Annotated in this window: 104 protein-coding genes, 1 tRNA gene, 2 pseudogenes and 1 riboswitch (2 of these 108 cut by a window edge); of the genes and pseudogenes, 45 read left to right on the top strand and 62 right to left on the bottom strand. The window is 71.1% G+C overall.

Annotated elements, in window-relative coordinates:
* On the bottom strand, nucleotides 1-2,803 hold the 5' portion of the coding sequence (locus ACZ6ZQ_RS03950; protein ID WP_469766959.1) for a sacsin N-terminal ATP-binding-like domain-containing protein. The gene continues 329 nt to the left of window position 1, outside the view; only the first 2,803 of its 3,132 coding nucleotides appear in the window; the start codon lies at nucleotides 2,801-2,803; its stop codon lies off the left edge, out of view.
* Between the two features lie 536 nt (nucleotides 2,804-3,339).
* Nucleotides 3,340-4,248 (bottom strand): DUF3027 domain-containing protein, encoded by a 909-nt coding sequence (locus ACZ6ZQ_RS03945; protein ID WP_469766958.1) that lies wholly within the window; start codon nucleotides 4,246-4,248, stop codon nucleotides 3,340-3,342.
* A gap of 280 nt (nucleotides 4,249-4,528) precedes the next feature.
* Here ACZ6ZQ_RS03945 and ACZ6ZQ_RS03940 point away from each other — a divergent pair, with 280 nt between their 5' ends.
* From ACZ6ZQ_RS03940 to ACZ6ZQ_RS03925, 4 genes are all read left to right on the top strand, one after another.
* Nucleotides 4,529-5,899, top strand: a complete 1,371-nt coding sequence (locus ACZ6ZQ_RS03940) for an MFS transporter (RefSeq protein ID WP_469766957.1) — start codon at nucleotides 4,529-4,531, stop codon at nucleotides 5,897-5,899.
* 124 nt (nucleotides 5,900-6,023) lie between these two features.
* Complete coding sequence (locus ACZ6ZQ_RS03935) at nucleotides 6,024-6,500, top strand: DUF2771 domain-containing protein (RefSeq protein WP_469766956.1); 477 nt, start codon at nucleotides 6,024-6,026, stop codon at nucleotides 6,498-6,500.
* Nucleotides 6,501-6,521: 21 nt separating this feature from the next.
* Nucleotides 6,522-7,310, top strand: a complete 789-nt coding sequence (locus ACZ6ZQ_RS03930) for a futalosine hydrolase (protein ID WP_469766955.1) — start codon at nucleotides 6,522-6,524, stop codon at nucleotides 7,308-7,310.
* Nucleotides 7,307-8,206, top strand: a complete 900-nt coding sequence (locus ACZ6ZQ_RS03925; protein ID WP_469766954.1) for a 1,4-dihydroxy-6-naphthoate synthase — start codon at nucleotides 7,307-7,309, stop codon at nucleotides 8,204-8,206. The genes ACZ6ZQ_RS03930 and ACZ6ZQ_RS03925 overlap by 4 nt, the downstream gene beginning before the upstream one ends.
* 278 nt (nucleotides 8,207-8,484) lie before the next feature.
* On the opposite strand, the gene ACZ6ZQ_RS03920 is transcribed toward ACZ6ZQ_RS03925, so the two are convergent.
* The gene (locus ACZ6ZQ_RS03920) at nucleotides 8,485-8,868 is read right to left on the bottom strand and encodes a cold-shock protein (RefSeq protein WP_385414414.1); all 384 of its coding nucleotides are present in this window, start codon (nucleotides 8,866-8,868) and stop codon (nucleotides 8,485-8,487) included.
* A gap of 211 nt (nucleotides 8,869-9,079) precedes the next feature.
* Between ACZ6ZQ_RS03920 and ACZ6ZQ_RS03915 the strand changes: the two genes are divergently transcribed.
* Nucleotides 9,080-9,328: a hypothetical protein gene (locus ACZ6ZQ_RS03915; protein WP_453659565.1), complete on the top strand. Its 249-nt coding sequence runs from the start codon at nucleotides 9,080-9,082 to the stop codon at nucleotides 9,326-9,328.
* Here the strand turns inward: ACZ6ZQ_RS03915 and ACZ6ZQ_RS03910 are convergent.
* Nucleotides 9,307-9,972 carry an HAD family hydrolase gene (locus tag ACZ6ZQ_RS03910; protein ID WP_469766953.1) on the bottom strand — a complete coding sequence of 222 codons (666 nt, stop codon included), beginning with the start codon at nucleotides 9,970-9,972 and terminating at the stop codon, nucleotides 9,307-9,309. The genes ACZ6ZQ_RS03915 and ACZ6ZQ_RS03910 overlap by 22 nt on opposite strands.
* 451 nt (nucleotides 9,973-10,423) lie before the next feature.
* Nucleotides 10,424-11,461, bottom strand: a complete 1,038-nt coding sequence (locus ACZ6ZQ_RS03905; RefSeq protein ID WP_469766952.1) for a hypothetical protein — start codon at nucleotides 11,459-11,461, stop codon at nucleotides 10,424-10,426.
* Between the two features lie 81 nt (nucleotides 11,462-11,542).
* Between ACZ6ZQ_RS03905 and ACZ6ZQ_RS03900 the strand changes: the two genes are divergently transcribed.
* Complete coding sequence (locus tag ACZ6ZQ_RS03900; protein ID WP_469766951.1) at nucleotides 11,543-14,128, top strand: helicase-associated domain-containing protein; 2,586 nt, start codon at nucleotides 11,543-11,545, stop codon at nucleotides 14,126-14,128.
* 174 nt (nucleotides 14,129-14,302) lie between these two features.
* Nucleotides 14,303-15,943 carry a DNA repair helicase XPB gene (locus ACZ6ZQ_RS03895; RefSeq protein WP_469766950.1) on the top strand — a complete coding sequence of 547 codons (1,641 nt, stop codon included), beginning with the start codon at nucleotides 14,303-14,305 and terminating at the stop codon, nucleotides 15,941-15,943.
* A gap of 99 nt (nucleotides 15,944-16,042) precedes the next feature.
* Here ACZ6ZQ_RS03895 and ACZ6ZQ_RS03890 read toward each other — a convergent pair whose 3' ends face one another.
* Nucleotides 16,043-17,122: a glycosyltransferase 87 family protein gene (locus ACZ6ZQ_RS03890; protein ID WP_469767307.1), complete on the bottom strand. Its 1,080-nt coding sequence runs from the start codon at nucleotides 17,120-17,122 to the stop codon at nucleotides 16,043-16,045.
* Nucleotides 17,123-17,471: 349 nt separating this feature from the next.
* Nucleotides 17,472-17,660, bottom strand: coding sequence for a hypothetical protein (locus tag ACZ6ZQ_RS03885; RefSeq protein WP_469766949.1), 189 nt, complete (start codon nucleotides 17,658-17,660; stop codon nucleotides 17,472-17,474).
* A 324-nt stretch (nucleotides 17,661-17,984) separates the two neighbouring features.
* Here ACZ6ZQ_RS03885 and ACZ6ZQ_RS03880 point away from each other — a divergent pair, with 324 nt between their 5' ends.
* Nucleotides 17,985-19,928: a HelD family protein gene (locus tag ACZ6ZQ_RS03880; RefSeq protein ID WP_469767306.1), complete on the top strand. Its 1,944-nt coding sequence runs from the start codon at nucleotides 17,985-17,987 to the stop codon at nucleotides 19,926-19,928.
* Between the two features lie 544 nt (nucleotides 19,929-20,472).
* Here the strand turns inward: ACZ6ZQ_RS03880 and ACZ6ZQ_RS03875 are convergent.
* The 3 genes from ACZ6ZQ_RS03875 to ACZ6ZQ_RS03865 all read right to left on the bottom strand — a co-directional run bounded on the left by ACZ6ZQ_RS03875 (nucleotide 20,473) and on the right by ACZ6ZQ_RS03865 (nucleotide 22,510).
* The gene (locus tag ACZ6ZQ_RS03875; protein ID WP_469766948.1) at nucleotides 20,473-21,162 is read right to left on the bottom strand and encodes a copper homeostasis protein CutC; all 690 of its coding nucleotides are present in this window, start codon (nucleotides 21,160-21,162) and stop codon (nucleotides 20,473-20,475) included.
* 177 nt (nucleotides 21,163-21,339) lie between these two features.
* A complete protein-coding gene (locus ACZ6ZQ_RS03870) occupies nucleotides 21,340-21,714 on the bottom strand; it encodes a DUF6479 family protein (protein ID WP_469766947.1) in 375 nt (124 codons plus the stop codon).
* A gap of 142 nt (nucleotides 21,715-21,856) precedes the next feature.
* Nucleotides 21,857-22,510 (bottom strand): maleylpyruvate isomerase family mycothiol-dependent enzyme, encoded by a 654-nt coding sequence (locus ACZ6ZQ_RS03865; protein WP_469766946.1) that lies wholly within the window; start codon nucleotides 22,508-22,510, stop codon nucleotides 21,857-21,859.
* Between the two features lie 103 nt (nucleotides 22,511-22,613).
* Between ACZ6ZQ_RS03865 and ACZ6ZQ_RS03860 the strand changes: the two genes are divergently transcribed.
* Complete coding sequence (locus ACZ6ZQ_RS03860) at nucleotides 22,614-23,279, top strand: HD domain-containing protein (RefSeq protein WP_469766945.1); 666 nt, start codon at nucleotides 22,614-22,616, stop codon at nucleotides 23,277-23,279.
* A gap of 87 nt (nucleotides 23,280-23,366) precedes the next feature.
* On the opposite strand, the gene ACZ6ZQ_RS03855 is transcribed toward ACZ6ZQ_RS03860, so the two are convergent.
* Nucleotides 23,367-23,633: a DUF4031 domain-containing protein gene (locus tag ACZ6ZQ_RS03855; RefSeq protein WP_469766944.1), complete on the bottom strand. Its 267-nt coding sequence runs from the start codon at nucleotides 23,631-23,633 to the stop codon at nucleotides 23,367-23,369.
* A complete protein-coding gene (locus ACZ6ZQ_RS03850; protein ID WP_453659580.1) occupies nucleotides 23,630-23,983 on the bottom strand; it encodes a hypothetical protein in 354 nt (117 codons plus the stop codon). The genes ACZ6ZQ_RS03855 and ACZ6ZQ_RS03850 overlap by 4 nt, the downstream gene beginning before the upstream one ends.
* Before the next feature lie 130 nt (nucleotides 23,984-24,113).
* On the opposite strand from ACZ6ZQ_RS03850, the gene ACZ6ZQ_RS03845 reads away from it, so the two are divergent.
* From ACZ6ZQ_RS03845 to ACZ6ZQ_RS03830, 4 genes are all read left to right on the top strand, one after another.
* The gene (locus ACZ6ZQ_RS03845; RefSeq protein WP_469766943.1) at nucleotides 24,114-25,067 is read left to right on the top strand and encodes a MurR/RpiR family transcriptional regulator; all 954 of its coding nucleotides are present in this window, start codon (nucleotides 24,114-24,116) and stop codon (nucleotides 25,065-25,067) included.
* A 111-nt stretch (nucleotides 25,068-25,178) separates the two neighbouring features.
* Entirely contained in the window at nucleotides 25,179-26,135 is a 957-nt protein-coding gene (gene murQ / locus ACZ6ZQ_RS03840) for an N-acetylmuramic acid 6-phosphate etherase (protein WP_469766942.1), read from the top strand.
* Between the two features lie 282 nt (nucleotides 26,136-26,417).
* Nucleotides 26,418-26,885: a sortase gene (locus ACZ6ZQ_RS03835; RefSeq protein ID WP_469766941.1), complete on the top strand. Its 468-nt coding sequence runs from the start codon at nucleotides 26,418-26,420 to the stop codon at nucleotides 26,883-26,885.
* A 117-nt stretch (nucleotides 26,886-27,002) separates the two neighbouring features.
* Nucleotides 27,003-27,581: a class F sortase gene (locus ACZ6ZQ_RS03830; RefSeq protein WP_469767305.1), complete on the top strand. Its 579-nt coding sequence runs from the start codon at nucleotides 27,003-27,005 to the stop codon at nucleotides 27,579-27,581.
* 192 nt (nucleotides 27,582-27,773) lie between these two features.
* Here the strand turns inward: ACZ6ZQ_RS03830 and ACZ6ZQ_RS03825 are convergent, their stop codons facing one another.
* The 7 genes from ACZ6ZQ_RS03825 to ACZ6ZQ_RS03795 all read right to left on the bottom strand — a co-directional run bounded on the left by ACZ6ZQ_RS03825 (nucleotide 27,774) and on the right by ACZ6ZQ_RS03795 (nucleotide 33,807).
* Nucleotides 27,774-28,463, bottom strand: a complete 690-nt coding sequence (locus ACZ6ZQ_RS03825; RefSeq protein ID WP_469766940.1) for an ABC transporter ATP-binding protein — start codon at nucleotides 28,461-28,463, stop codon at nucleotides 27,774-27,776.
* 83 nt (nucleotides 28,464-28,546) lie between these two features.
* Nucleotides 28,547-30,022: an ABC transporter permease gene (locus ACZ6ZQ_RS03820; RefSeq protein WP_469766939.1), complete on the bottom strand. Its 1,476-nt coding sequence runs from the start codon at nucleotides 30,020-30,022 to the stop codon at nucleotides 28,547-28,549.
* A 96-nt stretch (nucleotides 30,023-30,118) separates the two neighbouring features.
* Complete coding sequence (locus tag ACZ6ZQ_RS03815; RefSeq protein ID WP_469766938.1) at nucleotides 30,119-31,393, bottom strand: MFS transporter; 1,275 nt, start codon at nucleotides 31,391-31,393, stop codon at nucleotides 30,119-30,121.
* A gap of 318 nt (nucleotides 31,394-31,711) precedes the next feature.
* Nucleotides 31,712-32,497, bottom strand: coding sequence for a putative protein N(5)-glutamine methyltransferase (locus tag ACZ6ZQ_RS03810; RefSeq protein WP_469766937.1), 786 nt, complete (start codon nucleotides 32,495-32,497; stop codon nucleotides 31,712-31,714).
* 164 nt (nucleotides 32,498-32,661) lie between these two features.
* Nucleotides 32,662-33,078: a PIN domain-containing protein gene (locus ACZ6ZQ_RS03805; RefSeq protein WP_469766936.1), complete on the bottom strand. Its 417-nt coding sequence runs from the start codon at nucleotides 33,076-33,078 to the stop codon at nucleotides 32,662-32,664.
* On the bottom strand, nucleotides 33,075-33,299 hold the full coding sequence (locus tag ACZ6ZQ_RS03800) for a type II toxin-antitoxin system VapB family antitoxin (RefSeq protein WP_469766935.1): 225 nt from the start codon (nucleotides 33,297-33,299) through the stop codon (nucleotides 33,075-33,077). The genes ACZ6ZQ_RS03805 and ACZ6ZQ_RS03800 overlap by 4 nt, the downstream gene beginning before the upstream one ends.
* Before the next feature lie 286 nt (nucleotides 33,300-33,585).
* The gene (locus ACZ6ZQ_RS03795) at nucleotides 33,586-33,807 is read right to left on the bottom strand and encodes a hypothetical protein (protein WP_469766934.1); all 222 of its coding nucleotides are present in this window, start codon (nucleotides 33,805-33,807) and stop codon (nucleotides 33,586-33,588) included.
* 112 nt (nucleotides 33,808-33,919) lie between these two features.
* On the opposite strand from ACZ6ZQ_RS03795, the gene ACZ6ZQ_RS03790 reads away from it, so the two are divergent.
* On the top strand, nucleotides 33,920-34,762 hold the full coding sequence (locus tag ACZ6ZQ_RS03790) for a helix-turn-helix domain-containing protein (protein WP_469767304.1): 843 nt from the start codon (nucleotides 33,920-33,922) through the stop codon (nucleotides 34,760-34,762).
* Nucleotides 34,743-35,021, top strand: a complete 279-nt coding sequence (locus ACZ6ZQ_RS03785; protein WP_469766933.1) for a DUF397 domain-containing protein — start codon at nucleotides 34,743-34,745, stop codon at nucleotides 35,019-35,021. The genes ACZ6ZQ_RS03790 and ACZ6ZQ_RS03785 overlap by 20 nt, the downstream gene beginning before the upstream one ends.
* On the opposite strand, the gene ACZ6ZQ_RS03780 is transcribed toward ACZ6ZQ_RS03785, so the two are convergent.
* Nucleotides 35,011-35,709 carry a DUF4232 domain-containing protein gene (locus tag ACZ6ZQ_RS03780; protein WP_469766932.1) on the bottom strand — a complete coding sequence of 233 codons (699 nt, stop codon included), beginning with the start codon at nucleotides 35,707-35,709 and terminating at the stop codon, nucleotides 35,011-35,013. The genes ACZ6ZQ_RS03785 and ACZ6ZQ_RS03780 overlap by 11 nt on opposite strands.
* 387 nt (nucleotides 35,710-36,096) lie before the next feature.
* Here ACZ6ZQ_RS03780 and ACZ6ZQ_RS03775 point away from each other — a divergent pair.
* A pseudogene (locus tag ACZ6ZQ_RS03775) lies at nucleotides 36,097-36,471 on the top strand (hypothetical protein); the annotation flags it as partial.
* Here the strand turns inward: ACZ6ZQ_RS03775 and ACZ6ZQ_RS03770 are convergent.
* The 7 genes from ACZ6ZQ_RS03770 to thrC all read right to left on the bottom strand — a co-directional run bounded on the left by ACZ6ZQ_RS03770 (nucleotide 36,471) and on the right by thrC (nucleotide 44,916).
* Entirely contained in the window at nucleotides 36,471-37,916 is a 1,446-nt protein-coding gene (locus ACZ6ZQ_RS03770; RefSeq protein WP_469766931.1) for an MFS transporter, read from the bottom strand. The pseudogene ACZ6ZQ_RS03775 and the gene ACZ6ZQ_RS03770 sit on opposite strands and share 1 nt — an antisense overlap.
* Entirely contained in the window at nucleotides 37,913-38,497 is a 585-nt protein-coding gene (locus tag ACZ6ZQ_RS03765) for a TetR/AcrR family transcriptional regulator (protein WP_469766930.1), read from the bottom strand. Before ACZ6ZQ_RS03765 ends, ACZ6ZQ_RS03770 begins: the two co-directional genes overlap by 4 nt.
* A gap of 87 nt (nucleotides 38,498-38,584) precedes the next feature.
* Nucleotides 38,585-40,090 (bottom strand): alpha/beta hydrolase, encoded by a 1,506-nt coding sequence (locus ACZ6ZQ_RS03760; RefSeq protein ID WP_469766929.1) that lies wholly within the window; start codon nucleotides 40,088-40,090, stop codon nucleotides 38,585-38,587.
* Between the two features lie 455 nt (nucleotides 40,091-40,545).
* Nucleotides 40,546-42,174 carry a chaperonin GroEL gene (gene groL, locus ACZ6ZQ_RS03755; protein ID WP_453660468.1) on the bottom strand — a complete coding sequence of 543 codons (1,629 nt, stop codon included), beginning with the start codon at nucleotides 42,172-42,174 and terminating at the stop codon, nucleotides 40,546-40,548.
* A gap of 518 nt (nucleotides 42,175-42,692) precedes the next feature.
* Nucleotides 42,693-42,896, bottom strand: coding sequence for a cold-shock protein (locus tag ACZ6ZQ_RS03750; protein ID WP_009339379.1), 204 nt, complete (start codon nucleotides 42,894-42,896; stop codon nucleotides 42,693-42,695).
* Between the two features lie 437 nt (nucleotides 42,897-43,333).
* The gene (locus ACZ6ZQ_RS03745) at nucleotides 43,334-43,609 is read right to left on the bottom strand and encodes a MoaD/ThiS family protein (RefSeq protein ID WP_469766928.1); all 276 of its coding nucleotides are present in this window, start codon (nucleotides 43,607-43,609) and stop codon (nucleotides 43,334-43,336) included.
* Nucleotides 43,606-44,916 (bottom strand): threonine synthase, encoded by a 1,311-nt coding sequence (gene thrC, locus ACZ6ZQ_RS03740; RefSeq protein ID WP_469766927.1) that lies wholly within the window; start codon nucleotides 44,914-44,916, stop codon nucleotides 43,606-43,608. The genes ACZ6ZQ_RS03745 and thrC overlap by 4 nt, the downstream gene beginning before the upstream one ends.
* Nucleotides 44,910-45,065, bottom strand: a riboswitch (SAM riboswitch). It overlaps the preceding gene by 7 nt.
* Nucleotides 45,066-45,182: 117 nt before the next feature.
* On the opposite strand from thrC, the gene ACZ6ZQ_RS03735 reads away from it, so the two are divergent.
* From ACZ6ZQ_RS03735 to ACZ6ZQ_RS03725, 3 genes are all read left to right on the top strand, one after another.
* A complete protein-coding gene (locus ACZ6ZQ_RS03735) occupies nucleotides 45,183-46,205 on the top strand; it encodes a glucosyl-3-phosphoglycerate synthase (protein WP_469766926.1) in 1,023 nt (340 codons plus the stop codon).
* An 83-nt stretch (nucleotides 46,206-46,288) separates the two neighbouring features.
* Nucleotides 46,289-48,202, top strand: a complete 1,914-nt coding sequence (locus ACZ6ZQ_RS03730; protein ID WP_469766925.1) for a DUF7927 domain-containing protein — start codon at nucleotides 46,289-46,291, stop codon at nucleotides 48,200-48,202.
* Between the two features lie 81 nt (nucleotides 48,203-48,283).
* Nucleotides 48,284-49,810 carry an alpha,alpha-trehalose-phosphate synthase (UDP-forming) gene (locus tag ACZ6ZQ_RS03725; protein WP_469766924.1) on the top strand — a complete coding sequence of 509 codons (1,527 nt, stop codon included), beginning with the start codon at nucleotides 48,284-48,286 and terminating at the stop codon, nucleotides 49,808-49,810.
* On the opposite strand, the gene otsB is transcribed toward ACZ6ZQ_RS03725, so the two are convergent.
* The 3 genes from otsB to ACZ6ZQ_RS03710 form a co-directional block, all read right to left on the bottom strand.
* A complete protein-coding gene (gene otsB, locus ACZ6ZQ_RS03720; RefSeq protein ID WP_469766923.1) occupies nucleotides 49,748-50,599 on the bottom strand; it encodes a trehalose-phosphatase in 852 nt (283 codons plus the stop codon). The two genes, ACZ6ZQ_RS03725 and otsB, sit on opposite strands and share 63 nt — an antisense overlap.
* A gap of 87 nt (nucleotides 50,600-50,686) precedes the next feature.
* On the bottom strand, nucleotides 50,687-50,947 hold the full coding sequence (locus ACZ6ZQ_RS03715; RefSeq protein ID WP_469766922.1) for a DUF3263 domain-containing protein: 261 nt from the start codon (nucleotides 50,945-50,947) through the stop codon (nucleotides 50,687-50,689).
* Between the two features lie 46 nt (nucleotides 50,948-50,993).
* On the bottom strand, nucleotides 50,994-52,262 hold the full coding sequence (locus ACZ6ZQ_RS03710; RefSeq protein WP_469766921.1) for an extracellular solute-binding protein: 1,269 nt from the start codon (nucleotides 52,260-52,262) through the stop codon (nucleotides 50,994-50,996).
* A gap of 179 nt (nucleotides 52,263-52,441) precedes the next feature.
* On the opposite strand from ACZ6ZQ_RS03710, the gene ACZ6ZQ_RS03705 reads away from it, so the two are divergent.
* From ACZ6ZQ_RS03705 to ACZ6ZQ_RS03695, 3 genes are all read left to right on the top strand, one after another.
* Complete coding sequence (locus ACZ6ZQ_RS03705; protein ID WP_469766920.1) at nucleotides 52,442-53,374, top strand: ROK family protein; 933 nt, start codon at nucleotides 52,442-52,444, stop codon at nucleotides 53,372-53,374.
* The gene (gene nagA / locus ACZ6ZQ_RS03700) at nucleotides 53,374-54,510 is read left to right on the top strand and encodes an N-acetylglucosamine-6-phosphate deacetylase (protein ID WP_469766919.1); all 1,137 of its coding nucleotides are present in this window, start codon (nucleotides 53,374-53,376) and stop codon (nucleotides 54,508-54,510) included. Before ACZ6ZQ_RS03705 ends, nagA begins: the two co-directional genes overlap by 1 nt.
* Nucleotides 54,511-54,682: 172 nt before the next feature.
* Nucleotides 54,683-55,609: a 1-phosphofructokinase family hexose kinase gene (locus tag ACZ6ZQ_RS03695; RefSeq protein WP_469767303.1), complete on the top strand. Its 927-nt coding sequence runs from the start codon at nucleotides 54,683-54,685 to the stop codon at nucleotides 55,607-55,609.
* Between the two features lie 84 nt (nucleotides 55,610-55,693).
* On the opposite strand, the gene ACZ6ZQ_RS03690 is transcribed toward ACZ6ZQ_RS03695, so the two are convergent.
* Both ACZ6ZQ_RS03690 and cdgB read right to left on the bottom strand, forming a co-directional pair.
* Nucleotides 55,694-56,665 carry a carbohydrate-binding protein gene (locus ACZ6ZQ_RS03690; protein ID WP_469766918.1) on the bottom strand — a complete coding sequence of 324 codons (972 nt, stop codon included), beginning with the start codon at nucleotides 56,663-56,665 and terminating at the stop codon, nucleotides 55,694-55,696.
* Between the two features lie 110 nt (nucleotides 56,666-56,775).
* Nucleotides 56,776-58,548 carry a diguanylate cyclase CdgB gene (gene cdgB / locus ACZ6ZQ_RS03685; protein ID WP_469766917.1) on the bottom strand — a complete coding sequence of 591 codons (1,773 nt, stop codon included), beginning with the start codon at nucleotides 58,546-58,548 and terminating at the stop codon, nucleotides 56,776-56,778.
* 310 nt (nucleotides 58,549-58,858) lie between these two features.
* Here cdgB and ACZ6ZQ_RS03680 point away from each other — a divergent pair, with 310 nt between their 5' ends.
* Nucleotides 58,859-59,422 carry a flavin reductase family protein gene (locus tag ACZ6ZQ_RS03680; protein ID WP_469766916.1) on the top strand — a complete coding sequence of 188 codons (564 nt, stop codon included), beginning with the start codon at nucleotides 58,859-58,861 and terminating at the stop codon, nucleotides 59,420-59,422.
* 94 nt (nucleotides 59,423-59,516) lie between these two features.
* Here the strand turns inward: ACZ6ZQ_RS03680 and arfB are convergent, their stop codons facing one another.
* Nucleotides 59,517-59,951 (bottom strand): alternative ribosome rescue aminoacyl-tRNA hydrolase ArfB, encoded by a 435-nt coding sequence (gene arfB / locus ACZ6ZQ_RS03675; protein ID WP_453660637.1) that lies wholly within the window; start codon nucleotides 59,949-59,951, stop codon nucleotides 59,517-59,519.
* A 188-nt stretch (nucleotides 59,952-60,139) separates the two neighbouring features.
* Here arfB and ACZ6ZQ_RS03670 point away from each other — a divergent pair, with 188 nt between their 5' ends.
* Nucleotides 60,140-60,715, top strand: a complete 576-nt coding sequence (locus tag ACZ6ZQ_RS03670) for a TerD family protein (RefSeq protein ID WP_453660609.1) — start codon at nucleotides 60,140-60,142, stop codon at nucleotides 60,713-60,715.
* A 156-nt stretch (nucleotides 60,716-60,871) separates the two neighbouring features.
* Complete coding sequence (locus ACZ6ZQ_RS03665) at nucleotides 60,872-61,462, top strand: GNAT family N-acetyltransferase (protein WP_469766915.1); 591 nt, start codon at nucleotides 60,872-60,874, stop codon at nucleotides 61,460-61,462.
* Here the strand turns inward: ACZ6ZQ_RS03665 and ACZ6ZQ_RS03660 are convergent.
* Together ACZ6ZQ_RS03660 and ACZ6ZQ_RS03655 are read right to left on the bottom strand one after the other, a co-directional pair.
* Complete coding sequence (locus ACZ6ZQ_RS03660; RefSeq protein WP_469766914.1) at nucleotides 61,459-62,874, bottom strand: M1 family metallopeptidase; 1,416 nt, start codon at nucleotides 62,872-62,874, stop codon at nucleotides 61,459-61,461. The two genes, ACZ6ZQ_RS03665 and ACZ6ZQ_RS03660, sit on opposite strands and share 4 nt — an antisense overlap.
* Nucleotides 62,875-62,961: 87 nt before the next feature.
* Nucleotides 62,962-63,519, bottom strand: a complete 558-nt coding sequence (locus ACZ6ZQ_RS03655) for a GlcG/HbpS family heme-binding protein (RefSeq protein WP_469766913.1) — start codon at nucleotides 63,517-63,519, stop codon at nucleotides 62,962-62,964.
* A 377-nt stretch (nucleotides 63,520-63,896) separates the two neighbouring features.
* Here ACZ6ZQ_RS03655 and ACZ6ZQ_RS03650 point away from each other — a divergent pair, with 377 nt between their 5' ends.
* From ACZ6ZQ_RS03650 to ACZ6ZQ_RS03640, 3 genes are all read left to right on the top strand, one after another.
* Entirely contained in the window at nucleotides 63,897-65,018 is a 1,122-nt protein-coding gene (locus tag ACZ6ZQ_RS03650; protein WP_469767302.1) for a sensor histidine kinase, read from the top strand.
* Between the two features lie 14 nt (nucleotides 65,019-65,032).
* Nucleotides 65,033-65,683 (top strand): response regulator, encoded by a 651-nt coding sequence (locus ACZ6ZQ_RS03645; RefSeq protein ID WP_469766912.1) that lies wholly within the window; start codon nucleotides 65,033-65,035, stop codon nucleotides 65,681-65,683.
* A 213-nt stretch (nucleotides 65,684-65,896) separates the two neighbouring features.
* Nucleotides 65,897-66,397, top strand: a complete 501-nt coding sequence (locus tag ACZ6ZQ_RS03640; protein ID WP_453660641.1) for a hypothetical protein — start codon at nucleotides 65,897-65,899, stop codon at nucleotides 66,395-66,397.
* 11 nt (nucleotides 66,398-66,408) lie between these two features.
* Here ACZ6ZQ_RS03640 and ACZ6ZQ_RS03635 read toward each other — a convergent pair whose 3' ends face one another.
* Complete coding sequence (locus ACZ6ZQ_RS03635) at nucleotides 66,409-67,083, bottom strand: pentapeptide repeat-containing protein (protein WP_469766911.1); 675 nt, start codon at nucleotides 67,081-67,083, stop codon at nucleotides 66,409-66,411.
* 203 nt (nucleotides 67,084-67,286) lie between these two features.
* Here ACZ6ZQ_RS03635 and ACZ6ZQ_RS03630 point away from each other — a divergent pair, with 203 nt between their 5' ends.
* On the top strand, nucleotides 67,287-68,282 hold the full coding sequence (locus ACZ6ZQ_RS03630; RefSeq protein WP_469766910.1) for a zinc-binding dehydrogenase: 996 nt from the start codon (nucleotides 67,287-67,289) through the stop codon (nucleotides 68,280-68,282).
* 55 nt (nucleotides 68,283-68,337) lie between these two features.
* Here the strand turns inward: ACZ6ZQ_RS03630 and ACZ6ZQ_RS03625 are convergent, their stop codons facing one another.
* Nucleotides 68,338-68,814: a GNAT family N-acetyltransferase gene (locus ACZ6ZQ_RS03625; protein ID WP_469766909.1), complete on the bottom strand. Its 477-nt coding sequence runs from the start codon at nucleotides 68,812-68,814 to the stop codon at nucleotides 68,338-68,340.
* Nucleotides 68,815-68,959: 145 nt separating this feature from the next.
* Between ACZ6ZQ_RS03625 and ACZ6ZQ_RS03620 the strand changes: the two genes are divergently transcribed.
* Nucleotides 68,960-70,363 carry an NAD(P)/FAD-dependent oxidoreductase gene (locus tag ACZ6ZQ_RS03620; RefSeq protein ID WP_469766908.1) on the top strand — a complete coding sequence of 468 codons (1,404 nt, stop codon included), beginning with the start codon at nucleotides 68,960-68,962 and terminating at the stop codon, nucleotides 70,361-70,363.
* Between the two features lie 171 nt (nucleotides 70,364-70,534).
* Here the strand turns inward: ACZ6ZQ_RS03620 and ACZ6ZQ_RS03615 are convergent, their stop codons facing one another.
* Nucleotides 70,535-72,616 (bottom strand): restriction endonuclease, encoded by a 2,082-nt coding sequence (locus ACZ6ZQ_RS03615; RefSeq protein WP_469766907.1) that lies wholly within the window; start codon nucleotides 72,614-72,616, stop codon nucleotides 70,535-70,537.
* A gap of 87 nt (nucleotides 72,617-72,703) precedes the next feature.
* Nucleotides 72,704-72,779 (bottom strand) — tRNA-Thr (locus tag ACZ6ZQ_RS03610).
* Nucleotides 72,780-72,926: 147 nt separating this feature from the next.
* On the opposite strand from ACZ6ZQ_RS03610, the gene ACZ6ZQ_RS03605 reads away from it, so the two are divergent.
* The 5 genes from ACZ6ZQ_RS03605 (at nucleotide 72,927) to ACZ6ZQ_RS03585 (ending at nucleotide 77,148) form a co-directional block, all read left to right on the top strand.
* Nucleotides 72,927-73,379, top strand: coding sequence for a helix-turn-helix domain-containing protein (locus ACZ6ZQ_RS03605; RefSeq protein ID WP_469766906.1), 453 nt, complete (start codon nucleotides 72,927-72,929; stop codon nucleotides 73,377-73,379).
* Between the two features lie 17 nt (nucleotides 73,380-73,396).
* Nucleotides 73,397-74,275 carry an RNA-guided endonuclease TnpB family protein gene (locus ACZ6ZQ_RS03600; RefSeq protein WP_469767301.1) on the top strand — a complete coding sequence of 293 codons (879 nt, stop codon included), beginning with the start codon at nucleotides 73,397-73,399 and terminating at the stop codon, nucleotides 74,273-74,275.
* A gap of 291 nt (nucleotides 74,276-74,566) precedes the next feature.
* Nucleotides 74,567-75,703, top strand: a complete 1,137-nt coding sequence (locus ACZ6ZQ_RS03595; protein WP_469766905.1) for an ABC transporter ATP-binding protein — start codon at nucleotides 74,567-74,569, stop codon at nucleotides 75,701-75,703.
* A 211-nt stretch (nucleotides 75,704-75,914) separates the two neighbouring features.
* Nucleotides 75,915-76,337, top strand: a complete 423-nt coding sequence (locus tag ACZ6ZQ_RS03590) for a hypothetical protein (RefSeq protein ID WP_469766904.1) — start codon at nucleotides 75,915-75,917, stop codon at nucleotides 76,335-76,337.
* A gap of 91 nt (nucleotides 76,338-76,428) precedes the next feature.
* Nucleotides 76,429-77,148: a nucleotidyltransferase family protein gene (locus ACZ6ZQ_RS03585; RefSeq protein WP_469766903.1), complete on the top strand. Its 720-nt coding sequence runs from the start codon at nucleotides 76,429-76,431 to the stop codon at nucleotides 77,146-77,148.
* 163 nt (nucleotides 77,149-77,311) lie between these two features.
* On the opposite strand, the gene ACZ6ZQ_RS03580 is transcribed toward ACZ6ZQ_RS03585, so the two are convergent.
* The 7 genes from ACZ6ZQ_RS03580 to ACZ6ZQ_RS03550 all read right to left on the bottom strand — a co-directional run bounded on the left by ACZ6ZQ_RS03580 (nucleotide 77,312) and on the right by ACZ6ZQ_RS03550 (nucleotide 84,552).
* Complete coding sequence (locus ACZ6ZQ_RS03580; RefSeq protein ID WP_469766902.1) at nucleotides 77,312-78,913, bottom strand: DoxX family membrane protein; 1,602 nt, start codon at nucleotides 78,911-78,913, stop codon at nucleotides 77,312-77,314.
* Nucleotides 78,914-79,262: 349 nt separating this feature from the next.
* Complete coding sequence (gene rlmB, locus ACZ6ZQ_RS03575; RefSeq protein ID WP_469766901.1) at nucleotides 79,263-80,213, bottom strand: 23S rRNA (guanosine(2251)-2'-O)-methyltransferase RlmB; 951 nt, start codon at nucleotides 80,211-80,213, stop codon at nucleotides 79,263-79,265.
* A gap of 106 nt (nucleotides 80,214-80,319) precedes the next feature.
* Nucleotides 80,320-81,720: a cysteine--tRNA ligase gene (gene cysS, locus ACZ6ZQ_RS03570; protein ID WP_469766900.1), complete on the bottom strand. Its 1,401-nt coding sequence runs from the start codon at nucleotides 81,718-81,720 to the stop codon at nucleotides 80,320-80,322.
* Nucleotides 81,721-81,845: 125 nt separating this feature from the next.
* Entirely contained in the window at nucleotides 81,846-82,253 is a 408-nt protein-coding gene (locus ACZ6ZQ_RS03565; protein WP_469766899.1) for a PPOX class F420-dependent oxidoreductase, read from the bottom strand.
* Nucleotides 82,254-82,395: 142 nt separating this feature from the next.
* Entirely contained in the window at nucleotides 82,396-82,935 is a 540-nt protein-coding gene (ispF, locus tag ACZ6ZQ_RS03560; protein ID WP_469766898.1) for a 2-C-methyl-D-erythritol 2,4-cyclodiphosphate synthase, read from the bottom strand.
* Nucleotides 82,925-83,662 carry a 2-C-methyl-D-erythritol 4-phosphate cytidylyltransferase gene (gene ispD / locus ACZ6ZQ_RS03555; protein WP_469766897.1) on the bottom strand — a complete coding sequence of 246 codons (738 nt, stop codon included), beginning with the start codon at nucleotides 83,660-83,662 and terminating at the stop codon, nucleotides 82,925-82,927. Before ispD ends, ispF begins: the two co-directional genes overlap by 11 nt.
* Nucleotides 83,663-84,069: 407 nt before the next feature.
* Complete coding sequence (locus tag ACZ6ZQ_RS03550; RefSeq protein ID WP_017945956.1) at nucleotides 84,070-84,552, bottom strand: CarD family transcriptional regulator; 483 nt, start codon at nucleotides 84,550-84,552, stop codon at nucleotides 84,070-84,072.
* A gap of 565 nt (nucleotides 84,553-85,117) precedes the next feature.
* Here ACZ6ZQ_RS03550 and ACZ6ZQ_RS03545 point away from each other — a divergent pair.
* Nucleotides 85,118-85,771, top strand: a complete 654-nt coding sequence (locus ACZ6ZQ_RS03545) for a DUF461 domain-containing protein (protein WP_469766896.1) — start codon at nucleotides 85,118-85,120, stop codon at nucleotides 85,769-85,771.
* A 285-nt stretch (nucleotides 85,772-86,056) separates the two neighbouring features.
* On the opposite strand, the gene phoP is transcribed toward ACZ6ZQ_RS03545, so the two are convergent.
* Both phoP and phoR read right to left on the bottom strand, forming a co-directional pair.
* Entirely contained in the window at nucleotides 86,057-86,728 is a 672-nt protein-coding gene (gene phoP, locus ACZ6ZQ_RS03540; protein ID WP_020610279.1) for a two-component system response regulator PhoP, read from the bottom strand.
* 5 nt (nucleotides 86,729-86,733) lie between these two features.
* Complete coding sequence (gene phoR, locus ACZ6ZQ_RS03535; RefSeq protein WP_469766895.1) at nucleotides 86,734-88,116, bottom strand: two-component system sensor histidine kinase PhoR; 1,383 nt, start codon at nucleotides 88,114-88,116, stop codon at nucleotides 86,734-86,736.
* Between the two features lie 199 nt (nucleotides 88,117-88,315).
* On the opposite strand from phoR, the gene phoU reads away from it, so the two are divergent.
* The gene (phoU, locus tag ACZ6ZQ_RS03530) at nucleotides 88,316-88,993 is read left to right on the top strand and encodes a phosphate signaling complex protein PhoU (RefSeq protein ID WP_469766894.1); all 678 of its coding nucleotides are present in this window, start codon (nucleotides 88,316-88,318) and stop codon (nucleotides 88,991-88,993) included.
* Nucleotides 88,994-89,468: 475 nt separating this feature from the next.
* On the opposite strand, the gene ACZ6ZQ_RS03525 is transcribed toward phoU, so the two are convergent.
* Nucleotides 89,469-89,714, bottom strand: coding sequence for a hypothetical protein (locus tag ACZ6ZQ_RS03525; RefSeq protein WP_469766893.1), 246 nt, complete (start codon nucleotides 89,712-89,714; stop codon nucleotides 89,469-89,471).
* A gap of 243 nt (nucleotides 89,715-89,957) precedes the next feature.
* Nucleotides 89,958-90,719, bottom strand: a complete 762-nt coding sequence (locus ACZ6ZQ_RS03520) for a phosphoglyceromutase (RefSeq protein WP_469766892.1) — start codon at nucleotides 90,717-90,719, stop codon at nucleotides 89,958-89,960.
* 132 nt (nucleotides 90,720-90,851) lie between these two features.
* Between ACZ6ZQ_RS03520 and ACZ6ZQ_RS03515 the strand changes: the two genes are divergently transcribed.
* On the top strand, nucleotides 90,852-92,168 hold the full coding sequence (locus ACZ6ZQ_RS03515; RefSeq protein ID WP_469766891.1) for an MDR family MFS transporter: 1,317 nt from the start codon (nucleotides 90,852-90,854) through the stop codon (nucleotides 92,166-92,168).
* Here ACZ6ZQ_RS03515 and ACZ6ZQ_RS03510 read toward each other — a convergent pair.
* The 3 genes and pseudogenes from ACZ6ZQ_RS03510 to mshA all read right to left on the bottom strand — a co-directional run.
* Nucleotides 92,122-92,568 (bottom strand): annotated as a pseudogene (locus ACZ6ZQ_RS03510) (RNA methyltransferase); the annotation flags it as partial. The gene ACZ6ZQ_RS03515 and the pseudogene ACZ6ZQ_RS03510 sit on opposite strands and share 47 nt — an antisense overlap.
* Before the next feature lie 53 nt (nucleotides 92,569-92,621).
* Nucleotides 92,622-93,113: a type III secretion system chaperone family protein gene (locus ACZ6ZQ_RS03505; protein ID WP_469766890.1), complete on the bottom strand. Its 492-nt coding sequence runs from the start codon at nucleotides 93,111-93,113 to the stop codon at nucleotides 92,622-92,624.
* Nucleotides 93,106-94,449, bottom strand: coding sequence for a D-inositol-3-phosphate glycosyltransferase (gene mshA, locus ACZ6ZQ_RS03500; protein WP_469766889.1), 1,344 nt, complete (start codon nucleotides 94,447-94,449; stop codon nucleotides 93,106-93,108). Before mshA ends, ACZ6ZQ_RS03505 begins: the two co-directional genes overlap by 8 nt.
* Nucleotides 94,450-94,636: 187 nt before the next feature.
* Here mshA and ACZ6ZQ_RS03495 point away from each other — a divergent pair, with 187 nt between their 5' ends.
* The 3 genes from ACZ6ZQ_RS03495 (at nucleotide 94,637) to ACZ6ZQ_RS03485 (ending at nucleotide 98,256) form a co-directional block, all read left to right on the top strand.
* A complete protein-coding gene (locus ACZ6ZQ_RS03495) occupies nucleotides 94,637-95,467 on the top strand; it encodes a class I SAM-dependent methyltransferase (protein ID WP_469766888.1) in 831 nt (276 codons plus the stop codon).
* A 198-nt stretch (nucleotides 95,468-95,665) separates the two neighbouring features.
* Nucleotides 95,666-96,709, top strand: coding sequence for a C40 family peptidase (locus tag ACZ6ZQ_RS03490; protein WP_469766887.1), 1,044 nt, complete (start codon nucleotides 95,666-95,668; stop codon nucleotides 96,707-96,709).
* 245 nt (nucleotides 96,710-96,954) lie between these two features.
* Nucleotides 96,955-98,256, top strand: coding sequence for a PP2C family protein-serine/threonine phosphatase (locus ACZ6ZQ_RS03485; RefSeq protein WP_469766886.1), 1,302 nt, complete (start codon nucleotides 96,955-96,957; stop codon nucleotides 98,254-98,256).
* Nucleotides 98,257-98,446: 190 nt separating this feature from the next.
* On the opposite strand, the gene ACZ6ZQ_RS03480 is transcribed toward ACZ6ZQ_RS03485, so the two are convergent.
* The 3 genes from ACZ6ZQ_RS03480 to ACZ6ZQ_RS03470 all read right to left on the bottom strand — a co-directional run bounded on the left by ACZ6ZQ_RS03480 (nucleotide 98,447) and on the right by ACZ6ZQ_RS03470 (nucleotide 100,046).
* Nucleotides 98,447-98,782, bottom strand: a complete 336-nt coding sequence (locus tag ACZ6ZQ_RS03480; RefSeq protein WP_469766885.1) for a DUF2516 family protein — start codon at nucleotides 98,780-98,782, stop codon at nucleotides 98,447-98,449.
* Between the two features lie 177 nt (nucleotides 98,783-98,959).
* A complete protein-coding gene (locus tag ACZ6ZQ_RS03475) occupies nucleotides 98,960-99,577 on the bottom strand; it encodes a hypothetical protein (protein WP_469766884.1) in 618 nt (205 codons plus the stop codon).
* A 34-nt stretch (nucleotides 99,578-99,611) separates the two neighbouring features.
* Nucleotides 99,612-100,046 carry a helix-turn-helix domain-containing protein gene (locus ACZ6ZQ_RS03470; RefSeq protein ID WP_453664702.1) on the bottom strand — a complete coding sequence of 145 codons (435 nt, stop codon included), beginning with the start codon at nucleotides 100,044-100,046 and terminating at the stop codon, nucleotides 99,612-99,614.
* A 206-nt stretch (nucleotides 100,047-100,252) separates the two neighbouring features.
* Here ACZ6ZQ_RS03470 and ACZ6ZQ_RS03465 point away from each other — a divergent pair, with 206 nt between their 5' ends.
* From ACZ6ZQ_RS03465 to ACZ6ZQ_RS03455, 3 genes are all read left to right on the top strand, one after another.
* Nucleotides 100,253-101,134 carry a GNAT family N-acetyltransferase gene (locus ACZ6ZQ_RS03465; protein WP_469766883.1) on the top strand — a complete coding sequence of 294 codons (882 nt, stop codon included), beginning with the start codon at nucleotides 100,253-100,255 and terminating at the stop codon, nucleotides 101,132-101,134.
* Between the two features lie 62 nt (nucleotides 101,135-101,196).
* On the top strand, nucleotides 101,197-101,808 hold the full coding sequence (locus ACZ6ZQ_RS03460) for a DUF6461 domain-containing protein (protein WP_469766882.1): 612 nt from the start codon (nucleotides 101,197-101,199) through the stop codon (nucleotides 101,806-101,808).
* Between the two features lie 225 nt (nucleotides 101,809-102,033).
* A complete protein-coding gene (locus ACZ6ZQ_RS03455) occupies nucleotides 102,034-103,053 on the top strand; it encodes a helix-turn-helix transcriptional regulator (RefSeq protein WP_469766881.1) in 1,020 nt (339 codons plus the stop codon).
* A gap of 159 nt (nucleotides 103,054-103,212) precedes the next feature.
* Here ACZ6ZQ_RS03455 and ACZ6ZQ_RS03450 read toward each other — a convergent pair whose 3' ends face one another.
* From ACZ6ZQ_RS03450 to ACZ6ZQ_RS03440, 3 genes are all read right to left on the bottom strand, one after another.
* The gene (locus ACZ6ZQ_RS03450; RefSeq protein ID WP_469766880.1) at nucleotides 103,213-103,494 is read right to left on the bottom strand and encodes a hypothetical protein; all 282 of its coding nucleotides are present in this window, start codon (nucleotides 103,492-103,494) and stop codon (nucleotides 103,213-103,215) included.
* A 102-nt stretch (nucleotides 103,495-103,596) separates the two neighbouring features.
* A complete protein-coding gene (locus ACZ6ZQ_RS03445) occupies nucleotides 103,597-105,723 on the bottom strand; it encodes a HelD family protein (RefSeq protein ID WP_469766879.1) in 2,127 nt (708 codons plus the stop codon).
* Between the two features lie 43 nt (nucleotides 105,724-105,766).
* Nucleotides 105,767-106,411, bottom strand: coding sequence for a TetR family transcriptional regulator (locus ACZ6ZQ_RS03440; RefSeq protein ID WP_469766878.1), 645 nt, complete (start codon nucleotides 106,409-106,411; stop codon nucleotides 105,767-105,769).
* A gap of 203 nt (nucleotides 106,412-106,614) precedes the next feature.
* Between ACZ6ZQ_RS03440 and ACZ6ZQ_RS03435 the strand changes: the two genes are divergently transcribed.
* Nucleotides 106,615-107,586 carry a zinc-binding dehydrogenase gene (locus ACZ6ZQ_RS03435; RefSeq protein WP_469766877.1) on the top strand — a complete coding sequence of 324 codons (972 nt, stop codon included), beginning with the start codon at nucleotides 106,615-106,617 and terminating at the stop codon, nucleotides 107,584-107,586.
* A 196-nt stretch (nucleotides 107,587-107,782) separates the two neighbouring features.
* Here the strand turns inward: ACZ6ZQ_RS03435 and ACZ6ZQ_RS03430 are convergent, their stop codons facing one another.
* The 3 genes from ACZ6ZQ_RS03430 to ACZ6ZQ_RS03420 all read right to left on the bottom strand — a co-directional run.
* Nucleotides 107,783-108,904: a phosphotransferase gene (locus ACZ6ZQ_RS03430; RefSeq protein WP_469766876.1), complete on the bottom strand. Its 1,122-nt coding sequence runs from the start codon at nucleotides 108,902-108,904 to the stop codon at nucleotides 107,783-107,785.
* A gap of 11 nt (nucleotides 108,905-108,915) precedes the next feature.
* Nucleotides 108,916-109,785 (bottom strand): hypothetical protein, encoded by an 870-nt coding sequence (locus ACZ6ZQ_RS03425; protein WP_469766875.1) that lies wholly within the window; start codon nucleotides 109,783-109,785, stop codon nucleotides 108,916-108,918.
* 88 nt (nucleotides 109,786-109,873) lie between these two features.
* On the bottom strand, nucleotides 109,874-109,994 hold the end of the coding sequence (locus ACZ6ZQ_RS03420) for an HAD family hydrolase (RefSeq protein ID WP_469766874.1). It continues 593 nt past the right edge of the window; the window shows 121 of its 714 coding nt (coding positions 594-714); its start codon lies off the right edge, out of view; its stop codon occupies nucleotides 109,874-109,876.

Below are 109,994 nucleotides of genomic sequence, written 5' to 3'. Positions count from 1 at the left end.
CGGCCAGGTCCGCCGCCCGGTCCGGGGCGACCGGCAGCAGCGGGCGGTTCGTGGTCAGGGGGAGCAGATCGGGGGCGTCCGCGACCAGCGCGTCCGAGGCGTCCACGACCCGCACCTCGCCGTCGACGACCGCGCGCAGCTCGTCCGGAAGCGTCACCTGCTCCGGGTCCAGATCGGCCAGTGCGGTGTAGAGGGCGTGCAGCTGGGACGCGGTCACCGGGCGGTCCGGGTCGGCGAGCCGGCCCAGCAGCTCGGCCGCGCCGCCCGGCTCGCCGAGGAGCGCGGCAACGGAAGTCCGCACGCCCAGGGCGTGCAGCACCTGCTCGTCCTCAAAGCCGGTCGCGTCCGCGGAGTCGTACAGGCCGACCAGCAGCGGGTCCCCGCCGGACGCCCGCAGGCCGGCCGGGCGGCGCCCGCCCAGCACCGGGTGGTCGCGCAGCCACCACGCCGTGTACGGGCGCACGGTCTCCGTCGTACCGTCCGGCAGCAGTACCCGCACGGTCTGCGTGAGCGCGTCCCGCAGTGGCGGCTGTGCGAGCAGCGCGAGCGCCCGCGGCCAGTGGTCGTCGTCGACCAGGTCCAGATCGCGTACGGCGACGATCTCGGTCGCGACCGGCGGCACCGGGGTGTCCGGCAGCCGGTCCAGCACGTCCTCGCACCACACGTCGACCGCGTCGAGGAGTCCGGCGTCGTCGGGCTCGGCGAAGTCGCCGTCGCGGGGCTCCAGTTCGTCGGGATCGAGGACGACATCGGTGGCACGTACGAGCGCGAAGTTCGCCAGCACCCCGCAGGCGGCGAGCGGCTGTTCGCCCCAGCGCTCGGCCAGTTCGGCGTCGACGAGGGCGAGTTCACCTTCACGCATGACGGACGCGAACGGGCTGCCGGGCAGGACGAGTTCACCCGCGGGCGCCGGCTCGCCGTCCTCGTCGGGCAGCGCGAGCGCACCCAGCCAGGGCTCGTCCCCCGGCTCCAGGTCCGCGTCCCTGACCAGTGAGAGGACGATCTCCGCCAGCTCCTCGCTGTCCGGCGCGTCCTCGTCCCACATCCCGTCGCCGTCCTCCAGCGACGCCGCGACGGCGGCCCGCACCTGCGGTGTCGTCAGCACCGCGCGGGGGGTCGCGGGCAGCGCGCCCAGCTTCTCCAGGAGGGGATGGGCGGCGTCCGGGTGGGCGACCTTCAGCCCGAACCGGGCGAGCCCGGCAGGGGTTTCGGGCGTCGGCAGCAGGACCTGGCGGGGGCCGATGGTGGTACGGGGGGTCCGCCTGGGTTCCTCTTCCTCGCCCGGATCCGCCAGCGGCACCGGCAGCCCCGACAGCCGCTCGGGGTCGACACCCGCGAGGCTGTCGTACAGCCGCCACCACCACGACGGGTCGCGCTCGATCCCGGCGAGCCGGTCGACCGCCTCGGTCAGCGGGACGCGCGCGACCCCGAGGGTGCGCAGCTCGACCCGGCGCTCCAGCCCGGCGGGCAGCAACGTCGGCAGCACCTCCGCCATGACGCGTACGGTCTCGGCGCCCGCGCCCTCCACGACCTCGGCCTCCAGCGGCCGCAGCGCGACGAGGTCCTCGGACGGCGCGGCCGGGGCGAGGAACGCGACCCGGGGCAGCAGCTCCAGAATCGCCGCGCGCAGCGCGCCGTCCAGTTCGCCCTTGCCGAGCGGGCCGGGCACCAGGTCGATGGTGCCGGTGCTGACGGGCTGCCAGTCGCCGAGGAGTTCGGCGTACGCCTCCGCCGCTCGCCGCACCAGGAAGTCGGTGAGCGGGCCGGGGGCCGGGTGCCTCCGGGCGGTGTCCAGCGGGAGCGTGGCGATGAGCAGCGCGGGTACGCCGAGAGGTTCGTCCGTCGGGGTGGGGGCGTGGACGACCGGCGCGGTCGCGGGATAGACCGGCAGGCCCTCCCCGTCCACGGGCACGGCCCATGTCACCGCCCAGTGCGGCCGCAGCCGCTCCTCGACCGGCCGGTCGGCGAGCAGCGCGGGCTCGATCGCCCCATGGCGGCTGGCGACCCGCCAGCGGTTGACGCCGCGCGCGGTGTCGTCGACGTGGACGTACGGGCCGTGCTCCGAACGGCGCAGCGCCCGTACCCCTTCCGGGGTCTCCACGACCACTTCGCCCAGGCCGGGCAGGGTGAGCAGCAGGGCGTCGTCGATCCCGGCGAGCAGCCGCTCGATCAGGTCCTCGGCGGTGCCGTCGCGCAGTGGCAGGATCACGACGGTGTCGTAGCCGTCGGGGGCGGTGCCCTCGGCGGGCAGCGGCAGCCGCAGCAGCGGTACGTGGCCGTCGCGGCGGCGCAGCTCGTCGCCGAGGCCGGGGCTGGCCTGCGCGGTCTGCTGGGCGAGCTCGCGGGCCTCCGCGAGCGACCACCTGACCCCGCCGTGCCGGCCGACGACGGCGGGCTCGTCACTGACGGCGAGGACCGCGGCGAAGCCGACGCCGAACCGGCCAACGGCGCCCTGGTCGTGCTCGCGCTTGGCCGAGGCCCGCAGAGTGGAGAGCGACTCGACACCCGCGGCGTCCAGCGGCGCGCCGGTGTTCGCCGCCACCAGCACGGCGGGCTCCGTGCCCCGGCCGGGCCGCAGGGTCAGCCGCAGCCGCCCCTGCACTTTGGCGCGGGCGGCGGCGTCCGCGGCGTTCTGGGCGAGCTCGACGACGACACGGTCGCGGTAGCCGCCGAGCGCGAGGTCCTCCTCGGCGTTGGCGTCCTCCCGGAAGCGGGCGGGACTGGCCCCCCACGCGTCGAGCACCCCACGCCGCAGCCGCGCCGTCCCGAACGGGTCGGCCCCCTCGGTCGTCCTGACGCTCACGCCTGTCTCCGCTCTCTGGCTCTGTTACCGGTGTACCGCTGAACCGCCGGCTGCGCCGCCCACCGCTGCTCGACGCCGCGGCCCGAAGGTACCGCGTACCGCGGGAAGCTCTTCTCCTCGCCCGCCCCGCACGGCTGGAAAAGACCCCGGAAGAGATTTCAGGTACTCCGCGCTGGAGCGCGTGGCCGCCGACCCGTCCAAGGTCGTCATCGAGCACCTGGTGGACGGTGTGTGGGAGCGGCTGCCGGTGTCCGTGGGCGACGCCAAGAGCGTAGGGGCGACATTCACCCGTCCTGGCCTGGCCCTGGCCGTGGCCCCGGCCCTTCCCTGCCACTGGCCCCGGCCCTGGCCGTGGCCCCGGCCCTTCCCTGCCACTGGCCCCAGCCCTGCCCGTGGCCCCAGCCCTGGCCTGCCACTGGCCCCGGCCCTGGCCGTGGCCCCGGCCCTTCCCTGCCACTGGCCCCAGCCCTGGCCGTGGCCCCGGCCCTTCCCTGCCACTGGCCCCAGCCCTGCCCGTGGCCGGACGCTGTCCTGGTCTAGGAGTGGCCCAGATCGTCCGGCGACGCCGCGTCCACGTGGTCCGGGACCGACCCGCTGTCCGGGGCGGGCCGGAGCGGGAACTCGTCGGGACGCATCGAATCCAGCACCGGCGGCGCGGGCCGGGGAGGCTTCGGCATGACCGCCGCCTCCGAGTGCCCGCCGCACCCGTACGAGAGCGACACGACCCGCCCGTCCGCCGGCGAGAACTCGTTCGCGCACACCCCGAAAGCCTGCTTGAGCGACCCGCCCAGCGGCATCAGGAACCCGCACGACACGCAGGTCGCGGGCGCCGCCTGCGCCATCGGCGTCTTCGCGCCGTACGACTCCTCCCAGCGGTCCGCGGCGACATGCAGCCCGTAGCGCGACAGCACCCGCGCCCGCCGCATCCCGAGCTCCTCCGCGACGGACGAGATCGCACCGCGCGACGGGGCGCGGGAGACGATCTCCGCGTCCTCCGCGTCGACCCGGTCGGCCATCTCGCCGGAGACCGGCGAGTTCGGCGGGGGCACGTCCTCGCCCGTGTACCCGGGCTCCAGCCGCAGGTCCTCGGCCTCGGTCGGGAGCAGATCTCCCGGCCCCATGTCCCCCGGCCGCAGCCGCTCGCTCCACGGCACCCACTCCGGCGCCAGCAGCGCGTCCGGCCCCGGCAGCAGGACCGTCTCGTCGAGGGTGACCACCTTCGCGCGGGACGCCCGGGCGACGGTGACGGCCCAGCGCCACCCCTTGTAGCCCGGCTCCTGGCACTCGAAGAGGTGGGTGACGACCCTGTCGCCCTCGGACACGAGCGAGACATGCTCGCCCACCACCCCCGGCGCGGCTGCCTCCTCGGCAGCTGTCCGCGCGAGGTCTACCGCCTCGGCGCACAGACGGTCGGGGGTACGGCTTCGCGTCGTCGCAGCACTCACAGGTCTCGCTTCTCTCCTACGCCGTCTCACGGGTGCGCCGGCCGATTCGCGATGTACGGGCAGCGGGCGGAGCGGACCAGTGGGCCGCATCGACGTCCGCGCCCGGGCAATCCGTCTCGGGCACACCTACCGTCACCCATTCTGCGGGATGGCGAAGAGGCGCGCGGCCGAGAACTACCGCCGGTGGCGCGCTACGCACGCTACCCCCTCCGTGGCGTGCCGCCCACCTGCCCGTCCGAATCCCGGTTCGGGTCGAAGGCGCTTAGGGCACTATGACGACGTGGCAGCCGCGAGGTCGTCCGACGGTTCCGGGCCGCTGAACAGGGCGGGCCGGGCGGTCGGCCGTGCTCTGCACCTGCCGTTCACCGGTACGGCGAAGGGTATTCGCCGGGCGACCCACGCCCATGGGGCGGGCGAATCCGGGCTGGGCAAACTCATCGAGCTGCACGCGGTCAACGGCGCCGGCGATGTCATGATCACCGTCGCGCTCGCATCGACCGTCTTCTTCTCGGTGCCCACCGACGAGGCCCGCGGGCGCGTGGCGCTCTATCTCGCGATCACTTTGGCGCCGTTCGCTCTGCTCGCCCCTGTGATCGGCCCGCTTCTGGACCACATTCCGCACGGCCGCCGCGCCGCGATGGCAGGCGCGATGATGACCCGGGCGGTACTGGCGCTCACCATGTCGGGCGCGGTCGCCACGGGCGGCCTGGAGCTGTATCCGGCGGCGCTCGGGGTGCTGGTGGCGTCGAAGGCGTACGGAGTGGTCAGAAGCGCCGTCGTCCCCCGGCTGCTGCCGCCCGGGTTCGCCCTCGTGAAGGCGAATTCCCGGGTGACCCTGGCCGGGCTGGTCGCTACCGGGATCGCCGCGCCCGTCGGCGCCGCGCTGCAGCGGATCGGCCCCGCCTGGCCGCTGTACGGGGCGTGCGCCGTCTTCGTCGCGGGCACCTTCCTCGCGTTCAGCCTCCCGCACAAGGTCGACTCGGCGAAGGGTGAGCGCAAGGCGCACATGCTGACGCACGGCGAACGGAAGCCGAGCCTGCGCACGGTCGGCCCGTCGGTGCTGCACGGACTGCAGGCGAACGCGGCACACCGCATGCTCTCCGGGTTCCTGATCTTCTTCCTCGCGTTCCTGCTGCGGGTGCATCCGATGGCCGGGCAGAGCGCGGCGGTGTCGCTGGTCATGGTGGGCATCGCGGCGGGTGTCGGAAATGCCTGCGGTACGGCGATCGGCGCGTGGGTGAGGAACCGCCCCCCGGAGGTGATCGTCGCCACGGGCCTGTCGCTCGCGCTGTCGGCGGCGATCCTCGCGGCCGTGTTCTTCAGCCCGTTCATGGTGGCGGTGCTGGCCGGGGTGGCGGGGCTCTCGCAGGCGCTGTCGAAGCTGTCGCTGGACGCGATGATCCAGCGGGACGTCCCGGAGTCGGTACGGACGTCGGCGTTCGCCCGTTCGGAGACGCTGCTGCAGATGTCGTGGGTGGTGGGTGGAGCGATCGGGATCTCCCTGCCGCTGAACGGAGTGCTCGGCATGGCGGTGGCGGCGGCGATCCTGGCGACGGGGGCGGCGCTGGCCCTGCACGGCCTGCTGGTGGCCTCCCGGCGCAGCACACTGCCCCCGTCGCACCGGGTGAGCACCGCACCCCGGGTGCAGTGACGCCCGGCGCCCCGGGCACGGTGCCCCGGGTGCAGTGACACCCGGCGCCCCGGGCACGGTGAGGCTCGGCGCCACGCCGCACCCCCGCGCTGCGGGACACCGGGGGCCCGATAGCCTTCGGACCATGACCGTTGCGTTCTTTACCGGCAAGCACCGCCGGGCCGCCGCCGCCCTCGGTGCCGTGTCCGCCGGCCTCCTCGTACTCTCCGCCTGCGACAAGCCGACGCCGATCGCGACCGTGACGGTCGGGACCGAGTCGGTCCACTCCGAGGCGGCCTGCTACAACGACGGCAATGCCATCAAGGAGTCGCTGGCCCAGGGCTGCCTGAACGAGAAGGCCGAGAAGTCCATCGACGTCGCCTCGGACGACAAGATCCGGTTCGGCGTCGACCCGGAGATCGCCGAGAACGGCTGGACGATCTTCATCGGTGGTGAGCGTGCCGAGCAGGAGCCGTACCACAAGACGTACCGGACCATCCCGGCCAGCGCGTTCTTCACCAGCCCGACCGGTGAGGCCTCCAGCACCGCGCAGGTCTCCATCGTGGAGACCTCCGGCAAGAAGCTGACCGGCATCTGGCACTTCAAGCTGAACAAGGTCTGAGCCGGCCGGCACCACCCAGCCATGCGCGTACTCGTCGTGACCGCGGTGCCGGCGGAGGCGGACTCCGTCGCCGCCGGCCTCTCCGCCCACGGCGCGTCCACCACCCACCCCCTGCCGGGCGGCCACGCCCTGCGCCGCTGTGCGGGCGCGGGGGTCAGCGTGGACGTCATCCCGGCGGGTGTGGGCCCGGCGGCCGCGGCCGCGGCAACGGCGACGGCGCTGACCGCGGCGGCGTACGAGCGGGCGGGCTCACGCGCGCACGGAGCCGCCGGACAGCACCCGGGCCCGCCCGCGGGAGCAGCCGGTCCGGCTGCCCGTCCCGGCTACGACCTGGTCGTGTCCGCCGGGATCGGCGGAGGGTTCCAGCCGGTCGCGCCGGTCGGCGCGGTCGTCGTGGCCGACGCGATCGTCGCGGGCGATCTGGGCGCACAGACGCCTGACGGATTCCTCGCCGTCGAGGAGCTGGGTTTCGGGCGGTCCGTGCATGTGCCGTCGCCCCTGTCGGGCCCGATCGCCAAGACTCTGAACGCGGTGTACGGGCCCGTCCTCACCGTGTCCACCGTCACCGGCACCGGCGCGCGTGCCGCCGAACTGATCACGCGTCACCCCCGGGCCGCCGCCGAGGCGATGGAGGGCTTCGGGGTCGCCGAGGCCGCCGCCGCGCACGGTGTGCCCGTCGTGGAGATCCGGGCCGTGTCGAACGCCGTCGGCCCGCGCGACCGCTCCGCCTGGCGGATCGGCGAGGCGCTGGAGTCCCTGCGGCACGCGTTCGGGCTGCTCGGCCCCGTCTTCGAGGAGGAGTCCGGATGACACCCCGGAGGATCCAGATCGCTTACTCTCCCTGCCCGAACGACACCTTCGTCTTCGACGCCTGGGCGCACGGCCGGGTCCCCGGCGCGCCCCGTCTCGATGTCACGTTCGCCGACATCGACATCACCAACGGCATGGCCGAGCGCGGCGAGTTCGACGTCCTGAAGGTGTCGTACGCCGTACTGCCCTACGTCCTCGACGAGTACGCGCTGCTGCCCTGCGGCGGGGCGCTGGGGCGGGGCTGCGGCCCGCTTCTGCTGGTGAGGGAACCAAGAGAACCAAGGGAACCAAAGGAACACGGCCTCACCCGCGAACCCTGGTCCGCCGCCGACCTCGCGGGGAAGACCGTCGCCGTGCCGAGCGAGAAGTCGACGGCGTATCTCCTGTTCCGGCTGTGGGCGGCGGATCTGGTGCCGGAGGGCGTGGGCCGGATCGTCGTCCTGCCGTTCCACGAGATCATGCCGGCGGTACGGGACGGCAAGGTGGACGCCGGGCTCGTCATCCACGAGGCGCGGTTCACCTATCAGAACTACGACCTGCACTGCCTTGCCGACATGGGCGAGCACTGGGAGTCCACGACGGGTCTGCCGATCCCGCTCGGCGCGATCGTCGCCAAGCGGTCGCTGGGCCCGGAGATGCTGACGCTGCTGGCCGAGTCGGCTCGTACGTCCGTGCGGATGGCGTGGGACGACCCGGTGGCGTCCCGCCCGTACGTACTGGAACACGCCCAGGAGATGGACCCGGCGGTGGCCGATCAGCACATCGGGCTGTACGTCAACGAGTTCACGGCCGGCCTCGGCGAGAACGGCTACGCCGCGGTCCGCGGACTCCTCACACGCGCCGCGGCCGAGGGGCTGGTGCCGCCCCTCGGCCCGGAAGCGCTGTCGTTCGTCTAGTTGTCGTTCGTCCAGTCGTCGTTCGTCCGGCGCTCGTTCGTCCGGACGCGCCGAACGCACTTCATCCGGCTGTCGGTTTCGGCTAGTGCCGCAACCGGCAATGTTTGCCCGTCAAGGAGCGTCGTCCGGTGCATGGGGTCTCCCCAGGCCCGCAGGGCCGAGGGGAAGCATCGCAAGGCGGCCAGAAGTCCTTGTAGCGGAGCTACCAGGGCTTTTGGCCAACGCAGCGAGGGTGCGTGCCGGGCGGCGCGACAGGGCAAAGCTTGCCGGGAGGGGCACTAGACGTCGAGCTGGTCGGCGACCGCGCGCAGCAGGCCCGCGATCTTCTTGCCGTGGGCCTTGTCGGGGTAGCGGCCCCGCTCCAGCGACGGCGTGATGTTCTCCAGGAGCGTCGTCAGGTCCTGCACGATCGACGCCAGTTCGTCCGGCTTGCGGCGCTGGGCGGCGGCGACGGACGGGGTCGGGTCCAGGACCGTCACCGAGAGCGCCTGGTCACCCCGCTGACCCGCGACGACGCCGAACTCGACCCGCTGCCCCGGCTTCAGGCTGTCGACTCCGTCAGGAAGCACCGACGAGTGGACGAAGACGTCGCCGCCGTCGTCGCGGGAGAGAAAGCCGAAGCCCTTCTCGCTGTTGAACCACTTGACCTTGCCGGTAGGCACGTCTGTCCTCGTCCTCGTACTCGTCGGGATTTCGAAAACGCTCGGAATCCGCCCGGATTCCACTCGGAAACCGTTTGGAACCGCTCGCAAAACTGCTCTGGATAGCACTGCAGCGGGTCGCCCGACCCGCCACCACACAAGGCTAATGGTCCGGGGGCCACTGACAAGACGTCCCCGGCGGTTCCTACGCGCTGGGAACTACCCTGGTCGGGTGACTCATGAAACCCAAGCCAATTCGACCGGCCCCGGGGACGGGCTCGTCCGTGTCGGCGCGATCGTCTTCATCATCGGTGCGGTGGCCACTCTGGTCACGGTGGCCCCGCTGTTCCTCGGTACGGATCCGTTCCCGACGGCCGCGTACCTCGTGAGCATGCTGATGGGCGTCGGGTTCCTCGTCGCGGGCGCGGGCGTGCTGCGGTCGATCGCCGCGCAGCGCCGTCAGGCACGCTCCTCCGCGTAGGCGCATGTGTCCGCGTACGCGTCGGCGTACCCGCCGAGCCAGGCCGGGAACGCGGTGAGGTCGGGCAGGACCACGTCCGCCCCGGCGTCCCGCAACTCACCCTCCTCGCACGGCCCGGTCGGCACGGCGACGGAGAGCACTCCCGCGGTACGGGCGCCACGCACATCCCCGGTGTGGTCGCCGACGTACATCCGCGCGTCGTGCTCGCGCAGCGCCTCCGCCTTGGCCTCCGCCCACAGCCAGCCGATCACCTCGTCCGGCTCGATGCCGAGGTGGGCGAGGTGCAGCCTGGCGTTCGGCTCGTGCTTGGCGGTGACGACGATCGCCCGGCCGCCGAGCGCCTGGACCGCGGCGACGGCTTCACGGGCGCCGGGCATCGCGGGGGTCGGCGTGATGGCGTGCGTGGGATAGATCTCGCGGTAGCGGTCGCCCATCTCCTGGATCCGGTCGTCCGGAAACCAGTGCGCGAGCTCCTCCTCCAGCGGCGGTCCGAGCCGGGTGACCGCGAGATCAGCGTCGATCCAGACGCCCGTCTCGGCGGAGAGTGCCTGGTAGGCGGCCCGGATACCGGGGCGCGAGTCGATCAGGGTCATATCGAGGTCGAAGCCGACGGTGAGCGGTGGTGTCGCGGTTTCCGGAGCCATGCGGGCCATTGTGCCCGCAAGGCGCCGTCGGCCGGCGCATACACTCAGCCAACCCTTACCAGCCTCACCAGCCTCCCTATGGGTTTCGATGTCAGCCGCCGCCTTCAGGACCAGACGCGTGTTCGCGACGGCGGCGGCCGTCGTCGGACGAGCTGGTCGTCGGGACACTGCGGCTGCCGCGGATGGTGGTCGGACTGCTCGTCGGCGCGGCCTTCGCGAACAAGATCCTGGACGAACTACGGGCGGATCTGACGAAGTAACCCTCAAACACCGGCCGCTGGCCGATGAGCCGTCCGGCGCTTCAGGGTTGAGCCCGTCCGGCGTTCGAGGACGGACACACCGGCCCACGTTGACTGGGGCGACGAGCCCGCTCGTGGAGCCAGGGCCAGAGCTCGGGCCGAGGCTCTGAGGGCTCCGGAGGACCGGCGGCCCGGGGGTCTCAGGCCCCGGATCACTTCCGTCGTGCGCGCCAGACCAAGTACAGCGCCGTCGCCAGCGCCGCCCCCCGCACCACCCACGGCCAGGTCGACGACAGCGCCTCGCGCATCGCCTCGCCGCCCCGCGGGATCGGTTCGCCCCAGCGGCCGTCGACGCGGCCCCAGAGCCAGATCGCGGCGCCGGTGGCGACGGCGGCGGGGAGACCGATGACCGCCCCCTTCGCTTCCCTGCGCGAGAGGGTGCGGGAGGCGTACGCGAGGAGCCAGCCGCCGGCCAGGGCGATCCAGGAGCCGAGCACCGTGCCGACGGCCAGGAGCACGGCGGCGAAGAGGAGCAACGGATTGCCCGGCCGCGCACCGCCGGTGCGGCGGCGGAGCCGCGGACGCCACCGGCGGCGCGCAGGACCCGTCTCCCCCGCCTCGGACTCGCCGTACTTGTCGGACTCGCCGTACTTGTCGGAGTCCTTGGAATCCTCGGCCCCCGCCCTCTCCCCCTCCGCCCGATCCGTCCTGCGCGGAGGCTTCAGAATCTCCGGGATCTCCACTCCGCCGACGAATCCGCCGATGTCGTCCCCCTGTCCCCCGTGCCCCCCGTGGGGCCCCGGTTCGACCCGCCACCAGTCAGGTGCGACGCCCGCGGACGGGCCGAGCTCGTCCATCCCGGCCAGGTGCGGGGGCGACGCGGCGGTGGACGGCCGGGTGCCCTTCGCGTCCTTCGCGTCCTTTCCTTCCGACCTGCGCGTACGCGGCATGATCCGCCGGCCGGAACGGGTCCGCTGCTCCGGCACGGCAGGCACCGAGGGCGCGGCGGGTGCGGCCGGGGCACCGTCCGCCGCCGCGTCCACCACCTCGTCCGGCGTCCCCAGCCGCCCCAGGATGCGCCGGACGGCCGCCGGGCTGTCCGTCTCGTATTTCGCGCGCTGCCGGTCGATCTCGTTCCGCAGCGACGACACGAGCCGCATCCTGGTGCCGGAGGGCAACTGACGCTGCTGGGCCAGGTCCCCGACCCGGCTCAGATAGTCGAAGACAAGCTGGTCGCTCTCGATCCCCACGGACGCCCCTCCACAGCGCGCCCGGTATCGGAGGGCGCCTGACCCGACGTTAGCGCGGCGACAGGGGCTAACGTGGGGCGGATGGGGACCGGTGAGCTCGATCGGGAGGCGCACGTGCCCACAGGAACGCCCGCGGAAGCATCCGCACGTACGGCCGGCGCGGCACCGCGCACGCTGGCCGAGGCGCTGCGCACCCGCGGCGACGAAGGGCTGGCGGCGCTGCTGCGCGCCCGCCCCGATCTGCTGTCCCCGGTCCCTAACGACCTGACCCAGCTCGCCACCCGCGCCGGCACCCGGGCCTCGGTGGTCCGGGCGCTGGAGCGGCTGGACCGGTTCACGCTGCAGACCGCGCAGGCGCTGGCCGTGGCCGCCGAGCCTGCGTCGTACGACACGGTCCGCGCGCTGCTGGCCGGGGACGACGGCGACCCGGCGGTCGAGGCGGCGCTGCCCCGCGCGGTGGGCGTGCTGCGCGAGCAGGCGCTGGTGTGGGGCGACGACGAGCGGCTGCGGCTGGTGCGTACCGCGCGCGAACTGCTCGTGCCGTCCCCGGCGCACCCGTCCCCGACCGGGCTCGGCCCGACGGTCGCCGAGGCCACCGCGGGCATGTCGCCGGGGCGGCTGCAGGAGATCGTCGCCACGGCGGGGCTGCCGACGACCCACGACCCGGTGTCCGCGGTCGCCGCGCTGACCGCGCTGTTCACCGACCGGGAGCGGATGACGGCGCTCCTGGACACGGCTCCGCCCGAGGCACTGGCGGTGCTGGACCGGCTGGTGTGGGGGCCGCCGTACGGAGAGGTGACCGCCGATCCCACGCCGCCGGTGCGCTGGCTGCGGGACCGGGGGCTGCTGCTGCCCACGTCGCCGCGGACGGTGGTGCTGCCGCGCGAGGCGGCGCTGCATCTGCGCGGCGGGCGGGCCCACCAGGAGCCGGAGCCGGTGCCGCCGGAGGTGGTGGTCGCGGCCGAACACCGTCCACAGATTGTGGACAGTACGGCCGCGGGGCAGGCGTACACGGCGCTCGCGACGGTCGAGGAGCTGCTGAAGGAGTGGCAGACGGGCGGCCCCGCGGTGCTGAGGGCGGGCGGGCTGAGCGTCCGTGACCTCAAGCGCACGGCAGCGGCGCTCGGCGCCTCCGAGCAGATCGCCGCGTTCTGGATCGAACTGGCCTACGCGGCGGGGCTGCTGGCCTCGGACGGCGAGGCGGACGAGCGGTTCGCGCCGACGCCCGCGTACGACGAGTGGCTCGACCTCCCCGCGCCCGCGCGCTGGACATCGCTCGCGACGGCCTGGCTCACCGCGACCCGTACGTCCGGACTGATCGGCGGCCAGGACGCCAAGGGCCGTACGCTCGCCGCGCTCGGCCCCGATCTGGACCGCGGCCCGGCGCCCGAGGTGCGCCATCGCGTCCTGACCCTCCTCGCGGACCTTCCCGCCGGCTCCGCCCCGGTCCCGGAAACCGTCCTCGCCCGCCTGCGCTGGGAACGCCCGGTACGCGCCACGTCCCCGGAGGCTCCCGACCTCCGTTCCCGCATCGCCACCTGGACCCTCACCGAGGCCGAACTCCTGGGCATCACAGGCCGCGGCGCCCTCGCCACGGCGGCCCGCACGCTCCTGGGCGAGCCGCCCGCGCCCGCCGGCCCGGCAGCCACGGCCGCCGCGTCCGCCGCGTCCGCCGACCAGGGAGCAGGCTCCGCCGAAGGCGCCCACAGCCACGTCGTACTCGCCGCGCGTGCCGCGCTCGCGGCCGCCGCGATCGCCCCCCTCCTCCCCGAGCCGCTCGACCACGTCCTCCTCCAGGCCGACCTCACCGCCGTCGCGCCCGGGCCGCTGGAGCGGCCGCTCGCGGAGGCGCTTGGGGTGGTGGCGGACGTGGAGTCGAAGGGTGGCGCGACCGTGTACCGGTTTACGCCGGGGTCCGTGCGGCGGGCGCTGGACGCCGGGCAGGCAGCGGCCGATCTGCACACGTTCCTGGCACGGCACAGCCGTACGCCCGTACCGCAGCCGCTCAGCTATCTCATCGACGATGTGGCCCGTAAGCACGGCCACCTCCGTATCGGTGCCGCCTCCGCCTACGTACGCTGCGACGACGACGCGCTGCTGGACGAGATCCTCGCCGACCGGCGCTCGCACGGGCTGCGGATGCGGCGCCTCGCGCCCACCGTGCTGGCCGCCCAGGCCGACCCGGCCACGCTGCTCGAAGGGCTACGGGACATGGGGTACGCGCCGGCCGCCGAGTCCGCCGAGGGAGACGTGCTGATCACCCGCGCGGACGCCCGCCGCACCCCGCACCGGACCCCGCCCGCGCCCGTCCCGGACGGGCCGCCCGTGCCCGACGACACGCTGCTCGGCGCCGCGGTGAAGGCGATCAGGGCGGGCGACCTGGCCGCCACGGCCGTACGCAAACCCGCCCCGCACACCGCCGACGGCGAGCTTCCCCGCACCACTCCCGCCGAGACCCTCGCGACCGTCCAGGCCGCGGCGCTCACCGGCTCCGCGATCTGGATCGGGTACGTCAACGCGGACGGCGCCGCCAGCCAGCGCGTCATCGCACCGGTCCGCGTCGAGGGCGGCTTCGTCACGGCGTACGACCACACGGCCGACGAGGTCCGTACGTACCCGCTGCACCGCATCACCGGAGTCGCCGAACTCGCGGACGAACCCGCCTGACGAACCCGGCCCGCTGATCTGAAGCACGGGCCAGGCGCCACGGCGGGGTGGCCGAGATGGTGTGGCCGACGCCACCCGCCCCCACCGCCCGATAAGGCAAACTGGAGGTTTGGCTGCACGGGACCGGCCGCGACCGCACGGGACCGCACGGCGCCATGAGGAAAGGGCACACGCGTGAACGGACCACTCATCGTCCAAAGCGACAAGACTCTCCTGCTCGAGGTCGACCACGAGCAGGCGGACGCGTGCCGTCGCGCCATCGCCCCGTTCGCGGAGCTGGAGCGCGCGCCCGAGCACATCCACACGTACCGCCTCACCCCGCTCGGCCTCTGGAACGCGCGCGCGGCCGGGCACGACGCCGAGCAGGTCGTGGACGCGCTCGTCGAGTTCTCGCGCTACCCCGTCCCGCACGCGCTGCTCGTCGACGTCGCCGAGACGATGGCCCGTTACGGCCGCCTGACACTCCAGAAGCACCCCGCCCACGGACTGGTGCTGAGCACGACCGACCGGCCCGTCCTGGAGGAGATCCTCCGCTCCAAGAAGATCCAGCCGCTGGTCGGCGCCCGGCTCGACCCGGACACGGTCGCCGTGCACCCCTCCGAGCGCGGCCAGATCAAGCAGACCCTGCTGAAGCTGGGCTGGCCCGCCGAGGACCACGCCGGCTACGTGGACGGCGAGGCCCACCGCATCGACCTGGACGAGGCGGGCTGGGCCCTGCGCCCGTATCAGAAGCAGGCCGTCGAGGGCTTCTGGCACGGCGGCTCGGGCGTCGTGGTGCTCCCCTGCGGCGCGGGCAAGACCCTCGTCGGCGCGGGCGCCATGGCCCAGGCGAAGGCGACGACCCTGATCCTCGTCACCAACACGGTCTCGGCCCGCCAGTGGAAGCACGAACTGATCAAGCGCACCTCGCTCACCGAGGAGGAGATCGGCGAGTACAGCGGCGCGAGGAAGGAGATCCGCCCGGTCACCATCGCCACGTACCAGGTGCTGACGACGAAGCGGAAGGGGATCTACCCCCACCTGGAGCTGTTCGACTCCCGCGACTGGGGGCTGATCGTCTACGACGAGGTCCATCTGCTGCCCGCGCCGGTCTTCAAGTTCACGGCCGACCTCCAGGCCCGCCGCCGGCTCGGCCTGACGGCGACGCTCGTCCGCGAGGACGGCCGTGAGTCGGACGTCTTCTCGCTCATCGGCCCCAAGCGCTTCGACGCACCGTGGAAGGAGATCGAGGCGCAGGGCTACATCGCGCCCGCGGACTGTGTCGAGGTCCGGGTCAATCTGACCGACTCCGAGCGGCTGGCGTACGCGACGGCGGAGACCGAGGAGAAGTACCGCTACTGCGCGACGACGGAGACGAAACGCCGTGTGACCGAGGAGCTGGTCCGCAAGCACACGGGCCAGCAGACCCTGGTCATCGGACAGTACATCGACCAGCTCGACGAGCTGGGCGAGCATCTGGACGCCCCGGTCATCAAGGGCGAGACGCCCAACTCGCAGCGCGAGAAGCTCTTCGACGCGTTCCGGAACGGCGAGATCAGCGTCCTCGTGGTGTCCAAGGTCGCGAACTTCTCGATCGATCTGCCCGAGGCGACCATCGCCATCCAGGTCTCCGGCACCTTCGGCTCCCGTCAGGAGGAGGCGCAGCGCCTCGGCCGCGTCCTGCGCCCGAAGGCCGACGGCCACAAGGCGCACTTCTACTCGGTGGTGGCCCGCGACACCATCGACCAGGACTTCGCGGCGCACCGCCAGCGCTTCCTGGCGGAGCAGGGATACGCGTACCGGATCATGGACGCGGACGACCTGCTGGCGGACTGACGTTCATGGACTCCGCCCGCCACCACGCAGGGTGCTAGGGCGTGTTGCGACCGGCAATGTTTGCCTGACGCGACAGGGCAGAGCTTGCCGGGAGGGGCACTAGCGAGTACCGGCGTGCGTACTCGTTTCCCGGGCCGTGCGCTGCACGGGCAGCGCGGCGGCGTCCGTACGGGCCCGTAGCGCCGCGAGGACCAGCACCGCCACGCCCAGCGGCGGATAGGGCGACGCCAACGGCTGCTGCCACCACGGCAGTTGGCGGTCCAGATCACCCGCGTGCGGTACGAGCCACATGGTGCGGGCCAGGAACAGCACCGTCACCAGCACGGCCGTGCGCCGGTGGCCCTCGGCGACGAGCACCGCCAGCAGCGGGACGCACCACACCCAGTGGTGGGACCAGCTGGTCGGCGAGACGAGCAGGGCGGTGAACGCGACGGCGAGGACGGCCCAGGGCTCCGGCGCGCGGCGGGCGATCCACAGCCCGGCGACGGCCGTCAGCACTGCCGCGGCCACCCACACCCCGCCCGGCTCCTCCCGGTGCAGGACGCGCGCGAACAGGCCTTGCAGCGACTGGTTGTCGACGATCCACGCCATGCCTGCCCGGTCGGCGTCGAAGATCCGCCGGGTCCAGAAGTCGGCGCTGGCCTCCGGCAGGACGAGCGCGCCGAGCAGCACCGTGCCGGCCAGCGAGGCGAGCGCGGTGAGCCCCGCCCGTACCCGCCCGGTGATCAGCAGCAGGACGATGAAGACGGCCGGAGTGAGTTTCACACCCGCCGCGACGCCGAGGGCGAAGCCCTTGCCGAGGGCCCCGGGCGAGCGGGACAGGTCCCACAGGACGATGCAGACGAGGGCGAGGTTGATCTGCCCGAAGAGCAGGGTCTGGAAGACGGGTTCGAGCCACAGCCCGAGCGCGATCGCGCCGAGAAGGTACGGAGCGGGGGCGGCCGGCATGCCGGCGAAGCGGCAGGAGAGCCGTACGAGCAGGGCGAGGAGCAGCGCGTTGCCGGCGACGAAGGCGACTTTGAGCACGGCGACGGGAAGCCAGGTCGTCGGCACGAAGAGGATCGCGGCGAAGGGCGGATGGGTGGCGGGCACCTGCCACTCGGTGACGGTGAACTCGTACAGATCGGTGCCATGCGCCACGGCCGCGCCCTCCGCCCGGTAGACGAGGGTGTCGGCCATGGGGATGTGCTGGGCGACGCAGAGAACCGCCAGCGCGGAGAGCGACAGAACGAGTGCGAGGGCGCCGCCTGCTGCGTTCAGTGAGCGGGAGGTCACGTTCCGGTACGGGTTCGTCACGGCCGCGACCCTAGTCGATCAGCGGGGCACCGGCGGAGTCGGGGGCAGCGGCGAAGTCAGAGGTAGTGGGGTAGTGGCGGAGTCGGAGGTGGCGGCGGGGTCGGAGAAACAGCGGCACAGTCGGAGGTGACGGCGGACCGGAGAAACAGCGGCACAGTCAGAGGTGACGGCGGACCGGAGAAACAGCGGCACAGTCAGAGGTGACGGCGTACCCGGAGAAACAGCGGCACAGTCAGAGGTGACGGCGGACGCCGGCCTCTTCGCTGTACTCCCCGAGGACCGCCACGCCGAACGCCGTGGTCATGAAGACCTTGACCGCGCGCAGCATGTCGCCGAGACGGTGCGCGTGGTGCGCTGCGACGCCGGTGGCGGTGGCGCCGTGACCGGGCCGGGTGGCTGGGTTGAAGGTGGCTGAGCTCATGTGTCCAGGATGCGATTGCAGCGCCCGGAACACATCGACCTGCGGTCTGAACCCTGAACCGGGACGCGTACGACTTCGGATATACGACGTCCCCTACGGGGCGGACCCCGCCCCGCGAAAAACCATTCGCCCGGGCTCGGCGGACTGACTACAATCGCCCGTCTTGCCCGCCTCCCTCGCAGGAGTGCCGCCGTCCGGACGGAAACCGGACGCGCAGCCATGCCGTAAGTCCAACGTACCTTCGGAGGCCGCGCCGTGCCCGCGCACGATCCACTCGCCCATGAACGCTCCCATCTGACCGCTTCCCGCGCCGCCCTGCGCGCGATGCGCGAGGACGTCCAGGCCCTCGACATTCGCGATGTCACGGCGAACTGGGTCAACGCCGCGGTCCTGGAAGCCCAGATCAACGAGCGGATCAAGGCCCTGGCCGACCTCGCCCACACCCCGCTGTTCTTCGGACGCCTCGACTATCTGCTCACCAGGCAGGAGGGGCAGCGCTTCTACATCGGGCGTCGGCACGTCCATGACTCCGACGGCGACCCGATGGTGATCGACTGGCGCGCGCCGGTCTCGCAGCCGTTCTACCGGGCCTCCAGGAAGGACCCGATGGACGTCGGCCTGCGCCGCCGCTTCGGCTACACGGGCGGCGACCTCACGGCGTACGAGGACGAGCACCTCACCGACCCCACCGAGGGCGAGCGGACCAGCAAGCTGCTCCAGGCGGAGATCGAGCGGCCGCGCGTCGGACCGATGCGGGACATCGTCGCGACGATCCAGCCCGAGCAGGACGAGATCGTACGGTCGGGCCTGGTCGGCACGGTGTGCGTCCAGGGCGGCCCCGGCACCGGGAAGACGGCTGTCGGCCTGCACCGCGTCGCGTACCTCCTCTACGCGCACCGGGAGCGGCTGGCCCGTACCGGCACGCTGGTCATCGGGCCGAACCGGTCCTTCCTGCACTACATCGAGCAAGTCCTGCCGGCCCTCGGCGAGTTGGAGGTCAAGCAGGCGACCGTCGACGACCTTGTCGCCCATGTCGAGGTGCGGGGGACGGACGCGGCCGCCGCGGCGGTCGTCAAGGGCGACGCCCGGATGGCGGAGGTGCTGCGGCGCGCCGTGCGCTCCCACGTGACCATGCCCGTCGAGCCCCTCATGGTGGTCCGCGGCTCGCGGCGCTGGCGCATCCCCGCATACGAACTCGAAGAGATCGTCCAGGAGTTGCTGGACCGGGACATCCGCTACGGCGCGGCCCGCGACGCCCTCCCGCAGCGCATCGCGCACGCGGTGCTCGTCCGCATGGAGCAGTCGGGCGAGGCACCGGACGACCGGGTCCAGGACGCGGTCGCGCGTAACGCGGCGGTGAAGGCGGCGGTCAAGGCGATCTGGCCGCCGGTCGACCCGGCGAAGCTGGTGCTCCGGCTGCTCTCGGAACCGGACTTCCTGGCCGAACACGCGGACGGGGTGCTGACCGCCGACGAACAGAAGGTGATCCTCTGGGCCAAGCCCCCGCGCTCGGCCCGTACGGCTCGCTGGTCCGCCGCGGACGCGGTCCTGATCGACGAGGCGAAGGATCTCGTCGAGCGCACGCACTCTCTCGGGCATGTGGTCCTGGACGAGGCGCAGGACCTGTCCCCGATGCAGTACCGGGCGGTGGGCCGCCGCTGCACGACGGGCTCGGCCACGGTCCTGGGCGACCTGGCGCAGGGCACCACCCCGTGGGCGACGGCGAGCTGGTCCGAGGCGCTGTCGCACCTCGGCAAGCCCGACGCGGCGGTCGAGGAGCTGACGGCCGGCTTCCGTGTCCCCCGCGAGGTCATCGCGTACGCGTCCCGTCTGCTGCCCCACATGTCACCGGGCCTGGCGGAGGTCCGCTCGGTCCGTGAGTCCCCCGGCTCCCTGGAGATCCGCGCGTCGGGAGACGACGGCGACGTCGTCACCGCCTGCCTGTCGGCCCTCCGCCACGAGGGCTCCATCGGCCTCATCGCGGCCGACGCCCGCGTCCCGTCCCTCGCGGCGGCCCTGACCGCGGCGGGCCTCCCGTACCTGGCCCCCGGCGAGGAGACGACCCCCGACGCCCGCCTGACCCTGGTCCCGGCGTCCCTCGCGAAGGGCCTCGAATACGACTACGTGGTCCTCGACGACCCCGCCTCCATCGTCGCCGCCGAACCCGACGAACGCACCGGCCTGCGCCGCCTGTACGTGGCTCTGACCCGCGCGGTCTCGGGCCTCACGGTGCTCCACGCGTCCGCACTGCCGTGGCAGTTGACCTGAGGCCCACGGCGGTTCGTGCCCACCCACCGACCCGCACCGGACCGACGACCGGAACGGAAACAAGACCCCGCACGGCCCGCAGTCGGGAGACGGCCCCGGGGCGGGGCCGTGCAGGGTCGGCCCCGCAGGGACCGGCGGAAGTACCGGGCGATCCCGCGGTACCGGCGCCCCGCCGGTCCCGAGGAGTCGAGCCCGGAGGGGCCCCGCCCCACCACCCACCGGCAGCGGCCGCATCAAGCCTGTCTGGGGTCCGCCCACGCCGCAGGGCGTAGGGGGAGTTTGAGGACGGACACACCGGCCGCGCCCACCGCACCGAGCACACCGTCACCGCACCCCACCGGAAGCGCACCGCACCCCACCCACCGGCAGCAGCCTCATCAAGCCCGTCTGGGGTCCCCCCACGCCGCAGGGCGTAGGGGGAGCTTGAGGACGGACACACCTGCCGCCGTCACGGCACCGGGCACACCTACACCCCACCCCCGCCGGAGGCGCCCCGCACCCCCGCCGGAGGCGCCCCGCCCCGCCCCGCCCCCCTCGGCGGGGGTCAGCCGTCAAGCGCCTCGCGCCACTCCCGTACCGCGCCCGCGTCCACCGGCGCCTCCCACCCCCGCGGCCGCGCCGCACCGCCGATGTGGAAGGCGTCCAGTCCCGCCGCCCGCAGGGCGGGGAGGTGGTCGAGGCGGAGGCCGCCACCGACGAGGATCTGCGCCTCGTAGCCCGGGTCACCCCGCCGCGCCGCCTCCGCGAGCAGCACCGGCAGCCCGTCGTCGACGCCCGCCGCCGAGCCCGCGGTGAGGTACGAGTCCAGGCCGGGGACGTCCGCGAGCTGCTTGCGCAGGGCTTCACGGTCCGCCGCGCGGTCGATCGCCCGGTGGAACGTCCAGCGGCAGCCCTCCAGCTCCGCTACGAGCCGCTCGACCGTCACAAGATCGGGGTTGCCGTGCGTGTCGAGGAAGCCCAGGACGAACTCCTCCGCCCCCTCCGCCCGCAGCCCCCGCGCCGCCCGCACCAACGCCTCGGCATCGCCGGACACGAACCCGTCCGCGAGCCTCAGCATCACCCGGAGCGGGATGTCCACGGCCGCGCGGATCCGGGCGAAGGTCTCCCGGGTCGGGGTGAGCCCGTCCGCCGCGATGTCGCTGACCAGCTCAAGGCGGTCCGCCCCTCCGGCCTGGGCGGCGACCGCGTCCTGCGCGTCGAGGGCGATCACCTCCAGGAGTGCACGGTTGCTCATGGCCATCCTCCGCCAATAGATCTTCGGGTGAATAGGTCTAGTCCAATAACGGACCCAGCCTAGTCCGCACCCTCCGACCGTGCACCCGGCCCCGCATCCGACCCCGCTCCGGGCGTGCGCCTACAACGTGGCGGCCCTGCCGCTCACCGCGGCAGGGCTCCTCGATCCGGTGGCCGATCAGCCGCCCAGGCTGCCGCTCCCGAAGGCTCCGCCGCTGCGCCTGCCGTGCTTCGGCCGGTCTTCGGGGCCCTTGCCGGTGCTGTGCGACGAATGGGTGTTCAAGTTGTACGGAAGAAGCCGCCCGCCGTCGTCGGGGAAGGTGCCCTCGTCCTCCTCCCGGACCTCTTCGATGTGCTCACGGTGGTCGGGCGCCTTCGGCTGGTCCTCGGGGCGCGGCGTACGCAGCCGGGCCCGCCGCCTCCCGTCCCACCACATGGCGCCCCCCAGGAGGACGATGAGGATGACTCCGAAGGTGAGCGGGCCGATCGCGGCCAGCGGCGTGGCGGCCAGATCGACGGTCGGACCGCTCTGGGCCATCAGCAATGCGTTCATGGTGTCAGCCTCCGCACATCGGGGATGACGCACAGGCGCTATCCATTATCGCCCGGTATGCCTCTTACGCCAGCACGCCGACGGAACCCACGGCGGAAGCCGCGACGGAGGCGACCGCGGACGCCACGGCGGCAGCAGCACATCAGTCGAAGAAGACCAGGTCCCGCTCCTTCGCCCCCGTCAGCTCGTACCGCGTCTCTGTCAGCGGCCGCCCCGCCAGCAACCGGATCAGCGTGGCCGCGGACCCCGTGTACGTCGCCGGGTCCGGGCTGTCCGCACCCAGGACGAGCGGTGCGTCATGGCCGTCCAGCCGGGCCAGCAGCGGCTGCGTCTTCCGGGCCCGGGTCAGCCCGGCCAGCAGGGCGAGGGCGTGCACCAGCCCGTCCCCCTCGTACGCACCGGGCTCACCGAGCGCTTCCCGTACGTCGCCGGCGTGCACCCACTCGCCGAGCGCGATCCCGTCCAGCAGCCCGTGCCCGGCGGCCGCGATGACCGGCCCCGCCCGGGTCATCCCGCGCTCCAGCTCGTCGATGACGGCGCTGTTGGACCAGTCGGCACGCTCGGCGATGTCCCGGTCGTTCGACTCGGGGCTGAACACCCCCTCCTCGAACCGCCCTTCCACCACCCGCGTCAGCGCGGCGGAGCAGTGCGCGAGCACGTCCCGTACGGTCCAGCCGGGGCACGCGGTCCGCAGCGCGAAGTCCTCGTCGGGCCGGGCGCGCAACAGCGGAATGAGCGCGTCGCGTTCAGTACGGAGCAGAAGTCCGGGAAGTTCGGGATCACGGATGTCGGTCATGCCCGCAAGCAAACCGCCGCGGCCGGGCGGCCGCAACGGCCGGTCCCGATGCGTCCTCCGCCCGGCGCCCCGGCACGACGAAGACCACGGCACAATGGCCCCCATGCCCGCCCTGCCCCCGCACCCCGCCCACGACGACCTGCGCCGCCGTTGGGCCTCCGCCGTGCTCGTGGCCCGCGACACGGACGAGTGCAGGCCTTCCCCGTACCGCTACTGCGACAACCTGCTCGCACGCTGGGCCGAGCCCCAGCGGCGCTACCACACCACCGATCACCTGGTCGCCGTCCTCGGCCACATCGACACGCTCGCGGAGTACGCGGACGACGCCGACCTCGTACGCCTGGCCGCCTGGTTCCACGACGCGGTCTATCTCCCGGAGCGGTCCACCAACGAGGAGCGCTCCGCCCGTCTCGCCGAGCGCGCCCTGCCCGAGCTGGACATCGACGAGGCCCGTACGAACGAGGTCGCCCGGCTGGTCCGCCTCACCAGGACCCACGCCGCGCAGGAGGGCGACAGCAACGGCATGGTCCTCTGCGACGCGGACCTCGCGATCCTCGCGTCGGCGCCGGACGCGTACGCCGCCTATGCCGCCGCGGTCCGCGAGGAGTACGCCTTCGTCCCGGACGACGCGTTCCGCGCGGGCCGTGCCGACGTGCTGCGCCACCTTCTCGGCCTGCCGCGCCTCTTCCGTACCCCCTACGGCGAGCGCGTATGGGAGGCCGCGGCCCGCCGCAACGTGTCGGCGGAGCTGCAGGACCTCACGACCTGAGCGGGCAGTAGGCGGGCACGCCCCCGCGGGCCCCCATCACGGGCACCCTCCGCGGACACCCACCACGAGCCCCCGCGGCCAACCCCCTTACACCTGCCGGTGCTTCGGCCGGCGCAGCCCCGCCTCGGTGAGCCGCCGTACGAGCTCCTTGGACCCGACCTCCACCGCACCCGCGCGCACCGCGTCCTCGTAACGCTCCGAGGGGACGTCGTAGTGGTCGCGCTCGAAGGCGCGCGGCGGGCAGCCGATGGACGCGGCGAAGGCGTGCAGCTCCTCGAACGACACATCGCTGACCAGGTGGGACCACATGCGGCCGTGTCCCGGCCAGCTCGGCGGGTCGATGTAGACCGTCACGAGAGTCCGCCGACGGGGGCGACCACCACACCCGCCTTCCCGCAGACCCAGTGCGGGTCGGGCCCCAACTCCGGCTCCACGTCGAGGGCATGCGGCTCGCCCGAGGTGCAGACCGGGCAGATCGGCCACCGCCCGTACTGCTCCAGCAGCGCGTCCTGCACATCCTGGGCGATCAGCCCGGCCACGTACTCGGCACCCTCGGGCCACTGCTCGACCCACCAACGACGCTCCACGACCGCTTCCTCGACGAGCGAGACGACCTCGGCATGGGCGACGTCGCGGGCGGCGAGGTCCGCGAGCACGAGGGCGCGGGCGGCATGCAGCGCCTGCTCCAGTGGGTTGACTTCCATGCAGTCATTGTCACCCCGGCCGCCGCCGGTCCACAGGCCGGCAGGTCAACCGGTCGGCCGCCCGCGGGTCAGCAGGCCCATGGGACAAAGGGGGTTGACCGTTCAAGGAAGGCGAAAATATCTTTCAAGGGTGACCAATGACCTGAAGGATTCTTTCACCGCGGGTGGCGGGACAGGCCCCGGTCCGGGCACCGGCGGCGACGCCCCGCCCGCGCCCGCCGCGCTCGCGGCGAAGGTGCGTACGCTCGCACCGTCCATGACCCGCTCCATGCAGCGGGTCGCCGAAGCCGTCGCCGGCGACCCGGCCGGCTGCGCGGCCCTCACGGTCACCGGCCTCGCCGAGCTCACCGGCACCAGCGAGGCCACCGTGGTCCGCACCGCCCGGCTCCTCGGCTACCCCGGCTACCGCGATCTGCGCCTCGCGCTCGCCGGCCTCGCCGCACAGCAGCAGTCCGGCCGCGCCCCGGCCGTCACCGCCGACATCGCGGTCGACGACCCCATAGCCGACGTCGTCGCCAAGCTCGCGTACGACGAGCAGCAGACCCTCGCCGACACCGCGGCGGGTCTGGACACCATCCAGCTCGGCGCAGCCGTCAGCGCCCTCGCCGCTGCCCGCCGCATCGACATCTACGGCGTGGGCGCGTCCGGTCTGGTCTCCCAGGACCTCGCGCAGAAGCTCCTGCGCATCGGCCTGATCGCCCACGCCCACAGCGACCCGCACCTCGCCGTCACCAACGCCGTGCAGCTCCGATCCGGCGACGTCGCCGTAGCGATCAGCCACTCCGGCTCGACCGGCGACATCATCGAGCCCCTGCGCGTCGCCTTCGACCGCGGCGCGACGACCGTCGCGATCACCGGGCGCCCGGACGGACCGGTCTCGCAGTACGCGGACCACATCCTCACCACCTCCACCGCCCGCGAGAGCGAGCTGCGCCCGGCGGCCATGTCCTCCCGCACGAGCCAGCTGCTGGTCGTCGACTGCCTGTTCGTCGGCGTCGCGCAGCGCACGTACGAGAAGGCCGCGCCGGCCCTCGCCGCCTCGTACGAGGCCCTCGCGCACCGCCACAGCCCCCGCACCCGCTGACCCCACCGAGCAAGGCCAGAGACACCAGAGACGCCAAAAGACGCCGAAGAGCCACCGAGAGACACGAGACACGCCGAGAGAAACCGAGCCACACCGAGAGAGTCGCGCCCCATGACTTCCACCCCCCGCTCCACCGAACTGCGTGCGCAACTGGCGAGCCTCACCACCGAGGCGTTCCGCCCCGAGCTCGCCGACATCGATCAGCTCCCCACCGCCGACATCGCCCGCATCATGAACGGCGAGGACCGGACCGTTCCCGCCGCCGTCGCCGACCAGCTCCCGGCCATCGCCGCCGCGATCGACGCGACCGCCGAACGGATGGCCCGCGGCGGCCGTCTGGTCTACGCGGGCGCGGGCACGGCCGGCCGACTCGGCGTGCTGGACGCGAGCGAGTGCCCGCCCACCTTCAACACGGCCCCTGACGAGGTCGTCGGCCTGATCGCGGGCGGCCCCACCGCGATGGTGACGGCCGTCGAGGGCGCGGAGGACTCCAAGGAGCTCGCCGCGGCCGACCTGGACGGGCTCGGCCTCACCGCCCTCGACACCGTGGTCGGCATCTCCGCGTCCGGCCGCACCCCGTACGCGATCGGCGCGGTCGAACACGCCCGGGCGCGGGGCGCCCTGACGATCGGCCTCTCCTGCAACGCGGACAGCGCGCTGGCCGCGGCCGCGGAGCACGGCGTCGAGGTCGTGGTCGGCCCCGAACTCCTCACCGGTTCCACCCGGTTGAAGGCGGGCACGGCCCAGAAGCTCGTCCTCAACATGATCTCGACCATCACGATGATCCGTCTCGGCAAGACCTACGGGAACCTCATGGTCGATGTCCGCGCCTCGAACGAGAAGCTCCACGCCCGCTCCCGGCACATCGTCGCCCTGGCCACGGGCGCGGCCGACGACGAGATCGAGACGGCCCTGACCGCCGCCGACGGCGAGGTGAAGACGGCGATCCTGATGCTCCTCTCCCACCTCGACGCCGCGACGGCCACATCCCGCCTCAAGCAGTCGAACGGCCACCTCCGGGAGGCGCTCCGGTCGCCGAACGGGCCTGATCCGAACGACAGGCCCTAGCCCGTTCGCAGTCCTTCCGGTGGCTCCTCCGCCGCGCTCGCCTCCGCTCCCGTGACCTGCATAAACGATCAAGCGGGAGCGGCCGGTGCACCTACCCGGGTGAAGATCTGTCAATGTGTCAGGTTGCTGATCTGACGGACTGTCGGTTGCCTCATGAGCAGAGCCCAGCACGGGAACAGCGCAGGGAACAGCACAGGCACCAGACAGACAGACCGGACACTGCTCCGGCTCCGTTGGAGGATTCATATGCGCGGCACACGAGTTGGTGTAGGTATCGGGCTGATGGTCGTGGCCCTTGGTCTGTCGGTCCCGGCCACTGCCGTCGCCGACGACTCGGACCTGAGTATCCGCCCGAGGAACGCCTCCCCGGGCGACACGGTCACCGTCACCACCACGGCCTGCGGCAAGGAGACCTACGGCAAGGGCGAGTCCGAGGCGGGCGGGGCGTTCCACCTCTTCGCGGGTGACAGTGAGGGTGAGCTCACCGGCGAGTTCAAGCTTCCGGAAGGGGCCTCCGGCAGCGACACGGTCACCATCAAGTGCCCGCCGCGGACCAAGCTCACGGACAGCTACGAGGTCTCCGGCGACGACAACGACGACAACGACGACCCGAGCGGCGCGGTCGACGCCGGCTTCGGGGACACCACGGACAAAAGTACGCAGCTCGCCGTGGGCGGTGCGCTGCTCGCCGGAGCCGCCGCCGGCGGTGTGGTCAGGATGCGCCGCCGCCGGAGCGGCATCCGGGCCTGACCCCGCGTCCGGACCCTGACCGCGATGGAAACCGGGCCCGGGAGCGGCGCTCCCCCACACCCGTACATCCCTTCGGTCACGTACGTCCCTTCGGTCAAGCTTCTGGCCTGCGCACTGATGGCGGGCCTCGTACTGGTGATCAACGCGGCACGCGACGAGCGACCGCCGCAGCCCTCGCCCGCCCAGGCCTTTCCCACCTCCGTACATCCCGCTCCCGGGCCCCCCGGCGTGCGGCCGCTGCCCCCGTCGGATCCGGTCCGGCTGCGTGCCGCCGCCATCGGCGTGGACGCCCCGCTGGTACGACTGGGCCTCGACGCGGCGGGGGCACTGCGGCCCCCGCCCGCCGACAGACCCGGCCTCGCCGGCTGGTACGGCGGCGGCACGGCTCCCGGCTCGGCGGGGACAGCCGTCACCACCGGGCACGTCGACACACGCACCGGCCCCGGCGTCTTCCACGACCTCGGCGGTCTGACCAAGGGCGACACGATCGAGATCAGCCGCGCGGACCGGCGCACGGCCGTGTTCACCGTCACGGCGGTGGAGGTCTACCCCAAGAAGAAGTTCCCCGACAAGAAGGTCTACGGCAGCTCCGGCCGGCCCGAGCTGCGGGTGATCACCTGCGGCGGCAACTACGCCAAGCGCACGGGCTGGCAGGGCAACGTCGTGGTCTACGCGAGGCTGACCGCGGTGAAGTGACCGCGGTGAAGTGACCGCGGTGAAGCAACGCCGGGCGCGCACCCGGCCCGGGCCCACCGCCCGGGCCGGACCGCGGTCCCCCACGACCCGCAGCCGGCACCGTACAACCCGGGCCACACGGCCCCCACGGACCACACGGCCGCCGAGCCCCGCCCAAGCCACACGGCCGCCGAACCCCGCCCGCTCCACGGGCTACACCGCTCCCACCGACTGCTCCCGGATCGTCACCCGCCCCTTCCGGATCGTCGCCACCCGCGGCGACCTCCGGGCCAGGGCCGAGTCATGAGTGACCATCACGAACGTCAGCCCGTTCTCCTCCCACAGCCCCTCCAGCAGCTCCATGATCTCGTCACGCATCGACTCGTCGAGGTTGCCGGTCGGCTCGTCGGCGAGCAGCACCGCCGGCCGCTTCACCAGCGCCCGCGCGATCGCCACCCGCTGCTGCTGCCCGCCGGACAGCTCACCGGGAAGATGTCCTCGCCGCTCCCCGAGCCCCACCGACGCCAGCGCCTCGCCCGCCCGCTCCCGCCGCTCCGCCGCCCTCAGCCCGAGCGGTACGAGCGCGGTCTCGACGTTCTCCTGAGCCGTCAGCGTCGGCACCAGGTTGAAGCTCTGGAAGACGAAGCCGATCTTCTCGGCCCGTACACGCGTCAGCCGCGCCTCCGGCAAGGAGGCCAGGTCCACGCCGTCCAGCACGACGGACCCCTCGCTCGGCCGGTCCAGGCCGCCGAGCATCTGCAGCAGCGTGGACTTGCCGCCACCGGTCGGTCCCTGGATGACCAGCCGCCCGCGGTCCTCGATGACCAGGTCGACCCCGTCGAGGGCCTGCACGGTGTCCTTACCGCGCCGGTACCGCTTGCTGACTCCACTCAGCTCATACATGTTCCAACTCCAGCCGGACGTAGAAAGCGCGTAGAAAGCGCGTGTAAAGCCGCGTGCAAAGCACGTGATCGAAGGGGGCGGGACTACTCGACCCGCCGCAGCGCGTCCGCCGGACGCAGCCGCGATGCCCGCCAGCCGCCGAACAGACCCGCGATGAGCCCGCCGGTCACCGCGAGCGCCACGGCCAGGCCGATGGTCGTCAGGGAGACCGGCGCGGTGAGCGCGATGTCCAGGGCGCGGGAGGCGGACTCCCGCACGGGACCGCCCGGGCCGCCACCGCCGACGAGCATCCGGCCGCCCATCCCCTGGCCGCCACCGCCGGAACCGCCGCCCAGCTGCGCCGTCAGCGTCGGGCTGAACGCGGTGATCGCCCACGCGCCCGCCAGTCCGAGCCCGATCCCCAGCGCCCCGCCGATCAGTCCGTTGACGAGCGCCTCGCCCGCCACCTGCCCGGTGACCCTGCGGCTCTTCCAGCCGAGTGCCTTGAGCGTGCCGAACTCCCGCACCCGCCGGCTCACCGCCGACGACGTCAGCAGCCCGCCCACCAGGAACGCCGCCGCCAGCACCACGATGGACAGCCACTTGCCCACGCCCGACGCCAGGTCGGAGGCCGTGGACAGCGACCCCGACACCGTCTCCGCCAGATCGGCGGACGTCGTCACCGTCGTCCCGGAGACGTTCTTCTGAATGCCCGCCTTCACACTCTCGATCCGCTGCGAGTCGGTCGCCCTCACATAGACCGTCGTGACCTTGCCCTTCGCGTCGGCCAGGGTCTGCGCCTGCGCGAGCGGCAGATAGACATTGGCGGCCGCGTCCCCGCTGTCCGCCGTCGCGATCCCGACGATGCCGAACTTCGTCCCGGAGATCGTCAGCGTCTTGCCGACCGAGAGCTTCTGCTCCTTGGCGTACGCGCTGTCGACGACGGCGACCTTCGCGGCCGTCTCCGACGCGGCGAACGTACGCCCGGACGTGATCTTCGACGAGGTCAGCGGACCGAGCTCCTGATGGGCGACGTCCGTCCCGTACACGGAGTACGAGTTCACGTCGAAGTCGGCTCCGCCGCCCTGCACCTCGCCGGTGACCGGACCGCCGCCCCGCTGCCCCTGGCCGGGCGCCTGCTCGCCCTGCTTGAACTCGCCGCGCCTGAACTGCCCGTTGACCTTCATGACCCGCACGTTCAGCCCGCCGACGGCGTCCGCGACCCCGTCCTGCTTGCCGACCTGCCCGACGGTCGACGACGCGAGCGTCTCGAAGCCCTGGACCATGACGATGTCCTGGCTCTGCTCGGCGTCGTCGTCGCCCTCACCCTTCGCGTCGAACTCGAACCGCGGCCGCCTGACCGTCTCCCCCTCCCCGGGCGGTGCGGCGGCCTTGGTGACGGTCATGTCGGTGCCGAGCCCGTACAGCGACTCCAGCACTTTGCCCTGCGCCTGACTCATCCCGGCCGAGACCGAGTTGACGACGATGACCAGGGCGATTCCGAGAGCAAGCCCCGAGGCGACGACGAGCGCCGCCTTCCTGCGGCGGCGCAGCTCGCGCCTGAGGTAGGTGAAGAACATGGCGCGAAAGCTATGGACGCGGCGTGATGAAGAGGTAAGGCCACGATGAGACGGGCATGAGAAGCCCCGGAGCTCACCCCCCGAACGCCCCGACACTCACTCGACGCGAACGCGACCCTCTGGCGCCCGGCCATCGACGTCCTGCACCCCGGCCGCGCCGCCCACCGACCGGGACCGCTCCGCCCATCGCACCGCGGGCCCGAGCGCCCAGGACGTGCCGACGAACAGCCCGCCCAGCACCAGCCACCCGGGCATGCCCCAGGTCACCAGCATCGCGGTCAGCACCAGCGGGCCCAGTGTGCGGGCCACCGTCACGCCCGTACCGAAGAAGCCCTGGTACTCGCCCGTGCGCCCCGCCGGCGCGAGGTCGAAGCTGATCTGCCACGACCCGGCGGAGTGCAGCATCTCGCCGGCCACGTACAGCAGCGCTCCGGCGACGAGCACCGCGGACGCCACCCACACGGGCACTCCGGCAGCCGACAGCGCGAACACCGCACAAGCCGCGAGCATGATCAACCCGGAGTGCCGTACGGCACGCACCGCCGTACCCAGCGAGGTGACACCCCGAGCCGCCCGCACCTGAAACGCGGCGACAGCAAGCGTGTTGAGCACGAACAGCGCCGATACGAGCCAGGCCGGCGCGTCCGTCCGCTCGCTGATCCACAGCGGTATCCCGAGGCTCAGCAGCGGCATCCGCAGCAGCAGCACCGCGTTGAGCAGGGTGACCAGCAGGTACGGCCGGTCGCGCAGGACGACGAGCGCCGGCCCCTTGCCGGAGAACTGCACGGGCCCGACTGCCGGAAGCCGCAGCAGCACGAGCGCGCACACCAGGAAGCTCACCACGTCCAGCGCGAACACCGAGAGATAAGCGGTCCTCGTGCCGGACCACAGCGCGAGCCCGCCGAGCCCGGCACCGACGGCCAGCCCCGCGTTCAGGGTCGACTGCAGATGCGCCAGTACACCGGTCCGCTCCGTCGGCGCGACAAGCCCGGCCAGCAACGCCTGCCGGGCCGCGGCGAGCCCCGACTGCGCGGCGGCGTACAGGCACGCGGCCAGCAGGAACGGCCAGAAGGACCGTACGACGAGGAACGACGCCACGGCCGCGCTCGTCGCCAGAGCGAGCAGCACCGCCGTCCCACGCGGCCCCCGCCGGTCGGCGAGCCGCCCGAGCGGTACGCCCACGATCGACCCGATCGCCCAGGCGAGGGTCAGCCCGATGCCGATCCTCGCCGGGGCGAGCCCGACGACATGCGTGAAGTAGAGCGCGGAAGTGACGTAATAAGCCCCGTCACCGAGGGAGTTGGAGAGCTGGGCCAGAGCGAGGATCCGGGGCGGTCCGGCGGGCGGCAGGATGCGATTCGTCGTCGTCACACCTTGACGCTACGGTCCCGATGGCCCGTTCCCCAGGGCCACTTCCGGCTCGATAGGCTGGGCAACTTGGCCGCGGACCCGGACGGAAACGGAAACGGGAACGGGAACGGAAACGGGGACGCGGACGAAGACGGCACTCGGACCGCGGCAACGAGCCGACGGCCCGGCATCCAGGGGTGCGGGATGCCGGGCCGGGGCCTTCAGAACGCGACAGGGGTGTCTGTCAGACGTTGCGTGCTGACCGAACGTGATGAGCCAACCCTTCATGGACACCACAGAGTTGATGGAGATCTGAGGCTCCCATGGGCCACGCAGCTATCAACCGGACAGCCGGGTCCCGATGACGACGGTGGCGTACAGCTCGTCGGACGTGACCACGCACGGCACCAGCCCGCTCCGGGCGACGGCCTCGACGGCGTCGGCCGCCTGCCGTTCGCTCGTCTCGAACAGCAGACAACCACCGGGCGCCAGCCACCCGCCCGCCTCGCCGGTCACCCTCCGCAGCACGTCCAGCCCGTCCGCGCCGCCGTCGAGCGCGACGAGCGGCTCGTGCACGCGGGCCTCGGCGGGCAGCAGCCCGACCTCCTCCGTCGGTACGTACGGCACGTTCGCGGCCAGGATGTCGATACGTCCGCGCAGTCCACCGGGCAGGGCCTCGAAGAGATCCCCCTCGTGCACGCGGGCGCCCTCGGGCACATTCCGCCGGGCACACCGCACCGCCGCCGGGTCGACATCGGCGGCGTACAGCTCGACACCGGACAGCGAGGCGGCCAGCACGGCCCCCACCGCGCCCGTGCCGCAGCACAGATCGACGACCACGGACGCGTCCGGCCGGGCGGCCACGGCCTGCCGGACAAGGAACTCGGTACGGCGACGGGGCACGAAGACCCCTGGGTCCACGACCATCCGCAGACCGCAGAACTCGGCCCACCCGAGGACGTGTTCCAGGGGATGCCCGTCCACGCGCCGCTCCACCATGGCGGCGAGCTCGGCGGGCGTGCGGGCGGTGGAGAGGAGCAGCTCCGCCTCGTCCTCGGCGAAGACACAGCCGGCGGAGCGAAGGCGGTTGACGATGACGGACGGATCCGGAGATGAAAGCGACACGGGAGCCTTTCGGAATACCGAACGGGGCTCCCTCACACACCTACGACGACGCGGAGGCGAGCACCCGGCCTGCAACAGCAGTAATGGGTCTCACCTCCTCGATCCGGTCCTGGCAGTGCTGGAGCCGTCACCCTATCCCGATCCGGTCGACGACGACGTCCCTGTCAGCGCGGCCCGTCGTGCACGTTGTGCTGCTGAAGGTCGACGGCAAGGCGAGTGGCGGTCACGAAGTCCTTGTCGTCATGGAGGACGATGAGGCCGTGACGGGCGGCTGTCGCGCAGATCAGGAGGTCTACGGGCGACAACGCCTGATGCGCGCCGCGCCCTGCGGCCCGGCGCTGGAGTCCGCCGACCCACTGTCCCGCCCCTTTGGGTACGGGCACGTCCTCGTAGAGTTCGTCGAACATGGCGCTGCGCTCCTCGTACTCCCTGAGATCGCGCGCAGACCTCAGAAACTCCGCCCGCTGCGGATAGCAGGAACGGATATCGCCGTCCACGGCGGTGTCCCGCCAGGCAGAGCGGAGCTTCTCATCACGCAGCATGCGCCATAAAGCCGACGAGTCGAGCAGATAGACGCTCACCGAGCGCGCCCCTCCTTCTCGGCCCGATGGACGGCCTCGGCTCCTTCGATGTCCCAGTCCTGCGCGAGTTCGAAGTACTTGTCGTAGGCGTTGGCACGCCGGAGCCGCTTGTTGTACTCCTCCAGCGCCGCCGCGACCGCGGCCGTCTTCGTCCGATGGCCGCCGAGCCGCTTGGCGGTCTCCAGGGCCTCGTCGTCGATGTCGATGTGTGTCAGGGACATCTCGACCTCGCATTCTGTACATGAAGGAGCCCTACTCGGCCCTTCGAGTGTACATATGCGGGACGCCTTCGTCAGGGCATGTCCGCTCACGGCAGCCGCCTCTCCCTGTTCCGCTCCCTGACCCGCGCCCGCAGCACCTCGCCGGGCGGCGCCGGGCTGAGCGCCTCGGGCGGACAGTCCCACTCCCGCCCGCCACCCGGCGGCCGCAGTTGCACGTACGGCCCCTCGCGCCCCATCACACGACCGATACGCCCGTCGCGCGAATCGATCGCGTACTCCCCGGGCCTCACTTGCGCGCCTCGTGGAGGACTGCGGCAATCCGCAGCGCCGTGTCCAGATTGCAACGCCCCAGGTCAACCAGGGGATACGTCACCGACTCACTCGTCAGCGACACAAGGTCCACCCGCAGGGACGGCAGGGTCACCCCCACCTCGTCGAGCTCCCCCCGCAGCTGCGCCACAACCTCTTCCGCGGCCCGCAGCCGCTCCGCCGATCGTACGAGCACCATCGGACACCTCCACTCTGAGTGTGTACGTTCTCTACACAGCGTGGTGGGTGGAGGGCTAGCCTGACCAGTATCGACGGCCCAACAACCCCACGTGCGTGACACGGAGTTGACATTGCCTGGACCGAAGGATCTCGACCCCTCCACGTCTCCCAGGGCTCTGCTCGGCGCGGAGCTGCGCCATGCCCGCGAGAACGCCGGCCTCTGCCAGCGCGAGCTCGGCGAACCGCTCTTCGTGAGCGCGTCGTTCATCGGGCAGTTGGAGGCGGGTACGCGAAGAATGCAGCCGGACATCGCGCGCAGGATCGACGAAATACTGGGGACGAACGGGTTCTTCGAGCGGAACTGCAAGGCCGCCAACAAGTCGAAGTACCCGGACCACTTCGCCGAGGCGGCGGAGGCGGAAGCCGTCGCCACGGCGATCAAGGAGTACGCGCCGCTGCTGATCCCGGGCCTGCTGCAGACGGAGGCGTATGCGCAGGCGGTGTTCCGCGCGTACCAGCCGACGGTGGTGGAAGCGGTCATCGACGAGCTCGTCGAGAACCGGCTGGATCGCGCACACCTCCTCGACGATCCAACAACGCCGCTGTTGTGGGCGGTTCTGGATGAAGCGGTGTTACGCCGGAGGGTCGGCAGCAAGGCAGTGATGGCAGAGGCGCTGAGCCATATCACCGCACTGATCCGCCGCCACCGCGTGATCGTGCAGGTGCTGCCGTTCGCGGCGGGCGCGCACGCCGCCCTGGACGGCGGGCTGAAGCTGATGTCCTTCCCCGACGCGCCCCCGCTCGCCTACGTCGACGGCCTGGGGACAGGATGGTTGCTGGATGACCCGGCCACGGTGACCCGTCACGAACTGACCTACGATTTGGTAGCGGCCAGCGCACTGTCACCACAAGAATCCCTGGCCTTGATCGAATCAGTGGCGGAGGATGACGCCCATGGAGATCAGCAGCCCTGAGTACGACCTGAGCACGGCCACCTGGCACAAGTCCAGCTACAGCGGTGGCGACGGCGGCAACTGCCTTGAGGTCGCCACTTGGCGCAAGTCCACGTACAGCGGCCCCGACGGCGCCGACTGCCTCGAAGTCGACGACGCCCACCCCGGCATCGTCCCCGTCCGCGACTCCAAGAACCCCGGCGGCCCGAGGCTCGTGTTCCGGGCCGCCGCCTGGTCCGCCTTCGTCGCGGATCTCAAGGACGCGACGCCTACAGGCTGAGGGCGTCCTCCGCATTGTCGAGCCAGGCAGTCACGGAGTTCTTGTCGGGCGAGACGTAGAGGCCGGGAGTCGAGGCCGTGAGCGGCTTCTGCTCCAGGTCGGACTCGGTGTTCATGGTCATCGCGATGGAGTTGACGGTCTTGCCCTTGCCGTCGTTCGCCCCTCCCATGAGCCCGGCGTACGCCGTCTCGCCCGGCGCGAGCCTGAGCGCGTCCTCGATACCGGGGGCCTCGCCCCGCTCCGTAGCCTGCCCGTCCAGGTCGCCGAAGGTCACGACCGGGTGGCCCAGCACCCTGCACGGCTTGCCGCTCTTGTTGGTGATCTTGAGCAGGTAGCTGCTGGTCGTGGCATCCGCGAGGGTCGCGGTGAACTTCACGTCGAACGTGCTGCAGGGGAAAACGTTGTAGTCGGGGTCGGACGACGAACCGTCGCCCGCACCGCCACCGGACGAGCCCTTGCCCGGGGAGCCGGCGGGCGTCGCCGGCTTCGAGGGACTTGCAGGCTTCGAGGGGCTCACGGGCTTCGAGGGGCTCGCGGGCTTGGACGGGCTCACAGTGGGCGCTTCGGCCCCGCCGCCGGTCTGGTCGGTCGGGCCTTCCTTGGGCCCACAAGCCGTCAGGGCCAGTGCGGACACGGCGGCGAGAACGACGGCGGCTCTGCGAACGGTACGACGTGCCTGGGTGGTCATCTTGTCCCCCGAGTGAGAAGCGCGAGTGCGCTTGACTGAGCACAAGCGTCCCGCAGGACCTTCACAGAATGGTGACGGGGTCTTGCCGAATCCACCACGGAGAGCAGCTGACGCCGCACGGGCCGAGGCTTGAGCCTCGGGCCCCGAGCGCTCTTTTCAAGGAATGGGGTCAGGGCCTCAACCCACCCGCCCACCCTGACCAGTTGACTATGCGCGACGAACTTGCCACGCAGGGTGGCGACGCTCTAGCGTGTCCGGAAAACGAACAACCCCCGCCCGGTGCTGTAACACCTGCGGGGGTTTGACCACCAAGATCGTAAGGGCGATCCGATGGCTGACAGCCAGCTTAGTGCTACGTTCCTGCCCGCGCACGCGACCCCGCACCCGATGGCCAAACCTGGCTACGGGAAGCGCGCCGCGCCGGACCAACACCCCCGCACCGTCGCCGACTTCGCGCACCTCCCGCGCCGCGAGGCCGCCATCGCCGCGTTCATCGACCGGCTCTCGGACGGCGCGGACATCTCCGTAAAGACGCTGGCCAAGGTGCTCCCGTACGGGCAATGCGCCCTGCGCACCGCCCTCAATCGCATCCAGGCGGCAGGCCATCTGCGGCGCGGACGCGAGCACTTGGCCGGATCGGGCAGTGCGCGCTGGATCACCCGAACGTGGTGGTCCCGTACGGCACGCGACGACGCGTGGTGGGCGGCGTACCGGCGCGGCGACGTACCCGACGAAGGGCCGCCCCCCACCCGCTCCCGCGCTCAGGGCGTCGCCCTGAGCCCCGGCAGCCTGGTGGCCAGCAGCGCGCCGATGACCGCCACGGCCGCGAGGACCACCAGCGCAGTCCCCATCGCATCCGTGAACGCGCCGCCGGTGACGGCACTCGGCGCGGCGGGCGCTGCGGACGAGGCGGACGAGGCGGGTACGGCGAGGGTCGTCAGCGTCGTCGCGACGGCAATACCCAGCGTCGGGCCGAGGTTCATCGCGGTCTGCTGGAGTCCGCCGGTCACCCCCGCGGTGTCCACGGACGACTGGTGGACGATGGCGGCCGTCGCGGTGACCATCACCGTGCCGAATCCCGCGCCGAGCACGAGAAAGCACCCGCCGATCGCCAAGGAGGCCGACGCCTGGTCGAGCCGGGACATCAGCAGGACGCCGGCGGCGACGAGCACCATGCCCGCAACTGCCGTACGGCGGGGGCCCTGTCGGCGCGCCAGCACGGCGGCGACGGGCGCGCCGAGCACCATCATCACGGGCCCGGGGAGTGCGGTGAGGCTGCTGCGGAGCGGGTCCAGGGCCAGGACGTCCTGCAGGTAGTACGTGCCGAGGAACAGGGCTCCGAACATCGCGGCGGACGCGGCCACCAGGACGCCGAGCCCGGACGTGATGGTCGCCGACCGGGCCACGCTCGCGGGTACCAACGGGCTCGGGGCGCGTCGTTCGTGCAGGACGAAGGCGGTGCCGGTGGCGGCCACCGCGGCAAGTCCCAGCAAGGTCTGGGCCGTTGGGCCGGCTTCCGGCAGGCTGACGAGGGTGTGCACCAGGCACGCCAGCGCCACCGCGAGCAGGCAGGCACCGGGCAGGTCGAGTCGTACGGGCGCGGCGGAGACGTCCCGGGTTTCCGGGGTCTCCCGGGTCTCCCGGGCCTCCGGGATCCGTACGGCGAGGGCCGACAGGCCGGCCGCGAGCGCGGGGGCGACGCCGAGGAAGAAGACCGCGCGCCAGCCCAGGTGGGCGGCGAGCGCGCCGCCGATGAGCGGCCCCGCGGCGGCCGCCAGTCCGATGGCGCTGGTGCGCAGGGCGATGGGCATGCCGAGCTGGTCGCGCGGGTACGCGGCGCGCAGCATGCCGAGAGTGGCCGGTTGCAGCAGCGCGCCGAAGACGCCCTGGGCGACGCGCAGGCCGATGACCCAGCCGATGCCGGCCGCCAGGCCGATGGCCGCCGAGGTGGCGGCGAAGCCCAGGATCCCGATGGTGAAGACACGCTGATGGCCGTACCGGTCGCCGAGGCGTCCGGCGAAGACGAGCAGGCTTGCCACGGCGATCAGATACCCGGTGCTGGTCCACTGGACCTGGGCGAAGGAGGCGTCGAGGTCCCGCTGCATGACGGGCTGCACGATGGTCAGCGCGGTCCCGTCCAGAGCGACGATCACGGCCCCGGTGATGCTGCCGGCGAGGGTGAAGCGCTGTCGGCGCCTTGTGTTCATCGGGCTTCCGGCCCGAGGTGTGCGTCGAGCGCGGCGCGCAGCAGCGGTTCGACGTCGTCGGCTCCCGTCACGAGCGGGAGGCTTCCCCACCCCCACAGCTGGGCGATGCCGTGGAGGTTGGCCCACAGCGCGCCCGCGACGACCCGCGGCGGCACATCGGTCCGTGGCTCCGCCCGGCTCACGAGGTCCACGACGACGTCGAACAGCGGCAGACTCGTCTCCCGCAGGCCGAGATGGTTGCTCTCCAGCAGGTCGTGGCGGGCCATCAGCTCGAACATGCCGCGATTCGACAGCGCGAAGTCGAGGTAGCTCCGGCTCAGCGCCATGAGCTGGGCACGGGGGCTCGCGTGCCCGTCACCGATCGCCTCGGCGGCCCTGCGGGCGAGCTCGGCGAAGCCGCGTCGCGCGATGGCGGACAGCAGCTCCAGGTGAGTGGGGAAGTAGCGCCGGGGAGCGCCGTGCGAGACCCCTGCCCGGCGGGCGATCTCCCGCAGGGACAGGGCCTGAATGCCTTCCCTGGCCACGAGGTCGACGCCGACTTCCACCAGACGGGCTCGTAGGCCCGTGTCCTGATCATTCATAGACACTGTCTACCCGAGATGGGTAGACAGTGTCTACTCGCTTGCGTCGCGTCACACCGCGACGGGCCGGTTCGTGTGGTGCGGCGCCTACGGCCGGGCGCAGAACGTGTCACGGGCCGGGCGCTCGCCCGTGACGAGGAAGTCCGTCACGGCCCGGTCGCCGCAGGCGTTGCCGTTCGCGCGATAGGCGCCGTGGCCCACCGAGTCGACGGTGACCATGCGGGCCCGGTCACCGAAGGCCTCGCGCAACTTCAGCGCACCGGCGAGCGGCGTCGACGGGTCGCGCTCGTTCTGGATCATCAGGATGTTGGACGGGCCGTGCGGGGTGATGGTGGTCGGGCGCTCCCGCGGCCGGTCCTGCCAGAAGGCGCACGGCATGACGTTCACCGGCATCCCCGCGGTGAGCGGGTGGCTCTTCCGGCTCTTCGCCACATCCCGCCGGTACGCGGGGACCGAGGCCTGCCAGTCGACGTCGTTGCAGATGGTTGCGGCGGAGACGGCCGCGACGTTCTGCATGATCTCGTCGGGCAGCACCGGCGGAGCGGGCAGCGGGTCCCCGTCGCGGACGGCGGAGATCAGCCGGGCGAGGGCGGGGAAGCGGTCCTTGGAGTTGAGGCTGTCGAGCAGGGTCTGGCGCAGCACATTCCCGTTCAGCTGCTCGGGGTTGGCGCCGGGCCACGGCAGGGGCGAGCGGTCGAGGCGGGCGGCGAGCGCCAGGAACATCGGGCGGATGTCGTCGGGGTGCTCGGCGAGCCGGTCCGGGTTGCCGGGGTCGGCGGCCCAGGCGGCGAAGTCGGGGAACGCGTCCTCGACGCCGGTCGCGTAGTTGGCGAGCCAGGTCCGTGCGACCCGCTTCGGGTCCGGGTCGTCGTTGCTGTCCAGGACCCAGCGGTCGGTGCGGTGCGGGAACATCTGCGCGTACACGGCGCCCACGTACGTCCCGTACGAGGTGCCCCACGCCGAGATTCTCCGCTCGCCGAGGGCCTCGCGGATGCGGTCGATGTCCCGCGCCTCGTTGCGGGTGCTGATGCTGCGCAGCACCTCGCCGCCGTTCTGCGCACAGGCGTCGGCGAGACGGCGGCCGGACGCCACGTTCGCGTCGATACCGCCGTCGGCGGCGGGCCACGGGCGCAGGTTCTGCAGCGAGAGCTGGTCGTGGGTCAGGCCGCAGCTGACGGGTGTGCTGCGGCCGAGGCCGCGCGGGTCGAAGCCGACGATGTCGTAGGCGTCACGTACCGACTGGGGCAGTTTCCGCCCGGTCGTGGACGGGCCGTTGATGCTGGAGCCGCCGGGTCCGCCGGGGATGAGCAGGAGCGTGCCGCGCCGGGCTTCGGGCTTGTCGCTGCGGATGCGGGAGATGGCGAGGGAGATCTGCGGGCCGCGCGGGTTGTCGTGGTCGAGCGGGACGGCGAGGGTGGCGCATTCCTGGCGGGGGTCGAGGTCGGTGCCGGTGCACGTCTCCCAACGCACCGTGCTGTCGGGCGTCGTCGCCACGGCCATGGGTGCGGCGGTGGCGACGACTGCGGTGGCGAGGAGCGTGGTGTGGGCGAGGAGCTTGGTGGGTGTGGCGCGGACGGCTCGGTTGATTCGCATGCGAAGAGCCTCGCGGAACCCGGAGCCGGGCCCCATCCCGTCAACCGGCCTGTTGGAGGTGGGGGTTACCCCAGCACCGGTGCGCGACACGTCTGCGACGGCGTCGCAGACCGGGCGGTCACCGGTGAGCGACCATATACGACAGAGGCGGTCAGAATCAGACTCCCCGGGGTACAACCGGACGCACTGCGGTGAGATGTCCCGATACCCAGCCGCGGACACCACGCCCACCACCGCAACGGGACGACGGAAAGACCACGCGGTTCTCGCTGCCGCTGCAGGCGTGTGCGCAGCAATCGGTACGGATGGCCGTACGTTCCTAGGGCGTGGTCTGAGGAGAGGCTCCTAAGGCCTGGCCGGAGGAGAGGCTCGGGGCAAACGCCCGAGGGCGGCACCCCCCTGGGAGTGGGGGTGCCGCCCTCGGTCTTCAGGACGGTTGATCAACCAGAGGTCGATCAGAAGTCCATGTCACCGCCCGGCATGCCGCCCGGAGCGGCCGCGGCGGCCTTCTCCGGCTTGTCGGCGATGACGGCCTCGGTGGTGAGGAACAGCGCGGCGATGGAAGCAGCGTTCTGCAGCGCGGAGCGCGTCACCTTCGCCGGGTCGATGATGCCCTCGGCGATCAGGTCGACGTACTCGTTGGTCGCGGCGTTGAGGCCGTGACCGGTCGGCAGGTTGCGGACCTTCTCCGCCACGACGCCGCCCTCGAGACCGGCGTTGATCGCGATCTGCTTCAGCGGGGCCTCCAGGGCCAGCTTCACGATCGCGGCACCCGTGGCCTCGTCGCCCGTCAGGTCGAGCTCGAGCTTCTCGAAGACCGAGGAGGCCTGCAGCAGGGCCACGCCACCACCGGCGACGATGCCCTCCTCGACGGCCGCCTTCGCGTTGCGAACGGCGTCCTCGATGCGGTGCTTGCGCTCCTTGAGCTCGACCTCGGTCGCGGCGCCGGCCTTGATGACGGCCACGCCGCCGGCCAGCTTCGCGAGGCGCTCCTGGAGCTTCTCGCGGTCGTAGTCCGAGTCGCTGTTCTCGATCTCGGCACGGATCTGGTTGACCCGGCCGGCGACCTGGTCGCTGTCACCGGCACCGTCGACGATGGTGGTCTCGTCCTTGGTGATGACGACCTTGCGGGCGCGGCCCAGCAGGTCCAGGCCGGCGTTCTCCAGCTTGAGGCCGACCTCCTCGGAGATGACCGTGCCACCGGTGAGGATGGCGATGTCGCCGAGCATGGCCTTGCGGCGGTCACCGAAGCCCGGGGCCTTGACGGCAACGGACTTGAAGGTGCCACGGATCTTGTTGACGACCAGGGTCGACAGGGCCTCGCCCTCGACGTCCTCGGCGATGATCAGCAGCGGCTTGCCCGACTGCATGACCTTCTCCAGCAGCGGGAGCAGGTCCTTCACCGAGGAGATCTTGGAGTTGACGATCAGGATGTACGGGTCGTCCAGGGACGCCTCCATACGCTCCATGTCGGTGGCGAAGTACGCCGAGATGTAGCCCTTGTCGAAGCGCATACCCTCGGTGAGCTCCAGCTCCAGACCGAAGGTCTGGGACTCCTCGACGGTGATGACGCCTTCCTTGCCGACCTTGTCCATCGCCTCGGCGATGAGCTCACCGATCTGGGTGTCGGCGGCGGAGATGGAGGCGGTGGAGGCGATCTGCTCCTTCGTCTCCACGTCCTTGGCCTGCTCGAGCAGGGCGCCGGAGACGGCCTCGACGGCCTTCTCGATGCCGCGCTTCAGAGCCATGGGGTTGGCGCCGGCCGCCACGTTGCGCAGGCCCTCGCGGACGAGCGCCTGGGCGAGAACGGTCGCGGTGGTCGTACCGTCACCGGCGACGTCGTCCGTCTTCTTGGCGACTTCCTTGACCAGCTCGGCGCCGATCTTCTCGTACGGGTCCTCGAGCTCGATCTCCTTGGCGATGGAAACACCATCGTTGGTGATCGTGGGGGCGCCCCACTTCTTCTCGAGGACGACGTTCCGGCCCTTGGGGCCAAGGGTGACCTTGACGGCGTCGGCGAGCTGGTTCATCCCGCGCTCGAGACCGCGCCGTGCCTCCTCGTCGAACGCGATGATCTTGGCCATGTGAAGTGGTCCTCCCGGACTGGGGTGGATTTCTCCGGACCGCGCTCGGCGCCCGCGACGGACGGCCTGCATGCCTTGTGGTTCCTTGCCCCACCTGGCCTGCGGACCTCACCGACCCGGTCCATAGTTGTCACTCTCACTCGTAGAGTGCTAACGCCAATGATTAGCACTCGGGCCTGGAGAGTGCAAGCCGCTTCGAAGAAGCGTCCATGAGGGGTGGCGGTCGGGCGACGGGAGGGCGCAAGCCGCTTCGAAGAAGCGTCCATGAGGGGTGGCGGTCGGGCGACGGGAGGGCGCAAGCGGCTTCGAAGAAGCCTCGATGAGGGGTGGCGGTCGGGTGACGGGCGGGCGCAAGCGGCTTCGAAGCCTCGACGAGGGGCGGCGGTCGACCGTGGGCCTCCCCGCCGGAGGCAGGGGACGGGAGGGAGCCTCCTGTAATCAAAGCCCCCCGACACGCCGGAGGGCCCGTACCCACCGGGTACGGGCCCTCCGTCACGTTGCTGCAGTCGGTCGGCGCTTCAGCCGGCCAAACGGACCATGTCCGCCTGCGGCCCCTTCTGACCCTGCGAGATCTCGAACTCGACCCGCTGGCCCTCCTCCAGGGTGCGGTAACCGTCCATCTGGATCGCGCTGTAGTGGACGAAAACATCCGCACCACCGTCGACCGCGATGAAGCCGTACCCCTTCTCCGCGTTGAACCACTTGACGGTGCCCTGAGCCATGCCTAACTCCCCTATTACTGGCCCTTGCACAGGACCGCACTTCGCGGACCCGGGTCAGACCTCGCCCACTGACAGGTGTGAGCGTGCGCCGGAACGCGTCGACCGCGGCTGAATGTATCTGTCCAACTGCCGTGTGCAACAGGTCAATCGGACGAGAATTCTGGGCAGGGCCGAAAGGACGATCCCCATGAATTCACTGGTTTCCCGGGCAAGTCGGGCCCACCAAAGCACGCATAAGCCGCATCGAAGTCGAACACTTTGGCTGCTTCTTGTCGCGCTCGGGCGCATTCTCATATGCGTCTGGCACAAGCAGTGGAGGGGACTTCCCAACTCTACCGCGCTCAACCATGCAGAATTGCCCCCTCCGCTTAGCTTGCGGAGGGGGCAATTCTGTTAACACTGCGTGGCGATCACGGCTCCGGCACCGCGCCCGACGGTCAGCCTCCGGCGACGGCCGGGATGATCGAGACGCCCGCGCCGTCCGGCGTGGCCGTCTCCAGGCCCTGCTCGAAGCGGACGTCGTCGTCGTTGACGTACACGTTCACGAAACGGCGCAGCTTGCCCTGGTCGTCCAGGACCCGCGCCGCGATGCCCGCGTGGTTCTTCTCCAGGTCGGCGATGACCTCGGCGAGGGTCGCGCCCTCCGCCGGGACCTCGGCTTGGCCGCCGGTGTAGGTGCGGAGGATGGTGGGGATGCGGACGTTGACGCTCATGCGAGGCCAGCCTCTCGGAAAGAGTCCAGGTTGGGGCGGATGACAGCGGACATACCCGTCGTGGGGGCCACCGCGTCGAGAGTCTTCAGGCCGTCACCCGTGTTGACGACGACCGTGGTGAGGGACGGGTCGATGACGCCTGCCTCGATCAGCTTCTTCGCCACGCCGAGCGTCGTGCCGCCGGCGGTCTCCGTGAAGATGCCCTCCGTGCGGGCCAGCAGCTTGATCGCGTCCACGATCTGCTCGTCGGTGACGTCCTCGACGGCTCCTCCGGTGCGCCGGCAGATGTCCAGGACGTACGGGCCGTCGGCCGGGTTGCCGATCGCCAGGGACTTCGCGATGGTGTCGGGCTTCTGCGGCTTGACCACGTCATGGCCGGCCTTGAAGGCCACGGACACCGGGGAGCAGCCCTCGGCCTGGGCGCCGAAGATCTTGTAGGGCTTGTCCTCGACGAGGCCCAGCTTGATCAGCTCCTGCAGGCCCTTGTCGATCTTGGTGAGCTGGGAGCCGGAGGCGATGGGGATGACGATCTGGTCGGGGATCCGCCAGCCGAGCTGCTCGCAGATCTCGTACGCGAGCGTCTTCGACCCCTCGCCGTAGTACGGACGCAGATTGACGTTGACGAAGCCCCAGCCCTCGCCCGCCGGGTCGCCGATGAGTTCGGAGCAGAAGCGGTTGACGTCGTCGTAGTTGCCCTCGATACCGACGAGCTCGCCGCCGTAGACGGCCGCCATGATGACCTTGCCCTGCTCCAGGTCGTGCGGGATGAACACGCAGGAGCGGAAGCCGGCCCGGGCGGCGGCGGCGCCGACCGCGCCCGCCAGGTTGCCGGTGGAGGAGCAGGAGAGCGTGGTGAAACCGAAGGCGCGGGCGGCCTCCAGGGCCTGGGCGACGACCCGGTCCTTGAAGGAGTGCGTCGGGTTGCCGGAGTCGTCCTTGACGAAGAGCTTGCCGGTGTCGACACCCAGCTCACGGGCGAGGTTGTCGGCCTTGACGAGCTTGGTCCAGCCCGGGTTCAGGTTCGGCTTGCTCGCCACGTCGGCGGGGACGGGGAGCAGCGGCGCATAGCGCCAGATGTTCTCGGGACCGTTCTCGATCCGCTTGCGCAGGGCTTCCGGGTCGCCGCTCGGCAGGTCGTACGCGACTTCGAGCGGCCCGAAACAGATCTCGCAGGCGAAGATCGGGCCGAGCGCGAACCGCTCGCCGCATTCGCGGCAGGAGAGCCCGGAGGCGGGGCCGAGATCAACTGAGTCGGTGGTGGTGGCAACGGTCTGCACAGCCATGGAGGCGAGGCCCTTTCTCCTCATCTTCCTCGCGGCGCATCTCGCCACGAGACGGAATTGGCACCTTCCCTAGCCGGGGCCTCGCGCGAGTGTCGTATGACGTGCGACGAGAACCGGCTGGAGGGTTGCCGGGGCTTCAACGGGCCGTGTCCCTCTGCCCCTCTGGATGAGCGGTATTCGATTGTTCGCGAGAGGACCCCCGACATGCGACGGCCGTTCGCGTTGTTCAAGACTGTAACCGAACCCCCGGACGCTTGAGATGGTCGTCCGATCCGCGAGATGGAGATCAAGTGCTGGAAGAGGTGGAGCGCTGGCTGGCCCGGCGGTCCTGGTCGGTGGCGGACCGCCCCCTGGACCAGCTGCTGGCCGCCAAGAAGAGCACCACGGTCAGCGTGGTGCTCCCTGCTCTGAACGAGGAGGCGACGGTCGGGGAGATCGTCGCCGTGATCCGGCGCGAGCTGATGTCGGAGGCGGTCCCGCTCGTGGACGAGCTCGTGGTCGTCGACTCGGGGTCGACGGACCGTACCGCAGAGGCCGCCGCGGCGGCCGGGGCGCGCGTGGTGCACCGGGACGCGATACTCCCGCGCATACCGGCGCTGCCCGGCAAGGGCGAGGTGCTGTGGCGCTCGCTGCTCGTGACCGGCGGCGACATCGTCTGCTTCGTGGACGCGGACCTGAGGGAGTTCTCCGCGGACTTCGTCTCCGGGATCATCGGCCCGCTGCTGACCGAGCCGGACGTGCAGTTCGTGAAGGCGATGTACGAGCGGCCGCTCGGGACCACCGGTGTCGACGCGCTCGCCTCCGGCAGGACCGGACAGGGCGGCCGTCTTGGCGGAGCCGAGCAAGGAGGAAGGGTCACGGAGCTGGTGGCGCGGCCGCTGCTCAATCTGCACTGGCCGCAGCTGGCCGGGTTCGTCCAGCCGCTCGGCGGTGAGTACGCGGCGCGGCGCTCGCTGCTGGAGCGGCTGCCGTTCCCGGTGGGGTACGGGGTGGAGCTCGGGCTGCTGGTGGACGCGCTGCACACGGTGGGCCTGGACGCGCTGGCGCAGGTGGACGTGGGCGTACGGCTGCACCGGCACCAGGACAGCCAGGCGCTGGGCCGGATGGCGGCGGCGATCTACCGTACGGCCCAACTGCGGTTGTCCCGGGGCCATCTGGTGCGTCCGGCGCTGACCCAGTTCGAGCGCGGCGAGGACGGGTTCGTACCGCGGACCCATCCGGTGGACACCGAGGAGCGGCCGCCGATGGTGGAGATCCCCGAGTACGCGGAGTACGCGAAGCGGGCCGGGCGGCGTAACACGGGCGCGGCGTAGCCGGGCTCAGCCGGTCGTATTGTCTAAATTTCGCATTTATGGGCTATACGAGACTCATGGGCGCTTGGCGCCAGAATTCCAGGTTGCCCCGTTTCGTCGGGGCCCTGACGGTCGTCGCGACCGTCACCACCGTCTCGACCGGAATGGCCGGGCCGACCGCTCCGCTCTCCCCCGGCCGGGCCGTCACCGACAGCGGCTCCTCCTTCGAGAAGCGCTACGACGCCTCGCTGTACGGCGACTTCACCACCATCGGCAACACCGTACTCGGCTGTCCGGACGCGCCCGGCGACATGGCCGCCCGGTGCGCGCTCGCCGCCGCCGGGCAGAACGAGGACGGCGACGGCAGCTTCGACCTGCGGCGGCTCAACACCGCCGGGATGTCGCCCGACCACGGTTCGAGCACCGGCCAGGTCCGCATCCCGCCGGGTGCGCACGTCGTGTACGCGCGGCTGTTCTGGGGCGGCAACGACGGTACGTACCGCACCGCGGGCGGCGCCACACTGGCGCGCTGCGAGGCCTCGGGCGCCGACGCCGCCCTGTCGCCCGGCGACCCGCTCGACTCCACGCCCTCGATCGGCGTCAACGACGCCCATGCGGTCGAGGTCGACGCCGAGCACCTGGTCAGGGACCCGGACTCGATCAGTGGAGCGCACTACTACAGCGGCGAGGCCGACGTCACCGACGCCTTCGCCGGCGTCACCGGATCGAGTGACCCGCTGCCGGTCGCGGTCGGCGGCATCTGGGCACCGGCCGGCCGGGGCTGTGCCGCGGGCTGGTCGCTCACCGTCGTCCACGCCTACGACGCCCCGAACGAGGAGCACGCCCCGGAGCGGCGCAACGTCTACGTCTACGGCGGCCACGCCCTGCAGCGCTCCGCCTCGCCCGCCACCACCGTCCCGGTGAAGGGCTTCTACCGGTCCGGTGGCCAGGTCCGCGCGTCCGTCACGGCGTACGGCGGCGACCGGAGCACCACGGGCGACCGCTTCCGTGTCGGCGGCCGGTACGTGACCGAGAAGGACACCAGGAGCAACGGCAACTTCTTCGCGGGCGCCGCCGACGGCGCCGTGGCCCCGCACCTGCGCAACAACCTGAGCATCGACGCGAAGGAGTTCGACGTCCCGGAGGGCGCGATCGCGCCCGGCGCCACGTCCACCACGCTCGCCTTCGCAACGGACGACGACGCGTATGTGCCGTCGGCCCTCGCCCTGTCCGTGCCGGTGCCCGAGCTGGAGATCACGAAGACGGCGTCGGCGAAGACGGCCGGTCCCGGGGACACCGTGACGTTCACCGTCACCGCGAAGAACACCGGCAAGCGCAATTACCGGAACGCCAGGTTCACCGACGATCTCGCCGGCGCCCTCGACGACGCCTCCTACGACGGCGACGGCAGGGCGACCCTCGGGAAGGTCGCCTACGAGGAGCCCGAGCTCTCGTTCACCGGCGACATCCCGGCCGGGAAGACGGCGACCGTGACGTACTCGGTCACCGTCGACGCCGAGGTGGGCGGGGACGGCAGGCTCGGCAGCAGCGTCACGGCGGACTCGCCGCGGTCCAACTGCGACGAGGGCAGCACCGACACGAAGTGCGCGGTGGCGCCCGTGGTCGGCGGGGCGCCGAGGCCGGCGCCGCCGGCCGGCCCGGGTCAGGACGAGGAACAGGGCGAGGAGCAGGAGCAAGGAGACGAGCAGGGACAGGGCGACGGGCGGGAGACGGCCAAGGACACCGCCGCCCCGGACCGGCGCGCCTCGGCCCCGGGCCTGCCGCAGCAGGACGGGCCGGGAGCAGGCCAGGAGGCGTCGGGAGCACGAGCGGCCCACGACACCCCTGACACCTCTGACGCCTCTGACGCCCCTGACAACGGCGCCGCCGGCAGCCGCGGCGAAATGGCGGAAACCGGCCACAACAGCGAGCGGCTGTGGCTGCTCGGCGGAGTCGCGCTGGCGCTCGCCGCGGCGGGAGCCATCGCACTCGCCGCGACCCGCGGCCGAGGCAACTGAACGAGTGACCGTGCGGCCGGACTCCGCCGACGGAGTCCGGCCGCACGTTTGAGCGGATACGTGACGGGCTAGGTTCGCGACATGGTCTCTGAGCACTCCGACTCCGAGCACTCCGACTCCGAGCACGCCGCCCAGGTACTCGTCGCCTCCAACCGCGGCCCCGTCTCGTACGCCTTCCGCGAGGACGGCACGCTCGACGCCCGGCGCGGCGGCGGCGGGCTGGTCTCCGGCCTGTCGGCGATCGGCCCCGACGCGGGCGCCCTGTGGGTGTGCGCGGCGCTCGGCGACGGCGACCGCGAGGCGGTGCGACGCGGCGTCGGCGAGCCGGGCGTCCGGATGCTCGACATCGACCCGGACATCCACGCGGACGCGTACAACGGCATCGCGAACTCGGTGCTGTGGTTCGTGAACCACATGCTGTACCAGACCCCGCTGGAGCCGGTCTTCGACACGGAGTTCCGGCGGCAGTGGGTCGCGTACCGCACGTACAACCGTGCATTCGCGGAAGTGCTGGCGGCGGAGGCGGCGCCCGGGGCCGTCGTGCTGATCCAGGACTACCACCTGGCGCTCACGCCGGGGATGCTCCGCGAGCACCGCCCCGACCTGCGGATCGGGCACTTCTCGCACACGCCGTGGGCACCGCCGGAGTACTTCCGGATGCTGCCGGACGACATCGCGGAGGAGCTGCTCCTGGGAATGCTGGGCGCGGACCGGCTGGGATTCCTGACCTCCCGGTGGGCGCAGACGTTCATGCGGACCTGCCCTTCGGTGCTGGGCCCGTACGACGTGGTGCCGTCGTGGCCGAAGGACCAGGCGCCCAGTGTCACGGTCCGCGGCCCGGGGCCCGCCCGCGGACGGACGTGGATCGGGGTGCACGGGCTGGGCGCGGACGCCGAGTTCCTGCGGCGCCGCTCGCACGAGCCGGACGTCGTGGAACGGATGGCCGCCCTGCGCGAGCAGATCGGCCCGGGACGGAAGACGATCGTCCGGGTGGACCGGACCGAGCTGTCCAAGAACATCGTGCGCGGGCTGCTGGCGTACCGGACGCTGCTCGACGAGCACCCGGAGTGGCGTGAGCGGGTGGTGCATGTCGCGTTCGCGTATCCGTCGCGTCAGGACCTCGCCGTCTACCGCGACTACACGGCGGAGGTCTCCCGGGTCGCCGAGGAGATCAACGCCCAGTACGGCGCGCCCGGCTGGACGCCGGTCGTCCTGCACGTCAAGGACGACTTCGCGCGCTCGCTGGCCGCGTACCGGATCGCGGACGTCGCCCTCGTCAACCCGATCCGGGACGGGATGAACCTGGTCGCCAAGGAGATCCCGGTCGTCTCGGACGCGGGGTGCGCGCTGGTGCTGTCGCGGGAGGCCGGGGCGTACGAGGAGCTGCACGAGGAGGCGATCGCCGTGAACCCGTTCGACGTCACGGGCACGGCCGCCGCGCTGCACCAGGCCCTGACGATGCCGGACGGCGAACGGGCCGAGCGCACCAAGCGGCTGGCCGCCGCGGCGACCGCGCTGCCGCCGCAGCAGTGGTTCCTCGACCAGCTACACGCGCTGCAGGCGCTCGGCGAGGGCGGCCAGGAAGCCGACGACTTCGCCGGGTCCTGACAGCAGCAGATCGGCGCGCTCGGCCAGCTCCGGCACCTCCGTGCTGCCGCTGCACACGAGCAGTCCGGGCACCCCGTCCGAGCGGAGCTTCTCCACGGTGGCGAAGGCGGCGAGGTCGCCGAGGTCGTCGCCCGCGTAGAGGACGGCTCCGGCGTTCGTCTCGCGTACGTGGTCGGCGAGCGCGATGCCCTTGTCGGTGCCGGGCGGGCGCAGTTCCAGGACCAGCCGGCCCGGCTCCACGATCAGCCCGTTGCGGGCGGCCAGCTCGGTGATCGGCCGGCGCAGCGCCTCGAACGCGGCCTGCGGGTCGGCCGCGCGCCGCGTGTGCACCGCGACCGCGCGCCCCTTCTCCTCGATCCAGGTGCCCTGCCAGGCCCCGATCTCATCGAGGAACCCCGGCAGCTCGGCCCGTACGGCCGCGACGCCCGGGTGCGGAGCGGAGGCGTGGACGGTGCCGCTGACGGCGTCCCACCGCTCGGCCCCGTAATGCCCGAGCACCACGAGATGCTCCAGCTCGTCGACCCCGGCGAAACCTCCGTACCGCACGGCGACCCCCGCCGGCCGTCCGGTCACCACGGCCACGGACCGGACGCACGGCGCGAGCGCGGCCAGCGCCGGCACGACACCCGGGTGCGCCCTGGCCTGCTCCGGGTCCGGCACGATCTCGGCCAGTGTCCCGTCGAAGTCCAGCGCGACCACGCTGTCCTGCGGTCGCTCGATAATCGCGGCGAGCCCGTCACGCCCGGCGGGTGTGGTCGGCTCCGGCAGTGCGTCCGAGTAGCTGCCCATGCCCCGACCCTATCGACGCGCTCCCCGCTCAGCTACGGCGCGCGCCATCGCCTTTCGCGCTCGCGTCACCGCCTTTGCGCTGCCGCGTCATCGCCTTTCGCGCTGCCCGTCACGGACGCGGCGCAGGCGGTTGACCGTCACCGGGTCGTGGGCCAGCGCACGCGGGTCGTCCAGGAGGGCGTTCAGGAGCTGGTAGTAGCGGGTCGGGGAGATGCCCAGGTCTTCCCGTATCGCCCGCTCCTTCGCACCCGGCCCGGGCCAGGAGGCGCGCTCGACGGCGAGGACGGCGCGGTCCCGGTCGGAGAGGTCCGGGCCGGAGGGGTCCCGGCCGGACAGGTCGTCGGTCATATCAGCAACATAATGGGCCGTCCGGACGGTGCGACGGCCCTGGCGGCTACTCGTCGGCCTCGGCCTGGGCCGCGTCGTTCGCTATCTTGCCCAGCACCGCCGACGGCTCGCCGCCGCGCTCGACGGCCTTGCCGATGTTCTGCTTCACGCTGGCGCTGACCTTCGCCCACGACATCTCGCCGGACGGATACAGCTCCGAGGACGGCAGCGCCTCCAGGAACGGCCGCAGGTCCCGGTGCTTGTCGTCCGCCGCCATCTCCTCGCTCGCGCTGACCGTGACCGGCAGGATGTCGTAGCGGTCCGAGAACTCCAGCACGTTCTTGTCGCTGTACGCGAAGTCGAGGAAGCGGCCGATCTCCTTGCGGTGACCGTTCTGCTTGAAGGCCATCATCCAGTCGGCCACGCCCATCGACGCCCTGGACTTGCCCTCCTTGCCGGGCATCGGCACCATGCCGACCTTCACGCCCTTCGCCTCGGCCTGCTGCATCAGCGTCGGGTGGCCGTTGAGCATGCCGACCTCACCGCGCGTGAACGCCTCGAAGGCCTGCGCGCGGTCCAGCTTCCCCGGCGGGACGGGCCCAGTCAGCTTCGGGGTGACAAGGTTGTCCTTCAGCCAGGTGAAGGTCTTGATGTTGTCCTGGGAGTCGATCGCGTACGCGCCGCCGTTGTTGTTCCGGTAGCCGCCGCCCCCGCTCAGCATCCAGATCATCGCCTCGGCCTGGGACTCCTCGGAGCCGAGCGGCAGTGCGAAGGGGTACGCCACCCCGCGCGCCTTCAGCTTCTCCGCCGCGCCGCGGAGCTCGTCCCAGCTGCCGGGCGCCTGGACGCCCGCGTCCGCGAAGAGCTTCTCGTTGAAGAACAGCAGGCGGGTGCTGGCCGCGAACGGCAGCCCGTACTGGACCCGGTCGGCCTGGCCGGCCGCGCTGAGCAGGGGCAGGAAGTTCGCCTGCGTGGGGATGGAGACCAGCTCGTCCGCGCGGTACAGCCTGCCCTGGTCCGCGTAGTCGGCGTACGCGCCGATCTGGGCGATGTCAGGCGCGTTGCCGTCGGCCACCATCTCGGCGACCTTCCGGTCGACGTCCTTCCACGAGTGGACGTCGACGTCGACCTTGATCCCGGGGTTCTCCGACTCGAACTCGCGGGCGAGGTCGTCCCAGTACTTCTGGGAGGAGTTGGCCGCGCTGTTGCCGTAGTCGGCGGCCACGAGCTTGAGAGTGACCTCGCCCGACGCGCCGGAGGCCCCGCACCCCGCCAGGACCGCTGTCATGCCGAATGCGACTCCTGTCGCGATCAGACCGAAGAAGCGCCGCTGCACGCCCTCTCCTCTCCCCACCCTTGTTCTGCTTGTTGCTCTGCTTGCTCGGTAAAGGTAGAGGTCTACACCACATGGCGGGAGATTGGAAAACACGACCGGTCACGCGGCTTTGTATGCGGGCGCAACAATCCGGAGCAGTGGACTAGACCTTTCATGGGTCCACGCGCGAGACTGTACGCGTGAGACACGTCATCGCCCTCGATGTGGGCGGCACCGGGATGAAGGCCGCCCTGGTCGGGGCGGACGGGGCACTGCTCCACGAGGCACGCCGCGCGACCGGAAGGGAGCGCGGGCCGCAGGCCGTCGTCGAGACGATCCTCGGCTTCGCCGCCGAACTGCGCGCGTACGGCGAGGAGCGGTACGGCGAGAGCGCCGCGGCCGCCGGGGTCGCCGTACCGGGCATCGTCGACGCCGGGAACGGGATCGCGGTGTACGCCGCGAACCTCGGCTGGCGCGATGTGCCCCTGCGCGCCCTGCTCGGCGAACGGCTCGGCGGCGTGCCCGTCGCCCTCGGCCACGACGTCCGCGCCGGCGGCCTCGCCGAAGGCCGCATCGGTGCGGGCCGCGGAGCCGACCGGTTCCTCTTCGTACCGCTCGGCACCGGGATCGCCGGGGCCATCGGCATCGACGGCGCCATCGAGGCCGGCGCGCACGGCTGTGCGGGCGAGATCGGCCATGTCGTCGTCCGGCCCGGCGGCCCGGAGTGCGGCTGCGGACAGCGCGGCTGCCTGGAGACCCTCGCCTCGGCCTCGGCCGTGTCCCGGGCCTGGGCGGCGGCGAGCGGTGACCCCGAGGCGGACGCGGCGGACTGCGCCAAGGCCGTCGCGTCGGGTGACGCGGCCGCCGTGGACGTCTGGCAGGGCGCCGTCGACGCGCTCGCGGACGGGCTGGTCACCGCGCTCACCCTGCTGGACCCGCGCACGCTGATCATCGGTGGCGGGCTCGCCGAGGCGGGGGAAACCTTGTTCACACCACTGAGGGCCGCGGTGGAAGCACGCGTGACCTTCCAGAAACTGCCCGCGATCGTCCCGGCGGCCCTCGGGGACACCGCCGGATGCCTGGGCGCGGGTCTCCTCGCCTGGGACCTGCTCGACACGGAGGTAACCGCCTGATGGCCGACCGCATGGTTCTCACGGGCGCCCGGGTGGTGCTGCCCACCGGCATCCTCGAGAACGGACGGGTGATCGTCGAGGGGACCCGGATCGCCGGGCACGCCCCCGCCGACGCCCCCGCAGTCGACCTCACCGGGCACTGGGTCGTCCCCGGGTTCGTGGACATGCACAACCACGGCGGCGGCGGCGCCTCCTTCACCTCCGGCACCGCGGAGGACGTGCTCACGGGCGTCCGTACGCACCACGAGCACGGCACCACCACCCTGGTCGCCTCCACGGTCACCGGCGACATGGACTTCCTCACCCACCGAGCCGGGTTCCTCTCCGAGCTCGTCGAGCAGGGCGACCTGGCCGGGATCCACTTCGAGGGGCCGTTCATCTCCCCCTGCCGCAAGGGCGCGCACAGCGAGCAGCTGCTGCGCGACCCGGACCCCTCCGAGGTGCGCAAGCTGATCGACGCCTCCCGCGGCACCGCGAGGATGGTCACCCTCGCCACCGAACTGCCCGGCGGCATCGAGTCCGTACGACTGCTCGCCGAGCACGGCGTGATCGCGGCGATCGGCCACACCGACGCCACGTACGAGCAGACCGTCGAGGCCATCGACGCGGGCGCCACCGTCGCCACGCACCTCTTCAACGCGATGCCGGCGCTCGGCCACCGCGCCCCCGGCCCGATCGCCGCGCTGCTGGAGGACGAGCGGATCACCGTCGAGCTGATCAACGACGGCACGCATCTGCACCCGGCGGCACTGGAGCTGGCGTTCCACCGGGCGGGCCCGGCCCGGGTCGCCTTCATCACGGACGCGATGGACGCGGCGGGCTTCGGCGACGGCGTCTACCACCTCGGCCCGCTGGAGGTCGAGGTCAAGGACGGCGTCGCACGGTTGGCGGAGGGCGGCTCGATCGCCGGGTCGACGCTCACGCTGGACACCGCGTTCCGGCGCGCCGCGACGATCGACCGGCTGCCCGTCCCGGATGTCGTCCAGGCGATCTCGGCCAACCCGGCCCGGCTGCTCGGCGTGTACGACAAGGTCGGCTCGCTGGAGCCGGGCAAGGACGCCGATCTGGTGGTGCTCGACGGGGAGTTCGGGCTCAAGGGAGTGATGCGCAAGGGCGCATGGGTGGTCGAGCCGTAGGCACGTCGTGACGCGCGTCGACGTGCGCGGACGCACGCGCGGGGTGCCGCGCACCGCCACCCAGGGGGCGCACTGGGCGGTTGGCCGACGGGGGTCTGGGCCAACCGCCTTCTTTTTGGCATGATCAGGACCCGTCCGACGAAGGCAAGTGCATACTCCGGGGGTGTCAGAGGTGATCCTGACGGTCACGCTGAACGCCGCCCTCGACCTCACCTACCGGGTCCCCGCCCTCGTCCCGCACGCCTCCCACCGGGTCACCGAGGCCATCGAACGCCCCGGCGGCAAGGGCCTGAACGTCGCACGCGTGCTGGCGGCGCTGGGGCACGAGGCGGTCGTCACCGGCTTCGCGGGCGGCGCGACCGGCGGGATCCTGCGCTCACTGCTGGCCGGGCTGCCGGTACATGACGCGCTCGTCCCGGTCGCCGGCGACACCCGCCGTACGCTCGCCGTGGTCGACACGGCGAGCGGGGACACCACCCAGTTCAACGAGCCCGGCCCGCTCGTCACACCCGAGGAATGGGCCGCGTTCCTCAGCAGGTACGACGCGCTGCTGGGCGACGCCGACGCCGTCGCACTGTGCGGCAGCCTGCCGCCGGGGATCCACGTCGGCGCCTACGCCGATCTGATCCGCCGGGCGCGGGCCGCGGGCGTCCCGGTGCTGCTGGACACCAGCGGCGAACCGCTGCGCCGCGGTATCGCGGCCCGCCCCGACCTGGTCAAGCCGAACGCGGACGAGCTCGCCCAGCTCACCGGCTCCCGCGAGCCGCTTCGCGCGACCCACGACGCCCGCCGCCGCGGCGCCCGCACCGTGGTCTCCTCCCTCGGCGCGGACGGCATCCTCGCCGCCACGCCCGACGGCATCTGGCAGGCCGCCCCGCCCGGATCAGTCCTCGGCAATCCGACCGGCGCCGGCGACTCGGCCGTCGCGGGCCTCCTCTCCGGCCTGGTCGAGTCCCTTCCCTGGCCGGACCGGCTCACCCGCGCGGTGGCGCTGGCGACGGCGACGGTCCTGGCCCCGACGGCCGGCGACTTCGACCGGTCGTCGTACGAGGACCTGCTCCCGCGCATCACGGTGACGGAACACGCACCCGCGGCGTGACGACGACGAGCCGCCGTCCCTCGGGGACGACGGCCCGTACGTGTCCGTCACCGGCGGCCAGGGGCTCTAGTGCCGGGAGGGGCACTAGCTCTTGACCTGGCCCTTCTTCAGGGACACCTGGTCGAGGAAAGCGTCGCAGGTGTCTCCCTGCTCACAGGAGATCTTCAGCGTGTTCGAACCCTTTTTGAGGTTCACGTAGGCGTAGGTGTGGGTCCAGCCCTTGTCCCACTCGCCTTCCTTGGCCCTCGCGAAGTTCGACATGTTGATCGAGCGGGGCTGACCGTCGTTGATCGTGAGCGAGGTCTTCGCGTCCTTGCCCGGCACGCTGTAGGTGATGAACAGCGTGTACTCGCCGTCGGCCGGAATGTTCACCGACCAGCTGGCCGAGCCGCCCACACCGTTGAACATCACATACGCGCCGTCCGCGCCCTTCGCGCCCTTGACGTCTCGCGCCAGGGCCGCCGGCGGACCGAGCTTGAGCGTCGCAGCGTCCTGCTTCGGCAGATCGGCCGGCTTCTCCTCGGCGTCCTCGGACGGGTCGTCGCTCGGCTTCACCTCGTCGGCGGGCGCGTTGCTGTCCGTGACCTGCGGGGACTTCTTCTCGTCGTTGCCGCTGGTGACCACGGCCGCGCCGATACCGATGAGGACCACGGCGACCACGGCGATCGCCCCGATGAGCAGACCCTTGGTGTTGGGCCCGCGGCCACGGCCACCGCCGCCCTGGCCCACCGGGACCTGGCGGGTGGTGGCAGCACCGCCGGGGTACGTCTCCGGCGCCGCGTACTGGGGGCTGGGCTGCTGCGCGTACTGCTGCTGGTGCGGGACCTGGCCGTACTGCTGCTGCGGCTGCGCCGACGGCTGCCCGTACTGGCGCTCGCCGACCGTCCTGACCTGGTTGTACGACGTTCTGGGCACGCCGGGCTGCGCGGCGGGACCCGGGTAGCCGTAGCCGCCCTGGCGGGGAGGTGTGGCACCCGCCTGCTGCCCGTCCGCGTACAGATAGCCGAACGGATCGTCGTCCTCGGGCGTGCTCGCGCCGTTGTTCCCGGCCGTCATCCCTGGTCACTCCTATCCATGCTCGCCAGCCGTCGCCGACCGGCCGAGCCTACCCCGTTTGAGCAACTCCAAGGACGGCCCGTGACCCCTGGCCGGTTCCCGGTCGGCGGCTATCCGGCCCGCCGGTGGACCTTCGCCCTGGACCGTTTCTCGATGTACATCCGCTGGTCAGCGGACTGAAGTACTTCTTCTACCGACATTCCGCACACCGCCCAGCCGATCCCGAAGCTCGCTCCGACCCGGACCGCCCGGCCGTCCACCCGGATCGGCGGGATGATCGCGTTCCGCAGGCGTACGGCCAGGTCGGCGGCGTCCGCCGCGCCGAGGCCGTCGGCGAGAACGACGAATTCGTCACCTCCGAGCCGCGCGACGGTGTCCCCGTCGCGTACGCAGGTGGTGAGCCGGCGCGCGACTTCGATGAGGACGGCGTCGCCGGTGTTGTGTCCGAAGCGGTCGTTGATCGACTTGAAGCCGTCCAGATCACAGAAGAGGACGGCGAGGCCCTTCGTGCCGTCGTCGGTGTCGCCGTCCCTGGCCGGGGCGACGGCATGCACATGGTGGTCGTAGGGGCCGCCGGGCGCCGGGGCGTCGAAGTCGAAGCCCTCGGTACGGAAGCGGTGCTCGTCGGCGCTGCCGCCGTCCTCGTATCCCGAGCTGTATCCCGGCACGTAGCCGTTCTCTCCGTAACCGCTCTCGCCGTAACCGTTCTCCGCGGGGCCGGCGGGGCCGTTCCCGTTCTCGTAGGGCCGCTCGTATCCGAGGGCTCCGACGGCCGTGCCGGCGCCCGGCCGGGCCGGCTGCGGCCGCTCGCACAGCCGGGCGCTGAGCCGGGCGCGCAGCTCCGCGCTGTTGGGCAGGCCGGTCAGCGAGTCATGGCTGGCCCGGTGGGCGAGGTGCAGCTCGTGGCGCTTGCGCTCCTCGATGTCCTCGACGTGCGTGAGCAGGAACCGGGGGCCGTCGGCGGTGTCCGCGACGACGGAGTTGCGCAGCGAGACCCAGAGGTACGTGCCGTCCCTGCGGCCCAGCCGCAGCTCAGCCCGGCCGCCCTCGGCGGACGTACGGAGGAGGGTGCCGATGTCCTCCGGGTGGACGAGATCGGCGAAGGAGTAGCGGCGCATCGCGGACGCGGGCCGGCCGAGCAGCCGGCACAGGGCGTCGTTGGTGCGCAGCAGCCGGCCGTGCTGGTCGCCGCCCATCTCGGCTATGGCCATCCCGCTCGGGGCGTACTCGAACGCCTGGCGAAACGACTCCTCACTGGCGCGCAGGGCTTGCTGTTCGCGCTCCAGCCGGACGAGGGCGCGCTGCATATTTGCTCTCAGCCGGGCGTTGCTGATCGCAATCGCGGACTGCGAGGCGTACATCTGGAGCGCTTCCTGGCCCCAGGCGCCGGGCCGGCGGCCGTTGCGCGGCTTGTCGACCGAGATGACGCCCAGGAGTTCCTGTCCGCCGCCCGATGCGTACATGGGGGCGTAGAGCCGGTCCTGCGGGTGCCACTCGTCCTCGAAGCGGGGCTCGGGTCCCTCCGTGTACCACTGCGGAACGTCGTCCTCCAGCAGCACCCAGCCCTCGGTGTGCGGAATGAACCGCAGCTCGCCCCAGGCCTCGCCCATGCCGAGGCGGCGCTCCCAGGAGGCGCGGGAGCCGACCCGGCCGGTGATCAGGGCCTCTGCCGCGGAGTTCCCGGCGAAGGCGGCGACGACGAGGTCCCCGTCGGGGCGTACGAGATTGACGCATGCCAGCTCGTACCCGAGACCGGCCACGATGCCGTTGGCCACGGTCTGCAGCGTGTCCGCCAGGCTGCGCGCCGTGTTGAGATCCGCCACGACCTGATGCAGCTGCCGCAGGGTCGCAAGACGGACGTACGGCTCCGACTCGGTCTCCATTGCTCGCTCTCCCCGAGACCTCGAACAGCTGACTCCAGGCTTCTCATCGGCTCTGTCGGTGCACCGGGTCGGTGCAGTGTCCCCGCCACTGAATCACAGCGAGCTGTCCACCCGGTACACAGGGTCAACAAATACTGCACTCTGTGACTCAAGTCACAACAGATGATGAAGTGGGTCATGGGGGCAGCAGGGGCGTTCCATCGCTTCTTGAACGCAAATTCGGACAGGGTCCCGCCGGTCCGGAGTCCTAGGACCTGGATGGTCCCTCGGCCCGATGTGGCGCAGCGGCGACGAGATTAGCGTTCCGGTCGTGCTGCAGACGACCCCCACCCCGAGTACCGAGGCGATCCCCCATGCTGAGGGGGTGAGCAACGACGAGTTCCGTGCCGCGATGTCCCGGCTGGCCGCCGGGGTGGTGCTGGTGACGGCGCACGAACCGCCCCTGAGCGAGGACGGCCCGCGCGGTGACGACGTCGGCATGACCGCGACGGCGTTCATGTCGGTCTCCCTCGACCCGCCGCTCGTCCTGGTCAGTCTGCGCAACGGCTCACGCATGGACGACCTGCTGGCCGAACAGCCGATGTGGGGGGTCTCCGTGCTCTCCGAGAGCCAGCGGCACATCGCGGGCCGGTTCGCGATGAAGGGCCGCATCAGTGACCGGCTCCTCTTCGAGGACATCGCGTACACCCGCGGCGAGCGGTGCGGTGCGCCGCTCGTCGGCGGCGCGCTCGCGGTCATGGAATGCCGTACGGAACAACGCATCGAGGCGGGCGACCACACGCTCGTGATCGGGCGCGTCCTGAAGGTCGGCCTTCCGAGCGCGGACGGCGGCCCGCTGACGTACTTCCGGGGGCGGTACCGGCATCTGGGCTGAGCCCGGCGCCGCCGAGGAACGGGGGGAGACGGGGGCGGGAGGGACGGGGGCGGGAGGGACGGGTGCCGCGCGGGACGGGGGCGCGCGGCGCCCGTCACCAATCGCGCGCGCTGCGGCCGCGCTTCGTCTCCGAGCGCTGTTTCTTCTCGCGCAGGCGGCGCTCGTTGATGCCGCGCGGGATCTTCGTCGGGCGCCGCGGACGCGGCGGCGGGGCCGTGGCCTCCGCGAGGAGCGCGGCGAGCCTGACCGCCGCCGCCTCACGGTTGCGCCACTGGGAGCGGTGCTCCGACGCCCGTACGGTGATCACGCCACCGCTCAGCCGGGACGCCAGCCGCTCCAGCGCACGCTGTTTCCACACCTCGGGCAGCGCCCGTGTCGACGCGACGTCGAAGCGGAGCTCCACCTGCGAGTCGCTCGTGTTGACATGCTGGCCGCCGGGTCCCGACGACCGCGAGAAACGCCACATGAGCTCGGCCTCCGGGAGGGAGACGGAGCCGCGGATGCGATAGGGCCCGGACATGTGTCCCATGGTCGCGTCCATGAGCGACCCGCGTCACCTTCTTTTCAGCAGGGAACCTGTTCTTTCCACCAGGGAACCTGGCGGTCCTCCGCCCGCGTTATGGAGGGTGACGGTAGCTTCGGGGAACGACGCAGCACCACGCAGCACGACCCACGAAGCCCGACCGCACTGCACTCGACCAGGAAAGGGACCTCCCCATGGCTGTAAGCCTGTCCAAGGGCGGCAACGTCTCGCTCACCAAGGAGGCACCGGGCCTGACCGCCGTCACGGTGGGCCTCGGCTGGGACGTCCGTACGACCACCGGCACCGACTTCGACCTCGACGCCTCCGCGATCGCGGTCAACCCGGGCGGAAAGGTCTTCTCCGACGGCCACTTCGTCTTCTTCAACAACAAGTCGACGCCGGACCAGACCATCGTCCACACGGGTGACAACCGCACGGGCGAGGGCGGCGGCGACGACGAGCAGATCAACGTCAACCTGGCGGGCCTGCCTGCCGACATCGACAAGATCGTCTTCCCGGTCTCCATCTACGACGCCGAGAACCGCAGCCAGAACTTCGGCCAGGTGCGCAACGCGTACATCCGCATCGTCAACCAGGCCGGCGGCTCCGAGATCGCCCGCTACGACCTGAGCGAGGACGCCGCCACCGAGACCGCCATGGTCTTCGGAGAGCTGTACCGCAACGGCGCGGAGTGGAAGTTCCGCGCGGTCGGCCAGGGTTACGCCTCGGGCCTGGTCGGCATCGCCCAGGACTTCGGCGTCAACGTCTGACCCGGATCCCCGCACGCCCCGAAGGCCTCGGCCGCCGTCCCGGCCGGGGCCTTCGGCATGCCCCGGGCGCGCTCGCGTACGTCTGGCAGGCCCTCGGCATCCGTGCGTACGCCATCCGTACGTACGCGCCGCCCGCCCGCGCGGCATGATCGAGACGTGATCCTCGAACCGCTGACGCCGAAGGAGGCGGGCGCCCTGCCCGGGCCCCTGCTCACCGAACTCACCGCGCTCTACGCCTCGAACCGCGTCTTCCAGCAGCTCAGCGGGGACTTTCCGGACCCGGACGACATCCGGCCCGAACAGGTCGCCGCCGCGCTCGCCGACGAGTTGGCGCACCCCGCGGCACAGGTACTGCTCGCCCGCTCGGAAGGGCGGCTGGTCGGCATCGCGGTGACGCTGGCTCACCATCCCGACCCGGCCGACCCCGATCCGTGGATCGGCCTGCTGATGGTGGACGCCCGCCGGCACCGCACCGGGTACGGCCGGGAGCTGGCGGGTCTGGTCGAGGACCGGTTCCGGGCGGCCGGGCGGGAGGCGGTACGGCTCGCCGTACTGGAGAACAATCCGAAGGCGCTCGACTTCTGGACGGCGCTCGGATACGGGGAGATCGCCCGCCGCGCGGACACCCAGGCCGGCCGCCCCTGCATCGTGATGCGCAAACCGCTCCAGAGCACGGGCCGCTCCGGCCCCATCGGCCACCAGGGCCACCAGCGCCGTCAGGGCCACCAGCGCCGTGAGGGCCGCTAGGGCTTCGCGGGCCTGTCCACGCCGTACAGCCAGACGTCCCACAGTTCGGTGAGGTCCTCGCCGGACTCCTCCTCGACGTAGGCGATGAAGTCGTCGGTGGAGGCGTTGGCGTGACGGTGGGTCCGGGGCCAGCCCTTGAGGATGTCGAAGAAGGTGTCGTCACCGACGGCCTGGCGGATCTTGTGCAGGACCATCGGGCCACGGCCGTAGACGGGGTCGCCCGAGATGTCCGCCGCGGTCGGCGGTTCCGCAGGCGGGAAGGTCCAGTTGCTGTCCACGGCGAAGGCCTGCTCGAAGCGCTTCTGGGCAGGAATGTCGTTGAAGTCCTCGTCGTACAGCCACTCCGCGTACATCGCGAAGCTCTCGTTGAGCCACATGTCCTGCCAGCTCTTCGGCGTGACGGAGTTGCCGTACCACTGGTGGGCGAGCTCGTGGACGAGAAAGTTCATGTCGAACGTGCCGTCCGGATACACGGGCCGGCTCTGCGTCTCCAGCGCATAGACACGTTTGCGGTTCTTGAAGACGCCGGTGTCGACGATCGCGCCGGTGGAGGAGAACGGGTACGGGCCGAAGTTCTCCTGCTCCCAGGCCAGCACTTCGGGGATGCGGGCCAGCAGGGCTGCGTTCTGCGCGGTGACGGTCTTGTCCACGGCCGTGTACACGGGCACGCCCTGCGCGGGGTGGGAGATCTTGAAGTCGTACGCGCCGATGCCGACGGTCGCGAGATAGCTGGCCATCGGCTCGCCGGAGTGCCAGACGAAGGTGGTGCCGCTGCCGTCGACCGTGGGCCGCTGCTCCCTCAACTCTCCGTTGGAGACGGCGGTCAGGGGCTTGGGAACGGTGACGGTGATGTCGTACGTCGCCTTGTCGCTGGGGTGGTGGTTGCCGGGAAACCACGCCATCGAGCCCGTCGGCTCACCGAGCGCGAGAGCGCCGTCCGTGGTCTTCAGCCAGCCCTCCTCGAAGCCCTCCGCGTCCTTTATGGTCTGCGGAACGCCGGAGTAGCGGACGACGGTCCTGAAGGTGCTGCCCTTGACGACGTCGTCGCGCGGCCGGATCGTCAGCTCGTTGCCGGCGCGGTTGACGGCGGCGGGGGCGCCGTCGACGGTCACGCTGTCGATGGTCAGCCCGTGGAGATCCAGATTGAAGGCGCTGAGGTCCTGGGCGGCGCGGGCGGTTATGGCGGCGGTGCCGGTGAGGTTGTTCGCCTTCGGGGCGTAGTCGAGGGTGAGGGCGTAGTGCTGGACGTCGTAGCCGCCGTTGCCGAGCTTGGGGAAGTACGGGTCACGCAGACCGGCGGCTCCTGGGGTGCCGTCGACCCCGTTGCCGGCATCGACCGTGCAGGCCGAGCCGGCGAGGGTGATCAGGACGGCGACGGGCGCCAGGGCACGGAGGAGGGATCGCTGGTCCACGTCAATGATCCTATGCGCGGAATGTCCGCTTCCATCCGTGCCCTGTGTGATGTACCGCATGACGCCCGGCGGGCCGGCCGGACGGGACTACTCGGCGAGCGCGGACACCCCGGCCTGGGCGAACTTCTCGTCGAGGGCACCGCTCGGGGCGCCCGCGACACCGATGCCCGCGACCGGCGCACCCTTCACCTGCACCGGCGCACCGCCACCGAGGAACAGCGTGCCGGGAATGTCCTTCAGGTTCGGGGCCTGCTCGAGCCGCTTGACCAGCTCGGACGTGGGCGCGTTCCAGGAGACCGCGGTGAACGCCTTGCGCTGCGCGGACTCGTACGACTGCGGGCCCGCGCCGTCACCACGGAGGGTGACGATGGTGTTGCCGTTGCGGTCGACGACGGCGACCGTCACACGCTGGTTCTCGTCCTGCGCGGCTTCCAGCACGGCCTGCGCGGCCCTGGTCGCCGCCGCCACGGTCAGATGCGTGGTCTGCTGCAGGTCGTGGTTCGCGACGTCGGCCGTGACCGCGGCGGGCGCGGGGGCCGCCGGGGCGGAGGCGTTCGCGGAGACCGCGCCGAAGGTACCCGCACCCAGCGCGGCGACGGCGACGCCGCCGGTCAGTACACGGGCACGCAGCGACATCTTCTTCATGGGAGAACTCCTCGATAGGCGCCGGGATTCGGCGGTAACTCGCTCTGCAATGGATCCTCCGGCCGCAGGCGGCCCCGTACGGTCCACGGAGCGGATGCCTCCGGCGCGCATGATGGATGACGGGTGTGTCAGCCGATCGGCTGATGCGCCCGTGGCCCCGCCGGGTCACCATGGGGACATCTGTGCAGGTCAGCGAGGAGTGGTGGACGGTGGAGCGGCGGTACGAGCAGGACCCCGGCGCCCGCGATCCCGGCACCGGCACCCGTGACCCCGACCCCGGCACCCGCGGCCCCGACGCCCACGCCCCCGGGAGCCGCGGCCCCGACGCCCGTGCCCCTGACGCCCGCGATCCCGACGCCCGGTGGCTCGCGCGTGTCATGCACGCGGCGTTCTTCCTCCTCCTCGGCGCGTCGCTCGTGCGCTATCTGCTGCGGCACCCCTGGGAGGACCGCTCCCCGTGGATCATCGGCCTGTCCGCCGCCCTCGCCGCCCTGTACGTACTCGGCCCGGTCCTCGGCTCCCGTGCCACACCCCGCCGGCTGGCCTGGCTGGGCTCGGTCGTCGCCGTCTGGATGCTGCTCGTGGTCCTCGCGCCCAGCTTCGCCTGGTGCGCGGTGCCGCTCTTCTACACCGGCCTGCGCACGCTCGCGCCGCGCGCCGCGCTCGTCCTGGTCGCGCTGCTCACGGCCTTCGTCGTGGCCGCACAGCTCAAGCTCGCACACGGCGGCTTCGACCCGAACCTGGTGATCGCACCGCCGGCCGTCGCGGCGATCGCGACCGCCGTCTTCGTCCAGGCGGAACGCCTCGCCGCCCGCCAGCGCGCGCTGATCGACGACCTGATCAGGACCCGCCGTGAACTGGCCGCCACCGAGCGCCGCGAGGGCACCCTCGCCGAGCGCCAGCGGCTGTCCATGGAGATCCACGACACACTCGCGCAGAGCCTGTCCAGCCAGCAGATGCTGCTGCAGGCCGCGGACCGCACCTGGGACGCGGATCCGGCGACCGCGCGCCGCCACGTCCGTACCGCCGAGTCGATCGCCGAACGCAGCCTCGCCGAGGCCCGCCGCTTCGTCCACGACCTGGCGCCGGCCGATCTCGCGGAGGGCGGCGGCCTGGAGCAGGCGCTGCGCGCCCTCGCCGAACGCGAGTCCGCGGGCTTCCAGGTCGACGGCGTACCGGTGCCCCTGCCCGACCGGGTGCAGTCGGCGCTGCTGCGCATCGCCCAGGGCGCCCTGGCCAACGTCCGCGAGCACGCAGAGGCCACCTCCGCCGCCCTGACCCTGACCTACCTCGGCGACCAGATCGTCCTTGACATCACGGACGACGGCCGCGGCTTCGAGCCGACGGGCGCCACCGGGGACGTCCGGGGCGTCCGGGGCCACGGCCTGCCCGCGATGCGGGCGCGGGTGGGGCAGCTGGGCGGCACCCTGACGGTCGAATCCGCACCCGGCGAGGGCACGGTCCTCTCGGCCTCGATCCCCCTGGAGACCGCGCGATGAGTGCGATGAGAGCGATGAGTTCGACGAGTGCGACAAGTGCGACGAGTTCCGTACGGATCCTGCTCTGCGACGACCACGCCGTCGTACGCGCCGGGCTGCTCGCCCTCCTCGGCAGCGAGCCCGACATCGAAGTCGTCGGCGAGGCGGGCAGCGGCGAGGAGGCGGTCGCGATGGCCGCCAAGCTGAAGCCGGATGTGGTGCTCATGGACCTTCAGCTGGGGCCCGGCATCGACGGCGTCGAGGCCACGCGCCGGATCGCGTCCCCCGAGGTGCATGTCCTCGTCCTCACGACGTACGACACGGACGCGGACATCACCCGTGCCATCGAGGCGGGCGCGACCGGCTATCTGCTGAAGGCCGAGCGCCCCGAGGAGCTCTTCGCGGCGATCCACTCGGCCGCGCAGGGCCGCACCACCCTGTCGCCGCCGGTCGCCAGCCGGGTGATGGACCGCATGCGAGGCGCGGCCCGCCCCAGCCTGACCGAACGGGAGCTGGACATCCTGGGCCAGCTCGCCCACGGGCTCGGCAACCGCGAGATCGCGCGAGCCCTGTTCATCAGCGAGGCGACGGTGAAGACCCATCTGGGCCGTATCTACGCCAAGTTGGGCGTGGATACGCGGGCGGGCGCGGTGGCGGTGGCGAAGGAGCAGAGGCTGCTGCCGTGAGCTCGCGGGCGCGGCTGCTGCCGTGAGGGTCGGGGCAGAGGCTGCTGCCGTGCGCTCGCGGGACGTGCGGTCGGCGCAGGCCCGCCGCCCGGCCGCAACCGGAAACCCTTCACTCGAACGTGCGCGCGGTGACGATTCCGCAGGCCGTAAGCCGCGGGCGCAAGCCGGAGGCCCGCGCCCCGGGCCGGATGTCCGCGTGACACCATCGACCCCGTGCTCGACATCGGCTACTCCCTCTCCCGCCGCTTCCCGGACCCCCCGCAGACCGACTACCGCCACGCGGACGTCCACGCCCTGCGGCACGACCTCTTCTGCGGTGACGTCTATCTCGCCGACACCAAGGCGGACCGCGAGGTGTCCACAGCCTGGGGATGGGTGCCGGTGCTCGACTTCGCGTGGGCGCTGTGCGACATCGTCGAGCGGCTCGACCGGGACCCGCGCGGCAGCCGGGCCTCCCAGCCCCAGTACGCCGAGATCGACTTCACCGAGTCCACCGACCGCATGCTCTTCGAGCGCCGCTTCGGATGGGTGGACGTCGAGGCCGACTGGATGCCCGGCGACGAGCCGCCACTCACCTTCAACCACGCCGAGCTGCGCCGCGAGGCCCGCGACTTCCTCCACGATCTGATCGCCGACCTCACCGACATGCACGAGGGCCTCGCCGACAACCCTGTCGTCTGGGACCTGCAGGCCCGCTTCCCGCGCACGCCATGACCCCGTAGCGCTCAGTCCTCCACCCGCACACCCATCTGCGCCGCGAACGCCGGTGCCAGATCCAGCAGTTGAGCCGCACTGATCACCGCCCCCGACAGCCCGTCGAACCCCCTCGCGATGTCCAGCTCGGCCACCTGACGCAGATCGACGTCCCGCAGCCGCACGCCGCTGAAGTCCACCCGGCGCAGCACGCAGTCCCGGAACTCCACCCGCTCCAGCTGCGCGGCCCCGAAGTCCGGCTCGGACAGCACGCACCCCTCGAACACCACGTCCTTCAGCCGCGCATCGCGCAGGTTCAGGTAGTCGATCTTCCCGCCCTTCACCACCACTCTCTCCAGCGCCGCCCCGTGCAGCTGCGCCCCGCCCATCCGCGCGTCCACGACCTCCACGTCCCGCAGCGACGCGCCCGCGAGATCCGTGCCCACGCCCCGCACCCCCGTCAGCACCGAGTCGATGAACCGCGCGTTGACCAGCGACGTCTCGTCCAGCACGCAGTCCCGCAGCGCACAGTCCAGGAACCGGGCGCCCGCCCCGTCCCGACCCGTCAGGTCCAGACCCGCCAGCTCCAGACCGTCGTAGTCCCCGTCCGGCTCCAGCCCGGCGCCCTCGTGCGGACTCAGCGGCGGTAGCCGCACCTCCGGCCGCCGTGCCGCCGCCACCCGCGTGTTCCCGGTCTTCCGCGCCATGACCCCCATGGTGACTCACACCACTGACAAAGCCCCGGCGGGCGACCGGGGGTCGCCTGCTCGCGGGTTGCTCGATCTCAACCCCGCCTTGATCTCAACCACCTTGGTCTCAACCACCTTGCTCTCGACCACACTTGACCTCAACCATGCTTGAGGTTGGAGGGTAGGGACATCACCGACCACGATGCACAGGGGAGCCCACCATGCACGCCATCCGCCTCCACGCCTTCGGCCCCGCCGAGAACCTCACCTACGAGACGGTCGACGACCCCGAGCCCGGCCCCGGCCAGGTCCGTATCGCCGTCACCGCGGCCGGCGTGCACCTGCTCGACACCGCCCTGCGCGAGGGCGAGTCCGGCCCATACCCCGCCACCGTCGAACTGCCCACCGTTCCCGGCCGCGAGGTCGCCGGCACCGTGGACCGGCTCGGCGAAGGCACCGACCCGGCCTGGCTCGGCAAGCGCGTCGTCGCCCACATCGGCATGGCCCCCGGAGGCTACGCCGAGCTCACCGTCACCGAGGCCGACCGGCTCCACGAGATCGCCGACCATCTCGACGAGGCCGAAGCAGTCGCCATGATCGGCACCGGCCGCACCACCCTGGGCATCCTCCAGTTCACCGACCTCGGCCCGGACTCGGTCGCGATCGTCCCGGCCGCCGCCGGCGGCATCGGCACCCTCCTCGTCCAGTACGCCAAGAACGCCGGCGCCACCGTCATCGGCCTCGCCGGCGGCCCCGCGAAGGTCGCCCGCGTCACCGAGAACGGCGCCGACCTCGCCATCGACTACACCCTCCCCGACTGGCCCGAACACGTCCGCGCACACCTCGGCGACCGCCGCGCCACCGTCGTCTTCGACTCCGTCGGCGGCGACACCGCCCGCGCAGCCGTCGACCTCCTCGGCAAGGGCGGACAGCACATCGTCTTCGGCTGGTCCAGCCAAGGCATCCGCACCGGCTCCGGGCTCACCTTCACCGACGACGAACTCGCCGCCCGAGGCATCACCTCCCAGAGCGTCCTCGGCCCGGCCATGCTCAACAAGGCCGGCGGCCTGCGCTCCCTGGAGGCCCGCGCCCTCGCCGAAGCCACTGCAGGCCGCCTTCGCCCCGCCGTCCAGCGCTTCCCCCTCGCCGAGGCCGCGGCCGCCCACCGCGCCCTGGAGACCCGCGGCACGATCGGCAAGGTCGTCCTCGTCCCCTAGACGAGCAAGTCCTGTCCCCTGTCCGGCAGGCACTGCCCGGGCGCCCCCTGAGCCATCATGCCCAGGACCCGAGAGTCGTGAGCGCCTCGTCGGTCAGCCGGTACACCGACCACTCGTCCTGCGGCCGCGCACCCAGCGACTTGTAGAAGTTGATCGACGGGGTGTTCCAGTTCAGCACGGACCACTCCAGCCGCTCATAGCCACGCTCCACACAGATCCGCGCCAGCTCCGCCAGCAGCGCCTTCCCGTGACCACCCCCGCGCAGCCCCGGCCGTACGTACAGATCCTCCAGATAGATCCCGTGAACCCCACGCCACGTCGAGAAGTTCAGGAACCACAGCGCGAAGCCGGCGACCTCCCCGTCCTCCGTCTCCGCGATGTGCGCGAAAGCAGCCGGGCGCTCCCCGAACAACGCCTCACGCAGCTGCTCCTCGGACGCGTTCGCCTCGTGCAGAGCCTTCTCGTAGTCGGCGAGCTCGCGGACCATCCGGTGAATGGCAGGGACATCGGCAGGCGTAGCAGTACGAATCATGAGGGCACCCTGCACAGAGGACGGCTCAGCGCGCCAGGAGTTTCCGCCCGATGGACACCTGCTCCTCCTGAAGCCGCGTCCACTCCTCCCCTCCTCTCCTCACGACCCTGGACAGACAAACCGCCACCGGTGTACGAACAGCCTCATGACCAGCACGATCAACGGTGGTATCTCCTTCTGGTACGCGGACGACGGCATCCCCGCCCCCCGGGAGCCCCTGCCCGGCGACGCGTCCGCCGACATCTGCATCGTCGGCGGCGGATATACCGGACTGTGGACGGCGTACTACCTCAAGAAAGCCGTGCCCTTCCTCAACATCACCGTCCTCGAAGCCAGGTTCTGCGGATACGGCGCCTCCGGACGCAACGGCGGCTGGCTCTACAACGGCATAGCCGGCCGCGACCGCTACGCCGCACTGCACGGCCACGACGCCGCCGTACGCCTCCAGCAAGCCATGAACGACACCGTGACCGAAGTCGTCGACATCGCGCGCGAAGAACAGATCGACGCCGACATCCACCAGGGCGGCGTCCTCGAAGTCGCCTACACCCCCGCGCAGCTCACCCGCCTCAAGAACTTCCACGCCGCCGAGATCGCCTTCGGCGAGAAGGACCGCGAACTCCACGGCGCCCGCGAGACTGCCGACCGCATCCGCGTCGCCGGAGCCGTCGGCTCCAGCTGGACCCCGCACGGCGCCCGACTGCACCCGGTCAAACTGATCAAGGGCCTCGCGGCGGCGGTCGAGGCGCTCGGCGTGACGATCCACGAATCAACGCCCGTCACGGAGATCAAACCCAAGCACGCGATCACCCCGTACGGCACGGTCCGCGCCCCCTACATCCTGCGCTGCACCGAAGGCTTCACGGCGACCCTCGCCAACCAGCGCCGCACATGGCTCCCCATGAACTCCTCCATGATCGCCACCGAACCGCTCCCCGCCGACGTCTGGGACGCCATCGGCTGGGAAGGCCGCGAAACCCTCGGCGACATGGCCCACGCCTACATGTACGCCCAGCGCACCGCCGACGACCGCATCGCCCTCGGCGGCCGCGGCATCCCCTACCGCTACGGCTCTCGTGCCGCCACCGCCGAGAACGCAGACCGCACCCAGCCCGCCACCATCGACGCCCTCCGCTCCATCCTCACGCGCTTCTTCCCCCAACTCGCGGGAGTCGGAATCACCCACGCCTGGTCCGGCGTCCTCGGCGTCCCCCGCGACTGGTGCGCCACCGTCACCCTCGACCGCTCCACCGGCCTCGGCTGGGCCGGTGGCTACGTCGGCTCCGGCGTCGCCACCACCAACCTCGCCGCCCGCACCCTCCGCGACCTCATCCAACAGGACTCCGGCCAGTCCGGCCCCACCGACCTGACCACCCTCCCCTGGGTCAACCACAAGGTCCGCAAATGGGAACCCGAACCCCTCCGCTGGCTCGGCGTCCACACCCTCTACGCGGCCTACCGCGCCGCCGACCGCCGCGAACTCACCGCCCACACCGCGAAAACGGACCGCATCGCGACCCTCGCGGACAAGATCTCCGGACGCCACTGACCACACCCACGGCACCGACGGCCAAGGAACGCGCCCGCGGAGCTCGGCTGCGGAAAACGGCCGCGGAAAAACGGACGGGCCCGGTACGACACGACGTTTGCCGAGCGCCAGGTACCCCATGGCGCCCGGTGAACGTACACCTCCGTCACCGCCGTACGCGGGCCCTCGGCGCTACTCGACCTCGATACCGAAATCTCCCACCAACGCCTCCAGACCACCTGGGTAACCCTTGCCACCCAGCACGAACTCCCAGTCCCCGCCGGCCCGTCGCCGGAACGAACCCAGCACCAGCGCCGTCTCCCTCTCCCGCCCATCCGAAACCACGAGCCGGTCCAGCTCCGCACCCGAGACGTCACGGAGCCGGATAGCGGCATCCGTGAACCCGGCCAGATCGGCGTCCGGATTCACCGCCGGATCCACGGCCGCAACGAGCACGAGCCGGTCGGCCCGCTCAGGCAGCGCATCAAATCCAACCCGGATCGCAGCACGATCCCCGGCAAACGAGCGCATCATGCGCACCGAACCATCCGGCGTCCGCTCGTTGTTGAAGAACACGAAATAGTCGTCGCCGAGCACACGGCTCCCCTCGCACACCAATGCGCAGACGTCCAACGCCACGTCCCCCGACCAGTTCATGCCCAGCACATTGAAGTCGCCCTGCTCCTCATCAGCAGCCGCCCGAGGACGAGGCACCGCGCTTCCGTCACCGAGCCGCCCGCGCAGCCCATGCCGATGCAGCAGATCGACAAGTTCGGTTCCGGAAACAAGCGTCAGCGGCTTGCCATTGGCGAAAGCGTACGAGCCCGGGCCGAAACCCGAAGTAGCGACCAGAACCCCCTTGTTGGCCCCTGCCCCCTGAACCGTTCCGAACAGGTCCCGCACTGCACTCGGCGGCACCGTATTCCGATACCGCTTCACCTGCACGATGATCTTCCCGCCACTGATCGGATCCGGATCCACAGCATCGACATCCACACCACCGTCATTCGACCGCTGCGTCGTAACCGCCTGCATCCCCCGCGCCCGGAACAACTCAGCCACCAAGCCCTCGAACTCCACCGGATCCATCGCCAACAGATCCGGCTCCTCCCCACCGCCATGCGACACCACACCGGAACCCACCTGCTCCGGCAGCCGGCCCGGACGCACCGCAACCCGCTGATCAGGCCGCCCGGACAGCTGCCCACGCAACCCATCCGTCAGGCAGTCCACCGCACTGACCAGCGCCAGATTCAGCCCCTCAAAGGCCGAACGCTCAACCATCACAGTGGCCAGGAAGATCCTCGCCTCACGGCCAGTCACCGGATCGTGATCATCGACGAAGCCATTCAGCACCACCGAATGCAGAACACCCGCCTCATCCGCCGCGAACAAATCACGCAGCGCCAGCAGCACGGACTGCGCCAGAACATCCCGGTAGAGCGCCCGGCGCTGAGTGACCGGCCGCGCCGTCTCCTTCTCCTGGTCCGAACTCGGCACATACCGCACCGACTTCACCGCGGGCACCACGCCAAACCCAGGCAGCTCCCAATCCAGCACCAACTGCCGCGCCGCCCGGTCATACGCGGCAGACACCTGCCGCGGAAAACCCTCCGGCCAGGCCGTCGACGCATACAGCGCCGCCGAGAAGAACTCCACAACCGTGTCCGGGTCACCGGCACGCAACGCCTCGGCCATCCCCGCAATGCCCGCGTTGTGCTCCCGGATCTCCGCCAGCCGCGCCGCCACCCAGCCGTCGTACTGCTGCCGATACGCCGCCAGATCCTGCTGCCGCCTGGCCTCCGCCGCCTGCGCCGCAAACCAGTCCCGCTCGAACCTCGCCTGCGCCTCCTGCTGCGCCTGCGCCCGCCCGGCCGCGGTCCACCCGCCCTGCGCCTGATACCGCGCCGGGTCCGGCATCGGCACAGGCTGCCCCAGCGGCCCCGGCGCAAACGGCTCCACATCCTCCGCACGCCGCAGCATCGCAATACGGAACGCCGACGCCCCACAGCCCGCCGCCAGCAACCCCTCCAACACAGCCACCCGGGCATCCAACTCCTCCGAACGCCGCCGCGCGTCCGCCTCCCGCTGCCTCTTGTACGCGGTCTGCTGATCCCGGTGCATCCGGGCCATATCCCGCTCATACGCCCGCTGCTGCCGCTCCTGCTCCCGCTGCTGGCGCACCACCGCCCACTGCTGCGCTTCCCGCTGCCGCTGCTGCCGCCTCTGCGCCTCCGCCCAAGCCCCGATCAGGCCACTGGAACGACGACTCATCCGACGCACCCCTCCCCAGGCACACCCCGCCAGACCCCCGCAAAACGCAAGTGTCCCGGATCAGAGTGATCCGGGACACAGTTTCGGTGGAGCCGCCTGTCGGAATCGAACCGACGACCTACGGGTTACAAAGCCGTTGCTCTACCAACTGAGCTAAGGCGGCAGGGCGTACTTCAAAGCCGCACGCGGAGGCTCCCCCACTCTACACAGCGCCCGTTTCCCCAGACCACGTGATTCGTGACCATCCGCCCATCCGTTCGTTGAAAGCACTGACGTGCTGTTCCGATGATCGGCTCGCAGGGAGGGGACGATGACAGAACGGATGACCCGGGCGCAGGCTGTTCAGATCAAGGAGGATCTGCTCGGCATCCCCTCGCAGCGGCGGAAGCCGGGGAAGCCGATGAAGCGCCGGGCGAAGGCTGCGGGGGCGCGGGAGCGGACGTATCGCTATCGGTTCTATCCGTCTCCGTCGCAGGCGGAGCAGTTGGAGAAGACGTTCGGCGCCTGCCGATGGGTGTACAACCAGGGGCTTGAGCTGCGTCGGGACAGCTGGGAGCGGTATCAGGTCTCGGTCGGGTACGCGGAGACATGCCGGGCGCTGACGGGCTGGCGGCGGGCCGAGGGGACGTCGTGGCTGACGGAGGTGTCGTCGACGGTTCTGCAGCAGTCGCTGCGACACCTGGACGCGGCTTTTCAGGGCTTCTTCAAGGGCTCCCGGAGGTATCCGAAGCGCAAGAGGAAGCATCTGGCCAAGGACTCGTGACGTATGTCCGGGCCGGGATGGCCTTCCGCTGGGTCGAGGACCGGGACCGGCCAGGCACGGGGCTGCTGACGCTGGCGAAGCAGACCGAACCACTGGCGGTGCGTTGGTCGCGCCCGCTGCCACCCGGGGTGGTGCCGGTGAAGCTCACGGTCTCCCGAGACCGGGCCGGTCGATACTTCGTCTCGGTTCTGGTGGAAGAGGTCATCGAGCCGCTGGCCGAGGTGGTCACAGATGAGGCCAGCACGAAGGCAGTGGGGGTGGATCTCGGTATTGCCTCGCTGGCCACTCTGGACGACGGTACGAAGATCGACCATCCGCGTCTGCTGCGCCGGTATGCCGACCGCCTGGCGCGGTTGCAGCGGCTGCTGCACCGGAGACGAAAGGGCTCGAAGAATCGGGCGAAGGTCAGGGAGAAGATCGCCCGCCTGTACGCGTTGATCAGGGATGTCCGGAAGGACTTACTGGACGGGCTCACCACCCGCCTCGTGCGCGAGAACCAAGTGCTCGTGGTGGAGGACCTGTCCGTCGATACCCTCATACGCTCCGGGGGACGCCGCAAGGCGCGGCTGAACGAGTCGATCCTCGACGCCGCGTGGGGCGAGCTGGTGCGGATGCTGACGTACAAGGCGGAGTGGTACGGACGCACGGTCGTGATCGTGGACCGTTTCTTCCCGTCGACGCGCCGCTGCTCGGTGTGCCATGCGGATGGCGGGAGCAAGGGTTTGTCAGTCCGGACGTGGACGTGTGCCGGGTGCGGTGCGGTGCACGACCGGGATGTGAATGCGGCGGTCAATCTTCGTGAGGAGGGGCTGCGGCTGTACCGGCTGGTTGCCGAATCGTTGCCTGCGGGGAAGGTGCCGCCTCCCTTGATCCGGGCCGTACAGCTGTCCGCGTAGTTGTTGCAGTACGGACCGATGGGCTGTCGGCCGTCATGCCTGTGGAGCCTGTGTAAGTCCGGCGGGATCGGTGGGGTGACCCCTCCTCCTCGTCGGCCGTGGGCGGAGAAGCAGGAAGTGCCTCGGAATCGGTTTCTGGAGGCGCAGGTCAAAAGTGGGTCGCTCTGCCCTCCTGACAGACCCGCGTATCGCCAGGTACCGTCACCTGGAGTTCACTCCGGTGGACTAGACCCATCCTTCCTTCCACTCGGATCGTCCGGCACGTTCCTGCCGGTGAAGGGACACATCACCATGGCCACTGTCACTTTCGACAAGGCAACCCGGATCTACCCGGGCTCCACCAAGCCCGCCGTCGACGGTCTCGACATCGAGATCGCGGACGGGGAATTCCTCGTCCTCGTCGGCCCCTCCGGCTGCGGAAAGTCCACCTCCCTGCGCATGCTCGCGGGCCTCGAGGACGTCAACGGCGGAGCGATCCGCATCGGTGACCGCGATGTCACCCACCTCCCGCCGAAGGACCGGGACATCGCCATGGTGTTCCAGAACTACGCGCTCTACCCGCACATGAGCGTCGCCGACAACATGGGCTTCGCGCTCAAGATCGCCGGGGTCAACAAGGCCACGATCCGGCAGAAGGTCGAGGAGGCGGCGAAGATCCTCGACCTCACCGAGTACCTGGACCGCAAGCCGAAGGCGCTGTCCGGTGGTCAGCGGCAGCGTGTGGCGATGGGCCGGGCCATCGTGCGTGAGCCGCAGGTGTTCCTCATGGACGAGCCGCTGTCGAACCTCGACGCGAAGCTCCGTGTCTCGACGCGTACGCAGATCGCGAGCCTCCAGCGCCGTCTGGGCATCACCACGGTGTACGTGACCCACGACCAGGTCGAGGCCATGACGATGGGCGACCGGGTCGCCGTGCTGAAGGACGGTCTGCTGCAGCAGGTCGACTCGCCGCGCAACATGTACGACCGGCCGGCGAACCTGTTCGTCGCGGGCTTCATCGGCTCCCCGGCCATGAACCTGGTCGAGGTGCCGATCACCGACGGCGGTGTGAAGTTCGGCAACAGCGTCGTCCCGGTCTCGCGCGAGGCGCTGTCCGCCGCCGCGGACAGGGGCGACCGGACCGTGACCGTCGGTGTCCGGCCCGAGCACTTCGACGTGGTCGAGCTGAACGGTTCGGCGGCCGCCTCGCTGTCGAAGGACACCGAGGACGCGCCGGCCGGTCTGGCCGTGACGGTCAATGTCGTCGAGGAGCTCGGCGCGGACGGCTATGTGTACGGCACCGCCGAGGTCGGCGGCGAGCAGAAGGACCTGGTGGTCCGGGTCAACGGCCGTTCGGTGCCGGAGAAGGGCTCCGAGCTGCACGTCGTGCCGCGGCCGGGCGAGACGCACGTGTTCTCGACGTCGACGGGCGAGCGCCTCAGCGACTGACGTCGGCTGACGTCGGCTCAGGTCGTGTGACATACGTGATCGGCCCCCTCGTTTCGACGAGGGGGCCGATCACTCATGTCGACAAATACCCCGGCAGATCGGGCAATTCACACACCGACGTCAACGCCTGATTCGAAAAGAAGACTCGAACCATCCCTCGCGCGAGTGACTAAATGTCGCCAAATCACTACCGACCGCTACGCTCGCCTGCGTGACCCACACAGCCCGCCGTATCGGCCGCACTCTCGCTCTCGTCCTGCCCGTCGTCCTGGTGCTCTCCGGAACTCTCGCGGTCACCAGCGTCCCGTGGGCAGGGCGCAACTCCGAGTCCCAGATGCTCACCGCGTCCTCGGAGAATGTATCGGTCCGCGCCAAGTCCCGTGCGCCGCACGAGGTTCTGCGCGAGAAGCTTCTCACCGAGCTGCAGGAGAAGGACCCCGGCGTCGCGCTCACCAACCTCCAGCGTGAGGTCGAGGCGCGTCCGTCGCTGGCCCGCCACTGCATGTCGATCGCGAAGGATCTCGGCCGCGCCGCCGTGGCCCGTTACGGCCCGACGCTCGCGCAGTCGTACTCCCGGCCCGTCTGCGACACGTCCTTCGCCGCCGGCGTCTCTCAGCAGGCGCAGGGCAGCTGAGCCGGGCGGTACGACGGGACGCGGGGTTCCCCGCGGCACCGGAGGACGACCGGAAAGAGGGACCCCGCCGGGCAGCGCTTATCGTGCCCGTATGCATACGTATCCGACGCAGGCCGTGGTCCTGGCGGGCGGCCAGGGCTCGCGGCTGCGGCCGTACACCGACGACCGCCCCAAGCCGATGGTCGAGATCCCGGGAACCGGGACTCCGATCATCGGCCATCAGCTTGCCTGGCTGGCCGCCGAGGGCGTGACCGACGCCGTGGTCTCCTGCGGGCACCTCGCCGAGGTGCTGCAGGACTGGCTGGCCACCGCCGACCTTCCGCTCCGTGTCACGACCGTCGTCGAGTCGGAGCCGCTGGGCCGGGGCGGCGGCCTCAAGTACGCCGCCGCGAGCCTTCCCCACCCCGACCGGCCCTGGTACGCCACCAATGGCGACATCTGGACGCGTTTCTCGCTGCGCGAGATGGCCGGGTTTCACGCGGAGCGGGACGCGACCGCGACGCTCGCGCTGGCCCGGCCGCGTATTCCGTGGGGCGCGGTGGAGACCGACGAGTTCGGCCACGTTCTCGACTTCATCGAGTCGCCGCCGTCTCCGTATCTCATCAACGCGGGCGTGTACGTCTTCTCCGCGGCCTTCACGGCCCTGCTGCCCGACCGTGGGGACCACGAGCGCACCACGTTCCCCCGGCTGGCGCGTGAGCGCGCCCTGGCCGGGTTCCCGCTGCCGCAGGGGGCGTACTGGCGGGCGATCGACACGGCGAAGGACCTCACCGAGGCGGCGAAGGAACTCTCCGCGTACGCGCCGCGCTGACAGACGTCGGGCATGGCTTGGGGCCATAGCTCGGGGCGCGTGGCTCGGGGCGTGGCTCAGGCACAGCGTCGGCGTATACCGGAGTACGTCGCATACGTCGGAGGGGCGGTCACCGAGCCCCGGCTCGGTGACCGCCCCTCGGTCTGTCGGGGCCTGTCGGGCGTCAGCCCAGGAGGCCGCCGATCGGGTTCCGGTTGCCGCCCGAACCTCCGCCGTTACCGCCTCCGCCGTTGCCGCCCCCGCCGCCGGAGCCGCCGTCGCCGGACCCGCCCGTACCGCTCCAGGCGCCGCCGTCACCGGTCGAGGAGGGGCCGGAGTTGCTGGACGGCGGGTTCACCGGCTCGGACTGCGTCGGGGACTGCCGGCTGTCGGTGCCCTGCGACTGACTGGGGCTGCCCGACTCCCCGACGCGTGCGGTCTCGCTGACCGTCTCGGACGGCTCGGCCTTCTCCGCGGAGGGGCTGCTCGTCTCGCTCTTCGACGGCTCGGGCTGCCGCTCCGCCTCGCTGGAGGGGCTGCGTCCGCCCGATTCGCTCGGCAGCGGGGCGCCCGGGAGGTGGTTGGTCGGGTCGACGTTCGGGCCCGGTACGGTCACGAGCTCCGTGGACCGTACGGCGCCGCCGAGGATCGAGCCGATCAGCAGCGTCAGGCCGACGACGACGGCGGCGAGGACTCCGCCGCGCCGCAGCACCCGGCGCCGCAGCTCCCACAGCTCGGAGCGGGGCCCGAGCTTCCGCCAGGCCTCCCCCGCGAGTCGCCCGTCCACCGAGTAGACGGGGGCGCCGGCGATGATCAGCGGGGACCAGGCGGCGAGGTTCATGATGTCCGGTGCGTCGTACACCGGGACGGTCCGCCAGCTCACGGTCATGATCAACGCCGCGGAGAGCAGCGCGCCGACGACGGCCGCGACGCGCTGCCAGAGGCCGAGGACGGTCAGTACGCCGACGACGACCTGCAGGAACGCGACGGTGAGTCCGGCGCCGACCGGATGCGAGAGCGCGAAGTCGCGCAGCGGCTCGGCGAGTGCCCAGGGCTCCAGGGAGGTCAGCCACTTGACCATCGAGCCGCGCTCGCCGCCGTCGAAGTACACGGGGTCGCAGAGCTTGCCCATGCCCGCGTAGATCGAGATGAAGCCGAGGAAGACGCGGAGCGGGAGCAGTACGACGCCGAGGTTCATCCGGCGGCCGGGGTAGTAGGCGTGCCGGACGGCGCCATGCGCGGCGGCCGCGGGCGGCCGCTCGCCGATGTCGTAGGCGAAGTCGGGCTCTTCCTCGGCCTCCTGCCCGTACGGCTCGTACGCGTCGTACGCGCCCTCCGCCTGCCGCATCGGCGGCAGGAGTGGTCGTCCGTGGCGGCCGCCCTGGGAGCCGATGACGGGCGTGGGCATGGTGTCGGAGGCCAGGTCGACGCGGGGGATGACCTGGGTGGCGGCGCCGCCGTCGTAGCCTCCTCCGGCGTGCGTGACCGCTCCGGAGCTGCGCATGGCCTGCAGCAGGCCGGTGGCGCCCGGGTCGCCCGGAGCGGACTTCCCGCTCCACACGACGGGCGCACGGCGGCGCCCCGTCGCACCTGCGCCACTGAAGGTGGGGATCCTGGCGGTGTCCGCCGTGCCTCGCGCGGGACGTGTGGTCCGGCTCGGGCCGAGTCTCACCCGGAAGCTGGCGTGGTTCACGATGACCTGCGCGGGATCGCAGTCCACCTTGACCATGCTCAGGGGGAGCTGCTCGTCGAACCCGGGCCGGGGCGTTCTGGTGTCCACACTCATCTAACCGAGTGACCTGTGTTTAGGACACTGCCTTGACGGCCGTGAAATGTCCGAGACCCGTCAAGATCGGCACATCGTTCCGAGTTGAGGAACCAGCGTTCGGTTGTGCCGCGTCAGTCGCCTCTCGGATCAGGGGAGTTGACGGAATTTGAACTGGGAGAGGAAGGCGGATCCATGTCCGACGGCGACGGCGGGGGCGGCTCACGAACCGCCGGTCAGCTCGTCCTCGCGGGCCTCACTGTCCCGTGACGGCGCGGGCGCTCGGCAACCAGTGGCTGCTGCCCGGCCCGCCGCCGCGCCCAGGCCTCTGTGTGGGGGTACGCCGTACCCCCACACAGCGCGACACAGGTCAGCCCCTGCGGCGCGCCGCCTCGTACAGCACCACGCCGGCCGCGACGCCCGCGTTCAGCGACTCCGCTCCACCCGGCATCGGGATGCGGACGCGGAAGTCGCAGGTTTCGCCGACCAGACGGGAGAGGCCCTTGCCCTCGCTGCCGACGACGATGACGACCGGGCCGTCGAGGGCGTCGAGCTCGCCGACCTCGACCTCGCCGTCCGCCGCGAGGCCGACGACGGTGATGCCGGCCTTCTGGTAGGCCTCCAGGGCGCGCGTCAGGTTGGTGGCGCGGGCGACCGGGGTACGGGCGGCGGTGCCCGCCGACGTCTTCCAGGCGCCGGCCGTCATGCCGGCGGCGCGGCGCTCGGGGACGACCACGCCGTGACCGCCGAAGGCCGCGACGGAGCGGACGACCGCGCCGAGGTTGCGCGGGTCGGTGACGCCGTCGAGGGCGACGATCAGCGGGTCCTCGCCGTCGTCGAAGGCGGCGGCCGCGAGGTCCTCCGGGTGCGCGTACTCGTAGGGCGGGACCTGAAGGACGAGCCCCTGGTGGTTGAGCCCGTTCGTCATCCGGTCCAGCTCGGCCCGCGGCGCCTCCATCAGGTGGATGTTGCCGCGCTGCCCGGCGAGCTGGAGCGCCTCGCGCACCCGCTCGTCGTTGTCGATGAACTGCTGGACGTACAGCGTCGTCGCGGGTACGCCGTCGCGCAGCGCCTCGAAGACGGGGTTGCGGCCGACGACCATCTCGGACGAGCCCTTGCCGCCGCGCCGGGCGACGGGGCGCCGCAGGGCCTGCTTGGCCTTGGCGTTGGCGACACGGTTCTTCACATGACCCTTGCGGGCCGAGGCAGGCGGCGTCGGGCCCTTGCCCTCGAGGCCGCGGCGTCGCTTGCCACCGCTGCCGACCGTCGCGCCCTTCTTGTTGGACGTACGGCGGTTCCTGCGCTGGCTGTTCCCGGCCATGACCTTCCTGTTCCTCTGGATCTGCGATCCACATGCAGATGCGGGTCGCGTGTGTACGTAAGACAAAGTGTGCCGCCCGGACGGCCGGGCGGCACACTGTCGCTGGTCAGCGGGGTCCGAGTGTCCAGCGCGGGCCGTCCGGGCTGTCCTCGATGACGAGCCCTGAATGGTTGAGCTGGTCACGGATCGCGTCCGCCGTACCCCAGTCCTTGCGGGACCTGGCCGCCTCGCGCTGCTGGAGCACCAGCCTTACGAGGGTGTCGACGACGCCGTGGAGGTCCTCGCCGCGATCGGCCTCGCCGGCCCAGTGCGGGTCGAGCGGGTCCAGGCCGAGGACGCCGAGCATGGCCCGCACCTCGGCGAGCCGGGCGACGGCCGCTTCCTTGTCGTCCGCGGCCAGGGCGCTGTTGCCCTGCCGGACCGCGGTGTGGACGATGGCGAGCGCCTGCGGCACACCCAGGTCGTCGTCCATGGCCTCGGCGAAGGCGAGCGGCACCTCGGCGGCGGGGGCGACCGCCTCCCCTGCCTTTTCGGTGACTCGCTGCACGAATCCCTCGATACGCGCGAACGCCGACTCGGCCTCGCGCAGGGCTTCCTCGCTGTACTCGATCATCGAGCGGTAGTGCGGGGTGCCCAGGTAGTAGCGCAGCACGATCGGCCGCCAGTGCTTGACCATCTCGCTGACGAGCACCGAGTTGCCGAGCGACTTCGACATCTTCTCGCCGCTCATCGTCACCCAGGCGTTGTGCACCCAGTACGACGCGAAGTCGTCACCGAACGCCTTGGCCTGCGCGATCTCGTTCTCGTGGTGCGGGAAGACCAGGTCCAGGCCGCCGCCGTGGATGTCGAAGGCGGAGCCCAGGTACTTGTGCGCCATGGCCGAGCACTCCAGGTGCCAGCCCGGGCGCCCCCGCCCCCACGGCGTTTCCCAGGACGGCTCACCGGGCTTCTCCGCCTTCCACATCGCGAAGTCCCGCGGGTCCCGCTTGCCGGTCTCGCCCTCGCCGGAGGGCTGCCGCAGATCGTCGATGTCCTGGTTCGACAGTTCCAGGTAGCCGGGGAAGGAGCGCACGTCGAAGTAGACATTGCCGTCGGCCTCGTAGGCGTGGCCGCGCTCGATCAGGCCGCGCATCATCTCGACCATCTCGGTGATGTGGCCGGTGGCGCGCGGCTCGTACGTCGGGGGCAGGCAGCCCAGGGCGTCGTAGCCGGCGTTGAACGCGCGCTCGTTCTCGTAACCGATGGACCACCAGGGGCGTCCCTGGAGCGCCGACTTGGCGATGATCTTGTCGTCGATGTCCGTCACGTTGCGCACGAACGTGACGTCGTAGCCGCGGTAGTCGAACCAGCGGCGCATGATGTCGAAGTTGAGTCCGGACCTGATGTGCCCGATGTGCGGGGCGGACTGCACGGTCGCGCCACACAGGTAGATCGAGACACAGCCCGGCGTGAGCGGGACGAAGTCACGGACCTGCCGGGCGCTGGTGTCGTACAGCCGAATAGTCACCACTCAAGAGTAGTGGCCCTGCGGCAGTGCCCCGCGCCCCTTGGGGACGCGGGGACAAATTGTGACCGGAAGCCCGGCGGAGGCTCGTGGAAGGCCACGAAAGGCCATGGAGGGGCGGGGAGCGGTCAGGCGAGCGAGCCGACGACCTTCCGCGGGGTGACGCGGACGACCACGCGCGGGGCGTCCTTGTGGGCCTCGGGGTTGAACTCGGCGTACGGCTTGCCGGTGTACTTCATCGACAGTTCGTCGATCAGCTCTTGGCCGCCTTCGGTGGTGAGGGTGGCGGTGCCGCGGATCTCGCCGTACAGGTACGGCTCGTCGAAGGGCTGGACGACCACGGTCACCCGCGGGTCGCGCCTGATGTTCTTCTCCTTGCGCCGCCCGACGGTCGTCGAGATCAGCAGATCGTGGCCGTCACGCTTCACCCAGACCGGAGACACCTGAGGGCTTCCGTCGGGCTGGATGGTGGCGAGTTTGACGAACACGGGGCCGTCGAGGATTTCTTTGAGCTTGTCACTGAGTGCGGCGGTCACGGTGCGGTCCTCCTGAACCCGTTGCACGGGAATTGATTCACTTCACCACCGCTACCCCACACCGGCGCCCGCACCGTGTCAGGACGCGCGACTGCATCCTCCCGGGGGACATCCCCCGGGGACCCCCGGCCCTACGTACCCGTCACCCCGGGTGGCCCGTGCTGTCGCCGTGCGGCGAGGTGCGGTACACCAGCGCCGTGGCGATCGCTGCCAGCCCTTCGGCCCTGCCCGTGAGCCCGAGTCCGTCCGTCGTCGTACCGGACACGGACACCGGCGCTCCGACCGCCGCGCTCAGCGCCTTCTGCGCCTCGTCGCGGCGCTTGCCGATCTTGGGCCGTACGCCGATGACCTGGACGGCGACATTGCCGATCTCGAAGCCCTCGGCGCGGACGATCCGGGCGGCCTCGGCGAGCAGGGTGACCCCGGCGGCGCCGGACCACTCGGGGCGGCTGGTGCCGAAGTGGGCGCCGAGGTCGCCGACGCCTGCGGCGGAGAAGAGGGCGTCGCAGGCGGCGTGGGCGGCGACGTCGCCGTCGGAGTGCCCGGCCAGTCCGTACCCGTCGCTGTCGGGGCCTTCCCAGAGCAGTCCGGCGCACCACAGTTCGCGGCCCTGCTCGAAGGCGTGGACGTCGGTTCCGATGCCGACCTGCGGCAGCGGGAAACGAGCTGCGTCAGAAGCCATCGTTGGCCCTCCTGCGGGCGAGTACGGCCTCGGCGAGGACGAGGTCCAGCGGGCGGGTCACCTTGAACGCCTCTTCATGGCCGGCTACGACCACGACGGGCACGCCGAGCTGCTCGACCATGCTCGCGTCGTCCGTGACGTTGTCGGTGACGGTCTCGTGGGCGCGTACGAGGATGTCGCGGTCGAAGCCCTGCGGGGTCTGCACGGCGCGCAGCCTGGCTCGCTCGGGGGTGGCGACGACCGGCTCCGGCTCGCCCTTCTCGCGCGGCTCGACCTGCTTGACGGTGTCGGCGAGCGGCAGGGCGGGGACGACGGCGGGTGCGCCGTCCCGTACGGCCTCGATGACGGCGTCCACGGTGTCGACGGGAACCAGCGGTCGCGCCGCGTCGTGCACGAGGACGGTGCTGACCGTCTCGGGGAGCGCGTCGAGTCCTGCGCGTACGGACTCCTGGCGGGTGTCGCCGCCGGCCACGACGAGGAAGTCGGTCCTCTCGGGCAGGGCGTGGTCGTCGAGGAGGGTCTTGACCTCGGCGGCACCTTCCGGCGGGGCGACCACGACGACGAGCGAGACGGCCCGGGAGGCCGCCATGGCGCGCACGGCGTGGATCAGCATGGGGGTGCCGTTGAGGGTGCGGAGCGCTTTGGGCGCGCCCGGGCCGAGCCGTACGCCCCGGCCTGCCGCGGGGATCACCACGGCGGTGCGGCCGGTGCGCGTTTGGTCTGACATCGGTTCCACTCCGGAGGTCGGGGAGGACGTCCCCCTTTGGCATGCCCAGGGTGGATTGGCATGGCCAGGTTTGTTTGGTCGGCCGATATGGGTATGGCCACAGCGTGCCGGGCGCGACGCCTTGACCGGACCCTTTCCGTGACAACTGGTTGAGCCAGCTGCGCCAGCTGCCCGGGCCCGGCACGCCAAGGATGTCGGGGGACGGGGGACGTGGGGGATGGAGATTCTGAGTCGGCTCGCGTGCTGTGCGGTGCCTGCGAGGAGCATGCCGCGATGAACATGCCGCAGTGCCCGGCGACACAACCTTCCAGCTGGTCAGCGGGCACCGCGGCATTCAGTTCTGCACCGTGGACGCTTGCCTGTATCTGAGCCTGGTATCAGGACGGCGTCCTGGTATCAGGACCGCGTCAGGACGCGAGGACCTCGTCGAGCAGAGCCTCGGCCTTGTCCTCGTTCGTGTTCTCCGCGAGTGCCAGCTCGCTCACCAGAATCTGGCGAGCCTTGGCCAGCATGCGCTTCTCTCCCGCGGAGAGACCGCGCTCACGCTCGCGACGCCACAGGTCACGCACCACTTCGGCGACCTTGATGACATCGCCGGAGGCGAGCTTCTCGAGATTTGCCTTGTAGCGACGGGACCAGTTCGTCGGCTCCTCGGCGTACGGCGCGCGCAGCACGTCGAAGACCCGGTCCAGCCCGTCCTGACCGACCACATCGCGCACGCCAACGAGATCCGCATTGTCCGCCGGCACACGAACCGTCAAGTCGCCCTGGGCGACCTTGAGCACCAAGTAGGTCTTGTCCACGCCTTTGATCTGGCGAGTTTCGATGGCCTCGATCAGCGCGGCCCCGTGATGGGGATAGACCACGGTGTCGCCAACCTTGAACGTCATGTGACAGGTACCCCTTCCGTGGCTATCCAGGGTAACACGAGAACGGCTTCTTCTGAATGGCGTTTTCGCAGGTCAGGGCATATCTCGGGGCTTGACAACAGCGACATGAACGTGCTGCGGACGGCTTCCGGAAGGGGGTATTCGCAGGTCGGAGCGGCTGTGCGCGCACACAGAAACCCGCACGTTACACGCACCACAACCCCTACCCAAGCGGACGAACGTCCCGATTTGCCTGGTTCCAAGCAGTGTACTTCGCGTACTCCGTTCGAGGCCCGGTCACCCGTCCGGCGGGACGGCGAGAACGAATCCGGAATTGATCACCGGACACCCCGTCGGAGGCTTTCCGTAAGGAATGTGTGAGGGCCTACGGAATTGATCAACCTGGTTATGTGAACGGCAGACGAAATCCGGCCTCGGGAGGGCGGGCATGCGCGCGCGGGCGGGCCGGGCCGGGGCGGGGCCGTTTCGGGGGCGGGTCGGGTGCGGGACCCCGACTGGGGGTCGGTAACCTAAGCCCGCTGACACACCTTTAGCCCGTCCGTACGTCCTAGGAGATGCCGCCGCCGTGAGCAGCAGCCTTCGACGCGGCGCCCTCGCCGCCACCGCCCTTGCGATCTCGATCGCCTCGCTCTCCGCATGTGCCGCGGGCAACAATGCCCAGACGCTCGAAGTCAAGCCGGACAACGCCGAGACCTCGGTCGGAGACATCAAGATCCAGAACGCGGTGGTGATCACGCAGGCCGAGCCGAAGGCGGAGGGCCCGGCGGTCGTCTCGGCGACGCTGTTCAACAACAGCACGGAGGAGCAGACGCTCGAGGCCGTCACGCTGCCCGGCACCACGGCGACGGTGAAGCTCACGTCCGCCAAGGGCTCGGGTCCGGTGACGCTCCCGGCCGGCGGCTCGATCGTCCTCGGCGGCAAGGGCAACGCGGCCGCGGTCATCGAGAACAGCGCCGCGAAGAACGGCGACGTGCAGGCCATCGCCTTCCGGTTCAGCGAGACCGGGGATGTCAGCATCGACGCCTTCGTCGTTCCCGCGACCAGCTACTACAAGGACTACGGCCCGACCGGGGCGCCGCAGGCCCCGTCGGAGTCGCCTGCCGCCACGCCGACGGGCAGCCCCACCGGCAGCCCGACCGCCCCGGAGGGCGAGCACGGCGGTGAGGCCACGACGACGCCGTCCGGCTCCTCTTCGGCCTCGGACGACACGGGCCACTGAGGCACGTACGGCGGCGCCCCACCAGAAGGGTCTGGTGGGGCGCCGCCGTATTTCCGTATCCGTATCCGTGGCCGCGGTTCACTGCTCGGCCCCGGGGGGCCTCCGCCAGGCTTCGGGACGCTGCGCCGGACTCCGTCCGGCCGGCCCCAGCAGAGGCCGCCTTACGGCTCGAACTTGTAGCCCAGGCCACGTACCGTCACCAGGTAACGCGGCGCACCCGGGTCCGGCTCGAACCCCATCCCGCGTGCGCCGGACTCCGTCCGCCCAGCCGCAGCAGAGGCCGGCTTACGGCTCGAACTTGTAGCCCAGGCCACGTACCGTCACCAGGTAACGCGGCGCACCCGGGTCCGGCTCGATCTTGGCGCGGAGGCGCTTGACGTGGACGTCGAGGGTCTTGGTGTCGCCCACGTAGTCCGCGCCCCAGACGCGGTCGATCAACTGCATGCGGGTCAGGACGCGGCCCGCGTTGCGCAGGAGCATCTCCAGGAGGTCGAACTCCTTGAGCGGGAGGTCGACCTTGCCGCCGGAGACGGTGACGACGTGGCGGTCGACATCCATACGGACCGGGCCGGCCTCGAGCGCGGCCGGGGTGACCTCCTCCGGCTCGCCGCGGCGGCGCAGGACCGCGCGGATGCGGGCGACCAGCTCCCGCGAGGAGAACGGCTTGGTCACGTAGTCGTCGGCTCCTATTTCCAGGCCGACGACCTTGTCGATCTCGCTGTCCTTCGCGGTCACCATGATGACCGGGACGTTGGACCGGCCGCGCAGCTGGCGGCAGACCTCGGTACCGGGCAGTCCGGGCAGCATCAGGTCGAGCAGGACGAGGTCGGCTCCGTTGCGCTCGAACTCGTCGAGCCCCTCGGGCCCGGTGGTCGCGACGGCGACCTCGAAGCCCTCCTTGCGGAGCATGTAGGAAAGAGCGTCGCTGAAGGATTCCTCATCCTCGACGACAAGCACTCGGGTCACGGAAGGACCTCCGGGGCAGGCAGTGGTTCGCGTGTGGTGGTCCGAGGATCGGGACCGGGGTGGGCTTCGGGATCCGATTCGGGATCCGATTCGGGATCCGGATCTGAACCTGAATCGGGATCGGGATCGGGGTCGGGATGGGGGTCGGGATGGGGACGGGAATCGGGATCGGAGTCGTACAGTCCGTCGTCGGCGTCGTCGGCGACCTGGATGTGCGTACGGTCCCGAACGGATCCGGCCTCCGGCAACCGCAGGGTGAAGGTGGAGCCCTGTCCCTCGGTGCTCCACACCGTGACCTCCCCGCCGTGCGAGGCGGCCACGTGCTTGACGATGGCCAGGCCCAGACCCGTACCGCCGGTCGCCCGGGAGCGGGCCGGGTCGACGCGGTAGAAGCGCTCGAAGATGCGCTCGCGGTCCTTCTCGGAGATGCCGATTCCCTGGTCGGTGACGGCGATCTCGATCGCCTCACCGCCGGGCGCGGGGACGCGGCGCGCGGCTATGCCGACGCGGGTGCGGGCCGGGGAGTAGTTGACGGCGTTCTCGACGAGATTGCCGAGGGCGGCGGCCAGCTGGCCACGGTTGCCCCAGACATGCAGGTCGGCGGTGCCGCCGGCGGCCATGGTGATCTGTTTGGTGGACGCGGTGTGCCGGGAGCGGTCGATGGCCTCGGCGACCAGTTCGTCCACCCGTACGGGCTCGGCGTCCTCCAGCGGGTCGTCGTTCTGCACCCGGGAGAGGTCGATGAGCTCCTGTACGAGGTTGGTGAGCCGGGTCGCCTCGATCTGCATACGGCCGGCGAAGCGGGTGACAGCCTCGGGGTCGTCCGAGGCGTCCATGACCGCCTCGGAGAGCAGGGAGAGCGCGCCGACGGGAGTCTTGAGCTCATGGCTGACGTTGGCGACGAAGTCGCGTCGTACCGCTTCGATACGACGGGCTTCGGTGAGGTCCTCGACGAGGAGCAGCACGAGCCGGGAACCGAGCGGGGCGACCCGGGCCGAGACGGCGAGGGCTTCGCCCCGGCCGGTGCCGCGGCGCGGCAGGTCGAGCTCGACCTGCCGTATCTCACCGTCGCGCCGGGTTTCGCGGGCCATGTGCAGCATCGGCTCGATCGCCAGCTTCCCCCCCCTGACCAGGCCGAGCGCATACGCGGCGGAGCTGGCCTTGACCACGGAGTCGCTCTCGTCGAGGACGACCGCGGAGGAGCGGAGCACGGACAGCACGGTGTCGACGCCGGGCGGAAGCACGGCGTCCGTGTGCAGGGATGTGCGGGTGGGCCTGGCTTGGTCGCGCTCGCTCCAGCGGAACGCCAGCATGGCGATCACGCCGGTGCATGCCCCGGCGATCGCAGCCAATGCGGCGACCGCCGCGTTCACGTCCATGCATCCAGGTTATGCGTGCTCGTGGACGCTCTCCCAGCCATCCGGGTGGCAGCTCGAACAGTCGTCGCCCAGAGTTCACTGAGGGGAAAGTGACGGTTCACTTGGGAGGGAGGATCCGGACGCGTTGCGGACCGAACGTGGGAGCGTGGGGGTCTCAGCCCCACCCGGACCCCCGAAGGCTTCAAGAGAGGGACACCCCATGCGGGACGCGTACCACGAGGAACTGGACTCGATCGGCGAGGGCCTGGTCGAGATGGCCCGACTGGTCGGGTCGGCGATCGGGCGCGCCACGACGGCCATGCTCGACGCCGATCTGAAGCTTGCCGAAAGCGTGATCGCCGCCGACCAGAAGGTCGACGATCTGCAGCACGACCTGGAGGCCAGGGCGATAGCCCTGCTGGCCCGCCAGCAGCCGGTCGCGACGGACCTGCGGATCGTGGTGACCTCGCTGCGGATGAGCGCGGACCTGGAGCGCTCCGGCGACCTGGCCCAGCACGTGGCCAAGCTGGCCCGGCTGCGCTTCCCGAACACGGCGGTTCCGCAGGATCTGCACGCCACGATCCTGGAGATGGGCCAGCTCGCGCAGCGCCTGATGGCGAAGGCGGCCGAGGTCATCATCACCAAGGACGTCGATCTGGCCCTCCAGCTGGAGACGGACGACGACGAGATGGACCTGCTGCACCGCACCCTCTTCACGCACCTGATCGACGAGCGCTGGAAGCACGGCATCGAGACAGCGGTCGACGTCACCCTGCTCGGTCGCTACTACGAGCGGTACGCCGACCACGCGGTCGCGGTGGCCAAGCGCGTGGTCTACCTGGTGACGGGCGAGCACGCCGACGAGCTCCAGGCGGACACGCAGGTCGAGGGCGCGTAAGGCGCGGTCGGGGGAGCCTGACCTCCGTGCGCCGTTGATGCGCCGGGCGGAGTGGGCATGCAATGGGGAGAGGCGACACAGGTACGCCTTTGAGGAGGATCCCATGGCCGAATCCCCCACGACCGACCCGCGGCAGGAAGCGCCTGTCGAAGTGCCGGTCCCGCCCCTTCGCCTTCCACTGCTGGGCGCCTGCGGCTGCGGCTCGGGCTGCGGCTGCGGCTGCCAGTCGGGCGCGCCGTGCCAGTGCGGCGGCTAGTGCCCCTCCCGGCAAGCTTTGCCCTGTCGCGGCACTAGCCATACGAAGCGGAAGGGCCCCGTCCAGCGATGGGCGAGCCCTTCCGCTGTCACCGGCTGCTTATCGGGCCGCCTTTCATCGGCACCCCAGTTCGGCACCCCAGTTCGGCGCGCCTTTCATCGGCGCATTTCACCGGCACGCCTGTTCATGGCGCGCTAATCATGGCTGCGGTGATCGGGACTACCTCAGCGCGACAAAGATGACCACCACATCGTTGAAATCGTGGAAATCGTGGAAATTCCTGTGGTCGAAGTTCCTGTGGTGGAAGCGGAAGTTGTCGTGGTCGCAACGGTCCCAGCCCCGCCAGTCGGAGCAGCCGTAGTCGGCCCTGCCGTCGCTCGAGGCGAAAGCCCCGGTGGTCGGCATGACACCAAGCGCGAGCCCTGCGGCCCCTGCCGCGAGTGCGGCAACGATCCTGCGGCGCATTCCCATGCACCTCCGAGCACTTATCGCCAATCCTGACTTACAACCTATTTCAACTTTCCTCCCTTTCTCGGTGCGCTGTCAAAGGAAAGTTCAGCCGGGAATCGGCAGCGCCGACAGGCCGTCGGCAGCACGGAAAGAGCCCATAGCCGGCCCGCCGGCGGCAAAAACGGCACACGACAACGAAAAGCCCCCTGCCCGCGGAGAAACCGCAGGCAGGGGGGCTTGATCGCGTATCGGGCCGGGCTACTTCTTCTTGCCCTGGTTCTTGACCGCCTCGATCGCCGCCGCCGCGGCCTCGGGGTCGAGGTACGTGCCGCCGGGCTTGACGGGCTTGAAGTCGGCGTCGAGCTCGTAGAAGAGCGGGATGCCGGTCGGGATGTTCAGGCCCGTGATGTCGGCATCGGAGATGCCGTCGAGGTGCTTGACCAGGCCGCGGAGCGAGTTTCCGTGGGCGGCGACCAGGACCGTGCGGCCGGCCAGCAGGTCCGGGACGATGCCGTCGTACCAGTACGGCAGCATGCGCTCGACGACGTCCTTGAGGCACTCGGTGCGCGGGCGCAGCTCGCTCGGGATCGACGCGTAGCGCGGGTCGTCGCTCTGCGAGAACTCCGTGCCGTCGGCGAGGACCGGCGGCGGGGTGTCGTACGAGCGGCGCCACAGCATGAACTGCTCCTCGCCGAACTCGGCGAGGGTCTGGGCCTTGTCCTTGCCCTGCAGCGCGCCGTAGTGGCGCTCGTTCAGCCGCCAGGAGCGGTGGACCGGGATCCAGTGGCGGTCCGCGGCCTCCAGCGCGAGCTGGGCGGTGCGGATGGCGCGCTTCTGCAGCGAGGTGTGCAGCACGTCGGGGAGCAGGCCGGCGTCCTTGAGCAGCTCACCGCCGCGGACTGCCTCCTTCTCGCCCTTCTCGGTGAGGTTGACGTCCACCCAGCCGGTGAACAGGTTCTTCGCGTTCCAGTCGCTCTCGCCGTGGCGGAGGAGGATCAGCTTGTATGTCGCGTCGGCCATGGGCCTGAGCCTAATCGACGCCCGACACGGCCGACGATTGACGTCCGCCGTCAATTCACTGGCGCTGCGGAGCAGCCCGCTTGTAAGTTGCTGATCAGCTCAGCGCCACTTACAGCCCGGGGGGATGCACGTATGTCCGTAGCCACGCTCAGACGGGCCGCGAAGGAGAGCGTCTCAGGTCTCCCCCGGGAGTTCTGGTGGCTGTGGGCCAGCACCCTGGTCAACCGGCTCGGCGGCTTCGTCGCCACGTTCATGGCCCTGTACCTCACCCTGGAGCGGGGCTACTCGGCCTCGTTCGCAGGGCTCGTCGCCGCCCTGCACGGCCTCGGCGGTGTCGTCTCCTCGCTCGGCGCCGGGGTGCTGGCCGACCGGCTCGGGCGGCGGCCCACGCTGCTGATCGCGCAGACCTCGACCGCCCTGTCCGTGGCACTGCTCGGCTTTATGGAGCATCCGGTCGCGATCGCGGCCGTCGCGGGCCTCGTCGGCATGGCCAGCAACGCCTCCCGGCCCGCGGTGCAGGCGATGATGGCGGACATCGTCCGCCCCGAGGACCGGGTACGGGCCTTCTCCCTCAACTACTGGGCGATCAACCTCGGCTTCGCGATCTCCTCCGCGGGCGCCGGCCTGATCGCCGAGTACAGCTATCTCGCCGGCTTCCTCGGCGAGGCCGCCCTCACCCTGGTCTGTGCGGTCCTCATCTTCGTCAAGCTGCCGGAGTCCCGGCCCGAACGGAGCGCCGCGGAGGGGAGGAGCGAGCCGGACATCGGACTCGGCACCGTCCTGCGGGACGGCCGCTACATGGGCGTCGTCAGTCTCTCCTTCCTGATCTCGCTCGTCTTCATGCAGGGCTGGGTCGGCCTGCCCGTGGCGATGGGCCTGGACGGTTGGTCCCCCTCGGACTACGGGTTCGTCGTCGCCGTGAACGGCGTGATGATCGTCGCCCTGCAGATCCCGGTGACCCGCTTCATCGAGCACCGCGACCCGCAGCGGCTGCTCGTCGTCTCCGCGCTGCTGGCCGGATACGGCTTCGGGCTCACGGCCTTCGCCGGGTCGATCGCGGTCTACGCGGTGACGGTGTGCGTCTGGACGCTGGCCGAGATCGTCAACTCCCCCACCCAGATGGGCCTGGTTGTCCGGCTGTCCCCGGTGCACGGCCGCGGCCGCTACCAGGGCGTCTACACCCTGTCCTGGTCGGTCGCCGCGCTGCTCGCTCCGTTGATGGCCGGTTACGTCATCGACCGCTTCGGCGCCGAGTGGCTGTGGGCCTCGTGCGCGGCGATCGGCACGGTGGCGGCACTGGGGTACTGGCTGCTGATGCGCGGGCTGCCGGAGACGGATCCGCAGGAGGCGGCGGAGAAGGCGGCGGCGGAGGCGGTCCCCGGGCCGGCAGAGGACGACGCCCCGGCCGGCGCCGCCCCGGCCGGGACACCCGAAAAGGCCGACGCCTAGTAGTGGCATGCGCGACGAGCTCGAAGCCGTTGTCGACGTGGCGGACGGTGATGTCGCCGGCCCAGCAGTCGTACGCGCACTGCAAGGTGACACCGTTGTAGCCCTTGTCGAGCAGATGCGGCGACTGCGGCGTCTCGACCGGCTCCAGCGTCAGCCCCTCGACGCCGGAGCCGGTCAGCGCTTCCACGTGGGTGGTGATGCGCGGGTCCCATTCGGGGCGTACGCCAAGGGGCAACGGTCGCTCGAAGGTGACTTTCCGGCCGTGGACGGCGGTGATGCGTACGGGCCATTCAGAAGGGACGTACGACGTCAGCTTTGTCTTGTCGTCCCAGTGGTACGCCTCGGGTCCGGCGCCGCCGCCCGCCATGTGCTCCAGCAGGGTGTGCCCGACGTCGTCGGCGCACGACCAGGAAGGGCAGGGAAGGGGGGCGTGCAGAAGGTGGTCGGCTGCGGTTACTTCGCAGGCCGCTGAGTCAGATGAGTGAACGCGTCGAGATTGCGAGTGGACTCGCCGCGCGCCACCCGCCACGCGTACTCCTTGCGGATCGCGCTCGCGAAGCCCAGCTCCAGCAGGGAGTTGAAGCCGCCGTCCGCCGCCTCCAGGACCGTGCCCAGCAGCCGGTCCAGCTCGTCCGGGTCGACGACCGCGAGCGGCAGCCTGCCGACGAGATAGATGTCGCCGAGCGGGTCGACCGCGTAACTCACGCCGTACAGCTTGAGATTGCGCTCCAGCAGCCAGCGGTGGACGCCCGCCTCGTTCTCGTCCGGGTGGCGGATGACGAAGGCGTTGAGGGAGAGGGAGTGCTGACCGACGATCAGCGAGCAGGTCGTCGACAGCTTGCGGGTGCCGGGGAGCTTGATGACGTACGAGCCCGGCGCCGGACTCTCCCACTCCAGTTCGGCGTCCTTGAGGTACGCCTCGATGATCTCCCGCACGTCAGCCATGGTGGGAGCGTACGCGACGGCGGTGCGAGTGCATCGCCGCCGTGTAGACCTCGGCGGTGGCCGAGGCGGCCGTGGCCCAGCCGAAGGAGCGGGCGTGCGCGGCTGCGGCCGCGCCCATCCGGCTCGTCAGACGCGGGTCGTCGACGAAGCGGCGCAGCGCGCGGGCGTAGTCGGCAGGATCGTGTCCGGGCACCAGGAAGCCGGTGGAGCCGTCCCCTACGGCCACCGGCAGCCCGCCGACGGAGGCCGCGACGACCGGGGTGCCGGTCGCCTGCGCCTCTATGGCGACCAGGCCGAAGGACTCGCTGTACGAGGGCATGACCAGCACGGACGCGGCCCGGAACCAGTCCGCGAGCCGGTCCTGGGCGACGGGCGGCCGGAAGCACACGACATCGGCGATGCCGAGCCGGGCCGCCAGCTTCTGCAGCCCCTCCGGCTTGGCGAGGCCGCTGCCGCTCGGCCCGCCGACGACCGGCACGACCATGCGGTGGCGCAGGGACGGGTCCTGCTCCAGCAGCAGCGCGACCGCGCGCAGCAGCACATCGGGGGCCTTCAGCGGCTGGATACGGCCGGCGAAGAGCGGGATCACGGCGTCCTGCGGGAGGCCGAGGCGGGCGCGGGCGGCGGACCGGCCGTCCGCGACCCGGAAGCGGTCCAGGTTCACGCCGGGATGGACGACCGCGACCTTGGCGGGGTCGGCGTCGTAGTGGCGGATCAGCTCGCCGGCCTCCTCCGCGGTGTTGGCGATCAGCCGGTCGGCGGCGTCGACGATCTGGGTCTCGCCGATCACGCGGGCCGCGGGCTCGGGGGTGTCACCGTCCGCGAGCGCCGCGTTCTTGACCTTGGCCATGGTGTGCATGGCGTGGACGAGGGGGACGCCCCAGCGCTCGGCCGCGAGCCAGCCGACGTGGCCGGAGAGCCAGTAGTGGGAGTGGACCAGGTCGTAGTGGCCCGGCCGGTGGCCTGCCCAGGCCTGCATCACGCCGTGTGTGAAGGCGCACAGCTGGGCCGGCAGCTCCTCCTTGGCCAGGCCCTCGTACGGCCCGGCGTCGATGTGCCGTACCAGCACGCCGGGCGCGAGCTCGACGACCGGGGGCAGCCCGCCCTCGGTCGACCGGGTGAAGATCTCGACCTCGATGCCGATGGTGGCCAGCCGCTTGGCGAGCTCCACGATGTAGACGTTCATACCGCCCGCGTCGCCGGTGCCCGGCTGGTGCAGGGGCGAGGTGTGCACGCTGAGCATGGCGATACGGCGCGGCTTGCGGTGCTGGCCGGGCAGCCGCAGCCGGGGCGGCGACGCCAGGGTGCCGGCGAGCCGGGACACGTACTGACTCACGTGGACGGTCCTCTCCGCTCGGGTGCGCGGACATGGCCCCAAGGGCATGCCGAAGGGGAGAGCACGTACTGCCCTCCAAGGCCCGTCAACAGTGGAAGCCTCTCTTTCATTTCCCCCTTTGCCGAATCATTGCCAAGGCCTCACGGCGTGTCACAGCCGCCCCGGTCCGCCCCTTACCCTCGGTTGCATGCCTCCGCGCTCCGCCCCGCCCCCGTCCCGCCCTGTGGGCGCGGTGACCCGCGGCACCACCAATCCGAACCGGCTGCGCCGTATGGACCGCTGGATCGCCGCCGTGCACGGCCCGGCGCTGCGCCGCTCGGCCGCCGCCCCGGTCGCGGTCGACCTCGGGTACGGGGCGGCCCCCTGGACCGCGGTGGAGCTGCTGCAGCGGCTGCGGGCCGCCGAACCCCGCACCCGGGTCGTCGGCATCGAGATCGAGCCGGCGCGGGTCGAGGCGGCCAAACCGTACGAGCGCGAACAGCTGCGGTTCCTGCACGGCGGCTTCGAGGTCCCGCTGCCGGACTCCGACGGGCGCCCGCTGATCATCAGGGCGGCGAATGTGCTGCGGCAGTACGACGAGGACCAGGTGGCCGCGGTCTGGGCGCGGCTGTGTGCCCGCCTCGCGCCCGGCGGGCTGCTGGTCGAGGGGACGTGCGACGAGATCGGGCGGCGGCACGTGTGGGTGGCGCTGGGCCCCGAGGGGCCCAGGACCGTCACCTTCGCCACCCGGCTCGGTTCGCTGGAGCGGCCTTCGGACCTCGCCGAGCGGCTGCCCAAGGCGCTCATCCACCGCAATGTGCCGGGCGAGCCGGTCCACGCGTTCCTGCGGGACTTCGACCGGGCGTGGGCCGCCGCTGCTCCGTATGCCTCACTCGGCGCCCGGCAGCGCTGGATCAGGGCCGTACGGGAGTTGTCCGCCGACTGGCCGCTGACGGGCACCGGGACGGATGGTCTGCGGCGGTGGCGGCAGGGCGAAGTCACGGTGAACTGGTCGGCGCTGGCGCCCAATTCGGGCTGAACAGACAGCGAAGGGGCGGCGGGGGGAACGCGGCCCGGGGTTTGTTCGTCTGAGACGGGTGAGAGTGATCGTCACCGTGAACCATCCGACTGGCTCTGTCCCTTTGGCGCGGGTCGTGGCACCATCACGTCGGCAAACGTAAGTTACTGACGGTAAATCATATGTGAGCATTGTCAGGCCTTGTCCGGAGGGGGACTTGTGAACCGACGCCGCTGTGCCGCCGCCGCGATCACCGTGGTCTGCGCCGTGACGCTGCTGGTGCCGCCGGCCCAGGCTTTCGCCGCGCCCGCGCCGCCCGGGCCCCCGAAGAAGAGCCTCGAAGAGGTACGCACGGAGCTCGACGGCCTTTACCGCAAGGCGGCGTCAGCCACCGACGCGTACAACCTCGCGGAGGAGCAGGCCGACAAACAGTCGGCGCAGATCGTGAAGCTGGCCCAGGAGATAGTGAAGGGCCAGGCCAGGATCGACGACCTCAAGGACCGCGCCGGCGCCACCGCCCGCGCCCAGTACCGGGGCGGCGGCCTGCCGCCCGAGGCGCAACTCGTCCTCACCGACGACCCGCAGCTCTTCCTCGACGGCGCCGGCCGCCTCAAGGCGGGCCAGAAGGCGACCAGGGACCTCCTCGGAGAACTGACCCGGACGCAGGCCAACTTGGCCGCGTACAGCAGGGAGGCCAGCGCCCAGTGGGCGAAGCTGGAGGCCAACCGGGTCAAGCAGGAGAAGGCCAAGAAGGAGATCAACAAGCAGATCGCCGCGGCGAAGAAGATAGAGGCGCAGCTGCAGAAGGAGGAGCTGGCCCGGCTGCTGAAGCTGGAGCAGGAGGCCGCGTACAAGGCACAGACGGCCTGGCTGGGATCCGGTGTCCTCAAGGAGATCAACGGCCGTGCCAGCGAGCAGGGCAAGGCCGCGGTCGAGTTCGCGACGAAGCAGATCGGCAAGCCGTACGTGTGGGGCGCGGAGGGGCCGGCTTCGTACGACTGCTCCGGGCTGACCTCGCAGGCGTGGGCGGCGGCGGGTCGCGGCATCCCGCGCACCTCCCAGGAGCAGTGGCGGCTGCTGCCGCGCATCGACATCAAGGACATGCGGCCGGGCGACCTGATCATCTACCACTCCGACGCGAGCCACGTGGGGATGTACGTGGGCGACGGGGCGATCGTGCACGCGCCGCGGCCGGGACGGAACGTGACGCTCGCGGGCGCCGGTTCGATGGCGATCCTGGGGGTCGTCCGCCCGGACAAGTGAGTGAAACCGCACCAAAACAGGCGGAGTGAGCCGGGTCACGCGGGAGTTGCGTGACCCGGCTCACCCGTGGTGCGTGACGTTCGTCATCACTCGGTGGGCAACTACCTCCCGATGCGCGGCATATGCCATCGACTCTTCCCGAAACGCCATTCCCCCACACCCCCGGCTACCGCTATGGTCCCCGTCTGGCGGGACGTCGATCGTCGTCACGCCGCGCCCTCGGGGGGAGGGAAGGAACCGAAACGATGCCCGTACCCGTTCCGCGCCAGCGGACCGGCTCACCAGTCGCCGTAGGCACAGCCGCCCCAGGCCCCGCCGCAACAGGACCCGCCGACGCAGGTTCCGTCACGGAAACCACGACCGGTGGCGACCTCACCCTCACCCTCCTCGTCATCGAGGACGACCCGGCGGGCACCTTCACCGTCCCCGAACTGCTCGACGCGGCCGGCACCCGTGTGCGCATCCGCACCGCCCGCAACCTCACCGAGGCGGAGCGGCTCCTCACGGACGACGTCCACTGCATCCTCGTCGACCTCGCGCTGCCCGGGCCCGCCCGCCACCGCGAGAGCGGCGACGCGCTCGCCGTACTGCGGCACGTCCTGCGCCTCGCGCCGCGCCACGCCGTGCTGGCACTGACCACGAACGCGGACGCCGAGCGCGCGGCGGAAGCGGTCCGGGTGGGGGCACAGGACTTCCTGCTCCGCGACGAGCTGGACGGGCGGCTGCTGACCCGCGCCATCCGGTACGCCGTCGAGCGCAAACGTGCCGACAGCACCCAGGTGAAGCTGACCGAGTCCCGGCTGCGGGCGCAGGAGAACGCCCGGCTGGAGCGCGGCCTGCTGCCCACTCCCCTGCTCCAGGGCTCCGATCTGCGGTTCGCGGCCCGCTACCGTCCGGGACGCTCGCGCGCGCTGCTCGGCGGCGACTTCTACGACACGGTCCGCACGCCGGACGGCACGGTCCACGCGATGATCGGCGACGTCTGCGGCCACGGGCCCGACGAGGCGGCGCTCGGCGTGGAACTGCGGATCGCGTGGCGGGCACTGACCTTCGCCGGGCTGTGCGGTGACGAGCTGCTCTCCACCCTCCAGCAGGTGCTGGAGCACGAGCGGGAGAGCGAGGAGATCTTCGCGACCCTCTGCACGGTCGACATCGCGCCCGACGGGCGGCGTGCGGGCCTGTGCCTGGCCGGCCACCCGTCCCCGCTGGTCGTCCGCAAGGGCCGGCCCGCGCAGCTGCTGCCGTACGAGAACGGCGGCCCGGCGCTGGGCCTGCTCCCGAAGGCCCGCTGGCCGCGCCGCCAGGTCGAGCTGGGCCCCGCGTGGAGCCTGATGATGTACACGGACGGGCTCATCGAGGGCCGCACCTCGCCGGGCGGGGACCGGCTGGGCCAGGACGGCATGGTCGACATGGTCAACCGCCAGCTGACGGCGGGGCTGGGCGGTGAGGCGCTGTTGGAGGCCGCGGTGGCAGAGGTGCGTGAGATGAACGGCGGCGACCTGACGGACGACGTGGCGGTGCTGCTGCTGGACCGGGTGCGGGGCTGACGCCTGCCTGAGGCGGGCCTGAGGCAGGGCCGACGGGGTCGAGGCAGGACGGTCAGGGTCGAGGCGGAGCAGACAGGGCCGAGTCGTGCTGAGGCAGCACTGGCGGGGTCGAGGCCCGTGGGCCGGGTTCTGGCCGGGCTTCAGGGGGCGCTACCAGGCCCTACCAGGCCCTACCAGGCCCTACGGAGCCTTACCGGCCGCCGTTGTAGGGCCCGTACGGCCCGTCGCTGCTGGAGCCGCCGCGCCGGCCGCCTCCGCCGGAGACCTGCTGGAGCGCGGGGCGCACGTCGACCATGAACACGATCGTCGCGATCAGCCCGGCGATCTGCAGGAACAGCATCGGCACCAACAGGTTCACGGCGACCGTGATGCCCAGGATGATCAGCCAGAACATCTTCGTCTGCTTGTCTGCCGCCCGGTAGGCGTCCTCACGAGCAAAGGCCGCGAAGCCCAGCGCCACCACGGCCAGAACGAGCATGGCCAGGTTGAGCAGCCAGAGAATCGTGCCGAATCCTGCGAGCAACATGCTGAGCACCGCCTAGTGAGTTGAAGCGCCTCACGACCAAGGTACGGCCAGGACATGGCCAACGTACCCGGACAACGGGCCGGGAACCTTGAAGGTGCCCGGCCCGTGGAGCGGGCCCGTGCAAGTGGGCCCGTGGGGTGTGATCGTCTGCTTCCCGGCGCGCGGGAAGCCTGTCGGCTACTTCCCGGTCTGCGGGGAGGTGGCCTTCTTCGCCGCGGGCTTACGGGCGGCGGGCTTACGAGCGGTCGGCGGGGCAGGCTTCGTGTCCTCGGCCTTCGCCTCCGCCTTGGCCTGGGGCGCGTCCGCGGCCTTCGGCTGCTGCGCGGCCTTCGGCTCGTCCGCCTTGGGCTCGACGGCGACCGCGATCTCCGCGATCTCCTCGGCGGCCTCGCCGCGCCACGCCTTCACGGTCTGCTCACCGTGCTCGGCGACCTTCTCGTACGTCTCACGGGCCCTGACCGCGTACTCGGCGGCCACGCCCACGCCACGCAGCGCCAGGTCCTGAGCGGTCTCGCCCAGCTTCTTCAGGTCGGTGTCGATGTTCCCGAGCACCTCGGTGACCTTGGCCTGCACGGTGGCCTGGGCCTCCTTGGCCTGCGCGGTCACCTTCGCCTGCACGGCCTTCGGGTCGGTCTCCCGCACGGCCTCGAACCGCGCGGGCGCCTCGGCCCGCAGCTGCTCGATCAGCCCGGGCACCTTCTTGGCCTGCTGGACGGCGAGGTCGGCCGTACCGGCCGCGAAGTAGAGGGGAGTCGGGTCGGTGAGGGTCTTGCGCAGGTCATCGGTGATGGCCATGACTGTGGTCCTCCCGGATCGCAGATGTCTCAGTTCAGTCTTCGGGTGTTGAGGGTTGGTCGGCACCACGTCCTGCGGCCGTGCGGGGGCCGTCCTCGGCGGTGTCCTTATCCGTATCGGCGTCGAAGCCGTTCTCCTTGCGGAACGAGTCGTAGATCTGCAGAAGCACTTGCTTCTGCCGCTCATTCATCGAGGGATCGGCCAGGATGACGGCCCGCGTCTCCAGCTCGTCCCGCTCCCGCTCGTCCAGAATCCCGGCCCGTACGTAGAGCGTCTCGGCCGAGATCCGCAGCGCCTTGGCGACCTGCTGCAGCACCTCCGCGCTCGGCTTGCGCAGCCCGCGCTCGATCTGGCTCAGGTACGGATTGGACACCCCGGCGGCGTCGGCGAGCTGCCGCAACGAGAGCTGCGCGTTGCGCCGCTGCTCGCGGAGGTACTCACCGAGATTGCCGACGTTGAGGGATGCCATGTTCCGATGGTGCAGCACCTCCGCTAACTATAGCAAGCATGTGCTTGCAAAAGTGTGCTCCATCACTCGGGCGGCGGCACTCCGACGTTCGTCCGCGGCCGGCGGTGCGCTGCTGTCAGTGTCCTCCGACTGTGGGGAAGCTGTCCTGCTGCCTCACCCTGGTGGAAAAGCACGGGGCACACCTGCGGCATGGGGAATCATGAAGCATGCGACCGGATGACTGGCACCTCACCGAAGACGTCGACGACTTTCTCGCCCGAGCAGGAGACTTCCTGCGCTCGCAGCCCGGCCTGCACGTCATGCCGCTGACGTGGGCGGCGAGACTGCGAGCACGCGGGGCGGCCGCGTTCGGCACCGAAACCCCCGTCTTCGGCATGCTGGAGCAAGCGGGCGAGGTCCACGCCGCCTTTCACCGCCTTCCGCCCCGCGCTCTGTGCCTCACCCCGCTCACGCCCGAGCAGGCCGACACCCTCGCCGCCCACCTGGCCGCCCTCGGACACTCCCTTCCCTCCGTCAGCGCGGACCACAGCACCGCCACCGCTTTCGCCGAGGCCTGGCAGCGGCACACCGGCGCGACGCCGAGACTCCGCGACACGCGGCTCCGTCTGTACCGCCTCGGCACGCTCACCCCACCGGAGCCGCTACCGGCGGGCCGGGGCCGCATCCTGGGCGAGCAGGACCTTGAGCAAGTCATGTTCTGGTGCGGCGAGTTCGCCAAGGCCGTCGGGGAAGTCGTCTCCATGGACGCCGACTCGTGGGCCGGCACGCGCTTCGCCGACAAGCGCTACACGCTCTGGGAGATCCCGGACGGCACTCCCGTCTCCATCGCGGGCATGAACCCGATGATCGGCGGCCAGATCCAGGTGGACATCGTCTACACCCCGGCCCACCTACGCGGGCGCGGCTACGCGGGCGCCGTGACGGCGGAGGTGAGCCGGGCCGCGCTGGCCGCGGGCGCGAGGGAGGTCGTGCTGTTCGCGGACCTGTCCAACCCCACCAGCAACGCCCTCTACCAGCGACTCGGCTATCGCACGCTCACCGACTGGGCCGCGTACGACTTCTCATGTGCCACACCTGAAGTCGGTTGAGAACCAACGAATCGTCGGCTTGACTCCCGGCGATGTCAGACGCGTGAGCGAGGATCTCGGCCATGACTGCGACTGCTGCCGACTACGTCTGGTTCGAGGAGCTCTGCCCGGACCTCGCTGAGGCCTATTGCTTCACGCTGGTACACAGCCTGCCACCCGCAGACGTACTCGCGCGCCTAGAAGGGCGGGCTGAGCCCTCCCGGACCGGGGCGGCGGCGATCGTGGACGCGGCTTTCGCTCTCCTCGATCATTCGGACGACGCCCGGCAGTTCATCGCCATGACCACCGTCGGGGACTGGACCCTGCTGATCGAGCCCAACGGCTGTCTCGGCGTCACCGAAGAGCGAGCCATGCCGGCATCTACTGGAACGCGCTGGGCTTCGCACTTCGTCAACATCAACGGCGTCGACTCGTTCCTCTGGGCCGAGGACGCTGTCAAGCGTCTGACGTTCGAGCCCGGATTCCCTGACAACCGGTACGGGACGACCCCTGACGAACTCCTGGGAGCCATGCGCCACAGTGGCTTCCAGTTCTGGGACGAGACCTCCGACACCGCAGACCACCTGGCCGCGGAAGCGGCATTCGCGCTCGCCGAGCACCTGACCGGCGTTCGCATCACGCCGGAACTTCTGCAGGACACCACGTTCGTCTGCGGCAGCGCGGAGCTGAGGTGAGGTGAGGTGAGCGCGTGATGGCCTCCCTCCTCGAAGGCATCCACACCAGCGCCCAGTGGATCGCTCGAGCGGCTCACCGACGAGCTGGAGAGCCATCTGCTCCACGAGGAGGAACAGCTGATCCCGATCCTGGACGCGTCCGCCCCCTGAGCAGCCGCGGTGACAGGTTCTCCGTCAGGCTGAACAGGCCACATGGTGGCCACTTCACCGGGGAAGATGACCGACATGAAGGCCGATCGACTGGTGGCGGCGCTGCTGTTCCTTCAGGCGCGCGGGCGCGTGACCGTGAGCGAGGTCGCCGCGGAGCTCGAAGTGTCGGAGCGAACGGCACGCCGCGACCTGGAGGCGTTGGCGAGCGCCGGGATTCCCGTGTACTCGCAGCGTGGCCGGGGCGGCGGCTGGTCGCTGGTCGGCGGGGCCAGGACCGACCTCACCGGGCTGACCGCCGGCGAGATCCGGGCACTGTTCCTCGTCGCAGGGCCGTCGTCGGCCGGCCCGGGCACGTCGGCCGGCCCAGGCGCACCGGGGAGCCTGTCCGGCGGCCTCATGGCCACACCCGAGTTGCGGACGGCGCTGCGCAAGCTCGTACGGGCCCTGCCGGCGCCGTTCCGTTCCGAAGCGGAGGCCGCGTCACGGGCGGGGGTCACCGACGGTACGGACTGGTCGCGCTCCCCGCTCACCGCCGCGGCGCCCCACCTCGACGCGCTCCAGCGTGCGGTGCTGGACGGTACGCAGGTCAGGCTCGGCTACGCCGCGCCGGGCAGGCCCGCCCGTGAGCGCACGGTCCATCCGCTCGGGCTCGCGTCCAAGGCCGGCGTCGGCTATCTCGTCGCCGGAACCGAACGCGGACTGAGGACGTTCCGGCTCAGCCGTGTCACGTCCGTCGATCCGACCGGCGAGCCCGTCGTCCGTCCGGAGGGCTTCGATCTCGCCGAGGCCTGGCGCTCACTCGCCGGGCGCATGGAGGACCGCATGCTGGCGACGACCGTACGGGCCCGGGCCGAGCGGAGTGCGGAGCCGGTGCTGCAGGGGCTGTTCGGCGGGCGGCTGCGGGTCGGCGGACGGCTCGACGACGGGTGGCTTGAGATCGAGGTCGACGGGCCGTCGCCGGAGGTGGTGGCAGCGCAGCTGGCCGGTCTGGGCGCGCGGGTCGAGGTCCTGGAGCCTCCGGAGGCGCGGGAACGGCTGGCGCGGCTCGCGGCAGAGCTGGCCGCCACGTACGGGCCGCCTGCCACGACCGAATGAGACATGGGGCGTGAGGCGTGCAGCGTGAGGCGTGCCATGTCCTGCCGGTGCTGCTCTGGGACGGCCTGCGGCTCTTCGAGAACCTCGGAACGGAGCACCGGGAGCTCGAAACCCTCAGGGTCGTGCACACCCCCGCCGCCACCCACCTCAAGTACCGCGTCAGCCGGGCACCCGCTGGAGCGGAGAGGTCAGCCGGCCGGTGTCCACGAGGGCGTAGTCCTGCGGCCCCCTGGGCAGGTTCCGGGCGAAGATCTGGACCAGGTATCGGCCGGGCTGCGGCGGGTCCAGCCGGATGATCTCCACGTTGTTCGTGCTGTCGGTGCCGAACAGCCGGTCCGGCAGACCGCCGTTGCCCGCGTGCTTGGAGCCGTCGGGGCCTCGAGAAGAATGCTGAGGTCGTTCTGCAGCGATCTGCCCGGGAGGTCGGTGTACGCCATGCACACCCGCAGCGGCGGTCCTGCCTCGGCCTCCACGGCGAATCTGATCCCGCTGACGCACGTCAAACTGACGCACGTCACGTTGACCCACGCCACGCTCACGCCGTCATGCCAGCTCCGGCGGCAGGGGCCGCTGATGCAGGACGTCGAGACGCGAGACCGCGCGGGTGAGGGCCACATACAGACGGTGCAGCCCGCGCTCCTCCGCCAAGGCGATGGCAGCGGGCTCGGCGACGACGACATGGTCGTACTCAAGACCCTTGGCGAGCGACGCCCCGAGGACGGTGACGCGGCCGTCGCCGTCCTCCGCGATGCCGGCCGCCGTGAGCGCGCCGCGCAGCACGGGTACGTCGGAGTCCTCCGCGATCACACCGACCGAGCCCTCCCGGGTGAGCGCAGCCCGTACCGCCTCGACCGTCGCCGCGGCGATGTCCGGGACCGCACGGACCGTCAGCTCGCCGTCGCGCCGCAGCGAACGGGCCGGCGGCACATCGACCGGCAGGGCGCCGAGGAGCCGGTTGGCCAGCTCGACGACGGCCGCCGGTACGCGGAAGCCGGTGGTCAGCGGCACCACGGCGGCCTGTGGCCGGCCGAGGTGGGCGAGGTGTTCCGGCCAGCTGCGGGCGGCCCACGGCGTGGTGCCCTGCGCCAGATCGCCGAGGATGGTCAGTGAGCCGAAGGCGGAGCGCCGTGCGATAGCGCGGCACTGCATCGGCGAAAGGTCCTGTGCCTCGTCGATGACGATGTGGCCGTAGCCCTCGGGCCGTTCGATCAGGCCGGCGAGTTCGTCGAGCAGGACGAGGTCGGCGGCCGACCATGCCGCAGACTTCCAGGAGCGGGGCGGCCGTTCCCAGCGGATCGCTTCCCGTTCCTCCGCGGTGAGCGGGGACTCAGCCAGGTCCGTGACCGGTACGTCGGCCGGGTCCGTGAGCAGCGCATCGTCCCGTTCCGGGACCGGGGCATCGGCCGGGTCCGAGAGCAGCGCATCGTCCAGGTCCGTGAGCAGCGCCGTCAGCACCTCCTCCGGGCGCACCTTCGGCCAGACCGCGTCGACGAAGGCGGAGACTGCCCGCGACCGGCCGATGCGCTGCGTCCAGGTGCTGCTCCTCGTCCCCGACCTGCGCTCCGCCTGGAGTTGCACCGCGCGGACGGCGCGCGTACGGACCCGTTCGCGCCCGACCGCGTACGGCGGCGCCTCCGCCCGTACGCCGTCGACGATCCGCTCCAGCTCGGTGAGCGGTACGCGCCAGCGGTACGAGCCGTCCGGAACAGCCAGTTCGGCGGCCGGGGAGCCGACGCGGGCGTACAGCGCGCGGTGCAGTACGGCTGCCATTCGGGCGTCGTGCTTGACCGCGGCGGCGGCGTCGCTGTCCCGTGCCCGTACCGGATGACGGGCGATCTCGTCGTCGATCGTCGACTGCCGGACGTCCATCTCACCGAGCGCGGGCAGCACTTCGGAGATGTAGGAGAGGAACGTGCGGTTCGGGCCGAGGATCAGCAGTCCGCCGCGCCGGATGCGCTGGGGGTAGGTGTAGAGGAGGTATGCGGCGCGGTGCAGCCCGACCGCGGTCTTGCCGGTACCGGGCGCGCCCTGTACGCAGACGGAGTCGGTGAGTACGGACCGTACGAGATCGTCCTGCTCTGGCTGGATGGTGGCGGCGATGTCGCGCATCGGGCCGACGCGGGGCCGCTCGATCTCACCGGCGACGATGGCGCTCGTCCATGACTCGTCCTGCGCCGGACGCTCGCCACCCGGCGGACACTCGCCACGCGTCGGCTGACCGCCACGCGTCAGAGGCTCGTCCTCCAGGCCGGTCAGACCGGCCGAATCGCCCTCGCTGTGCGGGGCCCAGCCGAAGCGGCGGCGTACTGCCACGCCCTGCGGATCGTGGGCACTCGCCTGGTAGAAGGCGCGGGAGACGGGGGCGCGCCAGTCGACGACGAGCGGCGGGGCGGCCGGGTGTTCGCTGATGCGCCGACGGCCGATGTGGTGGCTCTGGCCGTCCTCGTGGTCGAGACGGCCGAAGAAGAGGGGGCTCGGGGGAAGTTCGCGCAGTTCCTTGGCGTGGCTGCGGAGCTCGTAACCGAGCGCCTCGGCGTCGGCGCCCGAGGCGGCGACGTCCTCGCCGGTGATGACGCGGGTGGCGGCGCCTTCGACCATCGCGGTCAGGGCGGTACGGCAGGTGTCGTGGTAGTCGCGTTCCTGGCTGAGTGCATGCTCGAGTGCCGTCATTCCGTCAAGAATAACGTAACCGAGTTAAATTTTTTACTGAGACTCAGGTTGTGGAGAGTCCCGCGTCGAGCTGACGGAAGGCGAGATCCGCGGCGGCCACGGCGTCCGCGTACACGTCGTCCGCGCTTTCGCCGGCCGCGATGCGCCGCCAGTTCTCCTCGGCGAGGACCCGCAGAACGGCGACGATCTGCCCGGCGGCAAGCCGGGCGCCCACACCCGCACCCGCACTCCCTCCCGCGTCCCCGCCGCCGCCGAGCGCCGCGGCCAGCGCCGCCTCCGACCTCTCCTGATACGCGTGCAGGCGCGCGACCAGGCTCGGGGTGCCGTACAGCAGCCGGTGGAAGGCGAGGACGTGCGGGTGATCGCTGAGGCCGGTCACCGGGTCCCGGCGGGCCAGCCCTTTGAGGAAATGGCGGTGCAGTGCGTCGAGCGCGGTCACGCCCTCGGGCCGGGCGGCGACCACTCGGGCGGCCTCGTCCTCGTGGTCGGCGAACCGGTGCAGGACGAGATCCTCCTTGGCCGGGAAGTACCGGAAGAGGGTCGGCTTGGAGACCTCGGCGGCGGCCGCGACCTCGGTGACCGGGACGGCGTCGAAGCCCTTCTCCAGGAAGAGGGCGATCGCCGCGTCGGAGATCGTCCGGTACGTCTGTCGCTTCTTGCGCTCACGCAGGCCCAGCTCACCGCTCATGGACAGAGCGTACGCACCACGGACCGCGGGGCGCGGGGTGCGGGGTGCGGGGTGCGGGGTGCGGGGCCGCGGAGTGCCTGGCACGGGCCGCCTGGTGGGACCACCTGGCGGGGGCGCTTGACCTCAACCAAGGTTTAAGTTCCAGACTCTGCGTACGGGCTCCGGAACGGCCGGAACGCCCGCCCGGAGGGGGAGTGGACGTCATGCGTGTGGCACAGGTGGTCGCGTTCGGGGGCCCGGAGGTGCTGGTTTCGGCAGCGGCACCTGAGCCGGAGGCGGGCCCCGGCCAGGTGGTGGTCGACGTCACCGCCGTCGACACGATCTTCGTGGAGACACAGGTCCGGGCGGGCTGGGGCACGGACTTCTTCCCGGTGCGGCCTCCGTACGTACCGGGCGGCGGCATCGCCGGCGCGGTACGGGCCGTCGGGGCCGGTGTGGACGAGGCCTGGCTGGGCCGCAGGGTCACCGCGTCCATCGGCTTCACCGGCGGCTGCGCGGAACGGGCCGTCGCGGCCGCCGAGTCCCTGGCACCCGTTCCGGACGGGCTGTCCCTCACGGACGCGGTCGCACTGATCCACGACGGCGTCACCGCGACCGCGCTGCTGGACACGACAGGCCTGAAGCCGGACGAACGGGTACTGATCACCGGCGCCTCGGGCGGTATGGGCACGCTGCTCGTCCAGCTGGCGAAGGCGGCGGGCGCGTACGTCGTCGGCGTCGCCCGGGGCGACCGCAAGACCGCGCTGGTACGGGAGCTCGGCGCCGATGCCGTGGTCGACGCGGCGGTCCCGGACTGGCCGGAGCGCGCTCGCGAGGCGCTCGGCGGTGGCGGCGCCGACGTCGTCCTCGACGGCGTGGGCGGCGACGTCGGCCTCGCGGCCTTCGCCCTCACCACCGACGGCGGCCGCTTCTCCGCACACGGCGCCCCGACGGGCGGCTTCGCCCAGGTCGACCCACAAGAGGCGAAGCAGCGGCGCGTACGCCTCCTGGGTATCGCGGACCTCCAGCTCTCCCCCACCGCGCACGCCGAGCTGGCCGCCCGCGCTCTCGCGTCCGCGGCCTCGGGCGCCTTGCGCCCGGTGATCGGCGGCACGTTCCCGCTGGACCGCGCGGCCGAGGCACATGCGGCGATCGAATCCCGGGAGCTGCTGGGGAAGGTGGTCATCACGGTCTGAAGGCACCTCAGCAGGAGGTCCGCCCGCGGCCCGCTCTCGCTTCTCCGAACTCCAGCCGTGAACCCCGGTCATCGACTCTCCGCGGCCTCCTCCTGAACCGGCTGGTGGGCAGAACTCCCCGGATCGCGCCGGCCCGGGGCTCCGGCAGCAGGAGCGGGGCTGTCGGCTGCGGCTCCGGTGGGGTCGACGACGCTGTTCAGGACGCGGACGAAGTGACCGGCGGACGCGGACGCTTGTACCAGGCGTGCAGGGCGTCCGCGATCCGCGAAGCGGGGGGCGCGGCCGCCAGCCCCAGCGGACGGGCCCCGCGGGCCAGGACCTCGTGCAGCCGCTCCGCCGTACAGTCCAGCAGACGCCAGTCCAGTTCCGCCGGGGCGGCGAGAGTGAGCGCCGAGCGGATGACGTCCGTGAACACCGACTGGGCCCGCTTGAACACGAGCAGACGCTCCAGGTCTTCCTCCCACCCCGCGGAGCCGCCTTCGAGGACCCCCTCGACGGTGTCCACCCAGGCGTCCACGATCGCCCGTGCCTGGGTCCCGGGATAGCGCGCGAGATACAGATGGGTAGCCAGGTCGTAGAGCGGATCGCCGACCATGGCCAGCTCCCAGTCGATCGTCCACAGCTTCCCTGCCGCGTCCAGGACGAGATTCTCCCGATGCAGATCGCCGTGCAGCAGGCAGAAGGGCCGCTGCCGGAGCCCGTCGACTCGCGCCCTGAGACTACGCAGTGAGCCATCAGTGATGCCGAGGTCCGCGAAGAGTTCTCCGTACTCGTGGAGGTACTCCCTGTAGACCCGCACCTCGATGAAGCGGATCAGACGATCCAGGAACGCGGACGTGTCGCCGTCCCGGAATCGGTCCCCCGGCTCGCAGGTCCGGTAGAGGTCAAGATTCGCAGGACGGATGGCAGCCAACTCACCGAACAGACACATGAGTTGCCGGACAATGCATTGCGGCACCGGTTCCACGTCCCCATACACCGAACCAAGGGTGACACCCTCCACGAACCGCTGCAGCGAGACGCTCTCAAGTTCGATGATCTCGGGGAGGCTGCTGATCCGTCCCTGGAGCGCGCGGATCAGCTGATCCTCGGAGGCGAAGCATCTGCGGTCGAACCAGAAGAGCCCATGCCTGGGCTCACGGCTTTTCCACCGGATGCGCCCGTCCGGACGGGCAAGCGATCCGGAGCCGGCGCCACGGGGCAGCGGGAACACGTACGCCTCATGGTGATAGCCCCTGAGCGGTCCTTCGGGCAGCGATTCGCCACCGCCCAGCTCAACGGCTCGCCGAAGAGTCGCGGACATCGTTTCGGCGGGCATGACTTGCTCCTTCACCACGTCGGCAGAACCGAGATTCCCCAAGTGTCCTCGAAACACAGGTGATACGTGGCTACTTCCTCGGCCGCCTCGTCGCCTTCCCGGGCATTCCAGTGAATGAGCTTGGAGTCGAACCCCTGAGGGTCGTAGACCAGATGCCCCTCCCCTTCGGGCGAGCCATAGGGGAATCGTTTGTGCGAGGCCACGGGATAGTTTCCGACAATGGCGACGTGCGCATTCAGCAGATAGAGCTTCAGCCTCGGAGACCCCGGATACTGGCGGGCATCGACAACGACGTCGATGCGCTGCTGCGATTCCAGTTCCCGCCCCATGTCCACAAGGGCGTCCACATACGATTTGATCTTACCCTGGAGATACTGCCTCAGTGCTGGATCGTCCTCGGTCGTCCCGTCACTGTTGATCTTTCCGGGCACATCCATGGGCCGCGAGAAGTCGGGAACGAGCACACGTATCGTCACCGATTTGGTCCGGCCAGGCGACCGCTTCATGAGTTCGAGCCGTCGGCGCAATTGCGGCAGCAGCGTCTCACCCGTGTATCCGATGAAAGAGACCTCGACCTTCCTGGCCTGAAAGGCGCGTTCGAGGTCGGCGTTGACCTCCTCCGGTGTCAGCCCCCTGCCCCGTACCACCGGGCGGCTCGCGACGGTAAGCTCCCGGACCGCTCCGTAGAGCACATACCCGACGAGGCTCAGCAGAGCCCCGCCGAGGAAGGCCTTGTCCTCAAGAGCGTCCCCGACCGGCCCGACGAACTGGGCGACCAGCCCGAGAGCAAATATCCCGAGCAGGATCACTCGCGTGGCGACTGCCTCGACCCTGCTCAGGACGTCGGTACCGCGCCGCCCACGCCGTCTGCCGACTGTCACCGCACGCTCCCCCCAACCACCGCTGCGTATAAGCCGGTTGCTCATGATGCATCGCGCGGGTTGACCGTGGAAAGGCCTCGTCGTCGGGTCAGCGCCGCACTGGGGCAACGCGAAGCGCCTGCAGGACCTCGGAAAGCGACCGGACCACATGCCGGGCCCCGGCACGCCGCAGGCGTACGTCCTTCACCTCATTGCGGGCATAGCCGAGG

Source organism: Streptomyces sp. NPDC053673, from assembly GCF_055585225.1.
This window is presented reverse-complemented; position numbering and strand designations above follow the sequence as displayed.

Excerpts from the sequence above, each read along its gene's own strand:
- arfB (WP_453660637.1), bottom strand. The coding sequence starts at position 59,951 with ATGGGACACATGTCCGGGCCCTATCGCATCCGCGGCTCCGTCTCCCTC.
- ACZ6ZQ_RS03935 (WP_469766956.1), top strand. The coding sequence starts at position 6,024 with ATGACCGTTGCGTTCTTTACCGGCAAGCACCGCCGGGCCGCCGCCGCC.
- ACZ6ZQ_RS03925 (WP_469766954.1), top strand. The coding sequence starts at position 7,307 with ATGACACCCCGGAGGATCCAGATCGCTTACTCTCCCTGCCCGAACGAC.
- ACZ6ZQ_RS03890 (WP_469767307.1), bottom strand. The coding sequence starts at position 17,122 with ATGGCCGACACCCTCGTCTACCGGGCGGAGGGCGCGGCCGTGGCGCAT.
- ACZ6ZQ_RS03520 (WP_469766892.1), bottom strand. The coding sequence starts at position 90,719 with ATGGCCGACGCGACATACAAGCTGATCCTCCTCCGCCACGGCGAGAGC.
- ACZ6ZQ_RS03770 (WP_469766931.1), bottom strand. The coding sequence starts at position 37,916 with ATGAACACAAGGCGCCGACAGCGCTTCACCCTCGCCGGCAGCATCACC.
- ACZ6ZQ_RS03550 (WP_017945956.1), bottom strand. The coding sequence starts at position 84,552 with ATGACGTTCAAGGTTGGCGACACCGTGGTCTATCCCCATCACGGGGCC.
- ACZ6ZQ_RS03465 (WP_469766883.1), top strand. The coding sequence starts at position 100,253 with ATGCGACCGGATGACTGGCACCTCACCGAAGACGTCGACGACTTTCTC.
- ACZ6ZQ_RS03595 (WP_469766905.1), top strand. The coding sequence starts at position 74,567 with ATGGCCACTGTCACTTTCGACAAGGCAACCCGGATCTACCCGGGCTCC.
- ACZ6ZQ_RS03655 (WP_469766913.1), bottom strand. The coding sequence starts at position 63,519 with ATGAAGAAGATGTCGCTGCGTGCCCGTGTACTGACCGGCGGCGTCGCC.
- cdgB (WP_469766917.1), bottom strand. The coding sequence starts at position 58,548 with ATGGAGACCGAGTCGGAGCCGTACGTCCGTCTTGCGACCCTGCGGCAG.
- ACZ6ZQ_RS03795 (WP_469766934.1), bottom strand. The coding sequence starts at position 33,807 with ATGGTGCTCGTACGATCGGCGGAGCGGCTGCGGGCCGCGGAAGAGGTT.
- ACZ6ZQ_RS03930 (WP_469766955.1), top strand. The coding sequence starts at position 6,522 with ATGCGCGTACTCGTCGTGACCGCGGTGCCGGCGGAGGCGGACTCCGTC.
- ACZ6ZQ_RS03475 (WP_469766884.1), bottom strand. The coding sequence starts at position 99,577 with ATGGCCATCACCGATGACCTGCGCAAGACCCTCACCGACCCGACTCCC.
- otsB (WP_469766923.1), bottom strand. The coding sequence starts at position 50,599 with ATGGGCAGCTACTCGGACGCACTGCCGGAGCCGACCACACCCGCCGGG.
- ACZ6ZQ_RS03630 (WP_469766910.1), top strand. The coding sequence starts at position 67,287 with ATGCACGCCATCCGCCTCCACGCCTTCGGCCCCGCCGAGAACCTCACC.
- ispF (WP_469766898.1), bottom strand. The coding sequence starts at position 82,935 with ATGGCTTCTGACGCAGCTCGTTTCCCGCTGCCGCAGGTCGGCATCGGA.
- ACZ6ZQ_RS03760 (WP_469766929.1), bottom strand. The coding sequence starts at position 40,090 with ATGCGAATCAACCGAGCCGTCCGCGCCACACCCACCAAGCTCCTCGCC.
- murQ (WP_469766942.1), top strand. The coding sequence starts at position 25,179 with ATGACTTCCACCCCCCGCTCCACCGAACTGCGTGCGCAACTGGCGAGC.
- ACZ6ZQ_RS03885 (WP_469766949.1), bottom strand. The coding sequence starts at position 17,660 with ATGAGCTCAGCCACCTTCAACCCAGCCACCCGGCCCGGTCACGGCGCC.
- ACZ6ZQ_RS03645 (WP_469766912.1), top strand. The coding sequence starts at position 65,033 with ATGAGTTCGACGAGTGCGACAAGTGCGACGAGTTCCGTACGGATCCTG.
- ACZ6ZQ_RS03525 (WP_469766893.1), bottom strand. The coding sequence starts at position 89,714 with ATGCGCCGCAGGATCGTTGCCGCACTCGCGGCAGGGGCCGCAGGGCTC.
- ACZ6ZQ_RS03780 (WP_469766932.1), bottom strand. The coding sequence starts at position 35,709 with ATGACCACCCAGGCACGTCGTACCGTTCGCAGAGCCGCCGTCGTTCTC.
- ACZ6ZQ_RS03785 (WP_469766933.1), top strand. The coding sequence starts at position 34,743 with ATGGAGATCAGCAGCCCTGAGTACGACCTGAGCACGGCCACCTGGCAC.
- ACZ6ZQ_RS03835 (WP_469766941.1), top strand. The coding sequence starts at position 26,418 with ATGGTCGTGGCCCTTGGTCTGTCGGTCCCGGCCACTGCCGTCGCCGAC.
- ACZ6ZQ_RS03875 (WP_469766948.1), bottom strand. The coding sequence starts at position 21,162 with ATGAGCAACCGTGCACTCCTGGAGGTGATCGCCCTCGACGCGCAGGAC.
- ACZ6ZQ_RS03715 (WP_469766922.1), bottom strand. The coding sequence starts at position 50,947 with ATGACCGACGACCTGTCCGGCCGGGACCCCTCCGGCCCGGACCTCTCC.
- ACZ6ZQ_RS03880 (WP_469767306.1), top strand. The coding sequence starts at position 17,985 with ATGCGCGAGGACGTCCAGGCCCTCGACATTCGCGATGTCACGGCGAAC.
- ACZ6ZQ_RS03870 (WP_469766947.1), bottom strand. The coding sequence starts at position 21,714 with ATGAACGCATTGCTGATGGCCCAGAGCGGTCCGACCGTCGATCTGGCC.
- ACZ6ZQ_RS03690 (WP_469766918.1), bottom strand. The coding sequence starts at position 56,665 with ATGACGGCCGGGAACAACGGCGCGAGCACGCCCGAGGACGACGATCCG.
- ACZ6ZQ_RS03605 (WP_469766906.1), top strand. The coding sequence starts at position 72,927 with ATGACAGAACGGATGACCCGGGCGCAGGCTGTTCAGATCAAGGAGGAT.
- ACZ6ZQ_RS03850 (WP_453659580.1), bottom strand. The coding sequence starts at position 23,983 with ATGGAAGTCAACCCACTGGAGCAGGCGCTGCATGCCGCCCGCGCCCTC.
- ACZ6ZQ_RS03455 (WP_469766881.1), top strand. The coding sequence starts at position 102,034 with ATGAAGGCCGATCGACTGGTGGCGGCGCTGCTGTTCCTTCAGGCGCGC.
- ACZ6ZQ_RS03620 (WP_469766908.1), top strand. The coding sequence starts at position 68,960 with ATGACCAGCACGATCAACGGTGGTATCTCCTTCTGGTACGCGGACGAC.
- ACZ6ZQ_RS03635 (WP_469766911.1), bottom strand. The coding sequence starts at position 67,083 with ATGGCGCGGAAGACCGGGAACACGCGGGTGGCGGCGGCACGGCGGCCG.
- ACZ6ZQ_RS03445 (WP_469766879.1), bottom strand. The coding sequence starts at position 105,723 with ATGACGGCACTCGAGCATGCACTCAGCCAGGAACGCGACTACCACGAC.
- ACZ6ZQ_RS03495 (WP_469766888.1), top strand. The coding sequence starts at position 94,637 with ATGCCTCCGCGCTCCGCCCCGCCCCCGTCCCGCCCTGTGGGCGCGGTG.
- ACZ6ZQ_RS03430 (WP_469766876.1), bottom strand. The coding sequence starts at position 108,904 with ATGCCCGCCGAAACGATGTCCGCGACTCTTCGGCGAGCCGTTGAGCTG.
- ACZ6ZQ_RS03820 (WP_469766939.1), bottom strand. The coding sequence starts at position 30,022 with ATGTTCTTCACCTACCTCAGGCGCGAGCTGCGCCGCCGCAGGAAGGCG.
- ACZ6ZQ_RS03900 (WP_469766951.1), top strand. The coding sequence starts at position 11,543 with ATGGGGACCGGTGAGCTCGATCGGGAGGCGCACGTGCCCACAGGAACG.
- ACZ6ZQ_RS03830 (WP_469767305.1), top strand. The coding sequence starts at position 27,003 with ATGGCGGGCCTCGTACTGGTGATCAACGCGGCACGCGACGAGCGACCG.
- groL (WP_453660468.1), bottom strand. The coding sequence starts at position 42,174 with ATGGCCAAGATCATCGCGTTCGACGAGGAGGCACGGCGCGGTCTCGAG.
- rlmB (WP_469766901.1), bottom strand. The coding sequence starts at position 80,213 with ATGGCCGGGAACAGCCAGCGCAGGAACCGCCGTACGTCCAACAAGAAG.
- ACZ6ZQ_RS03615 (WP_469766907.1), bottom strand. The coding sequence starts at position 72,616 with ATGAGTCGTCGTTCCAGTGGCCTGATCGGGGCTTGGGCGGAGGCGCAG.
- ACZ6ZQ_RS03440 (WP_469766878.1), bottom strand. The coding sequence starts at position 106,411 with ATGAGCGGTGAGCTGGGCCTGCGTGAGCGCAAGAAGCGACAGACGTAC.
- thrC (WP_469766927.1), bottom strand. The coding sequence starts at position 44,916 with ATGAGGAGAAAGGGCCTCGCCTCCATGGCTGTGCAGACCGTTGCCACC.
- ACZ6ZQ_RS03910 (WP_469766953.1), bottom strand. The coding sequence starts at position 9,972 with ATGGCTCCGGAAACCGCGACACCACCGCTCACCGTCGGCTTCGACCTC.
- ACZ6ZQ_RS03670 (WP_453660609.1), top strand. The coding sequence starts at position 60,140 with ATGGCTGTAAGCCTGTCCAAGGGCGGCAACGTCTCGCTCACCAAGGAG.
- phoU (WP_469766894.1), top strand. The coding sequence starts at position 88,316 with ATGCGGGACGCGTACCACGAGGAACTGGACTCGATCGGCGAGGGCCTG.
- ACZ6ZQ_RS03800 (WP_469766935.1), bottom strand. The coding sequence starts at position 33,299 with ATGTCCCTGACACACATCGACATCGACGACGAGGCCCTGGAGACCGCC.
- ACZ6ZQ_RS03745 (WP_469766928.1), bottom strand. The coding sequence starts at position 43,609 with ATGAGCGTCAACGTCCGCATCCCCACCATCCTCCGCACCTACACCGGC.
- ACZ6ZQ_RS03460 (WP_469766882.1), top strand. The coding sequence starts at position 101,197 with ATGACTGCGACTGCTGCCGACTACGTCTGGTTCGAGGAGCTCTGCCCG.
- ispD (WP_469766897.1), bottom strand. The coding sequence starts at position 83,662 with ATGTCAGACCAAACGCGCACCGGCCGCACCGCCGTGGTGATCCCCGCG.
- ACZ6ZQ_RS03485 (WP_469766886.1), top strand. The coding sequence starts at position 96,955 with ATGCCCGTACCCGTTCCGCGCCAGCGGACCGGCTCACCAGTCGCCGTA.
- ACZ6ZQ_RS03435 (WP_469766877.1), top strand. The coding sequence starts at position 106,615 with ATGCGTGTGGCACAGGTGGTCGCGTTCGGGGGCCCGGAGGTGCTGGTT.
- ACZ6ZQ_RS03600 (WP_469767301.1), top strand. The coding sequence starts at position 73,397 with ATGGCCTTCCGCTGGGTCGAGGACCGGGACCGGCCAGGCACGGGGCTG.
- ACZ6ZQ_RS03650 (WP_469767302.1), top strand. The coding sequence starts at position 63,897 with ATGCACGCGGCGTTCTTCCTCCTCCTCGGCGCGTCGCTCGTGCGCTAT.
- ACZ6ZQ_RS03470 (WP_453664702.1), bottom strand. The coding sequence starts at position 100,046 with ATGGCATCCCTCAACGTCGGCAATCTCGGTGAGTACCTCCGCGAGCAG.
- ACZ6ZQ_RS03580 (WP_469766902.1), bottom strand. The coding sequence starts at position 78,913 with ATGAGTGTGGACACCAGAACGCCCCGGCCCGGGTTCGACGAGCAGCTC.
- ACZ6ZQ_RS03585 (WP_469766903.1), top strand. The coding sequence starts at position 76,429 with ATGCATACGTATCCGACGCAGGCCGTGGTCCTGGCGGGCGGCCAGGGC.
- ACZ6ZQ_RS03865 (WP_469766946.1), bottom strand. The coding sequence starts at position 22,510 with ATGACCGACATCCGTGATCCCGAACTTCCCGGACTTCTGCTCCGTACT.
- ACZ6ZQ_RS03825 (WP_469766940.1), bottom strand. The coding sequence starts at position 28,463 with ATGTATGAGCTGAGTGGAGTCAGCAAGCGGTACCGGCGCGGTAAGGAC.
- ACZ6ZQ_RS03860 (WP_469766945.1), top strand. The coding sequence starts at position 22,614 with ATGCCCGCCCTGCCCCCGCACCCCGCCCACGACGACCTGCGCCGCCGT.
- nagA (WP_469766919.1), top strand. The coding sequence starts at position 53,374 with ATGGCCGACCGCATGGTTCTCACGGGCGCCCGGGTGGTGCTGCCCACC.
- ACZ6ZQ_RS03505 (WP_469766890.1), bottom strand. The coding sequence starts at position 93,113 with ATGGCTGACGTGCGGGAGATCATCGAGGCGTACCTCAAGGACGCCGAA.
- phoR (WP_469766895.1), bottom strand. The coding sequence starts at position 88,116 with ATGGACGTGAACGCGGCGGTCGCCGCATTGGCTGCGATCGCCGGGGCA.
- ACZ6ZQ_RS03765 (WP_469766930.1), bottom strand. The coding sequence starts at position 38,497 with ATGAATGATCAGGACACGGGCCTACGAGCCCGTCTGGTGGAAGTCGGC.
- ACZ6ZQ_RS03625 (WP_469766909.1), bottom strand. The coding sequence starts at position 68,814 with ATGATTCGTACTGCTACGCCTGCCGATGTCCCTGCCATTCACCGGATG.
- ACZ6ZQ_RS03480 (WP_469766885.1), bottom strand. The coding sequence starts at position 98,782 with ATGTTGCTCGCAGGATTCGGCACGATTCTCTGGCTGCTCAACCTGGCC.
- ACZ6ZQ_RS03750 (WP_009339379.1), bottom strand. The coding sequence starts at position 42,896 with ATGGCTCAGGGCACCGTCAAGTGGTTCAACGCGGAGAAGGGGTACGGC.
- ACZ6ZQ_RS03725 (WP_469766924.1), top strand. The coding sequence starts at position 48,284 with ATGGTCTCTGAGCACTCCGACTCCGAGCACTCCGACTCCGAGCACGCC.
- ACZ6ZQ_RS03515 (WP_469766891.1), top strand. The coding sequence starts at position 90,852 with ATGTCCGTAGCCACGCTCAGACGGGCCGCGAAGGAGAGCGTCTCAGGT.